The organism is Streptomyces sp. NPDC018947 (assembly GCF_044390505.1).
Classification (GTDB): Bacteria; Actinomycetota; Actinomycetes; order Streptomycetales; family Streptomycetaceae; genus Streptomyces.
Map to the genome: position 1 here is coordinate 171404 of NZ_JBIRZD010000002.1, position 95178 is coordinate 266581.

Consider the following 95178-nt stretch of genomic DNA (forward strand, 5'->3'; position numbering starts at 1 on the left):
GCGCCCTCGGCCGCGAAGGCGCGGGCAGTGGCCCGACCGATGCCCGTGCCCGCGCCGGTGACGACGACGATCCTGCTGCTCTGTGGTGTGGTGCCGTTCATGCCCGTCATCGTGCAACCCTGCCGCCGGCGGCAAGGTCAACCGCTCGGAGGAAGCGCGTACGCGTGCGCCGCCGGTCAGCGCTTCGTACGGCGGGTCCTGGCGCCCAGGGCGTAGAAGACGAGTCCGACGACCCCGATGATCAGCAGCGGCACGACCTGGCTCAGCGTGTACGCGAGGCGCTGGCCGGCGAAGGCCTCCGGCAGGGAGTCGGCGGGGGAGCCCTCCGTGCCGAACCAGCCCACTCCGAAGCCCGGCCAGATCAGCACGACCACCGTGAAGGCGACCAGGCCGGTGGCGAGCGCGGTGACCGTCCACACACCGATCCGCCCGCCGGGCACGGCGTACGGGCGCGGCGCGTCGGGGTACTTGCGGCGCAGCACCACCAGACTCGGGAAGGTGATGACGTACGAGATGAAGGTGGTGCAGATCGTCAGGCCGAGCCCCGCCGCGAAGTACTTCTCGCCGTCGCCCTCGGTGAGGTTGAGGGCGACCACCAGCAGGAGGGACGCGAGGATCGCGGAGAGCAGGTTCACCCGCACCGGTGTGCCGTGCTTCTCGGAGATCGTGCCGAGCCAGGCCGGCCCGGCCCCGTCGGCGCAGGCGACGGCCTGGGCGCGGTGCGCTCCCATCGCCCAGGTGACGCCGGAGGTGAGCAGGCCGATGATGAGACCCGCGGCGGCGACACCGCCGAAGACCGCGCCGGCGCCGGTGAGGGTGACCGTGCCGTCGGCCGCGACGGAGCCTCCGTACACCGTGAAGACGGCCTTGCAGGCGTCGATGAAGCCGCCGAGGCTGCCGATCCGCTCGCTCGGCAGGACGAACAGGATGCCCAGGATCGGGCCGCCGTACAGCAGCAGCGCGGCGAAGCCGGAGCGGAGGATGGAGAGCGGGATGTCACGCCGAGGGTTGCGCATCTCCTCGGCGGCCGAGCTCGGCAGCTCGAAGCCGACGTAGTTGAAGATGAGGACGGGGACGAGGGCGACGAAGCCCGCGTACGTCGGCGCGAACTCGGCCGCGGGCAGTGCGTGCACACCGTTCTGGAAGGCGAAGACGACGACCGACACCAGGAAGAAGCCGAGCAGCACGATGCGGGCGACGGCCCCGGCGATCGGCACCCACTTGCCGACCCGCACCGACTGGACGACGGCGAGTGCCCCGCCCCAGATGAAGACCAGCCCGGCCGCGTACTTCCACAGGCCTGGCAGCGGGGTGAAGAACTCCTCCCAGGTGGTGAGGGCGATGATGCACAGACTGCCGCCCACCCAGACCGGGTTGGAGATCCAGTACAGGATCTGGTTGAGGCCCGCGGTGAGCCGGCCGAACGCGAGCCGGGTCCAGACGTACGGGCCGCCCTGGACGGGGAACGCGGAGCCGAGTTCGGCGACGAGGAGTCCGTAGGGCAGGAAGAAGAGCAGCGCGAGGATGGCCATCCAGGTCAGCCCCTGCGGACCCTGGGCCGCCACCGAGCCGATCGTGTCGAGTCCGACGAGCGTGCATATCAGGAACAGGAGGACGTCGAAGCGGCGCAGTTCCTTGCGCAGCCGGCTGCGCTGTTCGCCCCAGCCCTCGGAGAGGTCGGGGGTTTCGGGGGCGGGCTCTTCGGCCCTGCCGTGGGTGGCGGGTGCTTGGGTCACGGGGCGGACTCCTACGGCGGCACGGGGGAGAGTGTCGTGCGAGCGCGGCACACTGACTGAACGGCCAGTCAGTAGCCAGCACTGTGAGTCCGGCCACACGGGGCTGTCAAGGGCTGTGTAGGGTAAAGCGGTGGCCAGAGTCCGATTGAGCGTGGAGGAACGGCGCGCGGAGATCCTGCGCGTCGCCGTTGAGCAGATCGAGGCCCGGGGCGTGAGCAACGTGCGCATCGCGGACGTCGCTTCGGCGCTCGGAGTCAGCAGTTCCCTCGTGCTCTACCACTTCTCCACCAAGGAACTCCTCGTCGCCGAGGCCTTCGCGCACGCCGCCCAGGGCGACCTCGCCCATCTGCGCAAGCTGCTCCACAGGCCCCGCGTCGGCGCGACCCGCAGACTGCGCTCGGCGGTGCGCTGGTACGCGCCCACCGGGCAGGCCAAGGGCTGGCGGCTGTGGATCGAGGGCTGGGCCGCCGCGCTGCGCGAACCGGCCCTGCGGAAGGTCACCCACGACCTCGATCAGCAGTGGAAGGCGGAGATCACCAAGGTGGTCGAGGAGGGCGTCGCGGCCGGCGAGTTCGTCTGCGACCGCCCCGCGGACGCCGCCTGGCGCATCACCGCCTTCCTCGACGGACTGGCCGTCCAGACCACCTCGTACCGGGGTCCGCTGAGCCGCACCACGATGCTGGAGTGGGTGGACGAGGCCCTCGTGCGCGAACTCGGCATCGACCCGGGCGACCTGACGCCGGACCGCTGACCCGCCCGGCATCGGTACGCGGATTCGGTGCGCGGCAACCATTGACTCCCCCGTCAGTGTTGCCGCATCCTCTCGGCTCATGGAGAGACGGAGCACCGCGCATCTGATCGAATCCGAAGTGGTCGTCGTGGGCGGAGGCTACGCCGGCCTCGCCGCCGCCCTCCGGCTGCACGACGCGGCCGTGGACGTCACCCTCGTCGAGGCCGCCGACCGGGTCGGCGGCCGGGCCCTCACCGAGATCCGGCCCGGCGCGGTGACGATCGACCACGGGGGCCAGTGGGTCGGCCCCACCCAGACGCACCTCCTCGCCCTCGCCGCGCGCTTCGGCTGCCCGACCTTCCCGACCTGGGAGACGGGCAGCCACATCGAGATCTGGCACGACGGTGCCCGAGTCCCGTACACGGGCGCCGCGCCCGCCGACGCCCCGGGCGTCGCCGAGTACGTCCGGGTCACGGAACTCCTCGACGCGCTCGCCCGCACGGTGGACACCGCCCGTCCCTGGCGCACCGCCCGCTTCGCCGAATGGGACGCCCGGACGGCCGGCTCCTTCTTCCGCGCCGAGACCGACGACCCGGACGCCCGGCGCCGGCTGGACCTCGCGGTGCAGGGACTCTGGTGCACCGAACCGGACGACATCTCGCTCTTCCACGTGCTGTTCTACATCGCCGCGGCCGGGAGCTTCACCCAGCTCATGGAGACCCGCGGCTGCGCCCAGGACAGCCGCTTCGCCGCGGGCGCGGCCGCTCCGGCGCAGGCCGTCGCGTCCCTGCTCGGCGAACGGGTCCTGCTCGGCGCGCCGGTGCACGCGATCGCGCACGACGAGCAGGGCGTCCGCGTCCACACCGCCGGGGCGGTGGTCACCGCCCGCCGCGCGATCGTGGCCCTCCCGCCGCACGCCGTACGCGCGACGGACTTCACGCCGGCGCTGCCCGAGAGCCGGGACGGCTGGCTGGCGCACAACCGGATGGGCCGCGTCGCCAAGGTCCACGCCGTCTACGACCGGCCGTTCTGGCGCGAGTCGGGACTGTCCGGGGTGGCGACCCTGTACGACGACGGGCCCGTCGGGGTGGTGTTCGACAACTCGCCCGACGACGCCTCGTGCGGCGTGCTCGTCGGCTTCGTGTACGGCGACCGGCTCGACCGCTTCACCGCCCTCGACGAGCCCGGCCGCCGGGCCGCCGTGCTGGCCGGTCTCGTCGCGGTGGCCGGCGCGCCCGCGGGTCACCCCCGCGACTACACCGAGCGGATATGGACCCAGGACCCCTTGGCCCGCGGCGGCTACGCGGCGTACGCGACACCCGGCGGATGGACCGCCCACGCCGAACGCGGCTGGCGGGAGCCGACCGGCGCCCTGCACTGGGCCGGCACCGAGACCGCGACGCAGTGGAACGGCTACATCGACGGCGCCGTCTCGTCGGGCCGGCGCGCCGCCGGAGAAGTGCTGGCGGCCCTGGGGCGGGAGACGCGATGACGAGCGTCAGGCGGGAAGGAAGCGGCGCGGGGCGGCCGGCCGCCCCCGAGGAAGGAAGCGACCCGGGCCGGGCCGTGGCGGAGCGGGCCCGGCGGGTGGTGCGATCGGCGCCGGTCAGTCAGCGCGAGTTCGCCGCCCGCATCGGCATGGACCCCACCGCGCTGTCCAAGTCGCTGAACGGCAGCCGCCGCCTCGCGGACCGTGAACTCGCCGCCATCGCACGGCTGGGCGAGGTCTCCCTGCACTACCTGCGTACCGGCGAAGGCCCGCCGCCCGCCGCCGGGAACCCTCCGCCGCCGGACGGGCGCCGCCGCGCCGACGCCCTCGACGCGCAGGCCCGCCGGGCCCAGATCCTCCGGGAGACCGCACGGCTCATCGCCCGCCGCGGCTTCCACCGCGTACGGGTCGCCGACATCGCCCGCGCCTGCGGGACCAGCACCGGCACGATCCACTACCACTTCCCGACGAAGGGCGACGCCCTGCGCGCCGCCCTTCTGCACTACGCCGAACGTCTCCACCAGCGCCTGGAGGAAGAGTTCCGCGACGCCCGCGGTCCGGCGGAGAAGCTCCGTCGGCTGATCGACGTCCAGCTCATCGCGGACGAGGAGGACCGCGACGAGTGGTCGGTGTGGGTGCAGTCCTGGAACGAGGCGATCCTCGACCCCGCCCTGCGGGACGGCCAGCGCGACATCTACGCCCGCTGGCGGCGGACCGTCCTCGACCTGGTCCTCGCCTGCCAGGACGAGGGCCTGGGCACGGACGCCGACGCGCAGGCGCTGACGAGCCGGTTCACCGCGCTGGCGGACGGACTCGCCATCCAGGTGCTGGCCGGGAACGGCGAGATGTCCGTGCCCCGGATGCGCGAGCAGCTCCTCGACGCGTTCGAACCGCACATCACCCTGCGCTGACGACCACCCCGGCCCCGCTCTCCGCCCCGCCCCTGCCCGGCTCGGAAAGGACACCCATGACGACGCGGTTCCCGCATCTGTTCAGCCCCCTGCGGATCGGCGGGGTGACGGTGCCCAACCGGATCCTGTCCTCGGGCCACGACACGGTCCTGGCCGAGGACGGCGCGGTCACCGACGACCTGATCGCGTATCACGAGGCGCGCGCCGCGGGCGGGGCCGGTCTGATCGTGCTCCAGGTGTCCGGTGTGCACGAGTCCGCCCGCTACACCACCCACGTCCTGATGGCCACCGACGACGCCTGCGTGCCCGGCTACGCCCGGCTCGCGGAGGCGGTCCACCGGCACGGCGCCAAGGTCTTCGGCCAGCTCTTCCACCCCGGCCGGGAGATCCTGGAGTCGAAGGACGGGACCGCGCCGGTCGCCTGGGCGCCCTCGGCCACTCCCAGCGAACGCTTCCACGTCATGCCGCGCGCCATGACGGAGGCGGAGATCCACGAGGTCGTCGACGGGTACGGGCAGGCCGCCCGCCGGCTGCGCGAGGCCGGTCTCGACGGCGTGGAGATCGTCGCCAGCCACGGCTACCTGCCGGCGCAGTTCCTCAGCCCCCATGTCAACGTCCGCACCGACGGCTGGGGCGGCGACCTGCGGGGCCGGCTGCGGTTCCTGCGCGAGGCGCTGCGCGGCGCCCGCGACCAGGCCGGTCCCGGCTTCGTCGTCGGCCTGCGCGTCTCCGGCGACGAACTGAGCCACGACGGCCTGGACACCGGCCTGGTCCTGGAGGCGGTGGCGCTGCTCGACGCCGAGGGGCTCCTCGACTACGTCTCCGTGTGCGCGGGCAGCTCGTCCAGCCTGTCCGGGGCCGAGCACATCGCCCCGCCGATGGTCCGCTCCGCGGGTTACACCGCCCCGCTCGCGGCGAAGGTGCGCACGGTCGTCGGCGTCCCCGTGATGGTGGCCGGACGGATCAACCAACCGCAGGAGGCCGAACAGATCATCGCCGACGGACGGGCCGACGCCTGCGCGATGACCAGGGCCCTGATCTGCGACCCGGAGCTGCCTGTGAAGTCCGCGCAGGGCCGCGTCGAGGAGATCCGGGCATGTGTCGGCTGCAACCAGGCGTGCATCGGCCACTTCCAGCTCGGTCATCCGATCTCCTGCATCCAGCATCCGGAGACCGGCCGGGAGCGCCGCTTCGCCGCCCTGCCCACCGTCACCCGGCGCAAGAGGGTGCTGGTGATCGGCGGCGGGCCGGCCGGCCTGAAGGCGGCGGCGGTCGCGGCGGCCCGCGGCCACGAGGTGGAGCTGCACGAGGCGGGCCGACGCGTCGGCGGTCAGGTGCTGCTCGCCGAACGGCTGCCGGGGCGTGCCGAGTTCGGCGGCGTGGTCACCAATCTGGAGGGCGAGGCGCGCCGCGCGGGCGCCCGGATCCGGACGGGTTCGCGGATCGACGCGGTGGCGCTCGCCGCCGCCGCGCCGGACGCCGTCGTCCTCGCGACCGGGGCCCGGCCCCGCCGCCCGCACCTGGAGCTGATGGACGAGCCGGTGGTGCTCGACGCCTGGTCGGTGATCCGCGGTGACGCGGTGCTCCCCCGCGGACGGATCGTGGTGGCGGACTGGCGCGGCGACTGGATCGGGCTGGGCGTCGCCCTCCATCTCGCCGCGCAGCGCCGCAAGGTGACCCTCTGCGTGACCGGTTTCGCGGCGGGCGAGCATCTCCAGCAGTACGTACGGGCCGCCATGCTGGCCGAGGCCGTGCGCGCCCGCGTCGACATCGTCCCCAACGTACGGCTCCACGGCGCGGACGCCGACACGGTCTATCTCCAGCACACCCTGACCGAGGGCCCGGTCCTCGTCGAAGGCGTCGCGGGCGTCGTCCTCGCCCAGGGCCACCTCCCCGTCACGGACCCGGACCCGGTCGCGCTCGGCATCCCGTCCGACCGCGTCCTCGCCGTCGGCGACTGCGTCGCCCCGCGCACGGTCGAGGAGGCGGTGCTGGAGGGCCTGACGGCGGCGGCAGCGCTCTGACGGGCCCGCGGCAGGTTCACGGCCTGCCGCGGGCCCGGTCGCTGCCGTGGGTCCTGCGCCCGCGCAGGACCCGTTGCGCCGGGGTCAGTCCGCGGTGGTCTCCCACCCGTAGTCCGGCAGCTCGAAGAAGTCGTCACCGTCGACCCGGTCGGCGCTGCCCGTGGCGAGGCCCGTCAGCAGGGACTCCACTCCGGTGCGTACGGACTGGACGAACATGCCGCGCTGCTGCTGCCCCAGGTCGTCCTGCTGGCCGCGGACTTCGAACAGGACGGTGCCGGTTCCGTTGAGGGCGAAGGCGGAGCGGCCCTGGCCGGCGTATTCGCGCGCGTCGGGGTGCAGATAGCGGCCGGTCGCGGCGATCCTCGACTGCTCGCCGTAGGCGTCGGCGATGCCGTTGGCCACCGTGAGCGCGTAGCGGCGGGACTTGTCCTGGTCCAGCTTCGGCCACTGCTTCTTGTACTTGGCCCCGTCGTTCACGCCGAGCGGCGGGTAGTCCAGCGAGACCGTGATCAGCTTGCCGTCCTGGGGGCCGCCCGTGATGCGCTCGCACGGACCCATGTGGTGCAGATCGATGAAGGCGTCGACGGACCCCTTCTCGTCGCGCATCTTCACGTACGTGTCGCGGATCGCCTGCGACTCCGGGGAGAGGAAGAAGCCGGCGCCGGTCTGCGTGCCGGGGAGGTCGGACGCCTTCGGGACGTAGTCCAGGTCCGGGTTGAAGTCCCGGTTGAGGTCGAAGCCCGGCTGGTCGATGCCGTCGCCGCTGAGGCTGTGGTACCAGGCGCGCGGCGCCCCGGCGAGCTGGGGGTTCTGCGCGACGGTCTGGTCCCAGGAGCGTACGTTGATACGGCGGTTGAGCTCGCCGCCGTCCGGGTTCACCATCGGCATGGCGACCAGGGTGACCTTGCTGAGGAGTTCGGTGGTCTCCGGACCCGAGGCCGCGCCGAGCTCCTTGAGGATGCCGAGGAGTGCCTCCGTGCCCGTGCGCTCGTTGCCGTGAATGGCGCTGGTCACCATGAGGACGCGCGGGCCGGTGCCCACGCGTGCGGTCCACAGTTCGCGGCCCTGGGTGGTGCGCCCGGCGACGTCGACCTGCACGCGGCCCTGGCTGGTCTTCTCGATCTGCCGCAGCGCGGCGCCGAGTTGGGCGTGGTCGGTCCAGCCGGACCACGAGGGGTCGTCGGAGATCCTGCAGTTGCCCGGCTCGCTTCCGGCGGCCGTGACCGTGGCGGCGGCCGGTGAGGTGACCAGTACGGAGCCGAGGGCGGCGGAGGCCGCGACGGTGGCGACGGCTGTGCGCAGCGCTCGCGAACGGGTGTTCCGCGGGTAGGGACGCATGGGGGCGTGCTCCTCACGACGTGACGGGCGGGACCGGCGTGGGGGGCGGTCCGGATCATGCTGACCCCAGGGTCAAGGAAAGGTCAATGGGGCGTATGTGAAGGCCGGTGCCGGAGATGAACGGACCGGCCCCCGCACGTGATGTCACGTGCGGGGGCCCTGCGTCGTGTGTCACGGAACCGCCCGTGCCGCTGCGCTCCGGCAGTCGCCGCGGCCCGGGGCCGGGGCTACTCCGGCACCGCTCCCAGCGTCTTCAGCACGCCGTACACACCGAGGCACAGGATGGCGGCGCTGCTGATCACCAGGGCCGCGGTCAGCCAGGGGTTGGCGCGGAAGCGGCGCGGTACGCCGGTGTGGCGCAGCCGCCAGACCGCGACGACCACGGCGAGCAGGAAGACGCCGCCGCCGATGCCGCCGATCTGCACCATGAGCACGGGCGACTGCATCCACAGGAAGAAGCAGGTCCACAACAGCGGCAGGCACCAGGTGAGGACGCGGATGGTGCGGGTGCGGGCGCGGACGTCGCTCCAGTCGACGACGCCGAGCAGGCCGAGGGTATTGGTCCACAGCCGGGGCACGGATGCCGTGGAGCCGATGAGGGTGGAGAAGAGGACGGCGAAGGCGCCGACGAGGAAGAGGTACTCGGCCCAGGGCCCCATGGTGTCGGTGTAGATGCGCGAGAGGGTGGTGATCATCTCGTTGCCCTCGGGCACGAGGCCCTGCGGGTGGAGGACGGCCGCGCCGATGACGTAGAAGGACAGGGTGCACAGCACGCAGACGGCCAGGCCGGTGAGGGCGTCCAGGCGCATCACCTGGATCCAGCCCTCGGCGCGGCGGGCGCGCTCCTCGCTGCCGTCGTCCGGTCCGGTCCAGCGGGCGTAGCCCTTCTCCAGGCACCAGTAGGTGTACGTCGTCATCTCGTCGGCGCCGACGCCGGTGATGCCGAAGACGGCCAGGGCGATGCCGACGGTGCCGGCCGGTATCTCGAAGCTGAAGCCGCTGCCCAGTTCGCTCGTGCCGTAGCCGAACCCGGTGCCGGGCAGGCCGACCGCGAGGCTGACGGTGACCAGGGTGAAGACGACGACGGAGACGAGGCAGGCGCGTTCGACCAGGCTGTACTTGCCGGACTGCAGCAGCAGGACGGCGGCGACGGTGACGGCGACGGCCCAGAGCGCGAGGGAGCCCCAGCTGAGGGGTTCGCCGATGACGGGCCACAGCACCGAGCAGGCCGCCGCCGTACCGCCGATGATCCCTCCGCGCTGGAACATCTTGGCGAAGTCCATGCCGATCCAGAGCCAGTTGATCCAGCTCAGCCGGCCGATGCGGGGGCCGACCTCGCGGTAGCCCTCCAGCGCGGTGCGTCCGTTGAGAATGGTCCAGCGGGCCAGTTCCATCTGGACCCAGACCTTGACCGCGGTGGAGAGGATCACGAGCCACAACAGGGCGAAGCCGGCTTTCGCGCCGAGCGCGGTGGTGGTGATCAGCTCTCCGGAGCCGACGACGGCGGCCGACAGCACGAAGCCGGGGCCGAGATGGCGGATCCGGTCCCGGAAGGTCGTGGGGGCCGGCCGGGCGTCCTCGGGGCGCAGGGCGTACGGATCGGCCTGCGCGTGCTCCGCCGCTGGGGCGGTGGCGGGGGTCGACATGGCGGTGTTCCTTTGCTGGTTCCGGCGCCGTCGCCGGAGCGGAAGGCAAACAGGGCGGGGAGAAGCACTGGGGGGTGGCGTGGCGGGTGGCGGGGCGGGATCAGCCGGCCGCGTGGCGCGGGGCGTCGCCCGCGAGGACACGGAGTACGTCCTCGGCGACCATCAGGCCCATCGCGCGGTTGGCCTCCGGGGTGCAGGCGGCCATGTGGGAGGTGAGGGTGAGACGGGGTGCCGTGCGCAGGACGTGGCCGGCCGGGAGCGGTTCGACCGCGAAGGCGTCGAGTGCCGCGGCGGCGAGATGTCCGGAGTGCAGGGCGGCGGCCAGCGCGGTGTCGTCGACGAGGCCGCCGCGGGCGGCGTTGACGAGGATCGCGCCGGGTTTCATGGCGGCCAGCCGGGCGGTGTCCAGCAAGGGCGCCGCGGCGGGCGGGAGGTGCAGGGTGACGACGTCGGCGCGGGTCAAGAGCGTGTCGAGCGCGACGGGTTCGGCGTCCGCCGCGCTCACCGCGTCGCCGGGGACGTGGGGGTCGTGGGCGAGGACGTGCATCCCGAAGGCGCGCGCGTAGCCGGCGACGAGCCGGCCGATGCGGCCGAAGCCGACGACGCCGAGGGTCCGGCCGTGCAGTTCCGGGCCGAAGAGCTTGGGCCAGCCGCCCTCGGTGACGGCGGTGTGGGAGGCGCTGATCCGGCGGGCGGCGTCGAGCACGAGCCCGAAGGTGTACTCGGCGACGGCCCGGGAGTTGGAGCCGGGTGCGAAGACGACGGGGATGCCCCGCTCGCGGGCGGCGGCGACGTCGATGGTGTCGGTGCCGACGCCGTGCTTGGCGATGACCTTCAGCTTCGGGGCGGCGTCCATGACCTCGGCGGTGACCGGGTCCATGCCGGCGACGAGGGCGTCGGCGCCGGCTATGCGGGCGAGCAGTTCGCCGTACGGCAGGGCGCGGTCGTCGTACGGGCGGACAGGGCCAGCGCCGCCGTCGGCGAGCAGGTTCCAGGGGTCGGGCGAGTGGCGGGCGAAGGTGGGCGTGGTGATGAGGGTGGTGCGGGACGGTGTGCTCATGCCCGGCCCTTCCGCGCGGCGTCCAGGTGGCCGGCGGCGACCTGCTGGAGGTGGACCACGTCGGCGGCGACGGACGCGAAGGTGAAGCCCTCGGAGAGCCGTCGGGCGGCGCTCGCGCCGTCGCCGTTGTGGATGCCGGCGGCGATGCCGGCGGCTTCGGCGGCCTTGCGGATGCGGGTGAGGGCCTGCTCGAACTCTTCGGCGACATCGGGGTCGGTGGAGGTCCTGCCGCCGATGGCCAGGCGCAGGTCGGACGGGCCGACGTAGATGCCGTCGAGCCCGGGGGTGGCGCAGATCTCCTCCACGTTGGCGAGCCCGTCGGCGGTCTCGATCATGGCGAGCACGGCGGTCTGGCCGTGGGTGTCGGCGGGGTCGGGGCCGATCCGCAGTTGGGCGCGCATGGGGCCGTAGGAGCGGCGGCCGTGCGGCGGGTAGCGCACGGCGGCGACCGCGTCGGCGGCGTCCCGGGCGGTGTCGACGAGCGGCACGATGACGGCGGCGGCGCCCGCGTCGAGCGCGCGGCCGATGTACGTCGGGTCGTTGGCCTCGACGCGGACCACGCCGACGGCGGTGGAGCCGCGGGTGTCGGTGGCGATGAGGTTGTTGAGCAGGCCCTGGTAGCCGAAGAGGCCGTGCTGGGCGTCGAAGGCGAGGTAGTCGTAGCCGAGGCGGGCGAGGCGCTCGGCGGCGACGGGCGAGTCGAGCAGCGACCAGTAGCCGACGAGGGGGCGGCGGTCGCGCAGTGCGGCGGTGAAGTGCGCGGCGGTGGTCATGGGGAGTCTCCGGACTGCTGGGGTCGGCCGGGTCAGCGGTTGTAGGCGGGCATCGGGCCGCGCAGTGCGGCGCCGACGGCGTCGCAGGCGGCGGTCACGTCCTGGGGCAGCGGACCCGCCTGGGCGGCGGCGATGTTGGCCCGCAGGTGCTCCGGCCGGGAGCCGCCGAGCAGGAGGGCGTCGGTGGAGGGGCGGTCCAGGAGCCAGCGCAGGGCGAGTTCGGTGAGCGGGAGGCCGGCTTCGTCGGCGATCGCGGTGAGCTTCGCGACGGCGGCGAAGAGGTCCTCGTTCCAGTAGCGCTGCCGGTACATCGCGGCGAGTGCCGAGTCGCCGAAGCGGCCCTGCGCGGGGTCGGCGCCGAAGCGGTGACGGCCGGTGAGGAGGCCGCCGCCCAGGGGGTTGTAGACCATGGTGCGCAGGCCGCTCACCGCCGCGTACTCGGCGTACTCCTCCTCGACGCGGCGGGCGAGGAGGTTGTGGAGCTGCTGTGCGACGACGGGGCGCGGGGCGCCGACCTCGTCGGCGACGCGGGTCAGTTCGGCGATCTGCCAGGCGGCGTAGTTGGAGACGCCGAGGGCGCGGATCTTCCCCTCCGCGACGAACTCCGCCACGGTCGCGAGGGTCTCGGCGAGCGGTGTGCGGCGGTCCGGCTGGTGCAGGTAGAAGAGGTCGACGTGGTCGGTGCCGAGCCGCGCGAGGCTGCCTTCGAGGGCGGCCCGCAGGCCGGCCGGGGAGAGCGGTGCGTTCTCGCCCTGGTCGGGGTGCGGGATGCCGGCCTTGGTGGCGAGCACGATCCGGTCCCGGCGGCCGGGCAGCAGCTTGGCGAGGATCCGCTCGCTCTCGCCGCCGGCGTAGCCGTTGGCCGTGTCGACGCCGGTCAGGCCGGCGTCGAGGGCGGTGTCCAGCATGGCGGCGGCGCCGGCGCGGTCGACGGTGTCGCCGAACGTCATGGTGCCCAGGACCAGTCGGGAGAGCGGTACGGGGACGGACGGGAGCTCGATTCCCTGGGGGCTTCCGTGCGGGCCGGGGCGGGTGCCGGTGCTCACGAGGGGTTCCTTCCGGTGCGGGCGGTCGGGGTGCGGTGGGTGAACGCTCGCACGACTGCGCGTTCTGCGCAAGAGTCTCGCGCGAATCGCGCAATCCATGTCATCATCGGGGCACACCGCCGGGTGACTGAAGGAGGTTCCTGTGTGCCGTCGGGAGGACACACCCGTCGTCGCGCTCGCCGACGACCTGTCGGGGGCGGCGGAGGTCGCCGCGCTGCTGGGACTGCCCGCACGGCTCGTGCTGCACCCGGTCGAGCTGGAGGTATCCCCCACTTCCGGTGAAGCCCTGGTGATGGACCTCGACTCGCGGTACCTGGACGACGAGGCCGCCTCCCACGCCGTACGGGCCGCGCTGGCCGCCGTGGTGCGCCCGGCGCCCGCGGTCGGCGCCCGTGGGGGAACCGACGTCACGGGCAGCCGCGCGTTTCGCGCAGCCAACTCCCTTGTGGAGGACGGCACTCCGCTCTGGTTCAAGAAGTGCGACTCGCTGCTGCGCGGGCCGGTGGGTGCGGAGGCGGCCGCCTTCGCCGAGGGGGCCGGGGCCCTGGTGATCGCCACCGCCCTGCCCGCCGCACGGCGCGTGGTGCGCGACGGCGTGGTCCTGGTCGACGGGGTGCCGCTGCACGAGTCCGCGGCCTGGCGCGCCGAGGAGCGCGCCGCGCCGCGGTCCGTCGCCGAGGCACTGACGCCGCTGCCGACCACGGGCGTGGCCCTCGGGACCGTACGGCAGGGCCCCCGCGCCCTCGCCGACCGCTTCCGGGAGGTCGCGGCGCGCGGACGGCACCCGGTCTGCGACGCGGAGACCGACACCGACCTGTCCGTGATCGCCGAGGCCGCGGCGCTCCTCGGCCCGGGCACCCGGCTCCTGGGCAGCGGCGGTCTCGCGGCCGCCCTCGGCCGCCTCCTCGCCCCGCGCGGCACGGACGGGCCGTCGGCGCGAGCCGCGTCCGCGGAAGCCGGCCCGGCCGCGCGCCCCACGGGCCCCGCACCGGTGGCGGCCTCCCGGCCGACGAGTCCCGTGGCGGCGGCCGGACGGACGTCACCCCGCTCACCGGAGTCCTCGGCGGCCCCGCCGGGAGCCGGGTCGGCACCCCGGTTCCCGGCGGTGTCGGCGCCGGCACGGCGGTCCCCGGTCCACCCGGCCGCCGTTCCGTCCGTACCGGCGGCGCGCAGGGCCGCCGGACATCCGGCACCGGCGGGAGCCGACGGCGCCGAGCGGCCCCTGCTCGTCGTCGCCGGGAGCGCTGAGCCGGTCGTGGGCGAGCAGGTCGCCCGGCTGGTGGCGCACGGCGCCCGGCATCTGACGCTGGACCCCGGACGGCTGGCCGGGACGGCGGGCCCCCTCCCCCTGCCCGAGCTCGCGCCCGGCTCGGTGACCGTGCTGTCCGTCGACGGGAACGGCGGCGTCCGGGCCGGCGCGGCCCGCGCGATCGTGGCCGGGCTGGCGCGGACCGTCTCCGCGCTGCCGGGGCACCCGGACCTCGTGCTGACCGGCGGCGAGACGGCCCGCCGGGTGCTCGACTCGCTCGGCATCACCGCGCTGCGGCCCGTCGGCGAGATCCACCACGGTGCCGTGCACTGCCAGACCACCGACGGCCGGTCGGTCGTCACCCGCCCCGGGAGCTTCGGCGGCCCGGACTCGTTCGTCCGTATCGCGGCGGCACTCCGCCCCTCTCAGCAAGGAGTCACCCAGTGAACGCGCAGCAGCCCCTCCCCCTCATCGGTGTCACCATGGGCGACGGCGCCGGCATCGGGCCGGAGGTGATCGTGCCCGCGGTGCTGGACGCCGCGACGCTGGACCGGTGCAGGCCGGTGGTGATCGGCGACGCCGCCCGGCTGCGCGAAGCGGCCCGGATCCTCGGGACCGACTGCGAGATCGTGACCGTCGGGACGCCGGCGGACGCCGAGTCCGCACCGGGCCGGATCAACGTCGTCGACCTCGGACTGCTCCCCGCCGGCCTGCCCTGGGGCACGCTCTCCACCGCCGCCGGCAACGCCGCGTACGAATACGTCAAGCGCGCCGCGGAACTGGCGCTCGCCGGGGAGATCGACGGCATCTGCACCGCCCCCCTCAACAAGGAGGCCCTGCACGCCGCCGGGCACGTCTACCCCGGGCACACGGAACTGCTGGCCCACTTCACCGGCGTGGAGGAGGTCTCGATGATGCTCTCCACCGAGAAGGTGAAGGTCATCCACGTCACCACCCACATCGGTCTCGTCGACGCCGTCAACCGGATCGAGCCCGGACTGGTCGAGCGGACCGTGCGGCGCGGCCACGAGGCCATGGTCCGGGCGGGGGTGCCCGCGCCCGTCATCGGCGTCTGCGGCATCAATCCGCACGCCGGCGAGAACGGCCTCTTCGGGTACGGCGAGGAGGAGGAGAAGATCGTCCCCGCGCTGGAGAAGGTGCGCCGCGACGGCATCGACGCACGCGGCCCGCTCCCCGCAGACACCGCCTTCTTCCTGGCCTCCCGGGGCGACTACGACCTCATCGTGGCGATGTACCACGACCAGGGCCACGGCCCCGTCAAGGTGCTCGGCATCGAGGCGGGCGTCAACCTCACCGTCGGTCTCCCGGTGATCCGCACGTCCGTCGACCACGGCACGGCCTTCGACATCGCCGGTACGGGCAAGGCCGAGGCCGGTAGCATGATCGAGGCGCTGCGGCAGGCCGCCGAGATGTCCACCGCCCACTGAACCGACGCACCGCGAAGGACACTTGATGCCGCCCATCGGATCCCAGGCCCGGCGCGAGGAGATCCTCCGACTCGCCACCACCAGCGGCCTGGCCAGCGTCGAGGAACTGTCCCGGCACTTCGGCGTGACCGCCTCGACCATCCGCCGCGACCTCGCCCGGCTCACCGCGGACGGCCGGCTGGCCCGGACGTACGGCGGGGCGATGGCGCTGACCGCTCATCCGGAGGCGTCGCTCCGTCAGCGCACCACGGAGGCCTACGCGCAGAAGCGGGGCATCGCCCGTTGGGCGGCGGCCCGCGTCCAGCCGGGCGAGACCGTGCTGCTGGACGCCGGGTCGACGGTCGGGGCGCTGGCCCACGAGCTGCGTACGGCGAAGGACCTGACGGTCGCCACGACCGGCCTGACGGCGCTGCACGAACTGGCGGACGTCGAGTCCGTCCACGTGGAGTGCCTCGGCGGCACGTTGCGTCCGCTCAGCCAGGCGTTCGTCGGCCCGCTGACGGAGGCGGCGCTGGAACGGATGACGTTCGACCGGGTCTTCCTGTCCGCGGACGGGGTGACGGCGGACGGCGGGATCTGCGAGGCGGACCTGCGGCAGACCCGGCTGAAGGAACTGATGGCCCGCCGGGCCGCCCACACCTACGTCCTGGCCCACGCGGCGAAACTGGGCCGCGCCCCGTTCCACGCGTGGGCCGCCCTGCCGCCCGGCTGGACCCTGGTCACGGACACCTCGGCGACCGACGCCGACGTGGCGGCGTTCACCGAGCGCGGTACGCGGGTGGTGCTGGCCGAGCCGGTGGAGGAGCCGGTACCGGACCGGCCGGCCCCGCCGGAGGGGGACTGAGCGTGTCGCCTACGCGCCGGCGCACGGCGGTTCCGACGGGGTACCGGGGGGAAGGTCCTCGCGTTCCTCGTCGGTGAAGGCGCGGCCCGCGCGTCCGCACAGATCGCGGAACCAGGTGTCGGGGTCGAGGGCGTAGGTCGTTCGCCGCCCCCTGTCCTCCACGATCAGCTCCGAGCCCCGCACGACCGCCGCGGAGAACGGGCTGCTCGGGATCGTGCCCATGCGGTCTCCGTCGGAGTCCCACAGCTCGTACCCCGTGGCCGCGTCGATCGTGACCATCACTCCGCTGTTCGTGACCGCCAGGACGTCGATGCCCGAGGAGACGGGGGCCTGTGTGCCCACATCGGCCTTCTTCCGCAGATCCCAACGGTGCAGCCTGCCGTCGTTGTGGGCCACGGCCAGGTACCGGCCGTCCGGGGAGAAGACCATGTCGTCACCGCCGATCCCGTAGTAGGCCCAGCCGACCTCGTCGCCCTGCAGGGTCGAGATCCGTGTACGGGCCCGCAGGTCCCAGATCCGTACCGCGCCGTCGTCCGCGTCGTCGGGCGTCACCACGACGACCTGGTCCGGGTGGCCCGGACGGCCCACGACCCGGCTCCTCCTCGGGGGGAAGCCCTGTGCACGCGGGTCGGGGTCCACCGTCAGCGGTTCCCCCGTCCGAACGCCGCGCTCCGGGTCCACCCGGAGCAGGCTGCCGCTCCGGGTCAGGGCCACGACATCGCCGTCGGGCAGGGACCCGACCGTGCCGGTGAGTTCCCGTTCCTCAGGGGCCGTCAGTCCTTCGCCCGGCGACACGTCGGTACGGTCGGACAGCGCGTCGGCGTCGTACACGTGCAGCTCCGATGCGCCCTCCCGCACGAGCACGAGGTACTCGCCGTCCTGCGTCCACACGAGAGTCGACGTATCGGGGTCGTACCCGGGCGGCGGTTCGCCGGTCGTGGTTCCTCCGCGCACGAGGTCGACCACCCGCACCCCGCGCTCCGTCAGCCGCGCGACCCTGTCACCGTCCGGCGCCATGACCGACGCGTCGTAGACGTCCGCGGAGTCGGGCCGGGGCGCGGCGGGCGCGTGGGCCACGACCAGGGTGTCCCCGACCGGGGACAGTACCGTCAGCCCGCTCTCCTCGCCCCGGACCGCCGCCAGCGTCGGGCCCTGGTAGCCCGGCTCGTCGTCCATGGGCAGCCGGGAGACGTACGTGTCGTCCGTGTCCCGTCCACGGAGAGTCAGGTCGGCGTAACCGAAGTCGCCGCTCTCCGACTCCTCGAACCGGTAGGCCCCGGTGGCCTCGAGGAAGCCCCAGTCCTCCGACGAGCCGTCGGCCGGGACCTCGCGCAGCACGCGCCCGGTGCGCAGGTCGCGCAGCACGGTGCCGTCGGGTGAGCCGGCGTCCTCCGAGTCGGTCGTCGTGACCTCGACGGTGCCGGGGTCCTCACCGAAACGCACGGTCTGGTCCCCCGCGGTCGACATCACCGTGTCCGCCACCGGCAGTGGCTCCAGGCGGCCCACGTCCCACACGTCGAGGAAGACCCTCGGTTTCTCCGCCCTGTCCTCGGGGCTGTGGAGGTCGAGCCACCGCAGCAGCCGGCTCCCGTCCGCGCTGAAGTCCAGCCCGATGCTGACACCGCCGCCTTCGCCCGTGATACGCCGTCCGCCGAGTCGCGTCGGCTCGCCGTCCTCCCCCTCCAGCCTCCACAGCCACACCGTGCCGTCCGGCAAGGCCGCCGCGTAGTGCCGTCCGTCGGGGCTGACCGCGCCACGCTGCTGTGTCGCGGGCACCCCCTGGAGCCTGTAGTGCCGCGGCCTGCCGTCGAGTGCGCCGGTCACGACCGACAGCTCGTACGGGTCCTTGCCGTCGGGCTTGGAGCGCACCACGAGGGTGCGGCCGTCCGGGGTGGCCTGCAGGTCCTGGACCCGGCCCCGCCACAGGCCGGTGTGCAGGCCGCGGACGTACCGGGCCCGTGCGTACTGCGCGAGCAGGGCTTCTCGCGCCTGCGGGGTGGTCCGGTCGGCGTGCCAGGCGGCGAGCGCCCACTGCACCGCCGTAGCCGGTCGCCGGGTCTGCCTTCCGGACTCCTCCGCGAGCGCGCGGGCCGCGAGGGTGCGCAGCTGGGTCGTGAGTTCCCGGCCGGTGTTCCAGGCGACCGCCCCGAGCGTCCCGGCCACCAGCAGCAGCGCCGTCAGCAGCGCGCCTCCCGCCAGCAGCCTGCGCACGGTGCGCCGCGCGTAACGGCGGCCCGCCTCGATGTAGGCGCGTTCGTCCGCCGTGACGTCCTCGGGCAGCCGCTGGAGCCACTCCTCCCCCTCGGCGAGGGTTCTGCCGCGCTGCAGGGCCCCCGGCTCCCGGCCCTTCTCCTCCCAGCGCGCCATGTCCGTGCGCAACTGCTCCTGCCACTGGCGGAAGTTCCTGCTGTCGTCCAGCCAGGCGCGCAGCCGGGGCCACAACCGGGTGAGGGCCTCGTGCGTGAGGTCGACGATCTCCGTGCCGTCGGCCGTCTCCCCGAGGACGACCAGCTTCCCCCGGGCGAGGCGCCGGGCGAGTTCCGCGGCGGCCGGGTCGAGCCGGGCCGCGGGCACGGCACGGCGTATGTATCCGCCGCGGTCGTCGGGCCGGGCGAGCTGGACGAACAGTCTGCGCGCCACGCCCTCGTCCGCCGCAGGCACGTGCGTGCGATAGGCGTCGTCCGCGTAGCCCACCAGGGTTCCGGTGACGCCTCCGAGTTCGTCGTAGGCGGTGTGGGTGAGCATGGAGCCCTCGCGCCGCTCCCAGAGCCTGGTCAGGGTGAACTCCACCAGCGGCATCCGGCCCGGCTCGTCCGCGGCGTCCTCGACGATGCGCTCGGCGAGCCCGGGCTCCAGCCACAGCCCCGGCACGGCGTCGACGGGGCCCGTGACCGCGCGGTGCAGGCTCTCCGTGTCGAGCGGAGCGAGGAAGAGGACGGCGTCGCTCAGGGAGCGGGACGTCCGGGAGGTCAGCAGGACGTCGAGGGACTCCTGACGCGCGGTGGCCACGATGCGCGTTCCGCGCCCCGTGCCCGGGCCCTCGGTCAGCGCGACGAGGAGGTGGAGCAGGGTGCGCGCGTGCCGCGGTTCGGCGCCGGCGTACTCCTCCAGCTGGTCGACGACGATGAGGTGACCGGCTCGGCCGGCCCTCTCCCGAAGGGACGCGCGCAGGGCGGCGACGGCGGGCGGCGTGCCTCCGCCGTCCGCTCCGGCCCGGCCCACGGGCCCGTCCGGGTCGTCGGGATCGCCGGACCCACCGCCCAGCATGCGCGCCAGTCTGCCCGCCTCGCCGATCCGGTCGATCTCCCCGCTCTCCGGCTCCAGTACGGGTACGAGCGCGTGCGCCAACAGCGTCTCGGGCGGGGTGCCGGGCACGGGGCGCAGTACGGTCACGCCCATGCCGTCCGCACGCAGCCGGGGCAGCACACCGGCGCGGATCAGTGATGACTTGCCGCATCCCGAAGGGCCGACGACCACGGTGAGGGGTCGTCCGGTGATCGATGCGAGGGCCCGCTCGATGTCGTCCTCGCGTCCGTGGAAGAACGCGGTGTCCTCCTCCTCGAACACGTCGAGGCCGCGGAACGGGCACGCCGGGCGCAGCACCTCCTCGTCCACGAGCGCGGCGGACGGAACGAGGAACGCGGTGCCCGCCAGGTCGCCGCGGCCGGCCGCCACGGCCAGCCCGACGACCCCGCCCTGCACGTCGTCCCACACCGCCGCGCCGCTGTAGCCGTTGGTCACCCGCGGGCCGCCGGGGCCGGTGTCCATCTGCACCCAGCCCGCGCCCTGGACGCTCCGCAGCGTTCCGGCCGCCCAGACCCCGTGGTCGCCGCCGCCCGGGAACCCGTAGACGCGGAAGGAGTGTCCCCACACGGACGTCCCGTCCACCAGGGGCACCGGACGGGTCCCGGGGACGGGAGTGTCGAGACGCAGCAGGGCCACGTCACCGCTGTCGTCCCCCAGCAGCGGCTGCCAGGAGACCACCCGGGCGCGTCGGGCGGGGACGCCGCCCTCCGCGTCCCGCGCGAGCGGGAACTCCACCCGCACGTCCTCGAAGGGCGCGTCCACGGTGTCCCGTGGCAGCCCCAGCGCGTCCGCGACGACATGGGCGCAGGTGCAGACGATGTCGGCGGCCACGAGGAATCCGGCCCCCGCGATCCCGTCGACGCCCTGTACGCGGGCGAGGCCCGACTCCAGCGCCGCTTCCCCCCGTAACGCTGTCATGCCCCGGATTGTCCCGGGTCCCGGGCGTCCCATTCCAGGCGTACGGCGAAGTTGGCCTCGCTCGCCGCCTTCGCCACCACGACGCCCGCTTCGGCGGACAGCTTGATCCCGAATTCCACACTCACCGAGTCGGGCCGGCTCGTCAGGCCCCGGACGCTGTCGGCCACCGCCTCGACCGCGGGTCTGATGTGCGCGAGTGCCTCCTGGAGGGTGTGCGCCGAGTCGCGGACGATCCCGGACCCGGGCCCACGGCCCACCCGGTCGATCCCGCTGCCCTGTTGCCCCTCGACCTCGACCAGTACCGCGGTCCCGTCGCTGAGCCGCATCTCCCCGATCTGCACCACGCCGCAGCCCTTCGCACTCGAAGATCGTCATTCCCTGTGGTCATCAACCGGCCCAGCTTATAAGTGCCTTGGCCCGAATCACCGAGGGAAATCCTGATGCGGGTGCCGCGCGGTCACCCTAAGCTGCGCTCGCGGGAAGACGAGGTGCCGTACCGGCAGTCGGTGGATCGGAGATGCACGGGGTATGACCAGCCAACTGTTCGCGATCTGCTTCAACGCGACCCGGCCCGAGGACCTGGCACGGTTCTGGTCCGGGGTCCTGGGCAGGCAGGTGGCCGACGGCCCGGACGGCGACATCGCGCTCCTGCCCCCGGACACCGACGGTTTCCGCATCCGTTTCCTGCCGAGTCGGGAGCCCAAGTCCGGTCAGAACCGGGCGCACTTCGACCTGACGAGCGCCTCCCCGGAGGAGCAGCGGCGAACCGTGGCCAGGGCGCTGGAGCTGGGCGGGAAGCACATCGACGTGGGACAGCTCCCGGAAGAGGGCCATGTGGTGCTGGCCGACCCGGACGGCAACGAGTTCTGCGTGATCGCGGCGGGCAACTCCTTCCTCGCCGGCACCGGTTTCATCGGAGCGCTGGCCTGCGACGGTACGCAGGAGGTCGGCTACTTCTGGAGCAAGGCGCTGCGGTGGCCACTGGTCTGGGACCAGGACCAGGAGACCGCGATCCAGTCGCCGAACGGCGGTACGAAGATCACCTGGGGCGGCCCGCCCGTGGCGCCGAAGACGGGCAGGAACAGGCTTTTCTTCGAGCTGGCGGTTCCGGCCGACGCCGACTGGGACGCGGAGGTGGACCGCCTCGTCTCGCTCGGCGCGACGCGCCCGGACACCGGCGAGGCCGACGACGGGCGGATGCTCATGCTCGACCCCGACGGCAACGAGTTCACCGTGCGAAAGCCCCGGTAGCGTGGTGGCCGTCGGCGGACAGGTGCCCGCCGACGAGAAGGTCGACGAGCGGGAGCGGATCCGTCACCGTGCCGCGCTGGAAGCGCGGACGCGGAGTTCGGGGAGGATGGACACCTGGCGCCGAGGGCGGTCCGGTGCGGCCAGCCGGGCGGCGAGGAGTTCGACCGCGGAGACGCCCACTTCGCGTTTCGAGGGGGCGACCGCGCTGAGCGGCAGGTTGCCGAGGCCGGCCACCTCGTCGTCGTACGACACGAGCGCCACGTCGCCGGGGACGGTGAGCGAGCGGGCGCCGAGCCGCTGGAGGAGCACGAGCGCGTCGCCGTCCGGATGGACGACGGCCGCGTCGATGCGCCCGGCCGCCACCGCGTCCAGGAACCGTTCCATCGTCCTGTCGTACGGCGCGGTGCCGGGGTGGTCCGTCCCGAGGTCCACGTGGCCGACACCCTCGGGTGGTTCGAGTCCCGCGAGGTGAAGACCCGCGCGGAACCCCTCCTCCAGCAGCGGGGCGGTCGGGGTCGCCCCGCGGGTCAGCAGTGCGATGCGGCGGCGGCCTTGAGTGGCGAGGTGGTGGACGGCGAGGCGGGCGCCGTGGGCATGGTCGGTGACGACGTGCTCGACGGCCGGGCCGACCGGGCGGGGTCGCCGCTCCACGAGGACGAGCGGGATGCCGAGGTCCTCGTACCACGCCGGGGCGGTGTGGTCCGCCGTGCCGGTGGTGGGCGCCAGCAGCAGGCCGTCCACGCCCGCCTCGACCATCGCGTGCGCCTGTGCGCGTTCCCCGTCGACGTCGTACTCGGAGATGCGCAGCAGCAGGCGGGCCCCCCGGGCCGCCGCGGCCTCCCGCACGGCCTTGATCACCTCGGGGTAGTAGTACGTGGCGGACGGCACGACCATGCCGAACGTCAGCTCGCCCGAGGGGTGCGGGGGCGCGGCACCGGGAGCGCCGGCGGTGGCCGGTGTCCAGTCCTCGGGGAGCCTGGCGCCCCCGTGGACCCGCACCACGAGGCCGCGGTCCGCGAGGACCTCGACGTCCTTGCGGACGGTGACGGGTGAGACCCGCAGCTCGGCCGCGACCTCGGTGACCCGCACCGAGCCGTGTCTGCGCACCTTGCGCAGGATCGCCTGAAGCCTGTCCTCGGCGTGCATGTGACTCCCCCCTCGTCGCGCTTCCGTGTGCCGCACCTTACGCGGGCGACTGTCTTTTCCGCACGCTCACTTTCGAAAAACGAAGAATTGAGCGTATAGGCGACGAAAGCGTTGCTGATCGATGAAAGCGCGTGCTACAAACCGCGCACCGCACCACTGCCCCTGCCGGACACCGTCGTGCCGCACCTCCCGGAGGTTTCCCGTGTCATCGCCCTGGTCCCGCCGTGCCTTCGTCCGGACCGCCGCCGCCGCGCCCCTCGCCGCGGCCGGCGGCGGTCTCGCCGCCCCCGCCGGCTTCGCGGCCCAGACCCCCGCCGGCGGTGAAGCCGCGCCCGGCGGTGCGGAGTTCGCCGCCCTGCGCGCCAAGTGGCGCGAGCTGATACTGGGGACCGCGTTCAACCCCGCGGCGGAGCCCTTCCGCAAGCTGCTCACCGGCCTCGGTGCCGACGCGAGGGCCCACCTCGGCACCATGGCCCCCGCGCCCGGTTCGCTCTGGCCGGACCTGGTCTGGGCCGACCCGGACCCCGACACGGACGCCGAGTCCTACACCTACTCGGCGAACGTCGTCACCAGCTACAACCGCCTGAACACCCTGGCCCAGGCCTACTGCCAGCCGGGCACGGGCCTGACCGGCAGCGCCGAGGTGCGGGAGGCCGTCCTCGCCGGCCTCGACCACGTCGGCTCCGAGGTGTACAACGACCGCACCACGGCGTACGGCAACTGGTGGAGCTGGCAGATCGGCGCCGCGCAGTCGCTCATGGACACCTGTGTGCTGCTCCACGAACACCTGACGCCGACGCAGATCGACGCCTTCTGCCGGGCGGTCGACCACTTCGTGCCGGAGCGGGTCTTCGACAGCTACACCGGCACCAGCACCGGCGCCAACCGCGTCGACCTGTGCCGCGGCGTCGTGCTCCGCGGCATCGTCGGGGAGAACCCGGACAAGGTCGCCCTCGCCTCGCGCGCCCTCGCCCCCGTGTTCCCGTACGTCACCTCGGGCGACGGGTTCTACGCCGACGGCTCGTTCATCCAGCACCGCAACGTGCCCTACATCGGCGGTTACGGAGCGGTGCTGCACGACGGCGTCGGCCGTCTCATGGCGCTGCTGCGGGGGTCGTCCTGGGCGGTCGGCGGTCCGGACGCACAGCTCTTCCTCGACACCGTCGACCGCGCGGTCGCGCCGTTCATCTACAACGGCCTGATGATGGACAACGTCTCCTCCCGCGGCATCAGCCGGGCCGGCACCTCGGATCACAGCCGCGCGCACGCCCTGATGGCCACCGTCCTGCTCGTCGGACAGGGGGCGACGGCCGAGGAGAACGCCCGGTGGCGAGCCATGGTCAAGGGGTGGCTGCGCCGGGACTACCACTACCCGGCGCTGAGCAACCCCGGTCTCTCCCTCACCCGGGCGTCCCTGCTGCAGGCGTTGCAGGACGACGACTCCGTCAAGGCCGCCCCCGAACCGGTCGAGCACCGGCTCTTCCACAACATGGCCCGGGTCACGCACCGGCGCCCGCGCTGGGCCGCGTCGCTGTCCATGGCGGCGAAGCACATCGCCCACTACGAGTTCGGCAACGGGGAACACGCCCGCGGCTACCACACCGGTGCCGGTTGGCTCTCCTGGTGGGGGGACGACTTCGGGCTGGAGCACTACTCGGACGAGTTCTGGCCGACCGTCGATCCCTACCGCCTCCCGGGCATCACCGCTTCCCGCAAACCGCTCCCGGACGGTGCGGGCGGCAACTGGGGCCAGCCCTGTCCGGACGCGACCTGGGTCGGGGGCACCACCGACGGACGGTTCGGTGCCACCGGACAGCACCTCAAGGGGCTCCTCAGCACGATGAGCGCCCACAAGTCCTGGTTCTGGCTGGACGACTGCGTCGTCTGCCTCGGCGCCGGCATCACCTCCCGCGACGGTTTCGCCGTCGAGACGACGATCGACAACCGGAACCTGGGGGCGACGGGGGCCCCCGCCCTGACCGTCGACGGCACCGTCCAGCCGTCGGCCCAGGGCTGGACGGCCGGCTTCGAGGGCGCGCGGTGGGCCCACGTCGCCGGGCAGGCGGGGTACGTCTTCCCGCAGGGGATCGACCTCACCGCCGTCCGCGAGGAACGGACCGGGGCCTGGCGGGACATCAACGCCAACGGTCCCACCACCCCGGTGACCCGCCGCTACCTGACGCTGCTCACCGACCACGGCACCGACCCCGCCGACGCCTCCTGCGCCTATGTCCTGCTCCCGGGCGCGAGCGCCGCCGCCACCGCCCGGCGCGCGGCCGACAGGGGATGGCTGAAGATCCTGGCCAACAGCCGTGAGCAGCAGGGCATCCGGGTCCCGGTGCTCGGCTTCACCGCCGTCAACTTCTGGAGCCCGGGCACGGCCGGCACCGTCACCGCCGACGCCCCCGCCTCCGTGCTGATCCGGGAGAAGCGGGACGGCACCGCCACCGTCGCCGTCTCGGACCCCACGCGCACGGTCTCCGGCCTCGAGGTCGTCTGGAACCGCGCCGTCTCCGCCGTGCTGTCCAAGCCGCCCACCGTGACGTCGGTCCGCACCGGCTCCGCCCTGGGGCTCACCTTCGGCGACCTCACCGGCCGGGCCGGCGCCCCGCAGAAGGTGACGGTCCGCCTCGCCTGACGGTCCGGCCCTCGCCCCGGGACCCCGAGCCACCCGCCCCGAGGTCTCCGCCACGGGGTCATCCGCCCGGCCCGTCACGCGTACCCCTCGTGCGCACCCACGCGATCGTTTGATTGTTCGCACAGAAACGTTCACAAAGCGATCGCGTAGACGCTACACTGCAGGTCGGAGACCACAGACGACGAGGGGACCGGTCACGTGCACGCCGAGGAACGGCATCAGGAGATCGTGCGGCGGCTGCGTGAACGCGGTTCGGTCCGGGTCACGGAAGTGGCCTCGGAGCTGGGCGTTTCGCCCATCACCGTGCGCCGTGACGTGGAAGCGCTCGCCGAGCGCGGACTCGTCGAGCGGGTGCACGGCGGCGCGGTCCTGCCGGAGACCGCCGCCCCCGGGACGCCGGAACCGCCCGCCCGGGGCGGGGGCGAGCGGGTGTTCGGCCTGATCGTCCCGGCCGCCGACTACTACTACCCCGAGGTGATCAAGGGAGCGCGGGACGCCGCCGCCGAGCGGGGCATCCGCCTGGTGCTCGGCATCTCCCAGTACAACCCCGACGAGGAGCGGGCCCAGGCCCGGCAGATGCTCGACGACGGCATCGACGGCCTGCTCGTCACCCCGTGCGGCCCGGCGCGGGCGCGGAGCTGGCCGGCCGAACTGGACGTGCCGTACGTCCTGGTGGAGCGGCGCCCCGACGACGACGCCACGGGTGCCGAGCGTGTGGTGACCGATCACGTCCACGGCGCCCGGATCGCCGTACGGCATCTGGCCGAGGCGCACCGGGAGCGGATCGGGTTGCTGCTGCGGGAGGACAGCCCGCACGGCGCGCTCGTCCTGGAGGGCTACCGCGGCGGCCTCGCGGCGGCCGGACTGCCGGCCGCCGAGGAGGCGTTGTTCCGGCTGCCGCCGCCGGGGGGCGACACCGCCGAACGGGAGCGGGTGCTCGCCGCGTTCACCGACGCGGTGGCCGAGGGCCGGCTGGACGCGGCGGTGGTGCACAACGACCACGACGCGATCGTCGTCCTGCAACGGCTGCGGGCCCGCGGCGTGGAGGTGCCCGACGACGTCGCGATCGTCGCCTACGACGACGAGGTCGCCGCCCTCGCCGACATCCCGCTGACCGCGATCGCCCCGCCGAAGCAGGCGGTGGGCGCCGCCGCGGTGGACCTGCTCGCCCAGCGGATCGCCGATCCGTCCCGCCCCCGGCACCGGATCGCGATCCTGCCGGAACTGCACGTGCGCTCCTCGAGCGCGTAGACCGACCCCGCACGACTGGAGAGCCCCTCATGTTCGCGATCACACCCGGGGGGTTCTCCCTCGACGGCCGCCCGCTGCGTCTGCTCTCGGGCGCGCTGCACTACTTCCGGATCCTGCCCGAGCAGTGGCCGCACCGGCTGCGGATGCTGCGCGCCATGGGTCTGAACACGGTCGAGACGTACGTGCCGTGGAACCTGCACGAACCGCGCCCCGGGGAGTACGACTTCGCCGGCATCGCCGACCTGGACCGTTTCCTGCACGCCACCCGGGAGGCGGGGCTGCACGCGATCGTGCGCCCTTCGCCGTACATCTGCGCCGAGTGGGACAACGGCGGGCTGCCGTGGTGGCTGCTCGCCGATCCGCAGGTGCGGGCGCTGCGCTGCCGGGACGCGGGCTACCTCGCGCACGTGGACCGCTGGTTCGACCGGCTCGTGCCCGTCCTCGCCCCGCACCAGAGCACGCGGGGCGGCAACGTGCTGATGGTGCAGGTGGAGAACGAGTACGGCTCGTTCGGCACGGACACCGGCTACCTCGAGCACCTGGCGTCCGGGCTGCGCTCGCGCGGGATCGAGGTGCCGCTGTTCACCTCGGACGGTCCCGACGACTTCTTCCTCACCGGCGGCGCGCTGCCCGGGACCCTCGCGACGGTGAACTTCGGCAGCCGCGCCGACGAGGCGTTCGCCTCGCTCGCCCGGCTGCGGCCCGGCGATCCCCCGATGTGCATGGAGTTCTGGTGCGGCTGGTTCGACCACTGGGGCACCGACCACGTCGTGCGCGCGCCCCAGGACGCCGCGGACGAACTGGCCGGCATCCTGGACGCGGGGGCGTCCGTCAACGTCTACATGGCGCACGGCGGCACCAACTTCTCCACGTGGGCGGGCGCCAACACCGCCGATCCGGCGACCGGTGAGGGCTATCTGCCGACGGTCACCTCGTACGACTACGACGCGCCGATCGACGAACGCGGCGGCGTCACCGAGAAGTTCCACGCCTTCCGCAAGGTGCTGGAGCGGTACGCGGACGACGCGCTGCCGGCACCCGAGCCGCCCGCGCCGCTGCTGCCGGACGGACGCGTCGGACTGACGGAGTCGCTGCGGTTGTTCGACGCGCTGGAGACGCTGGCGGGCCCGGAGGTCGAGGCCCCGCTGCCGCCGTCCTTCGAGGACCTGGGCATCGGTCAGGGACTGGTGCTGTACACCGGGCACGTCCCCGGGCCCCGCGGGCCGTACCCGCTGTCGGTGCAGGGCCTCGCCGACCGGGCCCACGTCTACGTCGACGGGGCGCCGGCCGGTGTTCTGGAACGGGACGCGACTGAGGCGGTACCCGACGTGCCCGTGCCCGGGGCGGGGGCGCGAGTGGAGCTGCTGGTGGAGTCCATGGGGCGGATCAACTACGGGACGGGGCTCGGCGAGCGCAAGGGCGTCCGGCGGGTCCTGCACACGCAGCAGGTGCTGCACGGCTGGCGGGCGCGGGCGGTGGAGCTGGGGCACGGAACACCGCAGAGGCTGCGCTGGGGCACCGGCGGATCCGGACGGGGCCCGCTGTTCCTGCGCGGCCACCTCGACGTGGCCGAGCCCGGTGACACCTATCTGGCGCTGCCCGGCGGCGGCAAGGGGTACGTCTGGGTCAACGGCTTCTGCCTGGGGCGCTACTGGGCCTCCCGCGGCCCTCAGCGCACGCTCTACCTGCCGTGGCCGCTGCTGCGCGCGGGGCGCAACGAGGTCGTGGTGCTGGAGCTGGACGCGGACGCGGGAACCGTTCCCCTGGCCGTCGAGACCCGGGACGCACCCGACCTGGGATGACGCCTGGTCGTTTACGACCACCCGACCATCAAACGAACAGTCATGAGATCGCTTTTCACTCACTAGTGATTCATTGTTCGTTTTCTATTGACTCTGATCGGCTCTGGCCGAAAGATGTGCGTCATCACACCAAGCTCCCTTGGAGTCAGCAATGAAGCCGTCCTCCCCTGTTCTCGCCGCCGCCGCGGTCTGCGTCGCCCTCCTCGCCACCGCCTGCGGCGGCCAGGACCAGAGCGAGGCGGGCACCGGCACCGCCGACGAGCCCGTCGAGATCACCTACTGGTCCTGGATGCCGGGCACCAAGGAGATGACCGCCGAGTTCAACCGCACCCACAAGAACATCAAGGTCACGTTCTCCGAGATACCGGCCGGCCTCAACGGCGGCTACGACAAGCTCGCCAAGGCGGTCAAGGCCGGCAACGCGCCGGACGTCGTCAACGTGGAGTACCAGGCCCTTCCCGACCTGGTCACCCAGGGCCTGCTGCGCGACTCGTCGGCGGAGCTGGCGGACGCCGTGGAGGACTACGCCCCCGACTCCGTGCGCGGCATGGTCACCCTGGGCGGCAAGACCTGGGCCGCGCCCTACGACGTCGGCCCGCAGACCCTGTACTACCGCAAGGACCTGTTCGCCGAGTACGGCGTGGACGTGCCGAAGACCTGGGACGAGTTCGAGTCCGCCGCGAAGAAGGTGAAGACCGCCTCCCGGGGCGAGGCCCGCATCCTGGACTTCGGGGGTGACGACGTCGCCACGTGGGCCGGACTCGCCCAGCAGGCCGGCGCCCGGTGGTACGGCTCCTCCGGTGACGCCTGGACGGTGAACATGACCGACGGAGCCACCAAGAAGGTCGCCGACTACTGGAAGGACCTGGTCAAGAACGACCTGGTGCTCAACCACAAGGCGTGGAGCCCGGAGGCGACCAAGGCCGTGACCGACTCCCGGGCCATCGCCCTGATCGGCGCGTCCTGGAGCGCGGGCAGCATCAAGACCACCTACCCCGCGCAGTCCGGCAAGTGGGCCGAGGCCCCGCTGCCCACCTGGGGCACGCCCGCCACCGGCGCCGTCGGCGGATCGGCCTTCGCCCTCTCCAAGGACACGAGCAAGGCCAAGGCCGCCGCCGAGTTCGCGATCTGGGCCACCTCCGACAAGGCCGCCGTCAAGGCCCGGCTCGCCGCGGGCACCTCCAGCGGCCTGCCCGCCGCCGAGAACCTGCGCGCCACCGCCAAGGAGTCCTTCGACGCCTCCTTCTTCGGCGGCCAGGACATCTACGAGTTCGCCGGCTCCCAGGTGCCGCTGATCACGTCGGACTGGGTGTGGAGCCCGGTGCACAACTCGACGTCGCTGACCCTGCAGAACGAACTCGGCAAGGCCCAGCGGACCGGCGAGTTCTGGCCGGCGTTCCAGGCGGGACAGCGCTCGGCCGAGAAGTCGATCACCGACCGCGGGCTCAAGCTCGCCAAGTGACCTGACGCCCCGAGAGCCCGGCTCCCCCGCGCGGAGCCGGGCCCGGCACCAAGGAGCTCCACCCCCATGTCATCGACCCGGCTCGGCCGAGGACGGCACACCGCACCCGTCCTCTTCCTCGCCCCGTTCCTCCTCCTCTTCACCGCCACCCTGCTCGCCCCCATCGGCTACGCGATCTGGATGAGCCTGTACCGGGAGCAGGCGGCCTCCGGACTCGGCTTCGGCGGCACGCAGACCCTGTTCGTCGGCGTCGACAACTACCTGCGGGCGCTGGACGACGCGGGCTTCCGCCGCGGCTTCGCACACATCGCCCTGTACTGCCTCGTCTACATCCCGGTGATGGTGGGCGGCGCCCTGGCCCTGGCCCTGCTGGTGGACTCGACGCTGGCCCGCGCCAAGCGGTTCTTCCAGCTGGCCTACTTCCTCCCGCACGCGGTGCCGGGACTGATCGCCGCGATCGTGTGGGGCTTCCTCTACACGCCCGGACTCAGCCCCGTACTCGACTTCCTGTCCGTCTTCGGCGCGGACTGGGACCTGCTCGGCCCCGACGCGGTCGTGTTCTCCATGGCCAACGCCGCCACGTGGCAGTGGATCGGCTACAACATGGTGATCTTCTACGCGGCGCTCCAGGCCGTACCCCGCGAGACCCTCGAGGCCGCCGTGGTCGACGGAGCGGGCGAGCTGCGCACCGCCTGGTCGGTGAAGCTGCCGATGATCCGTTCCTCGGTCGTCCTCACCACCCTGTTCACCGCCGTCGGCGCGATCCAGCTCTTCAACGAACCCGAAGTACTGCGCAGCCGGTCGTCCGCCGTCTCCCCCGAGTGGAGCCCGGTCATGTTCATCTACCAGGCCGCCTTCACCAAGCACGACTACGGACTCGCCGCCGCCGCCTCGCTGCTGCTCGCCGTCCTCGGCGCCGCGCTCTCCTTCGTCATCACCAAGTTCGGCAACCGCTGGAAGGAGGCGTGACCATGGCCGCCGGCACACTCACCGCGACGCCGCCCGCCCCGGCCCCCGCTCCGGGCGCGGCACCCCGCCCCCGGCCCGTACGCAGGTCGTCCTGGTCGTCCCGGGCCCTCGTCAACACCGTCCTGGCGATCGTCGCCGTCTACACCCTGATGCCGCTGAGCTGGCTGCTGGTCAACGCCACCAAGGACAACGGCGACCTGTTCGGCAGCCCCGGCTTCCGGCTCGGCGACTTCAACCTGTTCGGCAACATCGCCGACCTCTTCGCCCACCACGACGGCGTCTTCGGCCGCTGGCTGCTCAACAGCCTGCTGTACTCGGTGGTCGGCGCGCTCGCCTCCACCCTGATCTCCCTGATGGCCGGGTACGCCTTCGCCACGTACTCCTTCCCCGGCCGCGAGAAGGTCTACGGACTGGTCCTGCTCGGTATCCTGGTGCCGCCCACCGTCATCTCCCTGCCGATGTACCTGCTCGCCTCCGAGGCCGGCCTCGTCAACACCTACTGGGCCGTGCTGATACCGAGCCTGGTCAACCCCTTCGGCGTCTACCTGGCCAGGGTGTTCGCCGAGGCGTACGTACCGCACGAGACCCTGGAGGCCGCCCGCATGGACGGCGCCGGGGAGTTCCGCACCTTCCGTTCGGTGGCCCTGCCGATGCTGTCCCCCGCCTTCGTGACCATCTTCCTGTTCACCTTCACCGCGAGCTGGAACAACTTCTTCCTGCCCCTGGTGATGCTCAACGACTCGTCCCTGTACCCGGTGGGGCTCGGCCTGTTCAGCTGGAACGCCGTCCTGCCGCAGGAACCTCAGCTCTACGCGCTCGTCGTGACGGGCTCCCTGCTGTCCGTCGTTCCGCTCGCCGTCGCCTTCCTCTCGCTGCAGCGCCACTGGCGTTCCGGCCTGACCGCGGGAGCCGTCAAGTGACCCCCACCCCCCTCCGCCGCCCCCGCACCGTCCTCGCGATGGACACTCCCGTCCACGCCGCCCTCTTCGACCGGGCGGCGCTGGACCGGCTCACGGCACTGGCCGACACCGATCCGGCCCTCGTCGTCCGTGACTTCGCCGACCCGGCGGCCGCCGGCGCCCTCGCGGAGGCGGAGGCGCTGCTCACCGGCTGGGGCTGCCCGCCCCTCACCCCCGAGGTCCTGGCCCGCATGCCCCGGCTGCGCACCGTGATCCACGCGGCGGGGTCGGTCAAGCACCACGTCACGGACGCCTGCTGGGAGCGCGGCATCACCGTCGCCTCGGCGGCCTCGGCCAACGCCGTGCCCGTGGCCGAGTACACGCTCGCCGCCATCCTGTTCTCCGGCAAGCGCGTCCTGCACGCCGCGCGGGCCTACCGCGAGAAGCGGACCTGGGTGAACGCCCTCGAGGTCATCGGCGCCGGCGGCAACCACCGGCACACGGTCGGCGTCGTCGGCGCCTCCCGCATCGGCCGCCGGGTCGTCGAGCTGCTGCGCCCGTACGACATGCGCGTCCTGCTCCACGATCCGTACGTCGACGAGGAACGGGTCAGGGCCCTCGGCGCGCACCCGGTCCCGCTGGACGTGCTCGCCGAGGGCAGCGACACCGTGACGATCCACGCGCCCGAACTCCCGGAGACGCGCCATCTCCTCGACCGGCGCCGGCTCGCCCTCCTGCGGGACGGAGCGACGGTGATCAACACCGCCCGCGGCTCGCTCGTCGACACCGCGGCGCTGACGGAGGAACTGGTCTCCGGACGGCTGAACGCGGTCCTGGACGTGACCGATCCCGAGGTCCTCCCGCCCGACTCGCCGCTGTACGACCTCCCGAACGTCCTGCTCACCCCGCACATCGCGGGCTCCCTCGGCAACGAACTGGGCCGCATGGCGCACGCGGCACTGGACGAACTGGAGCGCTACGTGAGCGGGATGCCGTACGCGGACCCGGTCCGCCCGGAGCAGCTCACGCGCTCGGCGTGAGGCCCGAACCGGCGGCGCTCCCCCGACAGCGCGTACGCGGTTTCCGTTCAGGGGCGGCCGGGTGACTCCGCGCCCGGCGGCGGGGCCGGGCGCGGAGCGGCGGGGCGGTCGTCAGCTCGTGCGGTTGTAGATCGCGGTGCCGGGGCAGGCGGTGTAGCCGAGGCGGGTGGCGCAGCCGGTGTACTGGCTGGAGCCGTTCCACCAGGTCCAGCCGCCGATGGTGCGGCCGTTCAGCCAGGTGTACTGGCCGACGTAGTTGGCGTCGTACGTGCGCAGGCTCCAGTGCACGTGGGCTCCGGTCGCCGACCCGCCTGCGCAGGTGTCGGTGCCGATGGTGCCGAGCAGCGCGCTGCTGCCGATCGACGTCCCGTTGTAGTAGGTCGCGTTCCACATGTGGTAGTAGTCCGTCGAGAAGCCGCCCGGGTGGATCACCCGGGTCCAGCCGCCGCCGGCGCCGCACATCGAGGTCGCCGTACCCTCCCGGGAGGAGCGGACCCGGCCACTGGCGTTGCCGCCGGCGAAGTCGAGGCTGCTCCAGTAGCCGGTCGCGCCGTCGCTGGAGTGGGCGCCGCCGGTCAGGGTCATGTAGTAGTCGGGCATCCACGGCAGCAGCAGCCCGTTGGTGTTGGCCTGGGCCCCCATCGTCGACGCCTGCGACTGTGCCTCCACCTTGCCCCGCGCGTACGCCGCCATGGTGGGCCGCTCCGCCTCGCCGACCAGCGGGGACTTCGCCACGTGGTCGGCGAACTCCCGGTCGCCCTCGAGGCCGGAGACCCAGCGCCCGTTCACGCGGTGGGCGATGTAGAGCCAGCCTTCCGGCTCGCCGTGGTGCGTGCGCGGCGCCTCGACGTACGCGACACCGCGGGCCCAGCCGGGCGAGACGGTCCGGACGTCGACGACCACCTTGCGGCCCTCGGCGGCGAGCTTGCCGACGGCGGCCTTCGGGGCGAGGCCCTTGGCGTCGTGGGACCGGGAGAGGACGTCGGTGGAGACGGCGTCGATCAGCCCTTGGCGGTCGGTGCCGAGGCGGTCGGCGACCGCGGGCGGCATCTTGACGGTGATGCCGGAGGACGGCGACTGGGCCTCGGCCACCGGGGTCGCCACGGGGTCCGGGGTGACCGCGGTCGCCGAGGGCGCGGTGGCGAGCAGCCCCGCCAGGGCGAGGGCGGCGGTGGTGATTCGCACGAGGGGTCTGAGGCGCATGGGAAGTACTCCTTCTCCGCGGAGAGAACCCGGCGTACTGACGGGTAGCGAGAGTGTGACAGAGCACGGCACGCCGTACGAGAGGGCGAAGCCGAGGCCCTCGCGGTGTGTGTCACTGAGGGCTGAGTGGCGGCCAATTCCCTTGTGTGAGTGAAGAGTTGCGGCATGCCCCGCGCTGGGTGGAGATGTTCACCGGGCTTCCGGCGCCACAGTGGGGGCCACTTCTGAAGATTGTGGACAGGCTGTGTCCGATGCGGAGCAGCAGGGGAACGAGGGGGGTTTTGGTGATGACTCCGAGGCGGGTGGCTCTGGTCACCCGGGACCGAGGGCGATCGTCGTCGTGACCCGCGTGAGAGCGGGCTTTCCCGGCACCGAACCGAAGCCGAAGCGCACGGGAGGTTCGACGGGGGCCGTCACCCCCAGATCGACGCCTTCGAAGGACGCGGACACCAGGCGGATCGGCTTCAGGTCCCGAGCGCCGTACCACTCGCGGCGGCTCGCACGGACGCTGCCGCGGGTCCGCACTCCGGGCAGCAGCAACCGGGCCGGCCGATCCGTGAGCGCGCTCCACACCGGACGGCGGGTGAGCGCGGCGGGCACGGCGCGCAGCAGCAGTCCCAGAGGTCCGCGCCGCCCGGTGACGAAGCACAGCTCGAGCGAGCCCGCGGTCACGGTCCAGGTGCGGGCCACGACGCCGACGCGCACCGGCACGACGCGCACGGTGTCGAAGACGTACATCGCGCCGATGAAGTCGGCCGTCTCCCGCGTAGGGGCCAGCAGCAGCCGCTCCCCGTCGGCCCGCTCCAGCATCACGTCGCTGAACGCCCCGAACGGCGACCGTCGCCAGTGACCGAGCACGACACGGGTCCCGGAGGACGTGCCGAGACCCGCGATCCAGCCCTCGAAGCGCAGACCGTGTCGGCCCGCGGCCGAGACGTCCGCTCGCTTCCTCGGCCGGGACCCGCGCCGGGGCGCTCTCTCACGAAGCGGCGGCCGACGGCGGGCGGGGCAGCGAGGCTCCCAGCCGGACATGCCTGACACCTTCCGAGAAGTGCACCACCGGCTCACCACAGGGAGCCGGGAGGCCCGCCGCAGCGGTGAGCGTCTCCTCCAGCACCTCGGCCTCGGCGCGGGCCAGCGGCCAGGGTTCGTGCTCCACGGGCGTCTCCCAGAGCATCCCGAGCCGGCGCGTGTACGCCCGCCAGCGGGAGGTCAGCCAGATGTCCCGCTGCGTCGGCCGTTCGATGCGGACGCCGGGGCGCACGACCAGACGGTAGGAGGCCCCACCCGCCCCCCTTCTCCTCCCGGAGTAGACGAGGGTCTCCGCCCGCCTGGTGACGTCGAGAGCGCCGCGGTGGTACGGCGCGCCGATCCCGCGAGCCGCCAGCATGAACGCGCGGGAGACCTCCAGGGAGAGGAACCACAGTCCGTCCCGGCCGCTGGGGTGCCGCACATACGTCCTCAGGTTGGTCTCCGGGAACGCGGGCACACCGGGTGCCCCGGCCGGTACGCCGGGCAGGCGTACGTCCGCCATCACGAACGGAGTGAGCCCGACCCAGGCCGCGCCCTCGTACGCGTCCACGACCAGAGGTGCGGGCACCAGCCTCTGAACCGCCTCCACCGGGAACGACCAGTGGACGAACGTCTGCGTCAGCCAGCCCGCCCGCAGCACCGGCACCCGTACCGGCCGCTCGGCACCGTACGTCACCACGCACCGCGAGTCCCCCCGCCCGGCCCGGGAGAAACGCACGGTGCGCGCACGCGACCGGCACGATCGGCGGACTCGCCCCGACGGCACACCCGGACCGGTGCCGTCTCACAGGGGCAGGTCGTCCAGCAGTGACAGCGGTACCTCCTGCTGCTCGGCAGCCGGTGGCTGTTCGGCCCAGATGACCTTGCCCCGGGGGGTGTACCTCGTGCCCCAGCGTCGGGCGAGCCGGGAGACCAGGAACAGCCCGCGACCACCCTCGTCCGTCGTGGCCGCCAGGCGCAGGTGCGGGGACGTGCTGCTGCCGTCGGAGACCTCGCAGATCAGTGCGTGGTCGCGCAGCAGCCGGACCCCGACCGGCTCGGTCCCGTACCGGAGGGCGTTGGTGATCAGCTCGCTGAGGATCAGTTCGGTGGTGAAGGCGGCCTCGTCCAGCCCCCACTCCGCCAGCTTCCGGCTGCACGCCGCCCTGACCTCGGCCACGGCGGCGAAGTCGAAGGGCACCTCCCAGTCGGCGACCTGCGCGGGATCCAGCAGACGGGTACGGGCCACCAGCAGGGCGATGTCGTCGCTGCGGTGCGCGGGCAGCATGGCGGCGAAGACGGCCCGGCAGGTCTCCTCCGGTGTGGTGGCCGTCGCATCGCCCAGGGCGGTGCGCAGGAGTTCCAGGCCGGTGTCGAGGTCACGATCGCGGTTCTCCACCAGCCCGTCGGTGTAGAGGACCAGCCGGCACCCCTCGGTCAGTTCCAGCTCGGAGGTCTCGAAGGGCAGACCTCCCAGACCCAACGGCGGCGAGGCGGGCACGTGGGGAAAGGCCACCCGGCCGTCGGGGTGGACGACAGCGGGGCCGGGGTGGCCGGCCCGAGCCACCGTGCAGTGCCCGGAGACCGGGTCGTAGACCGCGTACAGGCAGGTGGCCCCGGTCATGGACTCGCCCTCGTCCCCGGCCGGGTCCAGGTCGGTCCGTGCGACGAGATCGTCCAGGTGCGCCAGGAGTTCGTCCGGGGGCAGGTCCAGGGCCGAGAAGTTGTGGACCGCGGTGCGCAGCCGCCCCATGGTGGCGGCGGCGTGCAGCCCGTGCCCGACGACGTCCCCGACGACCAGGGCCACTCGGGCTCCGGACAGGGGGATGACATCGAACCAGTCGCCGCCGACCCCGGCCTGGGCGGGCAGGTAGCGGTGCGCCACCTCCACCGCCTCCTGCTCGGGCAGAGCGCGGGGCAACAGGCTGCGCTGCAGGGTGACGGCCATGCCGTGCTCGCGGGTGTAGCGGCGGGCGTTGTCGATGCAGACCGCCGCGCGGGCGACCAGTTCCTCGGCGACGGCCAGATCGTCCTCCTCGAACGGCGCGGACTGCCGTGACCGCGAGAAGGTGGCCAGGCCCAGGGTGACGCCGCGGGCGTGCAGCGGGACGGTGATGAGCGAGTGGATCCCGTGATCGAGGTAGCGCCGGAGCTGGTCCGGGTCCTCCCTCCACCGGGAGGAGCCGCGCAGGTCGGGCTCATGGATCCCCTCCCCCGTCTCGAGGGCCACGGCCTGCGGCACGGACCCCGGATACCGGATCATGTCGCCCGGTGCGACGAACCGCTCGGCCCGGTACGGTCCGCCGACGGCCGTGCGCAGGAGCCGCCGCTCTGTGCTCACGGGTTCGTCGCCCCGGAGGATCGGCTCGGCCAGGTCGACGACGACCGTGTCGGCGAAGCGCATCGAAGCCAGCTCGGCCAGTTCCTCGGCCGTCCGGGTCACGTCCAGGGTGGTGCCGATCCGCACGCTGGCGTCGTACAGCAGCTTCAGGCGTCCCCCCGCCACCTCGGCCCTGCCGGCGAGCGCTCGCAGGTCGGTGGTGTCGCGGAGCGTGGCGACGCGGCCGGTCCTGCCCCTGTCCGGCACGGTGGGCCGGGTGCTGACGGCGAGCAGGCGGTCACCGGCCAGATGCACCTCGTCGCTGACCAGTCGATCGGAGAGCAGCAGTTCGGCGGTGCCCGCCTCCAGGCCCAGCTCGGTGACGTGGTGCCCCTCCGCGTCGGCGGGCAGCTCGAGCAGGCGGCGGGCCTCGTCGTTCGCCAGCAGGAGCCGCCCGTCGCCTCCGACGATCACCACGCCTTCCCGGATGGCGTGGAGGACCGCGTCATGGTGCTCGTACATGCGCGCCATCTCCAGCGGGCCCAGGCCGTGCGTCTGCCGTCGCAGCCGCCTGCTCACCAGCACCGCTCCGCCCGAGGAGAGGAGGAGCACGGCACCCGCCGCACCGAACAGCACCGGCAGCTCGCGCCCCACCGTGGCATTGACGTTCCGGACCGTGATCCCGACCGACACACCGCCGAGGACGGAACCGTCCGTGTCCCTGACGGGGATCCCCGAGACGACGGAAGGCCCCTGGCTCGCCTTGAAGCTCGCGGTCACGCTCTTGCCGGCCAACGACGCCTTCACGAGGCGCTCAGGGCCGACTATGCGCTTCCCGATGAGGCTCGGGTCGGGGTGGGTGTAGCGGATCCCCTTCGCGTTGTAGACGACGACGGCGTCCACACCGGTGTCCTTGCGGACCGATTCCGCGAGGGGCTGGAGCACCGTGGTCGGATCACGGCTCTTCAGCGCCGTCACCATCCCCGGGGCGTGCGCGAACGACTGCGCGACGGCGAGCGAACGGTGACGGGCGTCGGCCGTTGCCTGCTCCCGGGCCTGCAGCACCAGCGTCACCACCGCCGCGGCGACCAGCAGCACCACGAGCGCCAACTGCAGGACCAGGACCTCACCGGCGACACTCCGGCCACGCCTCCAGCCCCTGCGCGCCGCCTGCCCGGAAAACCTGGCCATATCAACATTCTCCGCCGCAGGCACTCAGCGGCCCATTCCTGGCGGAGCCGGGCCGTGGGCGCACGCCGGGGCTCCCACGGGCGGGCGGTCGTGTCGCCGGCCGGCGCCCCGGGGGCACTGCCCTCGGACGCGGAGGTCGGGCGGGAAGCCGGTCCAGCGCAGGTCGGCGGGCAGGTGGCCCATGTCGTGGGAGAAGAGCACGGGTGCGGGGCCGCCGGGCGCGCAACGGAGAGGCAGCGGGCAGCTCCTGCCGTCATGCGCGAGTCCTCCGTCGGGGTCCGTGATCTTACGAACGTCGTGACGGACGTCGGTGTGCGCGGTGCGGTTGCGTCGCTGACGGACCTGGCCGGCGAAGGTTCCCGCTCGCGACGCTGCCGGCCGGCAGAGCTCGGCGGGCCCCTCGGCCCGGGTCAGCCGGCGCGGCGGAAGACGGCGGCCGGGCCGATGACGTGCCCGAACTTGTCGCGCACCCGGTCCACGGCGGCCTCCGCGACGAGTCTGGCCTCGCGAGTGTGGTCGAGGCTGATCTGCTGGGCGACCTGGTCGGCGTCGACCAGGTCGTCGGCCCTGAGGACCAGGCCGGTGAGCCGGCCGCGCTGGAGACCGGCGGCGTCCATCAGCCGGTAGGCCGTGGTCCTCAGATCCTCGTCGTGCGCGGACGGTTCCGGCAGACGGCGGGTCTTCTCCCAACTTCCGCCGCCGGTGAACCGCAGCGTCAGGGTCAACGCGCGGGCGGCCCGGCCGCGCCGGCGCAGCAGCCGTGCGAGCTTGACGACCAGGTCGAGCAGTGCGGCACGGACGTCCGCGCCGTCCAGGGCGTGCCGGTCGAAGCCGAGGCGGACGGTGGCGGACGCGGGCAGGGTGCGGGGGACGACGGAGCGGGGGTCGATGCCCCGGGCCCGGTCGGAGGCGAGGCGTCCGGCCCTGCCGCCGAGGAGGCGTTGCACGGACTCGGGCGAGACGGCGGCGAGCAGACCGACGGTGCGGATGCCGTAGTCGTGGAGGGCGCCGGCCTGACGCGGGCCGATGCCGTGCAGGGCCTCGACCGGCAGCGGGGCCAGCCAGTCGGTCACGGCGTCGGGGGTGACGGTGAGGACTCCGCCCGGCGGCGTGACCTGGGCGGAGGCGGTGGCCGCGACCGTGATCGAGGGACCGATGCCGATCCGCACGTCGACGCCGAGCCGCGTGAGGGTCCGCACCCGCAGGATCTCGCCCAGGCGGTGTGCCTCGGCCCCGTGGTAGCGCAGTGCGCCCTTCAGCTCGACCAGGGCCGCGGTGGGCGGGGCGGCCTGCACCACGGGTGAGAGGTCCGCGAGCAGTTCCAGGACCTGCCGGTACGCCTCTTCCGGCAGGCGGTCGGGGCAGCGCACGTGCATCACCGTCGGTACCCGTCCCACCGTCGTGTCGGTGTCGTTCATGACCCTCACCTCCCCCACCACGTTATCGAACGCAAAATCGAACACGCGAGGCGATAGGGCCGGATCTTGGGCCTAGAATCAAAACTATGTTCGATGACTTGCCCCCGGACCTCGACCGGCTCCAGACACTGCGGATCTGGCACGCCATGTGGGTGCAGCGCATCGACAACAAGATCGCCGCCATCCGGCAGCGGCAGGCCGAGGAGGAACACGGGCGGCGCCACCGTCCCACGCCCGCCGACTGGATCGTCGAACTCGGCATCGGTGCCCGCCGCCCGCCGTTGCAGGTCCATGCCGGCGACTGCTCCATGGCGGGCAAGCGGCACCGCCCCGTCGACCGCGACGAGGCCCGGCGCCTTCTCGCCTCGGGCCTCACGGCCTGCGGTCACTGCCGGCCCGACGTCCACCTGCACATCATCGACTTATCCGCCGAGGGCGGGCGAGGCCGGCGATCGGGCCCCGGCGTCGTCCAAAGCCGTCAGGACGGCACGTGCCGCTCTTTCCCCGGCGGCGAGGGCGCCTTCGATGTGTCCCGCGAACGCGGTCGCCGTCTCGGTCGACGCCCAGTGCAGCCGGCCGTCCAGCGCCGGCCGCTGGTAGAAGGGGTGGCCGAAGAGCGTGTGGTCGCCCAGGCGCTGCACGGTGGAGGGCGCCGTCCACGGTTCGGCGCTCCAGTTCCGCACGTACAGGGCGTCGGGGGTGGCGGCGGCCGGGCCGAAGAGCCGGGCGAGCTGGGCGGTGACGGCGTGCTCGAATCCCGGCCGGACGGTGCGGGCGTGCGCGAAACCGAAGAGCGCGGCGGGCTCGCCGTCGGGACCGGACATGTCGTGGATCTCCTGGAGCGGTCCTGTCCTGCTGAAGGCCGCGCCGGCCAGCCCCTCCTCCCGCCAGAACGGGGCCGCGTAGTGGGCGACGACCTTGGCGACGGCTCCCATCCAGACGGGGGTGGACGCGGCGATGCGGAGGAGGCCCGCGGGGAGGGCGTCGCCGAAATCGATGCGCTCCAGGGCCAGGGCCGGTGGGACGGCCAGGACGACGTGCTCGGCGCGCAGGGTTCGGGCCGGGGTGTGCACGGCCAGACCACCCCGGCCGTCCTGCTCGATCGTGGTGACGGGGGCTTCGAGGCGCAGCGTGGCGGGGGGCAGCTCGGCGGCGAGGGCGGTGGCGACACTCTGGGATCCGGCGGTGAAGCGGCGGGAGGGGGTGTCGATCAGGTTGCCGGAGCGGCGGTGGGTGCCGGTGCCGTCCTGGAGGACGGTGTCGCCGGCGAGGTGCTGGTCGAAGGTGGCGATGCCGCTGCGTGCCGCCAGGCCCCGGACGCGGTCCTCGCCGTCCCAGAACCAGGTGGCTCCCAGGTCGAGGCCTCGCTCGGAGTGTGCGACGGGGACGGAGAGCAGGCGTCCGCCGACGCGGTCGCGGGCCTCCAGGCAGACGGTGTCGCGTCCGGCGGCGTGCAGGGCGGTGGCGGCGGCCAGCCCCGAGGCACCGGCGCCGATCACGATCACGTCGTGGCTGTCCTGCTGGGACATGTGTCGCTTCCTCTTGATCAGGACGGACCCGGCTGTGGCCGGGCGGTGTCTCGGCACGGGCTGCCCGGCCTTCGGCGGCAGGTGGCGGGTGGGGCTGTTCCCGCACCGTGGGCGCGGAGGCGGGGAGGCCCCGGTCAGTCGATGTCCGTGGTGTCGAGGACGATGCGGAAGCGCGCGGTCCCGGCGCGCAGCCGGGTGACGGCGTCGGCGGCCCGCTTCAGCGGCATCCGTTCGATCATGGGCCGTACGCCGTTGGTGACGGCGAACCTCATGGCCTCTTCCGTTTCGCGCGGGCTGCCGGTCAGGTGCCCGGTGAGGGTGTGGGCGTTCATAACGAGCCGGGCCGCCGGAACGGTCACGGATCCCGCGTCGACACCGACGAGGGTGAGCTGTCCGTGCACGTTGAGTCCGGTCAGCAGCTCCTCCACCGGGTCGGTGCAGGAGGCGGTGTGGACGATGAGGTCGGCGCCGCCGAGGTTCCTCAGGGCGGCTCCGGGCGCCTGGACGGCGCTGTCGATGTAGTGGTGGGCACCGAGGTCACCGGCGAGCTTCTCGCGGTCGCCGCCCCGGGCGACGGCGATCGTCTCGTAGCCGAGCTCGGCCGCGAACTGGACGGCGAGGTGCCCCAGGCCGCCGAGCCCGAACACCGCGACCCGGCCGCCCGCGCGGACGCCGGCCTTGCGGACGGCGTTGAAGGTGGTCACGCCCGCGCAACCGAACGGGGCCGCGTCGAACAGGCCGAGCGCGTCGGGGACGCGGGCGAGCGCGTCGGCCGGCACGGTGATGGTCTGAGCCCAGCCGCCCGGGTAGGACAGGCCGGGCACCTTGCGTCCGGGGCAGTGGACGACATCGCCCGACCGGCAGAGGGCGCAGTGCCCGCAGCTGCCGCCGAACCAGCCGACGACCACACGATCCCCGACCGCCCAGCCCTCGACGTCGTCCCCCAGCTCCGCGACGACACCGGCGGCCTCGTGCCCCGGGGTGACCGGGAAGGGGGTGCCCGCGCCGGTGGCCGCGGCCGTCGCGATGTCGGTGTGGCACACGCCGCTCGCCGCCACCGCCACACGCACCGACCGGCCCGACGGCGACGCCGTCTCGGCCACGGACGGCCGCAGAGGTCCCCGCGGCTCGGTCACGACCATGGTCACGGCGCTGTCCGACATACTGCGCTTCCTCCGGGATCGGAACGGTGGCTCATAGCTGCTGGTTATGCTGCATCAGCAGGTGCCCCACCGTAGACAGGACAACGTGTGCCGGGTAGGGGACCCCAGCGAATGGAGCGATAAGCCGTGGCTATGACCGATCGCCTGAACACGGAAGGACTCCGGTACGCGCGAGCCGTCGCCGAGACCAAGTCCTTCAGCGCCGCCGCACGCGCCTACGGCGTCACCCAGCCCGCCCTGTCCAACGGCATCGCCAAGCTGGAGGAGCGCCTGGGCGACAGGCTGTTCGACCGCTCGCCGCGCGGCGTGACCCAGACGGCGTTCGGTACCCGGATCCTGCCCCTGATCGACCGCGCCCTGGACGCGCTGGACGCCGTCGTGGCGGAGGCCGGGCGGCTGACCGAACCCGGCGAGCAGAAGATCCGGATGGGCGTCTCCCCGCTGATCGGTTCGCATCTGGTCGCCCGCGCCTTCAGCCTGGTCCAGGACCTTCCCGTGCCCCGCGACCTCGTGCTGCGCGAGGCGAACATGCAGGAGCTGCGCGCCGGCCTGCGGTCCGGCGGGCTCGACATCATCCTGATCCCGGCCGTGACCGCGATGCCGCGCTTCGAGCACCGCGTCATCGACGTCGAGCCGATCGTCGTCGTCAGCCCCGGCACCACGCGGGCGACGCCGGTCGAACTCGAGGACGCCGGTAAGGAGTGCTTCATCCTCGTGCCGGACACCTGCGGCCTGACCACGTTCACCACGCAGCTCTTCCGGGCCCACCACATGCCGCTGCGCACCTATCCGGGGGAAGCCGCCGGCTACCAGGTCCTGGAGGACTGGACGAGGCTGGGCCTGGGTTCGGCGATGGTCCCCCGCTCCAAGCTCACCTCGCCCGAGGTCCCCCACCGGCCGCTGCTGAACGGCGGCCGCGAGGTGCAGATCTCCTTCGAAGCGGTGTGGAGCGCCGGCTCACCGCTCGCCGCGGACCTCCTCCGCCTCGCCGACAGCCTCGCGGCAGCCCGCCGCTAGCCATACGCACGACTTATAGCCTGATTCAACGAGGTCCCCTACCGGATCTCCGACGCCATGCCTAACTTGGCGGTCACGGTGCGGAACCTTCCGCGCCGTGCCCTTCTGCCCGATCAAGTGAGGCATAACCATGGCATATCTTGAGATCACCCTTCGGGTGGCCCCGGCCGACCGCGTCGCGGCCGCCGGCGTCTACGAGAAGTACCAGCAGCCGTTCCTGGACGCCGTCCCCGGCGCCATCAGCAAGGAGCTCCTCGTCCGCGACGAGGACGTACAGGTCCTCCACGGCTTCCGGACCACCGCCGACGCCACGGCGTACCTGGCGAGCGACCTGTTCACCCGCGACGTGGCCGGTGACCTGTCCCCCTTCCTCCAGGCGGCACCCGAGGTGCGCGTCTACGACACCGTCTGAGCCCGGAAGGCGGCGTCATGCACGACATCAGCGCACTGCTCCGTGAGTACGACCGGGCCCGCGCCTACACCGACGAGCTGTGGAAGGACCTCACCCCGGACGAGGTGACCTGGCGTCCGCACGAGGAGTCCAGCGCCATCGGCTGGCACCTGGGCCACCAAGCCCACGTGGCCCACTTCATGGTCCGCAACCTCACCGCGGCCGAGCCCAGCCCCGACCCGGAACTGGACGGCCTCATGGACTCGGCCAACCCGGAGAAGTTCCGCGGCGCCCTGCCCACCGTCCAACGGCTCACCGTGTTCCGTGACACCGTCGCCGAACGCGTCCACGCCCGCATCGGTGCCATCACCGCAGGCAACGTCGGCGCCCCCGACCAGCTCACCGTCGTCGCCCACCACCTGCTGCTCTCACTCATCAACCACGAGTACCAGCACGACCGGTGGATCAGCGAGGTCCGTGCCGGCGACCTCGGCCACGCGCTCCCGCCCGACCCCTCCTCGGACCGGCTCAGCCGCATCGACGGCTACCTCGTCTGCGCCCCCTCCACCTGACCCCCACACCGGACACCCCTTCCCGTCCGGACACCGCACCGGAACCAGGAGCCCCACTTGTCCAGCACCCTCGACTTCACCGGCCGGAAGGTCGTCGTCATCGGCGGCACCAGCGGCATGGGCCTGGCCGTCGCCCGCCGCGTCCTCGACGCCGGCGGCACCGCCGTCGTCACCGGCCGCGGCCCGGCCAAGGCCGCCGAGGCCGCGGCCGCCCTCTCCACCCACGGCAGGACCGTCGGCCTGGCCGCCGACCTCAGCGACCCCGCGGCCGTCGACCGCCTGCGCACCGTCCTCACCGAGGAGCACGCCGACGCCACCCTCCTCGTCAACGCCGCCGGCGTCTTCTCCCCCAAGCCCTTCCTGGAGCACACCGCGGCGGACTACGACCGCTACCAGAGCCTCAACCGCGCGTTCTTCTTCCTCACCCAGACCGTCACCGCCAACATGATCGCCCGTGGCGCGAAGGGCGCCGTCGTCAACATCGGCTCCATGTGGGCCCACCAGGCCGTCGCCGCCACGCCCTCCTCGGCGTACTCCATGGCCAAGGCCGCCCTGCACTCCCTGACCCAGCACCTCGCGATGGAACTCGCCCCCCACGGCATCCGCGTCAACGCGGTCGCCCCGGCCGTCGTACGCACCCCGATCTACGAGGAGTTCATCCCCAGCGCGGACCTCGACTCCGCTCTCGACGGCTTCGGCCCCTTCCACCCCCTCGGCCGGACCGGCACCCCCGACGACGTCGCCGCCACCGTCGCCTTCCTGCTGTCGAACCAGACCGACTGGGTCACCGGTGCCGTCTGGGACATCGACGGCGGCGTCATGGCCGGCCGCAACTGAGCCGTCCCGCCGCCGTCGTCATGGCGCGGCCGCTCACCGTGGACCCGGACCTGTCCGGCATCACGGACACGGCACTGAGAGGGGCCGTACGGCACTGTCTGGCACGGGATCCGGCGCATCGGCCCCAACTGCAGGGTCCGGGAGGCGTCTTTGGCGGACCGGGATCCAGATGCCGAAGGGCGCCGCCGTGTCGGGCTCGGCACTCCACATCGCCGGTTTCGGTGCTGTGACCGTCCTGGACCGGAAGACCGGCGAGCGGCGCCGCAGCTACGAGTTCGAGAAGGACTGGCCCTCCGACGTCGTCCCGTCAGGACGCACGCTGTGCGTCACCGATCACCATGACGTGGTCGGTGTCGACACGGAAACGGGGCGCAAGCCCTGGCGGATCGACATGAGGAGCTTCCCCGATCTGTCAGCGGCGGGGGCGGACTGGTGGCCGCGGGCGACGGCGACCGGATCTGCCTGATCGAGACCGCGTCCGGCACCGTCCGCCGGCGTCTGAACCACGACGAGGGAGTGTCCGCCCCGGTCCTGACCGGCTCCACCGTCCACGTCGGCACGCACGACGACGGTCTCCTGGCCCTGGACACGGCCAGACCCGCCGAACCGGACAACTGACCGACGCAGACGCCTCGTCTCCGGTCCGTATCCCCGGTGCCCCCGCCGCCGGCCCCGCGCCGTACGGCCGCCATGGTGGATCCGGGCTGCCGGGGCTCGTTGTTCGGCGTGTTCTCGCCTCGGCAGAATGGACCTCATGGCCCCGGACCAGGACGCAGCCTTCACTCTGCCGCGAGGCGCCACCGGCTTCTTCCGGCCGGAGGACGGACCGCTGCCGGTGACCGACCTGCGGGCGTTCCGCGCGGCGCTGTACGCGGCCGCCCGGGCGGCCGAAGGACATGTGGGCGAGGTGGAGGAACAGACGCACCCCCGTACGTTCCACACCGCGACGGTCATCGCGGGCGCAGGCGAAACCGTCGTCCTGTGTCACGCCCACCACCCCTGGATCGCCTTCGCCCAGGAACGCCGGGACTGGTACACCGAGGAGTTCCTCGCGCCGCCACCGTGGGCCCATCCCTTCGCCGACCTGGGGTTCGTCGTACTCGGTCGAGCCGAGCTCACCCGGTCGCTCCCGGACGTCGACACCTCGGTGCTGAGCCGGGGCGAGTGGCGCCAGGTGCGGCTGTACGGCATCACCACGTTGGGCGGAGTGCTCTTCAACGCATGGGACTGACGTCCGGGCCGGCGGGGAGACGGCCCGCCGGGTTCGTCCAGCCGGGTGCCCCCCGTGGCTCCGGTAGCCTGCTGCCGACTGCCTGCCCGGGGGGAGCTGAGCGTGGAGAACATCCTGTCCGTGGCCATCGGGGCCGCCATCGGCGTCATGGGGGTCGTGTTCGGCTCCTGGTTCACGGCGCGCCGGCAGGACCGCATGTGGCTGCGCGAGCAGAAGCTGAGAGCCGGGGCCGCCTTCAGCACGGCCGTGACCGCGCTCATCGACTACCTCCGCGACACACGGCTGAGTGACGACGGCGCCGGGGGCAACGAGCTGGCGGGCCGGATGCAGGAGGCCCGGTCGGTCCTCTACCTGCTGTGTGCCGACGACACCGTCGACATCGCCGACGCCCTCGCACGCCGGGTCTGGAGCGCCCGGCCCAGCGAGGGCAGAGACGACCGCAGGGCCGAGCACAGGGAGACGCTGGATCTGCTGCGCCGCTTCACCCGTCAGCTCCGGCAAGAGATCGCCAGGACATAGCCCCGGCGGCTTCCGCCGAGCCGCCGAGCGAAGACGCCGCAGGGTGCGGACGGGTCCACGGGGATCTCAGGAGGCCGGCGGAACCGCCTCCCCGTAGCCGCCACCGCCGGGGGTGAGCAGCACGAACACGTCGTCCCTTCGCACCGCCACGGTGCCGCAGCCCGCCATGGGCAGGACGGCGCCCGCCCGTTCCACGTGCTGGCTCCCGAGGGCGCCCGGCTCCCCGCCGGCCATCCCGTAGGGAGGGACACGGCGGTGCCCCGACAGCACGCTGATCGTCATCGCCTCACGGAAGCGGATTTTGCGCACCACACCGTCGCCCCCGTGCCACCGGCCCCCTCCCCCACTGCCGCTCCGCACGGAGAACTCCTCGACCAGCACCGGCAGGCGCATCTCCAGAACCTCCGGGTCCGTCAGGTGGGAGTTGGTCATGTGTGTCTGGACCGCGGAGGCGCCGTGGAAGCCGGGGCCCGCGCCGGCGCCCGAGGCGACCGTCTCGTAGTACTGATGGTGTTCGTTGCCGAAGGTGACGTTGTTCATGGTGCCGCTGCCCTCCGCCTGGGCGCCCAGCGCGGCGTAGAGCGCCCCGGTGACCGCCTGCGAGGTCTCCACGTTGCCGGCCACGATGGCGGCGGGCGGCGCGGGGGCGAGCATCGATCCCGGCGGTACGACGATGCGCAGTGGCCGCAGGCAACCGTCGTTCAGCGGGATGTCCTGGGCGATGAGTGTGCGGAAGACGTACAGGACGGCAGCCGTGACCACCGAGGTCGGTGCGTTGAAGTTGGTGTCGAGCTGAGACGAGGTCCCGGTGAGGTCCACGGTCGCTTCGCGCCGGACGGGGTCCACGGTGACGCGTGCGGCGATCACCGCCCCGGAGTCGGTCTCGTACCGGTAGGCCCCGCCGCTGAGGGTGTCGAGAGCCTGCCGGACCGCCTCCTCGGCGTTGTCCTGGACGTGCCGCATGTACGCCTGCACCACGTCGAGACCGAAGTGCCGGATCATCCGGTCGACCTCGTCGACGCCCTTGGCGTTGGCGGCGACCTGCGCGCGCAGGTCGGCCAGGTTGGTCAGCGGATTGCGTGAGGGGTACGGCGCACCGGTGAGCAGGTCCAGGGTCTCCGCCTCCCGCAGACGGCCGTCCTGGACCAGCAGCCAGTTGTCGAAGAGAACGCCTTCCTCCTCGATGCTCCGGCTGTCGGCCGGCATCGAACCGGGCGTCAGTCCTCCGATCTCCGCATGGTGTCCGCGGGAGGCGACGTAGAACAGGACGAGGTCGGCGTGCGGAGTGCCGGCCTCCCCGAACACGGGCGTGACCACGGTGATGTCCGGCAGGTGGGTTCCCCCGTGGTACGGGTCGTTCACCGCGTAGGCGTCGCCCGGCCGCATGCTTCCGGCGCGGCGGCGGACGATTTCCCGGACGGCGGTGCCCATGGAACCGAGGTGGACCGGAATGTGCGGCGCGTTGGCGACGAGGTTGCCCTCGGGGTCGAAGAGGGCGCAGGAGAAGTCCAGGCGTTCCTTGATGTTGACGGACTGGGCCGTGGCCGCGAGCCGGGCGCCCATCTGCTCGGCGACGGACACGAAGTGGCTGTTGAAGATCTCGAGCATCACGGGATCGGCCGTGGTCTCGACCCGGTCGCTCTCCACGGTGGCCGTCCTGGTCAGGCGGAGGTGACCGAACTCGGTGACGGTGGCCCGCCAGCCGGGGTCGACGACGGTGGTCGCGTTGTCCTCGGCGATCACGGCGGGCCCCGGCACCACTGCTCCGGGCCGCAGCCGCTCGCGCTCCCGCAGCGGTACGGTCCGCCATTCGCCGGCGACGTGGAGGCGCGTCGTGGGCGCGTCCGCCTCCCCGTACGGCGTGCCCTCGCCGCCGAGCCTGCCGAGATCGGGCTGGGAGGTCAGACCCCGGGCCTCGACGGAGAGGGCCTCGACCACGACCGGCCTCTCCAGCAGGAACGAGTAGAGCGCGCGGTGGCGTTCGGCGAACGTCCGTGCCATGTCGTCGGCTTCGCCGAGCGGTACGGTGACGGCCGTGTCGGTCCCGTCGTAGCGCAGGCGCGCTGTCCGGGTGACGCGCACACGCTCGTCCGGAGTGCCCTGCTCGGCCAGCTCCGCCCGGGCGGTGGCTTCGAGCCGGTCCGCGGTCGTCCGGATCTCCTCCATGCGGGCGTCGTCCAGGACCAGTTCCGACGACTGCTCGTGCACGGTCGTGACGTCGGCGAGCCCGATGCCGAGGGCGGACAGCACGCCGGCGAGGGGCGGCACGAGGACCGTGCGGATGCCGAGCGCGTCGGCGACGGCGCACGCGTGCTGGCCGCCGGCCCCGCCGAAGGACGTCAGCGCGTAGTCGCGGACGTCGCGGCCCCGGTGCACGGAGATGCGCTTGACGGCGGCGGCCACGTTCGCGACCGCGACCCGGAGGAAGCCCTCGGCCACCTCCTCGGGGGTCCTGCGGTCACCGGTGGCCTCGCGGATCCGGGCCGCGAGCCCGGTGAACCTCCGCCGTACGACGGTCTCGTCCAGCGGCTGGTCGCCGTCGGGGCCGAAGACGTGCGGGAAGTGGGCGGGCGGGATGCGTCCGAGCATCACGTTGGCGTCGGTCACCGTCAACGGGCCGCCCGCGCGGTAACAGGCCGGGCCCGGACGCGCCCCGGCGGAGTCCGGGCCCACTTGGTAGCGTCCGTGGTCGAAGCGCAGGACCGAGCCGCCGCCCGCGGCGACCGTGTGGATGTCCAGCATCGGTACCTGCAGACGGACCCCGGCGACGCGGGTGACGGGTACCCGGTCGAAGTCGCCCGCGAAGTGGGACACGTCCGTCGAGGTGCCGCCCATGTCGAAGCCGATGACACGGTCGTGTCCGGCCTGCCGCGACAGGCCGGCCATGCCGACGATGCCGCCGGCCGGACCGGAGAGCACCGCGTTGGTGCCGCGGAAGTGGTCGGCCGCCGCCAGACCGCCGTTCGACTGCATGAACATGAGCCGGACACCGGACAGCTCGCGGGAGACGTCGTCCACGTACCTGCGCAGCCCGGGTGAGAGGTAGGCGTCCACGACGGTGGTGTCACCGCGCAGCACGAGCCGGGTGAGCGGTCCGACGGAGGAGGAGAGCGAGACCTGGGCGAAGCCGATCGAGGTGGCCAGTCGGCCGACGGCACGCTCGTGCTCGGGGTGGAGCGCACTGTGCAGACAGACGACCGCGACCGCGCGGATGCCGTCGGCGTGCGCACGCCTGAGCTCGACCGCGAGAGCGTCCAGATCGGGCGGGCGCAGCACCTCTCCTTCGGCGGTGACGCGCTCGTCGACCTCGATGACGCGTTCGTAGAGGGGCTCCGGCAGCTCGATCTTCCTGGCGAAGAGGTGCGGGCGGTTCTGGTAGGCGATGCGCAGGGCGTCGCGGAACCCCCGCGTGATCACCAGTGCCGTGCGTTCCCCGGCACGTTCCAGCAGGGCGTTGGTCGCCACGGTCGTCCCCATGCGGACGCTGTGGATGTCGTCGCCGGGAACGGGCGCGCCCGGGGCCGGCCCGAGAAGGCGCCGGACGCCCTCGACGGCCGCGTCCCGATAGCGGCCGGGATCCTCGGACAGCAGCTTGAGCGCCCTGATCCGGCCGTCGGGCGCCTGGGCCACGACGTCGGTGAAGGTGCCGCCCCTGTCGATCCAGAACCGCCAGCCGGAAGGGGTGCCGCTGGGCATGCCCGCGCCCTCCTCCCGTGCCGTCGGTGACACTGCCGTCTCCTGCGTCCCAGCATGAACGATCCTCGTCGGGATGCGAGATGATCAGGCGCGGACCGGCCGAGCGGATTCCCTGCCGGAGCAGGACACACGCGCCGGGACGTGCCGACCGGTCCCGGCGGGAGGCGCCCCCGCTCTCCCCGGGACCGCCACTCGGGCTCTGACCGCCGGCCGTGGTCACGCCGCGGGTCGGGCCCCACGGACCCTGTCGGCGGTCACCAGGACCGGTGGGGATCGAGGATCAGGGACGACGAGGAGCGGCTCCGGGCCCATGCAGTGCGACTCGGGTCAACGCCACCGTGCGCCAGGCACACTCCTCGTAGCAACGGCCCAGGACCGCCGCGTCCACGGCATCACGCGTGGGGCAGTCCGGGCCGCCGGTCAGCAGCGCGTGGCTGAGGTGACGCTGGCGATCGGCGATGTCGGCCAGGCCCTGGTCCAGCAGGGACGGCGGACCGGGCGAGCGAAGGACATCGTGGGCTTGGGCCATGAGGGTCGGACAGGCCGCGGCCAGTTCTCGTACGTGCGCCGCGACGGGTTCGGCGAAGGGCCGCGCGCCCCGCCCCAGGGCGATGTCACCGACCTGCTCGATCAGGACGGCGATGCGCCCCATGTCGGCCCGGACGTACAGCGCGGTCAGGACGGAGCGGCGGTCCGCTTCGTCCGGTGCGCCCCCGAGGGCGCTGGAGGTGGCGTCCTCGGCCTCTCTCCGCAAGGACGTCAGGTTCCTGACGAACCGCGCCGGCGGGTCATCGGCCTCCGCTGCTCCTCGCGTCACGCCCAGGCGGGACGCCTCGCGCAGAGCGTCACGGGCCTTGAGCAGGAGAGCCGGCACGCGGCCCGCCGCCTGGCCCACGAGGGTGCCCGCCCGGTCGGGTGCTCGCTGATCCACCTTGCTCTCCTCGTCGGGACGCCCACGGCTGGACCGACCCCACCGAACGCCGGGCACCACCTTCGACTCCACACCGCTCGCCGACCAACATTCTTCCGCCGACCCGCCCGCCGCGCCTGCCGTGGCGCGGCGCCCGGACGGCCGGCGAGTGCCTACTCCCGCCCACTACCTTCCCGCTGCTGCGTCGTTGCTCAGGAAGTGAACGACTCCCTCCCGGCACCCGCGGGTGCCGTTCTGCGTCTGCGTGATGTGCGCAAGGCCTACGGTCGACGCCCGGTGCTGCGTGGCGTGAGCCTGGATGTGCCGCAGGGCTGCCTGCTGGGCATCGTCGGTGCGAACGGCGCGGGCAAGAGCACTCTGCTGCGCATCCTGGTGGGACAGGCGGCAGCCGACAGCGGCACGATCCAGTGCCGCGGGCGGATCGGCTACTGCCCGCAGAACACCGTGCTGCACCCGGCGCTGACGGTCCGGGAGCACGTGCGGTTCTTCCAGGCCGCCTACCGGCTCGACGACTGCCGCCGGGTGTGGGAACTGCTGGAGCGGTTGCGCTTCGACGAGAGTCCCCGCAGCCGCCTGCACACGCTCAGCGGCGGGACGCTGCAGAAGCTCAACCTGGCCGTGGGGCTGATGCACGACCCGGACGTGCTGCTGCTGGACGAGCCCTACCAGGGCTTCGACTGGGAGACGTACCTGTGCTTCTGGGAGATCGCCAGGGACTTGAGCGAACGTGGTCGTGCGGTCGTGGTGGTCTCCCACCTCGCCCATGACCGGGAGCGGCTGGACGTGCTGCACCGGCTGGAGGGCGGCGTCCTGGGCGTCGGCGGCGACGGCATCGTGGGGAGTGCCGCGTGAGGTGGTGGTGGCGATGTCTGGGCACGGCGGTGCGCCACGCCGTCCTGGAGCAGGCCCGTAACCGGCTGGCGCTGGCCCTGGTGGTCTTCTTCATTCCGCTGTGGCTCACGCTCGCCTACCGGGTCCTGCCCGACGAGCCGGTGCGGTTCTTCCTGCGCGCCGCCGACCGGCCGGTGGACCTCGATGCCAACACGGTGACGCAACTGTCGGGGGCGTTGCATTCGATCGCGTTGATCGTCGGCTTCATGATGTTCCTCGCCGCCCGCCGCTCGGCGGAGTTCGACCACCGGCTGGTGATCGCCGGACATCCGCGCCTGTGTCTGCTGCTGGCCCGCAGCACCGTGCTGCTGCTCACCTCGGCGCTGACGGCCGGCTACGCCACGGCGTGGGTGTGTGTCTTCTACCGGCCCGAGCGTCTCGACGTCATGGCCGGTGCGTTCCTGGTGGGGGCCCTGGCCTACGGGGGCGCGGGCATCCTGCTGGCGGCGATGCTGCGCAGTGAGCTGGCGGGGATGTTCGTCGTCATCATGGTCAGCCTGATCGACCTGACGCTGCAGAACCCCGTCGCCAATCCTGCCGCGGACAGCCCGCTGCTGAGGTGGCTGCCCGCCTACGGGGCGATGCAGGCGGCGGTGTCCGCGGTCGGCCTGACCGCCGTCCCGTGGCGTCAGCTCCTGCTGGGCCTGTGCTGGTCGGCCGGACTGACCGCGGCCGGAGTGGCGGCCTTCACGGCCCGTACGAGCCGGCGCACCCTCGTGCCGGCGCTGCCGCGCCCGCGCGTCCCCCGGCCCGCGGCCCGCCCGGTGGGCCTGCGCCTGCTGCACCCGGTGCGCGCGCGTGTCTACCGTTCGGCCGGCATCCACGACGCAACGGTCATCGCCGGTTACGAGATCTGCCACCGCCTGATGCGCCGCTCGGGTCCCGTGGAAGCCGCTCTTCCCAAGCTCTTCCCCGCTCGCCTCCGGCCTCTGCTGTGGGCCATGTACGGGTACGGCCGGTACCTCGACGACCTCTCCGACACCCGGCGGCTCGACCGGCGGGACAGGTCCGAGCGCGTCAGCCGGTTCAGCGAACTGCTCGAAGCCGATCTGCGGAGGGGGCACAGCGAGGATCCGCTGCGCGCGGCCGTCGTGCACGCCGTGTGGACCTGGGATCTGCCCACTGCCGGGATCGGGGCGACCGACGCCGTCTACCGCCGGGACGCCGGGGGCACCTCCGCCCTGGCCACCTGGGACGACTGGTCGGCCTACTGGCGCACGCTGACCTTTCCCTTCGGAGTGACGCGCCTGATGAGCCTGTTCAGCGCCCCCGGGCCGGCCTTCACCCCCGGCGACGCCGAGGCGGTGCGGGTGTGGACCGACGCCTTCAATCTCCTGGACGTACTGCGTGACCTGCGGGAAGACGCCGCGGAAGGCTTCGTGAAGCTGCCGGCCGCCGTGCTCGACGAGTACGACGTCAGCATCGAAGACCTCGCACGGGGCCGGGCGGGCGGCCGGTACGCCGACATGGTGCGCGCCATGACCGGCCTCGCCCGCCGGTGGCTGGAGCAGACCGCTGCCGCCGGCGCCCAGCACCCGCCCATGGCCGCGGCCCTGCGAACCGTCGTCGACCTGCACCGCCTCGAACTCGACCGCATCGACCACGACCCTCACGCCCTCCTGCGCGGCCCCTCCGAGGCCGGTCCGGTCCGCTTCCACCTCACGCTCGCGCGCGGCCGGCTCCGCGTGGCCAGAGCCTGGCGCGACCACGCCCGGTCCGCCGTCGGCACCGGCGTTCCTCCCGCCGTCCCGCTGCCTCGGCCCGCGGACGACGACTCTCCCTCGCTCGGCACGCCGCCCGTGCTGCCGCCGGCACCGCACCCCGGCGGCTGCCTCCCGCCCGCTGTGCCCGCTCACCTCCTGCCCCGGCACGCGGCGATCATCATGGACGGCAACGGACGATGGGCGACCCGCCGCGGCCGGCCCCGCACCGCCGGCCACGAGGCCGGTCGGTTCGCCGTGCGGGAAGCCGTGTACGGCGCCCTGGAGATCGGCCTGCCCTGCCTGAGCCTGTACTCCCTGTCCACGGAGAACTGGACACGCCCCGCCGCCGAGATCGAAGCGATCCTGCGCCTCTTCCGTGCCGGCCTCGACATGGAGACCGAGGAGGTCTGGCAGCGCGATGTCCGGCTGCGCTGGTCCGGCACGCCGGACGGGCTGCCACCGGACCTCGTGCGCTCCCTGCGCCGGACCGAGCACGCCACGCGCGACCGGACCGCCCTGACACTGAACATGTGCGTCAACTACGGCGGGCGCGACGAGATCACCCACGCCGCCCGCACGCTGGCCCGCCGAGCGGCTGACGGGGCCGTCGACCCCGACAGCCTCACCTCCCGCCACCTGGCCGCCCACCTGCACCAGCCCGACCTGCCGGACGTCGACCTGCTCATCCGCACCGGCGGCGAGATGCGCACCTCCAACTTCCTGCCCTGGCAGTCGGCCTACGCCGAACTCGTCTTCCTCGACACTCTCTGGCCGGACACGGACCGCACCCATCTGTGGCAGGCCGTCGACGCCTACACCCGTCGCGACCGCCGCTTCGGGGGCACCCAGTCATCGGCCGGGGCGTCGCGCGAACACGGACCCTAGGCATCCGCACCCCGCACCGGCTCAGGCCCCCGGGGCCCGTCGGTCAGGTGCGCGCGAAACCGCGCCCGTGGTCGGTGGCGTACGCGGCGAACACTTCCGTCGCCGGGCCACCGGTGTGGAGGAAACGCTGGTCGAGGACGGCGGCGAGATCTGCGAGCGCCCCGGTGAGCACGTCGCCCGCCAGGCGCGCTTCCGGCCGCTGGGCTGCCCGTCCTCGCTGGGCGAGGGTGGCGGCGTAGCCGATGGTGGCCGCGAGCGACGAGTGGTCCTCCCCGTCGTGGAAGTAGTACGCCTCGGCGTACTGGGTGAAGTCGATGCGCACGCGTACGACCTCCGTCGCCAGGCTGTCCAGCAACAGCGCACCGGCCGTGCAGTCGATCTGCCGCTGTGTCGGGTCGGAGTCGCGCAGCAGCGCCAGTCGGACGGCCAGGACCCTCCTGCGGGTCAGCGCCGGGTAGATCTCCAGTACCCAGGAGACGGTGGCCGTCAGAAGGGTGAAGCCGACGAGGGCTTCGAGCGGTGAGACCAGGCGCAGCCAGCCCGCGCCGGGCGCGATGTCTCCCAGCCCCAGGGTGGCCACCGTGACGAGCGACAGGTACACGGAGTCCAGCAACGCGGACTCCCGCGCCGCCCGGGAACCGGACGAGAAGGCGAACGCCCCGGGCATGTGCGGCCAGTAGACGATGGCCCAGCCGAGGACGATGGTGAGAGCCCACATGCCCACCACCGTGACCATGGCGAGCGGTCCGACGAGCCCCACCACCCTCCGACGCGCGCGAAAGCGCCGGGCCAGACGCCACAGCGCCGTCATGACGAGGCGGCTCAGACCACCGTGGCGGGTGGGGTGCCACAGGGTGTGGAAGAGATCGCGCAGGGTGAGCATGACGAGACCGGCGCCGGCCACCGAGACCAACCACTTCATCCATGTCTCCCACGGCACAGTCGCCTGAAGCGGAACACTGCCTTCGGACCCTATGTCCTGGCCGGCGGATCCTCCCGCAGCCGCACGTCGCGCGCCGGACGCGGCGGGGTGTCCGTTCCCGACCTCCGGCCGGCTCACGGACGGGGCCCTCGGCTCGGGTTGCACCGCGCCGATTTGCGACGATCGTGGAGTCATGCGTCCGGAGAGAAGACGGGGTCCCCTTCCTCGCCTCGCCGCCACGTCCGTCGCACGCGCGTGTCCGGCGGCCCTCACACGGAACATCGTCGAACGGTTCCCCTGACGAGGCGGAGCGAGGAGGATCGCGGTGCCTAAGACCCCCCACATCGTCAGCGACGTGATGACCCGGACGGTCGTGGCCGTCGGACGCGACGCGCCGTTCAAGGAGATCGTGCGGACCATGGAGCAGTGGAGGGTCAGCGCGATGCCGGTCCTGGAGGGAGAAGGACGCGTCGTCGGCGTCGTCTCGGAGGCCGACCTGCTGCCCAAGGAGGAGTTCCGCGACAGCGGACCGAGCCTCTTCGAGCAGCGTCGGCGGCTGTCCGACGTCGCCAAGGCCGGGGCGGTGACGGCGGAGGAGTTGATGAGCACCCCGGCGGTCACGGTCCATCCCGGCTCCACCCTGGCGCAGGCGGCCAGGATCATGGCCGTCCGGCGCGTCAAGCGGCTGCCCGTGGTCGACGACATCGGGGTGCTCCAGGGCATCGTCAGCCGCGCCGACCTGCTGAAGGTCTTCCTGCGGCCGGACGAGGAGATCGAGGAGGAGGTGCGCCGCACCGTGGTGTCCTACCTCTTCCCCGCCTTCAGCCACGCCGTCCACGTGAACGTCCACGAGGGGGTCGTCACCCTCCGCGGACACATCCACGACACCTCGCTCATCTCGGTCGCCGTGCGCCTCGTGCGCGCCGTGGAGGGCGTCGTGGACGTCGAGCCACAGCTCACCGGCGAACCGTCCGGCCCGGACGGGCCCGGACCCGATCGGTGACCGCCCGCTACGCCGGCCGCCGGACCTTCGGTGACGAGTGGCGCCGCCGAGGTGCGCTCCACGTCCTACCGCCGGTCACATGGACCATCCGGTGACCTGTTGAGTGCGGGGCCGCCGCACCCCCATGCCCTCGATGTCGCGCTCGGCGGTCTTCAGCAGCTCCTGGGCGAGGTTCTGCAGGGCCCGCCCCGCCGCCAGCTCGTCGCCGATCTCCGGCACGTTCGGGTCCGCGGGATGGCAGTGCGCGGTCCCCTGGCCGGCAAGCTCCGTGGTGTGGGTGTCCAGCACCACGTGCGCCTTCGTGGTTCCGTCGTCGTCCTGGACGAGCTGTAGCCGAACATTCCACTCTGCCGTGTGCGACATCGCTTTCCTCCTCACCTCGGTTCGGACCTGTGCGGTCCACGCGGCGGCGCACGCTCCCAGCCGCCCGGAGGCGTCGCCCGACGAGCGACCGGCGCTCGCATCCGCCCCGTCGGGCCCGGGCACCTCTTCCAGCTTCTTACAGGGGGGAGGGCGCCGCCAGGCATCGCCGGTGGCCGGTCGGAGCCACCGGGTTCCGCGGGGCGCGGCGCTGTGCCCTCGGCTTCCCCTGCGAGGCCGCCCGCCTCACCGGGCCTGACGGGCCACTCTTCCTGATCGGCGCGGCGGCGTCCGCACTCTTTCGGCCAGGAGCACCGGGCGACGGGCGAGCCGACCGGCTCGGAGCGGCGCAGGTGTCACTGGTTGCTCCGAGGCGCGCCGTACCAGCGCCAGTCCGAGCGCCGAGGCCGCTGCGGCGTGGCGATACGACCGGTGGCCCACAGCAAGGTCGACGAGGCGTCGTCGGTGACGGGCACGTCCGGGAACAGCCGGACCAGGGCCCGGCGGCTCAGGTCCTCCGGTGGTGTCCCGTCGCGCCGGAGCCCCTGGGCGATGTCGTACGTGTGGACGAGGGTTTCGACGACTCCCATGGCCGCGAAGCCCTCCGGGTCGGAGGCGCCGAAGACGTGCGGGGCCAGCACTGTGGGGGCGGTGCTGTCCACGACGGCCGCGAGCAGACCTCCGCACGCCTCGACCACCGTCAGCAACCCGTCAGGTCCTTCCGCCGTGTCACCGAAGATGACGTTCTCGGGCCCTTCGGCGCGGTCGCTGGACAGGCGCAGGGGCACCCGCCGGACGCCCATGGGACGCGCGAGCCCGAAGCGCAACGCGTAGGTGAGCAGATCGTCCGCGAGGTGCTCCAGCGTCTCCCAGCACGTCCAGTCCAGGTCCCCGGCAGGAGTGCTCCACCGCGAAGGGGGACCGTCGGAGAGCGTCCTGACGCAGTGCGCGACGGCCTCGCGCACATGCACCCCGCTCACCAGCGCGTCTGAGGTTCCACAACGTGACATTGCGGCAGGCTACTCGACGCCGTTCCGGGGCCGGGACGGCAGGACCCGCCGATCCGGCCCGGCACCCGCCGACCGCCCCGCCCAGGGGCCCTGGACAATGATCACATGGACATTCGATCCCTGCGTATGAACGAGCTGCCCGTGGTGCAGGACATCGAGCGGGCGGCCGGTCAGCGCTTCCACGACGTCGGCATGCCGGAGATCGCCGACGACGAGCCGCTCCCGCTCGACGAACTCGCCCGGTACCAGCGAAGCGGGTCGGCGTGGGTGGCGGTCGACGCGGACGACGTACCGGTCGCCTATCTGATCGCCGATCGTGTCGACGGCGGCATCCACGTCGAACAGGTCTCGGTGCACCCCGGCAGCGCGCGCCGCGGGGTCGGCCGGTCCCTTCTGAACCATCTGGCCGAACACGCCAGGAGTGAGCGCGTACCCGCCCTGACCCTCACCACGTTCACCGAGGTTCCGTGGAACGCCCCTTATTACGCACGCTGTGGCTTCCAGATCGTGCCGGACGGCATGCTCACGCCCGGCCTGCGGCGGATCCGCGAGCGTGAGGGAGCACACGGGCTGGACCGCTGGCCGCGCGTGTGCATGCGACGGCAGCTCTGACGCGACCGTCGTCCGCTGCGGGCCGCGCCCGTCTACCGGAGTGGGCCGGCTCCTGGCCCGAAGGGCGGTGAGCCGGCCCACCCGGGGTGTGTTCAGTCGCGCCAGACGTCGTTCGTCAGCAGGACCTTGCCGGAGGAGGGCACCGTCGCGGTGCGGTTGGCTCCGCTCTCCCAGGTGACGTTGCCGTTCGCGTCCTTGCGGAGGTACTTGTACTCGAACGAGGTTCCCGCGGGAAGGGCCACGTCGAGCTTCCAGACCGGGTACGTCGCCGGGTCGAGCTTCAGTGCGCTGCCGGTGTTCCAGTTGCCGAGAGCGGACTGGTTGCCGGTGACGTAGATGTTCTGGCCGAGCTGGGTGGTGGCATTGACGCCGAACGAGGCGCCGGTGGTGCCGGTGCCCGGGGTGCCGCCGCCCGTGCAGGTACGGGCGTTCGCCTGGAGAGCGACGGCGGTGTTCGCGCCGAGGGTCGCGGTGAACTGGCCGGAACCGTTGACCGTGACGCCCCTGCCGGACTGGATGTCGCAGTAGTCGCCGGCGGGCAGCGAGGTCTGGAACGTGCGGGTCAGCGAGGAGTTCTCGTGGTTGATGGCGACGTACGCCTTGGCGCCGCGCCCGAAGGCGATCTGGTTGCCGCCGTTGTCCCACCAGTCGGTGACGCCCTGGCCGCGGGCTGTGTTGCGGAAGCCGACCATGGAGGAGATCTCGCGCCAGGCGTGCTGGCACTTCCAGCCGTCGCTGTAACAGGCGTTCACCGCACCGCCGTTGGGCGGGCCGGCGTCCTTGTCGGACCACTCGTAACCGGAGTGGACGTCGGGCGAGCCGTACGGCCAGGCCAGCATGAAGACACTGGCCAGGGTGTAGTCGGCACCGTTCTTGTAGTTCAGTGTCTCGCCGTTGCGCTCGGTGTCGTGGTTGTCGACGAAGACGCCCGCCCTCGACGACGGCATGAAGCCCCAGCCCTCGCCGAAGTTCTTCAGGTCGGCGAGCCTTCCGCCGCCGAAGGCCTGTTTGAGGCTTCGGGCGTAGCGGAACTCCTGGACGTCACCGGTGCCGGCGTACTCGTCGGGCGAGACGGCTTCGCCCGCCCCGTGGATCGCCTCCTGCTTCCAGTAGACGTTCGGGTTGCTGAGCCGGGACTTGATGTTCGCCAGGTCGGCGGCGGGCATGTGCTTGGCGGCGTCGATACGGAAGCCGTCCACGCCGAGGGAGAGCAGGTCGTCGAGGTAGCCGGCGATCCGGCCGCGGACGTAGTCCTCGCCGGTGTCCAGGTCCGCGAGGCCGACGAGTTCGCAGTTCTGCACGTTGGCCCGGTCGCCGTAGTTGCTGCCGATCTCCCTGGTGCAGTCGTCCATGTCGGCGGCCGAGTACAGGCCGGGGTAGTCGTACTTGGTGTACGAGGAGCCGCCGGTACCGGTGCCCGACCCCGCCGACATGTGGTTGATGACGGAGTCGGCGACGACCTTGACGCCCGCGGAGTGGCAGGTGTTCACCATGTTCACGAAGGACGCGCGGTCGCCGAGCCGTCCGGCGATCCGGTAGCTGACGGGCTGGTACGAGGTCCACCACTGGCCGCCCTGGATGTGCTCCTGGGGCGGTGAGACCTGGACGTAGCCGTAGCCGGCCGGGCCGAGCGTGTCCGTGCAGGCCCTGGCGACGGAGTCGAACTTCCACTCGAAGAGAACGGCGGTGACGTCCTTGTCGCCCGGCGCGGACGCCTGGGCGGTGCCGGTGGGGGCCACGAGGGCGGCGGCGCCTGCCATCAGGGCGAGCGCCGCGGACAGTGGTCTGGCCATGTGTCCTCCTGCTGTGGGGGAAAGCGGGTGACGGTGCGGCCTCATGCGGCAACGCGCCCTGCCAAGGCCACTGAATTCTCTTGCTGCAAGGATTCAGTCCTTGTCGCGTCGCAGACCGTACGAGCCCGCTCCCCCGAGGTCAACCCTTTGGACACCGCCCGATCACTTCCAGGAGATCCAGCGGTTTTCTGGCCTGCAAGGGCTTACGCAAGAAATTGCAGTGCTGCTAGGTTCCTTCCAGCTCCGGTCCGGCCGGTCGAGGGTTCCGGCACGCGGGGACCCCACGCGCCGGCCGGCCGGGCCGGGCACGGACGGTAAACGGGATCGCCGGTCATCGGTGTCGGCCGCCCCGCCGTCGCCGCGGGGGTCGCGCCGGTCGTCGTCTCCGTACGGCTCGCGCCCGGGCCTTTCGTCCCGCTCGCCGGAGTCAGCCCTCACCGGCCCCGGCGACGGCTGTGCGCAGCAACGCGGCCATCGACCGGCCGGCCACCCGCAGTGGTTCGGGGTCACGAGCGGCTCGGCTGAGCATGAACGCCCCCTCCAACATCGTGATCATCGAGCAGGCGAGAGAGCGCGCCGCCTCCGGATCGGCCACCCAACGGCCGAACCACCGCGCCGCGGCGTCCACCCACTGCTCGAAGACCTCTGCCGTCGCGGCCCGGAGCGCCTCGTTGCTGCTGGCGACCTCCAGCGCCACCGTCCCGATCGGGCAGGCATCGGCGTAGTCGGCCGCGGCAAGATCGGCCGCGGCAGCCTCGAAGGCGTGCACGAGGGATTCGGCGGGGTCCGGCACGCTGTCCAGCAGAGCCAGCACCAAGCGGCCGTACTCGGGCCCGGACGTGCGGATCATGTCCTCGGCCAGTTGCTGCTTGCCCCCCGGGAAGAAGTGATAGATCGACCCGAACGGCGCTTCCGCCTCCGCCGCTATCCGCTTGAGGCCGGTGGCCGAGTAGCCGTGGCGGCGGAACAGCACCGTGGCGGCACCCTGGATCCTGGCTCGCGTGTCCGGTCGTCCCATTGCCCTCTGCTCCCCCCGCCCCCAAGATGGCAGTAGAACAATCTATCAAATGGGGGTCCGATGCCGAGGATCGAGTTGTCGTCCGGACCGATCGACTATCAGGACACCGGCGGTGACGGGCCGGTGCTGGTGTTCGGCCACGGCCTGCCGATGAACGAGACCCAGTGGCGCAAGGTGGTGCCCCTGCTGGACGGGTACCGCTGCGTCCTGCCCACGCTCCCGCTCGGCGGGCATCGTCAGCCCATGCACCCGGATGCCGACCTGTCCCAGCGCGGTGTCGCCCGGCTGCTGGGCGAGTTCATCGAACGGCTCGGCCTGGACCAGGTGACCCTCGTCCTCAACGACTGGGGCGGGGGCCAGTTCCTGATCTCGGAAGGGCGGGCCCAGCGGCTCGCGCGCATGGTGCTGGTGGCCTGCGAGGCCTTCGACAACTTTCCCCCCGGACCCGCCAAGGCGATGGCCAGGGTATGCAGGGTCCCCGGCGGCGTCCGGCTCCTGACCCGGCTCATGCGCATCCCCGCGTTCCGCCACAACCGGGCCGGATACGGGGGAATGAGCCTGCGCGGGATCCCCGACGACATCATGGACGACTGGTTCGCTCCCGCCACCCGGAGCAGGGACGTGCGCAGGGACTTCGCCAAGTTCGCCACCGGAGCACCCGACCGCGGGACACTGCTGGCCTGGAGCGAGCGGCTGCGTGAGTTCGACCGCCCGGTCCTGGTCGTCTGGGCGACCGAGGACCGACTGATGCCGCGTGAACACGGGCCCCGGCTCGCCGAGTTGTACCCGCAGGGCCGGCTGGTCGAGATCGCCGGCTCGTCCACCCTCGTCCCCGAGGACCAGCCCGAGAGGCTGGCCGAGGTGCTGACCGACTTTCTCGTCCGGACCGGAGCGGAGCCGGCCCGGCACGCCGGCTGAGCGCGCAAGCCGCGGTCGGGACGAGGTGTGCCGGCCCTCAGCGGAACAGTCCCCGGCCCCACCACCGGGCCTGCCGGGTCGGCAGCCCCCGCGGTACGGGGCCGGGACCTGTCCTCGACGGCGGTACGCGGAGCACAACCGCCCAGCGTCCGCCGCCGGGCCGACGCACCGCGATCACTGCTCATCGTCCGGGCCGTCGACCGGCACACAGCCACCGAGACCTGCCCCGCGCACACCGACCGCTGCCCCCGGAGGGCGGGCGCCGCTCGACCGTGAAGGTCTCGGGCCGCCGAAGGACCCGCCGGGGCACCGGACGGTGAGAGGCGCATGCCCGCCCGGTCGGCTCCCCTACCCCCGCGCGGGGGGTGCGGGAGGGCGGGCCGGGCTGCCGAGTTCGTTCAGGAGGGCCACCCTTCGCGCGTCCGCGATCCGGCGGTAGGACGCGTCGAGGAGTTCGGCCACCTCCTGCCAGTCCACGTCCTCGGGCGCCGTGGTGCCGCCGGCCGCGAGGTCGATGCCGATCCAGCCGGACGGGGCGAGGTAGGCGGGTGCGAAGAAGCGCTCGTCCTCGGCGAGGGCCGCGCGGTCGGCCTCGTCCGGCAGCACGATCAGGGCGCGGTCGTAGCGGACGCGGGTGTCCGCGGAGCCCTTGGTCGAACCGCCGTACCAGGCGAAGTACTTGCCGGCCCGGAATCCCGGCCGGCCGTGCGCGATCCGCTCCTCCGCGTCGGGGAACGCGAGTACCACCCGGCGCAGCCGCACCAGGTACGGGTCGTTGTCCTCGAACATCACGGGATGTGGCATGGCACCGGAAGCCGATCTCGACGCTGGCACGACCTTGCCCACTGTAGATCACCGCACCGGGATCCACGCGGTCACGCGTCCGGCCTCTTCGGGCCGGACCGCCGCCGGTGACGGCGGCCGTCGTCGGGCACGGCCGCCGTCACCGGCGCGGGCTTCCTCAGCTCGCGGGCTTGATGTTGACGTTGCGGTGGAAGAAGTTGTCCGGGTCGTACACCGCCTTGAGCCGCGTCAGGCGTTCGAAGTTCTTCCCGTAGGCCTCGGCGACCCGCTCGTCGGCGTCGGTGCCGAGGTGGTTGGCGTAGACACCCTCGACCGTGTACGGCTTCAGCTCGGCGTAGATCTCCTCCGTCCACGCCACGATCTCGTCGTCCCTCTCCGGCTCCGTCCACGAGGGCAGGAGGCTCGTCAGGTACCCGTCGCGGTGCGGGAACGGCGTCTCCTCCGGGCCGACGTCCAGCATCTTGCCGCCCATCTGGGCTCCGCCGACCAGGCTGCGCTGCGAGGGGGTGGTCACGAAGCCGTCGGCGAGGATGCGCATCGCCTCGGGGTGCAGCTCCGGCAGGAGGAAGGAGCGCGGGTAGTAGCGGTGCCCGGCGATGGTGTTCTCGTCCAGCAGTCGCTGCACGGCCACGTAGGGCATGACGCCGCAGTGGTCGAGGAGCAGGTTCGAGCCCATGCCGCGCATCTGCTCGATCAGGCCCTCCGTGCTGTCGTCGGGCGCCGCGTGGGCGAAGCCGATGCCGACGGCCGGCTCGCCGTTGGCGGCGACGAGGAACGCGAACGACGTGGTCAGCGCGTTGGGGGCGGTGCTGTTGAACTCGTCGATGAGGCGCGTCACCTGGGCCGTCTGGGCGATCGGGAAGCCCAGGATGCCGGCCGCGCACTCCCCCTGGGGGTAGAGCTTGAACTCGAACCGGGTGACGATGCCGTAGTTGCCGCCGCCGCCGCGGATCGCCCAGAACAGCTCCGCGTCGTCCTCCGCGCTGGCCCGTACGAGTTCGCCGTTGGCGAGGACGACGTCGGCCGAGATCAGGTTGTCGACCAGCAGTCCCCGGTAGCGGGCCAGCCAGCCCAGACCGCCGCCGAGCGCGACGCCGCCGACGCCGATGTACGACTCCTGGGAGCCGGTCACGGCGAGTCCGAAGCTCTGGGTCTCCGCATCGACGTCCCCCTGGAGCAGGCCGGGCTGGACCACCATGCGCCGGCGCTGCGGATCGACGTGGATGCCGCGCAGGTTGGAGGTGTCCAGCAGCAGGCCGCCCTCGGTCGTGCCGGAGCCGGCGAAGCAGTGCCCGCCGCCCTTGATCGCCAGCTCGACGTCGTTCTCGCGGGCGAAGTTCACGACCTTGACGACGTCCGACGCGCCGTCCACCCGCACGATGGCACCCGGGCTCTTCTGGAAGAACCCGTTCCATATCAGCTTGCGCTCGTCGTAGTGGGCGTCAGCCGGCCTGATGATCTCGCCGCGGATCGCGCCGCCCAGGCTCTCCAGCGCGGAGTCGGGGACGGCGTTTCCCGCTGAGTTGATGAGTGCCACGTGAATTCTCCTCCGTCTTTTTCGGGTGAAAGTAGCCCTGAATGGCCGGGCGCCGTGCGCTGCTGAAAGAGTGCCGACAGGCCGTCTTCCGGCAGTTCACACCGATGGTTCGCGGGTCAGCCCGGCGAGCCAGTCCACGACGGGGCGCCGGCCCGAGTCGCACAGGTAGAAGTGGCCGCCGCGGAAGCGTTCCATCGCGAACGGGCCCGTGGTGACCGGGCGCCACGCCTCCATGTCCTCGCGGTCGACCTCGGGGTCGCCGTCGCTGAAGCAGGCCGTGACCGGGATGTCCAGGTCGGTTGCGGGCACGGGCCGGTAGGTCTCGATCAGCCGGTAGTCGGCGCGGATCGCGGGCAGGGCGATGGCCCTGATCTCGGGCATGGCGAGCAGGCGGGAGTCGGTGCCGCCCAGGGCGCAGACGTCGGACCACAGCCGGTCGTCGTCCAGGTGCTTGTCGCCGGGGCGCTGGCGCGCCGGGCCCGGCCGGGACGAGACGATCAGATGGCGGGGCCGCGGACCGCCCCGGGCGGCGAGGCGGCGGGCCACCTCGTGGGCCACCGAGGCGCCCATGCTGTGCCCGAAGAACCAGACCGGCTTGCCGTCGAGGGGGATCAGCGCCTCGGCGAGGGTGTCCGCGAGCTCGTCCATGGTCCGGCAGGGCGTGTCCTGCGCCCGGTCCGCCCGGCCCGGGTACTGCACGATCACCGGCTCCACGTGCTCCGGAAGCTCCTGGGCCAGCGGCCGGTAGAAGCCGGCCGAGCCGCCGGCGTGGGGGAAGAACACCATGCTCAGCGCGGCGTCCGGGCGCGGCCAGAAGGTCCGCAGCCAGGAGTTGAGGACCACCGTCATGCCGTCCTCCCCGCGATGTCCTCGGCGCTGATCAGCTCGGGTGGGGCGGGATGGTGAAGGCGTACCGGTCCGCAGGCCTCGGCCACCTCCATGGCCATCCGGGTGAGCGCGAGGTGGCGCTGCACATGCGCGTCGCTCGCGGCTCCGGCCACGGCCTCCTGCCAGAGCGCGGTCATGGCGCGCGCGGTCGCCTGCGGCCACAGCGTCTCCAGGACCTCGCGGTACGACGCGCCGTCCGCGCGGCCGATCGTCTGCACGCTGGGCACCTCGAGGTGCGGCGCGGTGGAGTCGGAGAGCCGCACCAGGTCCTTCATGTCGTCGGGCATGTGCGGGCGCATGCTCCACTGCACCGGTCCGTGCGTGCCGGCCAGTGTCAGATGGCCGCCGTCGTATCCGATGGTGATCCGGTGCAGCAGGTGGCCGTGGTTGTCCGGGGCCGAGGGCACCAGTTCGTTCTGCAGCCGGAAGGTCAGCGGCACACCGGCGAAGCGTCCGCTCACGCTGCGGTACGGCGGCGGTGCGCCGCCCGCGTCGGGTTCCTCGATGACGCCGTGGACGCCGAGGGGCCTGATCGAGCCGAGCGCCTCGCCGAGGATGTCGAAGACGGTGTACAGGACCTGGAAGGCACAGGTGACGTCGACGAAGAGCGGCCGCTGCCGGGCGCCGGCCTCGCGGGCGCAGGCCAGGAACCGCCGTACGGGCTCCACATGGGGATAGTGGGTGTTCATCCGGAACACCACCTGGTGCTCGCGCGCCGTCTTCAGGCAGGCGACCAGCTCGTCGGGGTGGAGGGGGTGCTCCTGGAGGACGTGCAGGCCGCGGCGCATGAACTGGTGTGACAGCTCCGTCCCGCGGCCCCCGGTCATCGTCCCGCCCACGGCCACGCACGCCATGTCGACGTCCTCGGGCACCTGGCCGGGCGCCTCCCACAGGGGGACGCCGTAGTGTTCGGCGCAGGCCTTGCTGCGTGCGCTGCCGCGGGCCAGGATGCCGGCCAGTTCGAAGGGGAAGTCGGGCCGCTCGAAGGCGGCCAGGTAGGCGCGTCCGAAGCCGGTCCCGGCGACCACCACGCGCGGAGGACCGGCTGCGGTCCCGCGCGCGGCCAGGTCCTCGGCGCTCACAGCTCTCCCTCCTCCACCTGAAGGGGGCCCAGCACCGGCTGCGGGAGGAGTTCGAGCGTGGTGACCGCCGGAACGGTCCGCAGCGCCTCCAGCACGGAGCGGGCCTCGAGCACGTCGGAGGCGAAGTGGATGCCGGGCCCGATCCGCCCGGCCAGCACGTCGAGGGCGGCCAGCGCGCTGATCAGCCCGGTGAGGGCGTAGGTGTCGTGGCCGCGCAGGGCCAGGCTCCGGGTCGCGGGCTCGCCGTGGTGGCTTCCGGCGACCTCGAACAGCATGAGCTGGAAGGGCTGTTTGCCGAAGAGGTCGAGGGCGGCGGCCCGGGTCAGCTCGGCGGCGGCCCCGGCCAGGTCGGACTCGCCGCGCATGGCTCCCTGGAGCCGGCTCAGACAGGCCATCATGTGGGCCCCGCCCTCGAACACGTTGAACCAGTCGACCTCGGCGAGGCCCAGGTCGCGGGCCAGGGCCTCGGCCTCGAAGCTCAGGTACGGGTAGGCGTCGAGCCGCCGGCCCGCGTACGGGAGCTCGATGCCGCTGCGCGGCTCCAGCTCGCGTTCGACCCGGATGCCATTGCGGATGGCGGCCTGGGCCTCTCCGTAGGAGCCGCCCAGGCTGAGCAGGTAGTCCGCCGCTCCGGCCGGGGTCAGGCGGTCCATGGTCCCGACGTACGCGGTGAGGGTGCGCGGGTGCGACATCGACCGGGCCAGGTGCCGGGGCAGCAGCCCGGTGAGGCCGGGCTGCATGCCCGCGGTGAGGACCGCCGTGCCGGCGAACGTCCCCGGCCGGTGCAGGGCGTCGAAGACCGGTTCGTCCCCGCCCGGGTCGACGTAGGCGGCCCCGGCCGCCGTCGCGGCCCACGCCACCCGGTCCAGTACACGGTACGAGGGGCCGGCGCAGTTGAGGACCAGGCGTGCGCCGCGGCAGAACTCGGCGAGCGAGCGGCCGTCGTACAGGTCGGCCTGCCGGGCCTCGCCCTCGGTGCCGAGCTTGTCGAGCAGCCCCTGTGCCTGTGCCCTGCTGCGCCCGCCGATCCTGACGGTGGTGCCGGGGCGGCGCTCGGCGACGAACTGCAGGGCGGCCGCCCCCACCGCGCCGTAGCCGCCGAGGACCGCTACGTCGACCTCTGTCACGACGTCTCCTCGGGCAGGTCGATCCGGGCGCCGGTGAGGGTCTCGCAGCAGGTGAAGTGGGAGCCGGGGATCTCCTCGACCTTGAGGCCGCCGGCGCAGACGTCCTTCCAGTAGGCGCGGCTGTCGCTCGCCATCGTCGGCCAGATCGGGGACTCCTCGCTGTGCACGAGGAGCCGGACCTCGCCGGTGTAGATGTCCGGCCTGTGCGTGGCGTTCGCGTTGAACAGCGCGCGGGTGCCGCGCAGCAGGTCGGCGATGTCGTCCGCCGGGTAGCCGAACTTCTCGGCCATCGCGGCCACGCGGGCCTCGCCGGGGCGCGCGGCCAGCTCGGCGAAGACCCGGGCCGCGGCGCGCAGTTGGGGATCCTTGTGGACGGCGAGTCCGGTCAGCGCGGCCGTGGTGATCTCTCCCGACGGCACCAGTTCCGTGAGGACCCGGCCGAGTCCGGCCGCGTCGGGGTAGCCCAGGTCCGACGGGTCGGTGCCGGCGCCCATCAGGAACATGGCCTCGTAGAAGACGTCGTCGTGGATGGCGGCCTGCAGCGGATAGCTGCTGATCAGGGTCAGTCCGCAGACGGGGACCCCGAGTTCGGTGAGCTGCTGGGCGGTCGTCAGCGCCAGCAGGCCGGCGCCGCGGGCGCCGATGAGGTGGAAGGGGCCGGGGCTGAGCTTGCGGAGTTCCTCGACGACCCCGTGGGCGAGGTCGTCGACGCGCAGCGTGTCCCCGACCGCCAGCATGGGGACCTGGATGACGGGGTCGCGCTCGCCCAGGTCCGCGACGACCCGGTCGGCGCCCTCGCCGTACCCGTCGCTGAACAGGACGTGCACGGGGTTGCCGATCTGCTCGGTGGCCCCGCTCAGGACGTAGCCGGCCTGGTCCATCGTCTCCTCCTTGGCGGTCGGTGGAGTGTCGTCGAGGTACGTCGCGACCTCCTGGACGGACGCCCCGTTCAGCAGCTCTCGCAGCAACTCGTCGAAGAGGACGGTCGCGGCCTCGGGGACGGTCTCGCGGAGCTGGGTGACCACCTGGGCGGCCAGCAGCGAGTCGCCGCCGAGCGAGTAGAAGTTCGTCTCCGGGTCGACGTCGGGCTTGCGCAGTACCTCGGCGTAGCACGCGGCGATGGTCCGCTGGAGTTCGGAGGAGTCGGGCCGCTCCGCTGCGCCCGTCCGTTCGGACGCGGGGCCGCGCTGCTCGGCCCAGGCGGTGAGCGTGGCGCGGTCGACCTTGCCGTTGCCGGTCAGGGGCAGCGAGTCGAGCACGTGGAAGTCCGACGGGATCATCTCGGCCGGGAGGCGCGCGCCGAGCCGGCGGGCGAGGTCGTCGGTGTCGATCGCCACGCGGTCCTGCTTGAGCCGGGCGGCGAACACGTGCATGCCGATGCCGGCCAGTTCGTCCTCCGGTTCGGGCAGGCAGTAGACGAGTTCCGCCCCGGCCTCGGTGAGGAGGTCCTGCCACTGCCGGCGCCGGATGAAGGTCTGGTCCTTGCCGTGCCGTACGTCCTGGAAGTCGCCGGCGGTGGCGTCGAACAGGAACTCCATCGAGGTGAGGATCTGGTAGTTGTCCCGCGTGGTCTCGATGAAGACCAGCCAGCCGCCGGGCACCAGTGCCTCCCGCATCCGGCGCAGTACCTGGCGGGCGTCCTTGGCGTAGTGCATGACGTTGCCGCACAGGATCACGTCGACCGAGTTGGGCGGCACGCCCTGCTCGCGGAACGGCTCGTTGAAGTCGAACATCGCGTAGTCGACCCAGGGGTACGCGCAGTAGGCGTCGGCGGCCTTGTTGAGGAAGAACTGGGAGACGTCGGTGAAGGTGTACCGCACGTTCTCGCCGTCGAGCGCCGGGATGGTGTCGGCGCTGGTGCCGCCGACGCCGGCGCCGATCTCCAGGACCCGCAGCGGAGCGCCACCGCGGTGGCGGCGGGCGATGCCGAGCACCGTGCTGGTCGCCAGCCGGTTGAGGTAGCGCGACAGGAACCCCTCCATGTACGCGGCTTCCTGGATGCTCAGGTCGCCCTCGGGGAAGAGCAGCTGGACGGGGTCCTGCTCGTCGCGCAGGAGCTGCGGCAGATGCCGGGCGGCGGTCCTGAAGTACTCCACCAGCTCCGGGCGGTCGTGGGCCTCGGGCATCAGCCGCTCCACCTCGGCCCATGCCCGTGCCACGTCGTCTGGCGTGATCAGGCGCGGGCAGGTGTACGCGCCGCCGTCCTCGCGGAGGTAGCCGTGCTCGGTGCAGGCGGCCAGCCAGCGGCGTACCAGGCGCTCGTGCTTCTGCGCGACCTGGGCGATCCGCATGATGTCGGCGGTGGTGTGGCTCGCCTCGGCCGTCGGCCACAGGCCCGACCGGCGCAGCACGTCGACCATGCCCCGGAGCGCCGCGTCGTCGAGCACCCCGGCGAACTCGACCACCTTGCCGACGTCGACTCCGCTGCGGACCTCGTCGCCGGCCGCGACCACGTCGCCGACGAGGCCGGTGTCGTCCGGTGCGCGGTCGGGGGCGGCCTGTCCTTGGGCGCTCTCGACGAAGGCGACGAGCCTGCGTTCGTTGCGCAGGCCGCGGGTCGTCACGGCGACCGCGTTGACGTCCGGTTCGGCGGCCAGCGCGGCCTCGACCTCGGCGAGTTCGACGCGATGTCCGCGGATCTTGACCTGGCGGTCGTCGCGGCCGATGAACTCGATCGTCCCGTCGGGCAGATAGCGCCCCAGGTCGCCGGTGCGGTAGGCCCGCTCCCCGGTCGGCAGCTCGACGAAGGAGCGCGCGGTCTTCTGCGGATCGCCCAGGTACCCCTTCGCGAGACCGGCACCGGCGATGTACAGGTCGCCGACGACGAGGTCGGGCCGTGGCCGCATCGCGCCGTCGAGCACGTGGAAGCGCTGGTTCTCCAGCGGTGTCCCGTAGGGGATGCTCGGCCAGGCGGGGTCGACGCGGCCGATCGGGTGGACGATCGACCAGATGGCGGCCTCGGTGGCGCCGCCCAGGCCGGCCAGCTCGATCGACGGGATGCGGGAGCGGATGGCGTCGGGCAGGGAGACGGGTATCCAGTCGCCCGACATCATGGCGAGCCGCACGCCGGAGCAGTCAGTGTCGGATCCGCGCAGGTACTCCTCCAGCAGCATCATCTGCGCGGGCACGGTGTTGAGCACGGTGACCCGGTGACCGGCGACCAGTTCGGCCCAGTGGGACGGGTCGGTGCGCCGCCGGGCCTCGGGCAGGACCAGGGTCCCGCCGCGGCCGAGCACGCCGAAGATGTCGAAGACGGACAGGTCGAAGGCGAGGCTGGAGAGACCGAGTACCGCGTCGTCCGCGGTGACGGAGAAGCGCCGGCACACGTCGTCCAGGGTGTTGACGGCCGCCTCGTGGCTGATCTCGACGCCCTTGGGTTCGCCGGTGGAGCCGGAGGTGAAGATGACGTAGGCGGAGTCCTGCGCAGTGGCCCGCGGGCGGGCCGGGGGGTCCTCGGCGTCGGTGAGGGTGTCGACGTCGACGCGGGCGCACTCCTCGGGCACGGTCACCTCGTCAGCCCGGCGTGTGAGCACGGTGCGCACTCCCGCGGCGTCCAGGATCCGCCGTTGGCGTGCCTCCGGCTGGCTGGTCTCGACGGGCACGTAGGTCCCGTCGGCCAGCAGGACGCCGACCGCGGCGGCCACCTGGTGCCAGCTCTTGTCCATGACGACGCCGACGCGGTCGCCGCGTGCGTGACCGGCCGCGCGGAGTGCGGTCGCCACCGCGCCGGCCCGTGCCACGAGTTCCCGGTACGTGACCGTGGACCCGCCGTCCACCACGGCCACGGCGTCGGGACGAGTCAGCGCCTGCTCGACGAGAGCGTCGGACAGCAGGGCCGTACTCAGCGGGCGGGCCGTGTCGTTGGCCTCGGCGCGCCGGGCGAGCTGGGCCGCGGGCAGTGCCACCGGGTTCGCGCGGGACCAGGTGGCGTCGTCACCGGCCAGGCCGCGCAGGAGTGTTTCGAAGGCCGCGAACATGTCGTCCAGCACGGCCGGGGGGATCACGTCGTCCCGCGAGTCCCAGTTGATGAGGAGGCCGTCGCCGTCCTCCATGGCCTGGCAGTCGAGCCAGGCCTGGGGGGTCTGGCTGATGCCGTTCTCGATGCGGGTCCGCATGGGGCCCGACGGCGCCGACACGCCCGACAGCCCGATCGCGCTGGTGAAGACCACCGGCATGAGGGCGCCCTGCTGTCCGCGGCGGCGGCTCAGCTCGCGGATGACCTCGACCCCGGAGAAGAGGCGGTGGTCCAGGTCCTCGAAGAGCCGCTCGCTGAGTGCCTTCGCCCGGCCGAGGAAGTCGTCGGCGGCCGCGGTGTCGACGGCGAGCAGTTCCACGGAGGTGAAGTCGCCCACGATCGCGGTGACGTCCTGGTGCAGCGGCAGCCGGCTGAGGACCGTGAGGTCGAGCGTGAACCGGGGGTGGCGGCTCCACAGTCCGAGGACCTCGGCGTACGCGGCCATGACCACGTTGGACGCGGACAGGTTGTGGCTTCCGGCGCGCCGCCTCAGGGCGGCCCAGGTGCCGGCGTCCAGGTGCATCTCCCGCCGGGTGAACCGGGTGGCGCCGTACCGGCTCGGCTCGGCGACCATGGGCAGCTCGGGAGCGGCCGGGAGATCGTCGAGGCGCTCCAGCCAGTATTCCCGGTCACGCTCGTAGGCCGGTCCCTGGCGCACGTTCCGCTCGGCCCGCAGGTAGTCGCGGAAGCTGATGGCCGGGGCCGGCAGTTCCGCGCCGGGGTCCTCGTAGAACGCGCCGAACTCGTCGAGCAGCCGGTAGATGCTCACGTAGTCCGCGATCAGGAAGTCGATGGAGAAGTGCAGCACGGCACGGTCGGCCAGCTCGGTGACCGCGATGGTGTACAGCGGGCACTCGGTGACCTCCTTCGACTCGTGGGAGAGCCGCTCCCGGGTCCTGGCGAGCCGGTCCTCGCCCTCGGCGGGGGGCAGGTGGCGGGCGTCGGTCCAGTCGATCGCGGGGGCCGGCGGGTCCTCCAGCACGCGCTGGAAGCCGTCGTAGTCGATGACCGTGCGCAGCATGTCGTGCCGGTCGACCACCGTCGACCAGGCCCGCTGGAGGCGTTCGCGGTCGAGGGAGTCGAAGAACAGCTCGCCGTAGGCGTGGCACGGCACGGATCCGTACTCGAACGCCTCGCGCCGGCCCAGCAGGTAGGCGGACTGCACGTCGGTCAGCGGGAAGGGCTCGAAGCGTGCCTCGGGCTCGGGCCGTACGGCCTGGCTGTCCCGGTCGCGCAGCTCGCGGAGGACCTCGTCGCGCCGGCCGGCGATCAGGGCTCGGCGCTCCGGCGTCATCGCCCCTTCGGGGCCGCGGAAGCGGAGCTTTCCGTCGTCCTCCCACAGGTGGATGCCGGCCAGTCCAAGCTCGGCGATGATGTCGCTTGCGGTCACAAGACACCTTCTTCCAGTCGGACGGGCGCGTCGAGGTCGTCGGTCACCCGGGTCAGTTCGTCGATGAGGGCTGCCAGCTCGGTGAGCGTGGGGTGGTCGAACATCTGCCGCAGCGTGAGTTCCACGCCGAAGCGCCGGCCGAGGCGCTGGGTGACGTGCATCGCGGTCAGGCTGTCTCCGCCGAGTTCGAAGAAGCCGGCGTCCCGTGAGGTCTCGGAGACCTGGAGCACCTCCTGCCAGATCTCGGCGACGGCGCATTCGGTGGTGCCCTGCGGAGGGTGATGGACGCGGGCCTGTCCGGCCGTCCCCGTCGAGGTGCGGGCCGAGTTCGCCTGGAGTGCCGCCCGGTCGATCTTGCCGTTGGGGGTCAGGGGCATGGCGTCCAGGAGCTGGATGTGCTCGGGCACCATGTAACCCGGCAGGGTGGCCGTCAGCCCGGCCCGCACCTCCCCCTCCTCCAAGCCCGTGCCGGCGACCGCCGCCACCAGACGCCGCACCGCCCCCGACACATCCACCCACGCCACCGCGTGCGAGACACCCGGCACCTCCCGCAACCGGGTCTCGATCTCACCCAGCTCGATCCGATGACCACGCACCTTGACCTGATGATCCCTGCGCCCCAGGAACTCCAGCGTCCCGTCCGGGTGATACCGCCCCAGATCCCCCGTCCGATACCAACGCCGGCCGTCCTCCGTCACCGGGAACGACACCGCCGTCCGCTCCGGATCACCCCGATACCCACGGGCCACACCCGCCCCGCCGATCCACAACTCCCCCGGCACCCAGTCCGGACGATCCCGCCCGAACGGATCCACCACCCGATAACACTGATTCGGCAACGGACGCCCATACGGAACCGACACCCACCCCGGCTCGATCCGCTCCACATCATGGACGTTCGACCAGATCGCCGCCTCCGTCGCACCCCCCATCGCCACCAGACGCGCCTGCGGAGCAACCCCACGCAACCGCCCCAGCAGATCCAGACCCACCCAGTCACCCGAGACCATCGCCACCGACAGACTCGGCAACCGACACCGGTCCTCCGCCGCCACCAACAACATGTCCAGCAACGTCGGCACCGTGTTCCACACCGTCACCTCATGCCGACGCACCAACCGCACCCACGCCGCCGCCTCACGACGCACATCCTCCGAGATCGTGACGACCTGACCCCCCACCGCCAGCAGGCCGAAAATGTCATACACCGACAGATCGAAGTCCAGCGCCGACACCGCCAGCACCCGGTCCTTCCCACCGATCCCATACCGCTCATTGAGCGCATCGATCGTGTTCGCCGCCGCCGCATGAGTGATCTCCACACCCTTCGGCTCACCCGTCGAACCCGACGTGAAGATCACATACGCCAACTCCTCCGGCGACACCTCCACCGGAGCACTCAACGGCACATGACCAACCGCCTCCGACACCCCCACCACCCGCACACCCGACGGCCACTGCCCACCGCCGTCCTCACCCACCAGCACCACACCCGCACCGGCCGACGCCACGATCCGACCCCGCCGCACAACCGGCTGATCCACCCCCACCGGCACATAACAACCACCCGCGGCCAGCACACCCAACACCGCCACGATCTGATCAGGACCCTTCGCCACCGACACCGCGACCGGATCCCCCACCCCCACACCCCGCGCCCGCAAACACCCCGCCACCGCCAACGCCCTCGACGCCAACTCCCCATAGGTGACCACCCGACCACTGCCACCCACCCGCACCGCCACCCGGTCCGGCACCCGCACCGCATGCCCGAACACCGGCGCATGCAACAACCGCCGCTCGACCACCACCCCCGTCGCATTCACCCGCTCCCGCACCACCGCCTGCCCCACCGGCAACGACACCGGCAACGGTGCTTCGTTCCAGTCGCGGCCGGCCAGTGACCGAAGGAGCGAGCGCATCGCGTCCAGGGCTGCTTCGACGACTCCGGGCGCGAACAGTCCCTCGACGTAGTCCCAGTTGACGTTGAGGCCACCGCCCTGCTCGATCACCTGGCAGTCCAGGGTGACCTGCGGGGTCTGCGACAGCCCTCGGGTCTGGGTGCCGAAGGAGAGTTCCAGGTCGGGGAAGGACCCGGCCACCCCCAGGGTCGAGGTGAAGACGACGGGCATGAGCATCTGCGACGCGCCCTGGCGCTGTGCGAGCTGCTGAAGCACCCAGGTCGCGGAGACGCTGTTGTGCTCCATGCCCTCCCAGACCTGGCCCTGTACGCGGCGGACGATCCGGGCCCACGGTTCGTCGGGGGTGCTCGTGTGGCCGAGCAGCATCAGGGAGGTGAAGTCACCGACGACGTCGTTGACTTCGGGGTGGAGGTTCTGCCGGTCGAAGACGGTCAGGGTCAGCGTCAGCGCCGGGTCGGCGCTCCAGGCGGCCAGCACTTCGGCGAACGCCGTGGCCACCACCGTCGACACGGTCAGTCCGTGCTCGACGGTGCGCCGGCGCAGTTCCTGCCACTGCTCCGGCTCGATCCGGAACTCGCGCCGGGCGAACCGCGGCGTCCCCACCTGTTCGGGCTCGATCCGCAGCGGCAGCACCGGCGGCGGGGGCAGCTCCTCGATCACCCGGAGCCAGTACTCCTCGTCGCGCCGGCGGACGGCGTCGTCGACACGGGTGGCTCGCAGGTAGTCCCGGTACGACAGTTCCAGCTCCGGCAGTTTGGTGTCCGGGTCGGCGTACCGGGCCGAGACCTCGCTGAGGACGGTGACGATGCTGAGCGCGTCGAGGACGATGTAGTCGAACCCGACGCCCATCACCGTGCGCCCGTCGTCGCACTGGACCGCGCGCACGTCGAACAGCGGCCAGGTGTGCACGTCCAGGATCTGGCTGTCCATGCGGCGCAGCTCGGCCACGGCTTCGTCGTGGTCGTCCCCGGTCGTGGTGCGTACCGAGATCCGGAACCGCGGGACGGTGGGCAGGATGCGCTGACTGCCGTTGTCGTCGAGGACGGCGCGCATCATCTCGTGCCGGGCGACGACCTCGTTCCAGGCGTCCTCCAGGCGTTCGAGGTCGACCCCGTCGGCTTCGAACTCCCAGTACCAGTAGGAGCCGACCCCGCCCAGGGTGAAGTCGGGGCGGCGGCCCAGCCAGTAGGCGCGCTGCACGTCGGTCAGCGGGAACGGGTCGTGCCGGTGCTCGAGGTCGGCCTCGATCGTCCGGGTGTCGTCGTCGGGGTCCTCCAGCGGGGTCAGCCGGCCGGCGAAGCCCGCCACGGTCGGGGAGCCGAAGAGGTCGCCCAGGCTGCCGGAGAGTCCCTCGCGGCGCAGCTCGGCGAGCATCCGGGTGGCCAGCAGGCTGTCGCCGCCGAGGTGGAAGAAGTTCGACTCGCCGGTGAGCGACGGTGTGTGGAGCAGCTCGGACCACACGGCGGCGAGGGTGGCCTGCACTCCGGTGAGCTCGCTGGCCGCGGTCGCGTCGCCCTCGGTGCGCGCGGCGAGCTGCGCGGTCAGGTTCTTCTGTACCGCCGCCCGGTCGATCTTGCCGTTGGGGGTCAGGGGCATGGCGTCCAGGAGCTGGATGTGCTCGGGCACCATGTAACCCGGCAGGGTGGCCGTCAGCCCGGCCCGCACCTCCCCCTCCTCCAAGCCCGTGCCGGCGACCGCCGCCACCAGACGCCGCACCGCCCCCGACACATCCACCCACGCCACCGCGTGCGAGACACCCGGCACCTCCCGCAACCGGGTCTCGATCTCACCCAGCTCGATCCGATGACCACGCACCTTGACCTGATGATCCCTGCGCCCCAGGAACTCCAGCGTCCCGTCCGGGTGATACCGCCCCAGATCCCCCGTCCGATACCAACGCCGGCCGTCCTCCGTCACCGGGAACGACACCGCCGTCCGCTCCGGATCACCCCGATACCCACGGGCCACACCCGCCCCGCCGATCCACAACTCCCCCGGCACCCAGTCCGGACGATCCCGCCCGAACGGATCCACCACCCGATAACACTGATTCGGCAACGGACGCCCATACGGAACCGACACCCACCCCGGCTCGATCCGCTCCACATCATGGACGTTCGACCAGATCGCCGCCTCCGTCGCACCCCCCATCGCCACCAGACGCGCCTGCGGAGCAACCCCACGCAACCGCCCCAGCAGATCCAGACCCACCCAGTCACCCGAGACCATCGCCACCGACAGACTCGGCAACCGACACCGGTCCTCCGCCGCCACCAACAACATGTCCAGCAACGTCGGCACCGTGTTCCACACCGTCACCTCATGCCGACGCACCAACCGCACCCACGCCGCCGCCTCACGACGCACATCCTCCGAGATCGTGACGACCTGACCCCCCACCGCCAGCAGGCCGAAAATGTCATACACCGACAGATCGAAGTCCAGCGCCGACACCGCCAGCACCCGGTCCTTCCCACCGATCCCATACCGCTCATTGAGCGCATCGATCGTGTTCGCCGCCGCCGCATGAGTGATCTCCACACCCTTCGGCTCACCCGTCGAACCCGACGTGAAGATCACATACGCCAACTCCTCCGGCGACACCTCCACCGGAGCACTCAACGGCACATGACCAACCGCCTCCGACACCCCCACCACCCGCACACCCGACGGCCACTGCCCACCGCCGTCCTCACCCACCAGCACCACACCCGCACCGGCCGACGCCACGATCCGACCCCGCCGCACAACCGGCTGATCCACCCCCACCGGCACATAACAACCACCCGCGGCCAGCACACCCAACACCGCCACGATCTGATCAGGACCCTTCGCCACCGACACCGCGACCGGATCCCCCACCCCCACACCCCGCGCCCGCAAACACCCCGCCACCGCCAACGCCCTCGACGCCAACTCCCCATAGGTGACCACCCGACCACTGCCACCCACCCGCACCGCCACCCGGTCCGGCACCCGCACCGCATGCCCGAACACCGGCGCATGCAACAACCGCCGCTCGACCACCACCCCCGTCGCATTCACCCGCTCCCGCACCACCGCCTGCCCCACCGGCAACGACACCGGCAACGACTGCGACCAGGCACCGGCATCCGAGGCGAGGTGCCGCACCCGGTCCACGAACGCCTCGAACATGGCGGCCGGCACTCCCGGGCTGAACAGGTTCTCGGCGGCCTCCCAGTTGATCAGCATGCCGCCGTCCCGCTCGACGAGCTGGACGTCGAGCCAGACACCCGGGGTCTGCGAGCTCATCCAGACCGGCTGGCCGAGCAGTTCACGGGCGGGCGCGTCGAACAGCTCTCCCAGGCTCAGCGCGCTGGTGAACACGACGCCGGAGCGGTTGCCGAGTCCGCCCGCGGTCCGGGCCAGGTCCCGCAGGACGGAGGTGCCGCCGTAGCTGGAGTGGGCGGCATCGCGCCGGTACTGTTCCTGGACCGCCCGGGCGCGGTCGGCGAACGGGCGGGTGGGGTCGGGCCGGACCTCCAGGAGCAGCAGGTCCGTGAAGTCGCCGACCACCTCGCCGACCTCCGGGTGGACCGGAAGCCGGTTCAGGACGGGGAGGTTGAGGAGGAACTCCGGGCTGTCGCTCCAGGCCGCGAGGACGTCGGCGTACACGGCGGCGAGGGTCATGGAGGTCGTGAGCCGGTGCCTGCGGGCCAGTTCGTTCAGTGCGGCGTAGGTCTCGGGCGGCAGCCACGCGTGCCGCCGTACCGACACGACCTCGTCGAGCTGCTCGGGAGCGGTGGCCAGCGGAAGCGAGGGCGCGCTGGGCAGGGACTCGGCCCGGCCGCGCCAGTAGGCGACGTCCCGGTCGCGGGTACGGCCCGACTGCTCGACCAGGCGCAGGTATGCGGGGTAGCTCAGGCCCAGTGGCCGCTTGTCGGCGGCGTCCTCGGTGTAGAGCCGCGCCAGGTCGCTCACCACGATGCCGAAGCTCCCGGCGTCGCAGACGATCATGTCGATGTCGAGGAACAGCCGGCACGACTCCTCGTCGACGAGGGCCAGCCGGGCGTCCACCCCCCGGCCGTCCTCGATGCTGAGGGTCTGGTGGGACATCCGCGCCCGGATCCGCTCCAGCCGCTCGGCCCGCGCGCCGTCGTCGAGGCCGCGGAGGTCCACCACCTCGTCCAGCCCCCAGGAGCCGGGCCGGATGTGCTGGGTGCCCTCCTCTCCGATGCGGGTCCGCAGCATCGGGTGGCGCTCGCGGAGCGCGCTGACCGACCGGTCGAGCCGGGCGACGTCGAGCGGGCCGGTGTCGAACTCGAAGTAGAAGTGCGAGCCGGTCCGCATCGGCATCCCGGGCCGGCGGCTGGACCAGTAGGCGTGCTGCATCGGCGCCAGGGCGAACGTCCCGTCCTCCACCGGTTCCTCAGCCGGTGCCGGTCCGGTGCCGCCGCCCCGGCCCAGGAGCCGTTCCCAGGCGGCGAGGGTGGGCTCCTCGATCAGGTCGCCGAAGGTGATGTCGGCGCCGTCCGCCTGCCAGGCCGTCGCGAGGGTCATGACGCCGAGGGAGTCCAGACCGAGGCCCACGAGATCCTCGTCCGCGCCGATCTCGTCCGCCGGGATCCCGAGCTTCGCCGCGACCTCGGCACGGATGCTGTCCGGCAGCGGCAGGCGGGAGCTTTCCTTCTGGCCGACTTCTTGCTCGATCATGCGGACCCTTCCTACTCAGGCCATGGCTCAGCGCGTCGAGGCCGTACAGATCTCGACGTATGCGGCGAGCAGCTCGCGGACGAACGCCGGGGAGAACCGGTCGGGGTTGAAGAAGAGGAGGATGCGGACCGTGTCGCCGGCCGGCACGGCCACGAGTTCCAGCTCGAAGCGCGTCGCGACGTCGTCCGGTACGAGGACCTCGATGTCCAGACCGCCGGCCCGGGTGCTGTAGACGGGGTCGGGCATCATCTGGAAGACCACGTCGTCCGGCCGGCGGCTCGTGTCCTTCAGGGTGAGCGGCAGCATCTGCAGCGGCAGCCCCTGATGGACGAACGCGTCCATGACGGTGGTGTGCGTGGCGCGCAGGTGCGCGGCGAAGTCCCCGCCGGGCTCCAGCCGGGTGCGCAGGAGCACCATGTTCGCCAGGAACCCGACGGTCTCGCGGTAGTCCGGCGCACGGTTGGCGAACAGTGTGGCCACCGCCAGGTCGTTGCTGCCGCTGACCTGGCGCAGGGCCCGGTAGTAGGCGGTGAGCAGGGCGACGAACAGTGTGCTGCGTTCGGTGCGCGCGACGGCGTCGAGCGCGGCCACGGTCTTCGCGTCGAGCGTGTGCTGCACGAGGTCGGTGTCGCGTGCGGCTCCGGGTGTGGCGGGCGACATCGGCAGCGGCGGGAGGACGAGGTCGCGCAGTTGCCCGGACCAGAACGCGGTCAGCCGTTTGCCCGCCTCGGACGCCAGGGCCCGCCGCTGGTCCGCGGCGAAGGCGGAGTAGGGCCGGGCCGCTTCGGGGGCCGGCCCGTCCTCGGGCCGCTCCAGGGCGGCGCACAGGTCCTGGAGGATCACCCGGCAGGACCAGGCGTCGGTGATCATGTGGTGCATGTTGAAGCAGAACACGTGATCGTCCGCGGCGAGCCGCCACAGGGTGAGCCGCACCCCGCTGTGCGTCGGGTCGATGCGGGTGCCGAGTTCGGCCGTGACGGCCTCGCGGACCGCCGCCTGCGGGTCCTTCGCACCGGACAGGTCGACCTCGTGCACCAGGGGGGACACGTCCTCGGCGACGAGCGCCCTGAGCCGGTGCCCGCCACCGGCGAACGTCGTGCGCAGCGCCTCGTGCCGCGTCATGACCTCGGCGACGGCGCGGTGCAGCCGCGCCGTGTCGAGCAGCCCGCGGATGCGGCACAGGGTCGGGCAATTGAGGGCGCCTTCCTCGCCGCGGTAGCGGTCGAGGAACCAGAGCAGGGACTGACCGACGGAGGGCTGGATTTGGACTGCCACGCCGGAAACGTAGCCACACGGACGTGCCGCCCAAGGATCCGTGAAAGAAAGGTGAGAGGAGTTGCCGGAGCCCGCCGCGCCGCCCCCTTCACGAACCTTTCGCGGGTCCGGCGCCGGCGTGGCCGGGGCGCCATCGTGGGGCTGAGTTTCGTCCAGGCGGGGCACGGAAGCGGGCTGCGGCGCCGCGAGATCTCGGAGGTCAGCGATGAGCCGGAACCTGTTCGAACGAGACGGGCAGAGCCACCTGGTCCTGTGCAACGGCCGCGGTCAGCGCTCGCTGTGGCCGGCGGGGCACCAGGTGCCCGCGGGCTGGTCCGTCGAGTTCGGGCCGGCCGGGCGGGACGAGGCGGACGCCTTCGTCGCGCGCGCGTGGCCCGACGTCCGGTGCGTGCGCGGGCCGGCCCCCGCTCTGCCGACGCTGCCGGAGCTGTTCGCCCGGGTCGCGGCCGATCATCCGGACGGTCCCGCGGTGGAGGCGGACGGGGAGGTCCTGTCGTACGCCGAGCTCGCCGAGCGGGTCAACCGGCTGGCCCGGGTGCTGGTCGCCCGCGGGCTGGGTCCCGGGGACACCGTCGGGCTCTCGATCGCCCGGGGCGCGTGGCTGCCGGTCGCGGCTCTCGCGGTCACCACCGCGGGGGCCGCGTACGTGCCGCTGGACCCGGGCTATCCGAGCGAGCGCATCGAGCACGCGGTGGCGGACGCGGCGCTGGGCTGCCTGCTGCACAGCGGCTCGCACGAGCCCGTCACCGACACGGTTCCGGTCCTGGACCTCGACGGCCCGCGGACCGGGAGCCTGCTGTCCGCCGCCGAGCCCCGCCCGCCGGCGCAGGAGGAGCGCACCCGCCCGCTGACGGCCGACGATCCGATGTACGTCATCTACACCTCCGGTTCGACAGGGGTGCCCAAGGGTGTGGTGGTACCGCACGCGGGCATGTCGGACCTGGTCGCGACCCAGCGTCGGTGGATCGGCGCCGGGCCCGGGGACCGGGTGCTGCAGTGGGCCTCGTTCAACTTCGACGCCGGGTTCTGGGACATGACCCTGGCGCTGCTCTCGGGCGCCACCCTCGTGGTCACCGACGAGCGCGACGTCCTGCCCGGCGACGACCTGCACCGCACGCTGCGGGACCGGCGCATCAGCCACGCGGTGCTGCCCCCGGTCGCCCTGAGCCTGACCGACAGCACCGGCGTGCTGGTCGGCGGAGTCCTGCTGTCCACGGGGGACGTCTGCACGCCGGCGCTGGTGCGCGCCTGGGCGCCCAACCGGCGCATGTACAACGGCTACGGGCCCACCGAGATGACCGTCGGCGTCACCATGGCGGGCCCGGTCGCTCCCGGTGATCCGGTGAGCATCGGACGGCCCTGGCCGGGCAACGAGGTGCGGGTGCTGGACGACGACCTGCGCCCCTGCGGGCCCGGCGAGGAGGGCGAGCTGTACCTGGCGGGCTCCGGTGAGGCGCTGGGCTACCTGAACCGGCCGGAGCTGACGGCGAGCCGGTTCGTCGCCGACCCCTTCGGCGGGCCCGGCGCACGGATGTACCGCTCCGGCGACCGCGGCCACCGGACGGCGGACGGCGAGCTGTTCTTCGCCGGCCGCGCGGACCACCAGGTCAAGCTGAACGGCTACCGCATCGAACTGGGCGAGGTCGAGGCGGCGCTGGACGCCTGCCCGGGTGTGACGCTCAGCGCGGTGGTGGTCAGCGGCACGCTCGACACGGCGCGGATGACGGCGTACGTCGTGACGCGGCCGGACAGCGCGGCGACACCGGAGGGCCTGCGGGAGCGGCTGGCGCACCGGTTGCCGGCCCACATGCTGCCGTCGCGCCTGGTGCTGCTGGACGCCCTGCCGATGACGACCAACGGCAAGGTCGACCGGCGCGCCCTGGAGGAACTCGACGCCCCGGCGTCCGGGACCGCGGGTGTGGTGCGGCCCGCCGGGACGGACGGCCGCCGGCGTCTCGACGCGCTGTGCGACCTGGCGGCGCAGGTGCTCAGTGTCGAGGAGATCGGGCCCGGCGAGAACTTCTTCGAGCGGGGCGGCCACTCGGTGCTCGCCGTCAAGCTGTCCCGCAGGGTGCGGGACGAGCTGGGGCTGTCCCTTCCGGTGCGTGCGGTCATCGAGAGCCGGACGATGGCCGACCTGTGCGAGAGCCTGCGGGACTGAGGGGGGCCGGGCGGGCCCTCAGCGGAGGGCGAGCCGGAGGTCGTTGTACCCGAACAGGAAGGTGCTGTAGACCCGGCTCGGTGCGGCCAGCACCTCGATGGTGCGCACCCGGCTCAGGAGCGAGGTCAGCACGGCGGTGAGCTCGAGCCGGCCGAGGAAGGCGCCCAGGCAGAAGTGGGGCCCCCGGCCGAGGGCCACGTGCGGGTTGGGGTCGCGCCCGACGTCGAAGGTACGGGGGCGGTCGAACACCTCCGGGTCGTTGTTGGCCGAGATGTTCCACATGCTCACGATGTCGCCGGCCCGGATCCGCTGCCCGCCGATGCGCAGGTCGCGGGTCGCGGTGCGGGCGAAGTGCATCGCGGGCGTGACCCAGCGGAGCACCTCCTCGACGGCCGTCTCCACGGCGGCGGAGCCGGTGGTGAGACGTCGCCACTGGTCGTCGTAGCGGCCCAGGGCGTCCAGCCCTCCGATCAGCGACATGCGGGTGGACTCGTCCCCGCCGATGATCAGGCTGTAGCAGTTCAGGGCGACGTCGTCGTCGGAGAGCGGCTCGCCCTCCACGGGCACGGTCGCGAGCATGCTGATGACGTCGTTGCCGGGCCGCCGCCGGCGCTCGCGGACCACGTCGCCGAAGTAGGCGAGGATCTCGCCGCGGGCCTCGAGCGCGTCCACGGGGTCGGCCTTCTCGTCGTGGGACGACAGGGCGCGCTTGTTCCAGGCGAGCAGGTCCGGGCGGTCGGAGGCGGGCAGTTCCAGGAGGTCGCAGATCGTGTTGATCGGCAGCACCTCGGCGACCTCGGCCGCGAAGTCGAAGGGGCCCGCTCCCACGACGCGGGCCACGAGGTCGTCGGCGCGGGTCGTGATCTGCTCCTCGACCTGCCGGATCAGCCGGGGCGAGAAGGCCCGCAGCAGCACGCTGCGCAGCTCGCGGTGGCGGGGGCGGTCCATGACGGCCAGCATCCGCCCGCCCGCGGAGTCCCCGCCCCGCAGGAGGACGTCGAGCACGGTGCCGCGGGCCGAGCTGAGGTGCGCCGCGTCCGTGTAGGCGGCGACGACGTCCGCGTGCCGGGCCAGCGACCAGAACCCGGTGCCCCACGGCGACTCGTGCCAGGCGACCGGCGCTTCCTCCCGCATCCGGTCCCAGTAGGCGTAGGGGTCGTTGTCCACGAGGACAGCGGGATCGGTCAGATCCAGCTCGGGCACCGGTCCGGCGGTCCTGGACATGACGCGGTCCTCCTTTTGCTGGGACGACGGGAGCTGTTCCTGCGCGAGCTCCCGCAGAGCGTGGCAAGAGCGGACGGTCCGGAGTAAGCGGGTTGAATGAAACCGGAAGGATTCGGCGGCGCGGTGCGGGACGTGTGCCAGGGTCGGATGCCATCGACCGATGGGAGGGCGGCATGGCAGCGCGCACCTGGGTGAGATCCCTGGAACCTCGCCGTGCCTCCGATCACCGGGGCCGCACCGTCCTGGTCTGCTGCCCCCACTCGGGCGGCTGGGCCGAGAGCTTCCTTCCCTGGGGCACGCACGTCCGCGACATCGCCGGCGGCGCGGGGCCCCAGGGCGTCGGCCTGCTGGCGGTCCAGTACCCGGGGCACGGCGACCGGGGCGCCGAACGGCCGGAGTCGGACGTGCGGGTGATGGCGGCGGCGATCGGCGCGGAACTGACCGCCCTCGCCCCGGCGCAGGTCCTGCTGTTCGGGCACAGCTTCGGCGCGATGGTGGCCTACGAGACGGCCCGGCAACTGGAGTCCGCCGGCGCACCGCCCGCGGCACTGGCGGTCAGCGGGGCACGGGCACCGGGCGACCCCGCGGCACCGAAGGGGCAGGCGGACCTGCCGGACGATCAGTTGTGGCGGCGTGTCCTGGAGCTCGGCGGAATCGACCCGCTGGTCGCCGGGGAACCCGACCTGCGCGAGCTGCTGCTGTCGGGCCTGCGCGCCGACATCGCCGCCCACGAGCGGTACGTGTCCGCACCGCCGGCCGACCCGGTGAGCGTCGACATCCGGTGCTACCTCGGCGCCGACGATCCCATGGCTCCCAAGGACGCCGGCCGGGGGTGGGCGGCCCGGACCACGGGGCGGGTGCGTACACGGGTGTTCGGCGGCGGGCACTTCCACCTCTTCGAGAGCCCTCGCGGCATCCTGGCCGATCTGCTGGCGGACCGGCCGGGCGAACGGGCCGGGACCGGGCCGGGACCGGCGGCGCGGCCGTGAGCGGCGGTTGGTCCGGACTCCGCGTCGTCGTCACGGGCGGCGGTTCGGGGATCGGGGAGGCCGTCGTGCGCAGGGCCGCCGGTCTCGGCGCCGCCGTGCTCGCGGTCGGCCGCGACGCGCGGCGCCTGGGGCGGGTGGCCGAGGAGGCGGGCCCGGACGTGCGCTTCCACGCCGCCGACGTGACCCGCCGGGGGGCTGCCGAGGCGATCGTGGCCGCCGCGCGGGAACGATTGGGCGGGGTCGACGCCGTGGTCAACAACGCGGGGCACGCGCGGTTCGCGCCGCTGGAGCGGGCCGACGCCCAGGAGTTCGAGCAGATGCTCGCGACCAACGTCGTCGCGGCCGCCGAGCTGACCCGGGCCGCCCTGCCGGAGCTGCGCGCCAACCGCGGCAGCGTCGTCAACGTGTCCTCGGTGGGCGGGGTGCTGGCGATGCCGGGGCGCGCGTACTACGGCGCGAGCAAGGCGGCGCTGAACAGCCTGACCCGGTCGCTGGCCGTGGAACTCGCCCCCGACGTACGGGTCAACGCGGTGCTGCCCGGCCCGGTGGACACCAGGCTGTGGGAGCAGGCCGTGCCGGGCGGCCCGGACGGTGTCGCCGAGCTCCGCGAGCGGATCATCGCGGGCACGCCGATGCGGCGGTTCGGCGAGCCCGGTGAAGTGGCCACCTGGGTGTGCCATCTGCTCGACCCCGGCGGTGCCGCCTGGGTCACCGGCTCTGTGATCGCCGTGGACGGTGGTCGCACAGCCTGACTGACATTCCATCGAGCTCAGGAGATCTCACGACCATGGCGCACAGCACTCCGCAGGCCCCGTTCTTCCCGGAGGCGTCCGCGATACCCACGTCCTGGCTGTACGAGGCGTTCAGGCGGGCCAACGAGCGGGAGCACCGGGCCGGTCCCCTGATCAAGCTGCATGTCGGCGAGCCCGCGTTCGGGCCGCCCGAGTCGGTGGGCAGGGCCCTGGCCGAGGCGGTGCTCGACGGCCGGACCCGTTACATCGACGTGCAGGGCCTGATGGAGCTGCGGGAGGCGATCAGCGAGAAGCTTGACACCGTCAACGGCATCGACGCCCCGGCGGACCGTCTCTTCGTCACTCCGGGGTCGTGTCAGGGCCTGTCGGCGCTGCTGCGGACCCTGGCCGAACCGGGTGCCGAGATCCTGATGCCGCAGATCCACTGGCCGGTGCATCTCCAGCAGGCCCTGCTGGCCGGTCTGCGGCCGGTGTTCTACGGCCTGGACGACACGCTCGCCCCCGACGTGGACTCGGTCCGTGCCGCGTCCGGTCCGAACACGCGGATCCTGCTGCTGAACTCGCCCTCCAACCCGACCGGTGCGCTGCTGTCGCGCGAGAGGCAGACCCGTCTGTACGAACTGGCCTCCGAGCGGGGGTGGCAGATCGTCAGCGACGAGGCGTACGAGGACTTCGTCTACGCGTCGGAGCATGTGTCGATCGCGTCCCTCGAACGCGGCCTGGACCCCTCCCGGCGCCTGGTCAACAGCGTCTTCACCTTCTCGAAGGGGCTGGCGATGACGGGCTACCGGCTCGGCTACGTCGCGGTCGCGCGCCCCCAGGTGTGCGACGCGATGCGGATGGTGCAGGAGTCGAGCATCATCGCGCCGTCCGCCCCGATCCAGTACGCCGGGATCAGCGCGCTGCACGCGCGCGAGTCGATCGCCGGGAACCACGCCTTCGTACGGGAAAACCGCGACCGGATGCTGCCGGCCCTGACCGAGGCCGGGCTGCTGCCGGCGCTTCCGGGCGGTGGCTGGTACGCGATGGCCGACATCTCGTCCAGCGGCATGACCGGCGAGCAGTTCGCCGCCGAGCTGCTGCACAAGGAGGGCGTGGCGGTCGTACCCGGCGGCGGCTTCTCCGCCTGCCCGGAGTTCGGCGCCGACGGGACGCTGCGCCCGCTGCGGCCGGGCGGGGTCGCCGACGGCCTGGTGCGGATCGCGTTCTGCGCCGACCGGGACCAGCTCGCCGCCGGGATCGAGCGGATCGTGGCGCTGGTCCAGCGGAAGCAGAAGGAGGCGCGCTGATGGGCACGGCGGAGTCCTACGAGAGTTATCTGTGTCTCGACGAGCTGCTGTCCCTGCAGCGTCCCTGCTGCTCGGGACAGGAGAGCGGGCAGACGGTGCTGTCGGAGCAGTTCTTCATCGTCTGCCACCAGACGTGCGAGCTGTGGCTGAAACAGATCCTGGACGACCTGACCGCGGTCGAGCAGGCGTTCTCCACGATGGGCCCGGCCTCCCTGGAGCGGGCGGTCGATCTGCTGCGCCGCGCCGACGGGCTGCTGAGGCTGCTGCACGAGCAACTGATCGTGCTGGAGCGGCTTCCCTTCGAGGACTTCGCGGCCTTCCGGCGCTTCCTCGGGACGGCCAGTGGCGCCCAGTCCCCCCAGTTCCACCGACTGGAACGGATGATCGGCAATGCCGTGCGCTGCGGCACGCTGTACACGGAGTTCGCCCGGGGCGCGGAGCGCGCCGGCAGCACCGTGGAGAAGATCGTCGAGGCCGGCCCGGCGGCGGGCATCGAGCACCGCGTCGTGGAGGGGCTGCTCGACCTGGCCCACGGCTACCTCCGGTGGAAGGTGGGTCATGTGGCGCTGACCAGCCGGATGCTGGGTGACAGCCCGGGCACCGGCGGGACCGCGGGCGTGGCGTACCTGATCGACCATGCGACGCTCCCGTTCGCCGAGTTGCGTCTGCTGCGGGGAAAGCTGCACCAGCGGATCGCGGACTCCAGCAGCGTGGCATCGGCCAATTGACCGAGGGGTGTTGCCTGCCGGGTCCCCGGTCCGGGGCCCGGCCGAGCGACGTCGGGGTATCGCGGAACGGGCGGGCGTCAGGAACGGGAGAGGCGCACAAGATTGTTTTCGGCATGCCCATCACACCGTTCAGGCGTCAACAGAATTCCGCACCGTTCTTCGCGAAATACCGGGCCCGAGAACGGCTCCGCAAACGGGCTTCGTCAATTGGCTCGATCCTCTTGCCTGCCCGCATCACCACCTCTAACGTGATGATCCCACCCGATAGGGCGAAGCGGCCGAATCAGAGAATTTGGCTGAAACGAGGGGACACGAAGGTGAATCTCAACTACCGCACACCTTGCGCCCGCACGACGACCGGGAAGCGGACGATCAGCTTCCTGTTACCGAAGCCCCTTCGGGCCAACCGGACAGCCGCTCGCTTCTCGTCGCCATCCGCATCACCTGATCACTCGCCCGCCGGCCGCACCCGGCGAGCGTGAGCTCAGAACTCCCAGCCACTGCAGGAAAGACAGCTCAGTCGCCCCACAGAAATCCGGCTGCGTTGCACTATGCCCGCAATGCGTGACGAGGGATGCCATGCAGAGAATTCGAGAAAACAGCAACCAAGCAGACTGTTGTCGCCCTCACCGTATCTTGCCGACGGGGGAGGAAGTACATTCGAGGGGCGCCGATGAGCGCCCGTGACGTGGTGTTCCTCCGATGGCCCGCACAGGCCGACGAGCGAACCCGACTGCGCGAGACCGGAGTGCCCTCACTGCTGGTGGTCGAGGGAAACGCTCCCCCACCGACCGACATCGGCCCCAACGAGGACTGGATACGCCCGCCCGTCGCACGCTGCGACGTCGAGGCCCGCGTATCGGTGCTGCGACAACGCACGGCCAGCGCCGTCCCCGTACTGGATCCCACGGGGGTCCTCTACTACGCCAACGAGTCGGTGCCCGTGTCGAAGGCCCAGGTGGCGATGATGCAGTGCTTTTTGGCCGACTTCCGGCAGGTCGTCTGCCGTGAAGAGCTGAAAGAGGCGTTGGCCAGCATCAATGCGGGGTTCTCCAACAACGCACTGGACCTGCACATACTGCGCCTGCGAAAACGTATATCCACCGTCAGCCTCGAACTGCGAACGGTGTGGGGACGCGGGTATCTCCTGGACTGGTCCCACTTGAACAACCTCGCGGAACAGACACCCTGACCCTCGGGCGACACGAAATCAGCCACCAGGTGAACGGGGTGAGTTTCCGGCCATTCTTCGGGAGTTCACGAGTGGACCGAGGAGTGGCCGGGCCCGCGGGAAGACCTGTCCGCGGCGGTCGGGCAGGTCTTCCCGCCGGCAGGCGCTCGGGTGAAGCGGTCCGCCGCGTCGGCGGCCCGCTCACGCGACCGCCGTGCGAGAACGACTGACAGCCGGTTCTGCAACGGGCGGGCCCGAAAGATCGTCCCGTCCGCGGTGACGCACGGCGGCGGCGGACGACGGGGCCTCGTCGGGGAATGACAGGACTCCAGCAGATTCATTCAGCATTCGGCCGCAGCACGGATCACGTGGTTAATATGGCGGCCATGGTGATGCTCCCCCGAATGATCGTGCCCGACCCGGACCGCGCGGCGAAGTTCTACCAGGACACTCTCGGCGCCGAGGAAGTGTTCCGCGCCCCAGGAGAGGACGGCCGTCCCACCGTCATCGATCACCGCCTCGCGGGCGGGACCTTCAGGGTCTCGCCGGCCGTCGAGGAGTGGGGATGGCTCTCTCCCGACGACCTGGGCGGCTCCCCCGTCCTCATCGAGATCGAGATCGACGACCCCGACGCCGCGGCCGAGCGTGTGGCCGCCCACGGCGGCGAGGTCGTCGTGCCGATCGAGAACCGTCCCTACGGCAAGCGCTCGGGCCGCGTCCGCGACCCGTTCGGCCACCTGTGGATCCTCACCGGCGAACTGCGCTGACCCCCCGTCCCTTGCCTCCGGTCAGGCGACCTGGCCGGCCGGGGGCAGGGGGTGCAGGCGATAGCCGTAGTCCTGCGCGTTGTCCTTGATCGCCTTCTTGACCGCGACCGGCATGACGAGGTCGCGCATCGTCCGCTGCCACCAGTGCCGCGGGGTCATGAGCGCGCCCATGCGCTCGGCCTGCTTGTTCATCTCCGCCACGCGGGCTCGGCGCAGGGCCTGGAACGCGCCGAAGGCCGCGGCGACATCGGGCTCCCGCCGCAGCGCGGCGATCAGCTCGTAGGCGTCCTCCACCGCGAGCGTCGCCCCGATCCCCAGGTGCGGCTGGATGGCGTGGGCCGCGTCGCCGATCACGATCCCCGAGCCCCGGTACCACTGCTCCAGTTGGGGGACCTCGTACACCGGCCAGCGCCACACGTAACCCGTGGAAGCACTGATCACTTCGCCGACCACGGGGGGATCCATGCGATGCCGGTCCACCAGGGAAGCCACCCAGTCGGCGTTCGGGATCTCGGCCAGCTCCGTGTAGGAGCGCTCCTCGTACTCGTGGTGGTTCTCGAACCACAGGATCCGTCCGGGGCTGATGACCTGGTAGCCGACGAATCCCCGCAGTCCGAAGGTCATGTGGAACAGCCCGTCGACCTTGAAGCGGTCCGAGACCTCCGCCATGCCCCCCGAGCCGACGACACCGGCGTACCTCGCCTTCGGCACCCGCGGCAGCAGGTGGCGGCGGACCTCGGAGTGCACGCCGTCGCAGCCGATCACGATGCCGGCCTCGGCCCGGGAGCCGTCGGCGAACGACAGCTCCCACCTGCCGTCGGGCAGCTCGGACAGGGAGGACAGCCGGCTCTCGAGCCGCACGGCCACGCCGGTGTCGATGGCCACCCCGCGGAGCGAAGCGCTCAGTTCACCGCGCATGATGTTGGTGCTGGACTCCGGGTTGTTCGCGAGCCAGCGCCCCTTGTGGTTCTGGAAGGACAGCCCGGAGCACAGTATTCCGGTCTCGAGCGCCCGGTCGGCTATCCCCAGCTCCTCCATGACGGTGCGGCCGAGCCGCGCCAGGTTGAAGAAGGAGCCCACGTCCTCGGGCCCCTTCTTGTAGGCCTCGTAGAGGGTCACGTCGTATCCCGATCGCGCGAGACCGATCGCGACCGTCGGACCCGCCACCCCACCTCCGACGACGGCTACGTCGCGGCCGCGCCTCGGTCCACTCATGTCGGATTCCTCTCCGCAGATTGACTGTGTCGCGTCTTCTTTCGCCCGCCGCGATGCCGCGTGACGCCGTCGCGCAGCTCAGCGCGCCTCGGCAGCGGCCTCCGGCTCCCCGTCGGTGGACAGTTCCTGCTTCTTGAGGCGCAGTCCGAACAGGATGAGGACCGCAACGCCGAGCAGCATGATGCCGACGACCAGGAAGGCCCGGGTGGCCCCCGCCGTGAACGCGATCTCGAAGAACGCGTCCTTCGCCTGCCCGCCGGCCTGTTCCGCGGCGGCCCCGGCGGCCAGCTCCGCCTGCTTGTCGAGCAGCTCGCGCACCCACACCGTCGACAGCACCGCGATGCCGAGGGCACCGCCCACCTGCTGCATGGAGTTGAGCACCGCCGAGGTGACCCCCTGCTCGCTGTGGCCGACGCCGTGCAGGGACGTCAGCGTCAGCGGAATGAACATCAGCGCGAAGCCGACCGCCGTGACCAGCATCGGCGGGAACACGTGCGCCCAGTACGACGAGTCGGCCTCCAGCAGCGAGTACCAGTACATGCCCGCGGCGGCCAGGAGGGCCCCCGCTCCCGCGATCCACCCCGGGTCGAACTTCGTGATCAGCGACGAGGACAACTGCGACGCGACCATCATGAAGACGGCGAACGGCAGGAACGCGATGCCCGTCTGCAGCGACGAGTAGTCCAGGACGTCCTGCGCGTACTGGCTCAGGAACATGAAGAACGAGAACATCGCCGCCGACACGATCAGCATCGCGACATAGCTGACCCCGCGCGTGCGGCTGCGCAGGATGCGCAGCGGCAGCAGCGGACCGGAGGAGCGCCGCTCGGCCAGCACGAAGGCGACCAGGAGCACCACGCCCACCCCGAGGGCGACCAGCGTCCCGGTCTCCGACCACCGGCTGCCTCCGCTGCTCGCGTCGCCGCCCGCCCGCGTGAAGCCGTAGACCAGCGCCGCCAGGCCGACCGTCGCGGTGAACGCGCCCATCAGGTCGAACGCCCCGCGCCTGGGCTGCGACTCGACGAGGAACTTCGCCGCCAGCAGCGCCACCGCGGCACCGATGGGCACGTTGATGAAGAAGGTCAGCCGCCACGACACCTCGGTCAGTACGCCGCCCAGCAGCAGGCCGACGACCGAGCCCAGCCCGGACATCGCCGCGTAGACGCCCATCGCGCGGTTGCGTTGCGGACCGGCCGGGAACGTCGTGGTGATGAGCGCGAGCGCGGCGGGTGACGCCATCGCCGCGCCGACGCCCTGCAGGGCCCTCGCCACGATCATCCACTCGGGGTTGTTGGCGACGCTGCCGAGCAGCGACGCCACGGCGAACACCGCCGCGCCGAGCGCGAAGACCCGCCGCCGGCCCAGCAGGTCACCCAGCCGCCCGCCGAGCAGCAGCAGTCCGCCGAAGGCCAGCGAGTACGACGTCAGCACCCAGGCCAGGTTCTCCGGCGAGAACCCGAGGCCGGTGCGCAGCTTCGGCAGCGCGATCGTGACGATCGTCGCGTCGAGCACGACCATGAGCTGCACCGTGCTGATGAGCGCGAGCGCCATGCCGAGGCCGCGGCCGCCGTTTCCGTCGGCGGCCGACTGATCTTCGTTCTCTTGCAACGGCTCGGCAGACACAGCGGCCTCCTGGGGGTGGGTCGTGTTCACGCTCTTTCGCGGGTGAACGTAGCTCCTCCCGGGCAAGTCACGGGCGCCGGGTGAAAGAGTGCCGACAGGCCCGTACGGGCGGGTGGGAGGCTGCGGTTAGCTGTCGGGACGGCGGACCGGTCCGATCTCTGGAGGCAGTGTTGTCAACCCCAGTCCCGTCCCGTCGCCCGCGTCCGCAGCCCGGCCGCACCCCGGTCACGCCGAGTGCCCAGGGATTCTCCGTGCGGTTCTTCGGAGCCGGACTGGCCGCGGCCGAGCTGATGACCTGTTACCTCGGGCTCGAGATCGGCGCGTACCAGGCGCTGGCCGACATCGGACCCGCCACGCCGGCCGAGGTCGCGGACCGCGCCGGGCTCGACGAACGCATGATCCGCGAGTGGCTGGAACAGCAGGCGGGCGCGGGTGTCCTGCGCGTCGAGGACGCCGGGAAGCCCGCGCGGCTGCGCCGCTTCGAACTGCCGCCCGAGCATGCCGAGGCCCTCCTCGACCCGGAGAGCCCGCACTGGATCGCCCCGCTGGTCGTGATGCCGATCGGCGGCATGGCGGCGATCCTCCCGGAGCTCGTGGCGGCCTACCGGAAGCGGACCGGGCTGAGCCCGTCCGTCTACGGCGAGGCGATGAGGTCCGGTCAGGCGGAGCTCAACCGCGGGGTCTTCGACCATCACCTGTCCGAGTGGATCGCCCGGCACCTGCCGGACATCGAGGCACGTCTGCACGTGCCGGGTGCCTCGATCACGGACGTCGCCTGCGGTTCGGGGCTGTCCACGGTGACGCTGGCCCGTCTGTACCCCGCCGCGCGGGTGCACGGCCTCGACATCGACTCCGAGTCCGTCGCGGCCGCCCGGCGCCGCCTGGCCGGCACCGGCTTCGGCGACCGGGTGTCCTTCGGCGTGCAGGACGCCGCCGAGGAGGGGCCGTCCGGTCACAGTCTGCTCGTGTGCGTGTTCGACGCCCTGCACGACATGCCGCGGCCGGTCGAGGTCCTGAGGCGCTGCCGGGAGATGCTCGCCCCGGGCGGCTCCGTGCTGCTGATGGAGCCCTCGGTCGCGGAGCACTTCAGCACCGAGCCGGCCGACAGCGAGCGCTTCCACTACGCCGTCAGCGTGCTGCACTGCCTTCCGATCGGCATGAGCGAGACACCCACGGCGGCGACCGGCACCGTGATGCGCCCCGCCACCGTGCGCTCCTACGCCCGCGCCGCGGGCCTGGAGACCGAGGTGATCGACGTCGGTCACCTCTTCTACCGGCTGTACCGGCTGCGGCCCGCGTCGGGCTGAGAAGCGGCGGGCCCCCCCCGGGCCGGGGGCGCCGGGGGGGCCGCCCCCGGGCGGCCGGGCGGGGGGGGCGGGCCGCGGCCCCCGCGGCGGTTCGGGGGGGGGCCCCCCGCCGGGCGCC

General features: G+C 72.4%; 71 protein-coding genes and 1 pseudogene (1 of these 72 running past the window's edge). 37 read left to right on the forward strand and 35 right to left on the reverse strand.

Annotated features, from left to right (window positions below):
* On the reverse strand, positions 1 to 110 hold the 5' end (the start) of the coding sequence (locus ACH499_RS05480) for an SDR family NAD(P)-dependent oxidoreductase (protein WP_399013942.1). The gene continues 658 nt to the left of window position 1, outside the view; only the first 110 of its 768 coding nucleotides appear in the window; its start codon is at positions 108 to 110; the stop codon falls past the left edge of the window.
* 66 nt (positions 111 to 176) lie between these two features.
* Positions 177 to 1736, reverse strand: coding sequence for an APC family permease (locus ACH499_RS05485; protein WP_399013943.1), 1560 nt, complete (start codon positions 1734 to 1736; stop codon positions 177 to 179).
* 130 nt (positions 1737 to 1866) lie between these two features.
* Here ACH499_RS05485 and ACH499_RS05490 point away from each other — a divergent pair, with 130 nt between their 5' ends.
* From ACH499_RS05490 to ACH499_RS05505, 4 genes are all read left to right on the forward strand, one after another.
* Positions 1867 to 2487, forward strand: coding sequence for a TetR/AcrR family transcriptional regulator (locus ACH499_RS05490; protein WP_399013945.1), 621 nt, complete (start codon positions 1867 to 1869; stop codon positions 2485 to 2487).
* Positions 2488 to 2566: 79 nt separating this feature from the next.
* Positions 2567 to 3958 (forward strand): flavin monoamine oxidase family protein, encoded by a 1392-nt coding sequence (locus tag ACH499_RS05495; RefSeq protein ID WP_399013946.1) that lies wholly within the window; start codon positions 2567 to 2569, stop codon positions 3956 to 3958.
* Positions 3955 to 4866, forward strand: coding sequence for a TetR family transcriptional regulator C-terminal domain-containing protein (locus tag ACH499_RS05500; RefSeq protein ID WP_399013947.1), 912 nt, complete (start codon positions 3955 to 3957; stop codon positions 4864 to 4866). The genes ACH499_RS05495 and ACH499_RS05500 overlap by 4 nt, the downstream gene beginning before the upstream one ends.
* Before the next feature lie 56 nt (positions 4867 to 4922).
* Complete coding sequence (locus tag ACH499_RS05505) at positions 4923 to 6890, forward strand: FAD-dependent oxidoreductase (RefSeq protein ID WP_399013948.1); 1968 nt, start codon at positions 4923 to 4925, stop codon at positions 6888 to 6890.
* 84 nt (positions 6891 to 6974) lie between these two features.
* Here the strand turns inward: ACH499_RS05505 and ACH499_RS05510 are convergent, their stop codons facing one another.
* From ACH499_RS05510 to ACH499_RS05530, 5 genes are all read right to left on the reverse strand, one after another.
* A complete protein-coding gene (locus ACH499_RS05510) occupies positions 6975 to 8228 on the reverse strand; it encodes a M14 family zinc carboxypeptidase (protein WP_356198436.1) in 1254 nt (417 codons plus the stop codon).
* Between the two features lie 227 nt (positions 8229 to 8455).
* Positions 8456 to 9874, reverse strand: coding sequence for an Nramp family divalent metal transporter (locus ACH499_RS05515; RefSeq protein ID WP_356198437.1), 1419 nt, complete (start codon positions 9872 to 9874; stop codon positions 8456 to 8458).
* Positions 9875 to 9974: 100 nt separating this feature from the next.
* Entirely contained in the window at positions 9975 to 10934 is a 960-nt protein-coding gene (locus tag ACH499_RS05520; RefSeq protein WP_399013950.1) for a phosphoglycerate dehydrogenase, read from the reverse strand.
* Positions 10931 to 11707: an HpcH/HpaI aldolase/citrate lyase family protein gene (locus ACH499_RS05525; protein WP_399013951.1), complete on the reverse strand. Its 777-nt coding sequence runs from the start codon at positions 11705 to 11707 to the stop codon at positions 10931 to 10933. The genes ACH499_RS05520 and ACH499_RS05525 overlap by 4 nt, the downstream gene beginning before the upstream one ends.
* A 32-nt stretch (positions 11708 to 11739) precedes the next feature.
* Complete coding sequence (locus tag ACH499_RS05530; protein WP_399013952.1) at positions 11740 to 12753, reverse strand: aldo/keto reductase; 1014 nt, start codon at positions 12751 to 12753, stop codon at positions 11740 to 11742.
* Positions 12754 to 12895: 142 nt separating this feature from the next.
* On the opposite strand from ACH499_RS05530, the gene ACH499_RS05535 reads away from it, so the two are divergent.
* The 3 genes from ACH499_RS05535 to ACH499_RS05545 are packed head-to-tail and all read left to right on the forward strand — an operon-like array spanning position 12896 to position 16294.
* Complete coding sequence (locus ACH499_RS05535) at positions 12896 to 14449, forward strand: four-carbon acid sugar kinase family protein (RefSeq protein WP_399013953.1); 1554 nt, start codon at positions 12896 to 12898, stop codon at positions 14447 to 14449.
* Entirely contained in the window at positions 14446 to 15450 is a 1005-nt protein-coding gene (gene pdxA, locus ACH499_RS05540) for a 4-hydroxythreonine-4-phosphate dehydrogenase PdxA (RefSeq protein WP_399013954.1), read from the forward strand. Before ACH499_RS05535 ends, pdxA begins: the two co-directional genes overlap by 4 nt.
* A 25-nt stretch (positions 15451 to 15475) precedes the next feature.
* Entirely contained in the window at positions 15476 to 16294 is an 819-nt protein-coding gene (locus ACH499_RS05545; protein WP_399013955.1) for a DeoR/GlpR family DNA-binding transcription regulator, read from the forward strand.
* Between the two features lie 9 nt (positions 16295 to 16303).
* On the opposite strand, the gene ACH499_RS05550 is transcribed toward ACH499_RS05545, so the two are convergent.
* Together ACH499_RS05550 and ACH499_RS05555 are read right to left on the reverse strand one after the other, a co-directional pair.
* The gene (locus tag ACH499_RS05550) at positions 16304 to 20518 is read right to left on the reverse strand and encodes a hypothetical protein (protein ID WP_399013956.1); all 4215 of its coding nucleotides are present in this window, start codon (positions 20516 to 20518) and stop codon (positions 16304 to 16306) included.
* Entirely contained in the window at positions 20515 to 20862 is a 348-nt protein-coding gene (locus ACH499_RS05555) for a CU044_2847 family protein (protein WP_399013957.1), read from the reverse strand. Before ACH499_RS05555 ends, ACH499_RS05550 begins: the two co-directional genes overlap by 4 nt.
* 184 nt (positions 20863 to 21046) lie before the next feature.
* Here ACH499_RS05555 and ACH499_RS05560 point away from each other — a divergent pair, with 184 nt between their 5' ends.
* Positions 21047 to 21769, forward strand: a complete 723-nt coding sequence (locus ACH499_RS05560; protein ID WP_399013959.1) for a VOC family protein — start codon at positions 21047 to 21049, stop codon at positions 21767 to 21769.
* Positions 21770 to 21832: 63 nt separating this feature from the next.
* Here the strand turns inward: ACH499_RS05560 and ACH499_RS05565 are convergent, their stop codons facing one another.
* A complete protein-coding gene (locus tag ACH499_RS05565; protein ID WP_399013961.1) occupies positions 21833 to 22915 on the reverse strand; it encodes a substrate-binding domain-containing protein in 1083 nt (360 codons plus the stop codon).
* A gap of 202 nt (positions 22916 to 23117) precedes the next feature.
* On the opposite strand from ACH499_RS05565, the gene ACH499_RS05570 reads away from it, so the two are divergent.
* The 7 genes from ACH499_RS05570 (at position 23118) to ACH499_RS05600 (ending at position 32976) form a co-directional block, all read left to right on the forward strand.
* Complete coding sequence (locus tag ACH499_RS05570) at positions 23118 to 25553, forward strand: polysaccharide lyase 8 family protein (protein ID WP_399013962.1); 2436 nt, start codon at positions 23118 to 23120, stop codon at positions 25551 to 25553.
* A gap of 198 nt (positions 25554 to 25751) precedes the next feature.
* Entirely contained in the window at positions 25752 to 26804 is a 1053-nt protein-coding gene (locus ACH499_RS05575; RefSeq protein WP_399013963.1) for a LacI family DNA-binding transcriptional regulator, read from the forward strand.
* Positions 26805 to 26833: 29 nt separating this feature from the next.
* Complete coding sequence (locus ACH499_RS05580) at positions 26834 to 28606, forward strand: glycoside hydrolase family 35 protein (RefSeq protein ID WP_399013964.1); 1773 nt, start codon at positions 26834 to 26836, stop codon at positions 28604 to 28606.
* A 151-nt stretch (positions 28607 to 28757) separates the two neighbouring features.
* Positions 28758 to 30068, forward strand: coding sequence for an ABC transporter substrate-binding protein (locus tag ACH499_RS05585; RefSeq protein ID WP_399013965.1), 1311 nt, complete (start codon positions 28758 to 28760; stop codon positions 30066 to 30068).
* Between the two features lie 66 nt (positions 30069 to 30134).
* Positions 30135 to 31037 carry a sugar ABC transporter permease gene (locus ACH499_RS05590; RefSeq protein ID WP_365599870.1) on the forward strand — a complete coding sequence of 301 codons (903 nt, stop codon included), beginning with the start codon at positions 30135 to 30137 and terminating at the stop codon, positions 31035 to 31037.
* 2 nt (positions 31038 to 31039) lie between these two features.
* Positions 31040 to 31957, forward strand: coding sequence for a carbohydrate ABC transporter permease (locus ACH499_RS05595; RefSeq protein ID WP_399013967.1), 918 nt, complete (start codon positions 31040 to 31042; stop codon positions 31955 to 31957).
* 38 nt (positions 31958 to 31995) lie between these two features.
* A complete protein-coding gene (locus ACH499_RS05600) occupies positions 31996 to 32976 on the forward strand; it encodes a hydroxyacid dehydrogenase (protein WP_356198465.1) in 981 nt (326 codons plus the stop codon).
* 111 nt (positions 32977 to 33087) lie between these two features.
* Here ACH499_RS05600 and ACH499_RS05605 read toward each other — a convergent pair whose 3' ends face one another.
* From ACH499_RS05605 to ACH499_RS05625, 5 genes are all read right to left on the reverse strand, one after another.
* Positions 33088 to 34179, reverse strand: a complete 1092-nt coding sequence (locus ACH499_RS05605; RefSeq protein ID WP_399013968.1) for a M23 family peptidase — start codon at positions 34177 to 34179, stop codon at positions 33088 to 33090.
* A 312-nt stretch (positions 34180 to 34491) separates the two neighbouring features.
* Entirely contained in the window at positions 34492 to 35037 is a 546-nt protein-coding gene (locus ACH499_RS05610; RefSeq protein ID WP_399013969.1) for a hypothetical protein, read from the reverse strand.
* A gap of 121 nt (positions 35038 to 35158) precedes the next feature.
* The gene (locus ACH499_RS05615; protein ID WP_399013970.1) at positions 35159 to 35890 is read right to left on the reverse strand and encodes a YqjF family protein; all 732 of its coding nucleotides are present in this window, start codon (positions 35888 to 35890) and stop codon (positions 35159 to 35161) included.
* Between the two features lie 105 nt (positions 35891 to 35995).
* Positions 35996 to 38701, reverse strand: coding sequence for a SpoIIE family protein phosphatase (locus ACH499_RS05620; RefSeq protein WP_399013971.1), 2706 nt, complete (start codon positions 38699 to 38701; stop codon positions 35996 to 35998).
* A gap of 410 nt (positions 38702 to 39111) precedes the next feature.
* Complete coding sequence (locus tag ACH499_RS05625; RefSeq protein WP_399013972.1) at positions 39112 to 40119, reverse strand: hypothetical protein; 1008 nt, start codon at positions 40117 to 40119, stop codon at positions 39112 to 39114.
* Between the two features lie 146 nt (positions 40120 to 40265).
* Here ACH499_RS05625 and ACH499_RS05630 point away from each other — a divergent pair.
* A pseudogene (locus ACH499_RS05630) lies at positions 40266 to 40472 on the forward strand (DUF6233 domain-containing protein); the annotation flags it as partial.
* 69 nt (positions 40473 to 40541) lie between these two features.
* On the opposite strand, the gene ACH499_RS05635 reads toward ACH499_RS05630, so the two are convergent.
* Both ACH499_RS05635 and ACH499_RS05640 read right to left on the reverse strand, forming a co-directional pair.
* The gene (locus tag ACH499_RS05635) at positions 40542 to 41648 is read right to left on the reverse strand and encodes a flavin monoamine oxidase family protein (protein WP_399013973.1); all 1107 of its coding nucleotides are present in this window, start codon (positions 41646 to 41648) and stop codon (positions 40542 to 40544) included.
* 134 nt (positions 41649 to 41782) lie between these two features.
* Positions 41783 to 42811, reverse strand: coding sequence for an alcohol dehydrogenase catalytic domain-containing protein (locus ACH499_RS05640; RefSeq protein WP_399013974.1), 1029 nt, complete (start codon positions 42809 to 42811; stop codon positions 41783 to 41785).
* Between the two features lie 132 nt (positions 42812 to 42943).
* Between ACH499_RS05640 and ACH499_RS05645 the strand changes: the two genes are divergently transcribed.
* From ACH499_RS05645 to ACH499_RS05680, 8 genes are all read left to right on the forward strand, one after another.
* A complete protein-coding gene (locus tag ACH499_RS05645; protein ID WP_399013975.1) occupies positions 42944 to 43828 on the forward strand; it encodes a LysR family transcriptional regulator in 885 nt (294 codons plus the stop codon).
* Positions 43829 to 43958: 130 nt separating this feature from the next.
* Entirely contained in the window at positions 43959 to 44240 is a 282-nt protein-coding gene (locus tag ACH499_RS05650) for a hypothetical protein (RefSeq protein WP_399013976.1), read from the forward strand.
* 17 nt (positions 44241 to 44257) lie between these two features.
* Positions 44258 to 44791, forward strand: coding sequence for a DinB family protein (locus tag ACH499_RS05655; RefSeq protein WP_399013977.1), 534 nt, complete (start codon positions 44258 to 44260; stop codon positions 44789 to 44791).
* Between the two features lie 57 nt (positions 44792 to 44848).
* The gene (locus ACH499_RS05660) at positions 44849 to 45628 is read left to right on the forward strand and encodes an SDR family NAD(P)-dependent oxidoreductase (protein WP_399013978.1); all 780 of its coding nucleotides are present in this window, start codon (positions 44849 to 44851) and stop codon (positions 45626 to 45628) included.
* Positions 45582 to 46094 (forward strand): PQQ-binding-like beta-propeller repeat protein, encoded by a 513-nt coding sequence (locus tag ACH499_RS05665; protein WP_399013980.1) that lies wholly within the window; start codon positions 45582 to 45584, stop codon positions 46092 to 46094. The genes ACH499_RS05660 and ACH499_RS05665 overlap by 47 nt, the downstream gene beginning before the upstream one ends.
* Complete coding sequence (locus ACH499_RS05670; protein ID WP_399013981.1) at positions 46061 to 46246, forward strand: PQQ-binding-like beta-propeller repeat protein; 186 nt, start codon at positions 46061 to 46063, stop codon at positions 46244 to 46246. Before ACH499_RS05665 ends, ACH499_RS05670 begins: the two co-directional genes overlap by 34 nt.
* Positions 46247 to 46382: 136 nt before the next feature.
* Positions 46383 to 46859: a hypothetical protein gene (locus ACH499_RS05675; RefSeq protein ID WP_399013982.1), complete on the forward strand. Its 477-nt coding sequence runs from the start codon at positions 46383 to 46385 to the stop codon at positions 46857 to 46859.
* Positions 46860 to 46961: 102 nt separating this feature from the next.
* On the forward strand, positions 46962 to 47378 hold the full coding sequence (locus tag ACH499_RS05680) for a hypothetical protein (RefSeq protein ID WP_356198482.1): 417 nt from the start codon (positions 46962 to 46964) through the stop codon (positions 47376 to 47378).
* Positions 47379 to 47444: 66 nt separating this feature from the next.
* On the opposite strand, the gene ACH499_RS05685 is transcribed toward ACH499_RS05680, so the two are convergent.
* Both ACH499_RS05685 and ACH499_RS05690 read right to left on the reverse strand, forming a co-directional pair.
* Complete coding sequence (locus tag ACH499_RS05685) at positions 47445 to 51074, reverse strand: hydantoinase B/oxoprolinase family protein (protein ID WP_399013983.1); 3630 nt, start codon at positions 51072 to 51074, stop codon at positions 47445 to 47447.
* Between the two features lie 280 nt (positions 51075 to 51354).
* The gene (locus ACH499_RS05690; RefSeq protein ID WP_399013984.1) at positions 51355 to 52005 is read right to left on the reverse strand and encodes a hypothetical protein; all 651 of its coding nucleotides are present in this window, start codon (positions 52003 to 52005) and stop codon (positions 51355 to 51357) included.
* Between the two features lie 198 nt (positions 52006 to 52203).
* On the opposite strand from ACH499_RS05690, the gene ACH499_RS05695 reads away from it, so the two are divergent.
* Both ACH499_RS05695 and uppS read left to right on the forward strand, forming a co-directional pair.
* On the forward strand, positions 52204 to 52857 hold the full coding sequence (locus ACH499_RS05695; RefSeq protein WP_356198485.1) for an ABC transporter ATP-binding protein: 654 nt from the start codon (positions 52204 to 52206) through the stop codon (positions 52855 to 52857).
* Positions 52854 to 55484, forward strand: a complete 2631-nt coding sequence (gene uppS, locus ACH499_RS05700; protein WP_399013985.1) for a polyprenyl diphosphate synthase — start codon at positions 52854 to 52856, stop codon at positions 55482 to 55484. Before ACH499_RS05695 ends, uppS begins: the two co-directional genes overlap by 4 nt.
* A gap of 43 nt (positions 55485 to 55527) precedes the next feature.
* On the opposite strand, the gene ACH499_RS05705 is transcribed toward uppS, so the two are convergent.
* Positions 55528 to 56406, reverse strand: coding sequence for a potassium channel family protein (locus tag ACH499_RS05705; protein ID WP_399013986.1), 879 nt, complete (start codon positions 56404 to 56406; stop codon positions 55528 to 55530).
* Positions 56407 to 56731: 325 nt separating this feature from the next.
* Between ACH499_RS05705 and ACH499_RS05710 the strand changes: the two genes are divergently transcribed.
* Complete coding sequence (locus ACH499_RS05710; RefSeq protein ID WP_399013987.1) at positions 56732 to 57409, forward strand: CBS domain-containing protein; 678 nt, start codon at positions 56732 to 56734, stop codon at positions 57407 to 57409.
* Positions 57410 to 57484: 75 nt separating this feature from the next.
* On the opposite strand, the gene ACH499_RS05715 is transcribed toward ACH499_RS05710, so the two are convergent.
* Complete coding sequence (locus tag ACH499_RS05715) at positions 57485 to 57772, reverse strand: DUF1876 domain-containing protein (RefSeq protein WP_356198492.1); 288 nt, start codon at positions 57770 to 57772, stop codon at positions 57485 to 57487.
* Positions 57773 to 58125: 353 nt separating this feature from the next.
* Entirely contained in the window at positions 58126 to 58779 is a 654-nt protein-coding gene (locus ACH499_RS05720) for a maleylpyruvate isomerase N-terminal domain-containing protein (protein ID WP_399013989.1), read from the reverse strand.
* Positions 58780 to 58884: 105 nt separating this feature from the next.
* Between ACH499_RS05720 and ACH499_RS05725 the strand changes: the two genes are divergently transcribed.
* Positions 58885 to 59391, forward strand: coding sequence for a GNAT family N-acetyltransferase (locus tag ACH499_RS05725; protein ID WP_399013990.1), 507 nt, complete (start codon positions 58885 to 58887; stop codon positions 59389 to 59391).
* A gap of 92 nt (positions 59392 to 59483) precedes the next feature.
* Here the strand turns inward: ACH499_RS05725 and ACH499_RS05730 are convergent, their stop codons facing one another.
* Positions 59484 to 61184 (reverse strand): carbohydrate-binding module family 20 domain-containing protein, encoded by a 1701-nt coding sequence (locus ACH499_RS05730; protein ID WP_356198496.1) that lies wholly within the window; start codon positions 61182 to 61184, stop codon positions 59484 to 59486.
* Positions 61185 to 61611: 427 nt separating this feature from the next.
* Complete coding sequence (locus ACH499_RS05735; RefSeq protein ID WP_399013991.1) at positions 61612 to 62202, reverse strand: TetR/AcrR family transcriptional regulator; 591 nt, start codon at positions 62200 to 62202, stop codon at positions 61612 to 61614.
* A 60-nt stretch (positions 62203 to 62262) separates the two neighbouring features.
* Between ACH499_RS05735 and ACH499_RS05740 the strand changes: the two genes are divergently transcribed.
* The gene (locus tag ACH499_RS05740) at positions 62263 to 63120 is read left to right on the forward strand and encodes an alpha/beta fold hydrolase (RefSeq protein ID WP_399013992.1); all 858 of its coding nucleotides are present in this window, start codon (positions 62263 to 62265) and stop codon (positions 63118 to 63120) included.
* A gap of 348 nt (positions 63121 to 63468) precedes the next feature.
* On the opposite strand, the gene ACH499_RS05745 is transcribed toward ACH499_RS05740, so the two are convergent.
* The 8 genes from ACH499_RS05745 to ACH499_RS05780 all read right to left on the reverse strand — a co-directional run bounded on the left by ACH499_RS05745 (position 63469) and on the right by ACH499_RS05780 (position 81834).
* Positions 63469 to 63924: an MmcQ/YjbR family DNA-binding protein gene (locus ACH499_RS05745; protein WP_356198501.1), complete on the reverse strand. Its 456-nt coding sequence runs from the start codon at positions 63922 to 63924 to the stop codon at positions 63469 to 63471.
* A gap of 157 nt (positions 63925 to 64081) precedes the next feature.
* Positions 64082 to 65461 (reverse strand): FAD-binding oxidoreductase, encoded by a 1380-nt coding sequence (locus ACH499_RS05750; protein ID WP_399013993.1) that lies wholly within the window; start codon positions 65459 to 65461, stop codon positions 64082 to 64084.
* Positions 65462 to 65557: 96 nt separating this feature from the next.
* Positions 65558 to 66310 carry an alpha/beta fold hydrolase gene (locus tag ACH499_RS05755; protein ID WP_356198504.1) on the reverse strand — a complete coding sequence of 251 codons (753 nt, stop codon included), beginning with the start codon at positions 66308 to 66310 and terminating at the stop codon, positions 65558 to 65560.
* Positions 66307 to 67431: a Gfo/Idh/MocA family oxidoreductase gene (locus tag ACH499_RS05760; RefSeq protein WP_399013994.1), complete on the reverse strand. Its 1125-nt coding sequence runs from the start codon at positions 67429 to 67431 to the stop codon at positions 66307 to 66309. Before ACH499_RS05760 ends, ACH499_RS05755 begins: the two co-directional genes overlap by 4 nt.
* Complete coding sequence (locus ACH499_RS05765; RefSeq protein WP_399013995.1) at positions 67428 to 68558, reverse strand: saccharopine dehydrogenase NADP-binding domain-containing protein; 1131 nt, start codon at positions 68556 to 68558, stop codon at positions 67428 to 67430. Before ACH499_RS05765 ends, ACH499_RS05760 begins: the two co-directional genes overlap by 4 nt.
* Complete coding sequence (locus tag ACH499_RS05770; RefSeq protein WP_399013996.1) at positions 68555 to 73963, reverse strand: amino acid adenylation domain-containing protein; 5409 nt, start codon at positions 73961 to 73963, stop codon at positions 68555 to 68557. Before ACH499_RS05770 ends, ACH499_RS05765 begins: the two co-directional genes overlap by 4 nt.
* A complete protein-coding gene (locus ACH499_RS05775; RefSeq protein WP_399013997.1) occupies positions 73960 to 80559 on the reverse strand; it encodes an amino acid adenylation domain-containing protein in 6600 nt (2199 codons plus the stop codon). The genes ACH499_RS05770 and ACH499_RS05775 overlap by 4 nt, the downstream gene beginning before the upstream one ends.
* Before the next feature lie 27 nt (positions 80560 to 80586).
* A complete protein-coding gene (locus tag ACH499_RS05780) occupies positions 80587 to 81834 on the reverse strand; it encodes a condensation domain-containing protein (protein ID WP_399013998.1) in 1248 nt (415 codons plus the stop codon).
* A 205-nt stretch (positions 81835 to 82039) separates the two neighbouring features.
* On the opposite strand from ACH499_RS05780, the gene ACH499_RS05785 reads away from it, so the two are divergent.
* Positions 82040 to 83995, forward strand: coding sequence for an amino acid adenylation domain-containing protein (locus ACH499_RS05785; RefSeq protein WP_399013999.1), 1956 nt, complete (start codon positions 82040 to 82042; stop codon positions 83993 to 83995).
* Between the two features lie 18 nt (positions 83996 to 84013).
* On the opposite strand, the gene ACH499_RS05790 is transcribed toward ACH499_RS05785, so the two are convergent.
* Positions 84014 to 85219, reverse strand: coding sequence for a cytochrome P450 (locus tag ACH499_RS05790; protein WP_356198516.1), 1206 nt, complete (start codon positions 85217 to 85219; stop codon positions 84014 to 84016).
* A 173-nt stretch (positions 85220 to 85392) separates the two neighbouring features.
* On the opposite strand from ACH499_RS05790, the gene ACH499_RS05795 reads away from it, so the two are divergent.
* The 6 genes from ACH499_RS05795 to ACH499_RS05820 all read left to right on the forward strand — a co-directional run bounded on the left by ACH499_RS05795 (position 85393) and on the right by ACH499_RS05820 (position 90915).
* Positions 85393 to 86208 carry a thioesterase II family protein gene (locus tag ACH499_RS05795; protein ID WP_399014000.1) on the forward strand — a complete coding sequence of 272 codons (816 nt, stop codon included), beginning with the start codon at positions 85393 to 85395 and terminating at the stop codon, positions 86206 to 86208.
* Positions 86205 to 86960: an SDR family oxidoreductase gene (locus tag ACH499_RS05800; protein WP_356198518.1), complete on the forward strand. Its 756-nt coding sequence runs from the start codon at positions 86205 to 86207 to the stop codon at positions 86958 to 86960. The genes ACH499_RS05795 and ACH499_RS05800 overlap by 4 nt, the downstream gene beginning before the upstream one ends.
* 35 nt (positions 86961 to 86995) lie before the next feature.
* Positions 86996 to 88249, forward strand: coding sequence for a pyridoxal phosphate-dependent aminotransferase (locus ACH499_RS05805; protein ID WP_399014001.1), 1254 nt, complete (start codon positions 86996 to 86998; stop codon positions 88247 to 88249).
* A complete protein-coding gene (locus ACH499_RS05810; RefSeq protein ID WP_356198520.1) occupies positions 88249 to 88977 on the forward strand; it encodes a tryptophan 2,3-dioxygenase family protein in 729 nt (242 codons plus the stop codon). Before ACH499_RS05805 ends, ACH499_RS05810 begins: the two co-directional genes overlap by 1 nt.
* Positions 88978 to 89650: 673 nt before the next feature.
* Positions 89651 to 90169 carry a winged helix-turn-helix domain-containing protein gene (locus ACH499_RS05815; RefSeq protein ID WP_356198522.1) on the forward strand — a complete coding sequence of 173 codons (519 nt, stop codon included), beginning with the start codon at positions 89651 to 89653 and terminating at the stop codon, positions 90167 to 90169.
* A gap of 365 nt (positions 90170 to 90534) precedes the next feature.
* A complete protein-coding gene (locus ACH499_RS05820; RefSeq protein WP_365603392.1) occupies positions 90535 to 90915 on the forward strand; it encodes a VOC family protein in 381 nt (126 codons plus the stop codon).
* A gap of 21 nt (positions 90916 to 90936) precedes the next feature.
* On the opposite strand, the gene ACH499_RS05825 is transcribed toward ACH499_RS05820, so the two are convergent.
* Together ACH499_RS05825 and ACH499_RS05830 are read right to left on the reverse strand one after the other, a co-directional pair.
* On the reverse strand, positions 90937 to 92130 hold the full coding sequence (locus ACH499_RS05825; protein ID WP_399014002.1) for an FAD-dependent oxidoreductase: 1194 nt from the start codon (positions 92128 to 92130) through the stop codon (positions 90937 to 90939).
* Between the two features lie 78 nt (positions 92131 to 92208).
* Positions 92209 to 93753 (reverse strand): DHA2 family efflux MFS transporter permease subunit, encoded by a 1545-nt coding sequence (locus tag ACH499_RS05830; protein WP_356198526.1) that lies wholly within the window; start codon positions 93751 to 93753, stop codon positions 92209 to 92211.
* Between the two features lie 251 nt (positions 93754 to 94004).
* On the opposite strand from ACH499_RS05830, the gene ACH499_RS05835 reads away from it, so the two are divergent.
* The gene (locus tag ACH499_RS05835; protein WP_399014003.1) at positions 94005 to 95060 is read left to right on the forward strand and encodes a class I SAM-dependent methyltransferase; all 1056 of its coding nucleotides are present in this window, start codon (positions 94005 to 94007) and stop codon (positions 95058 to 95060) included.
* Positions 95061 to 95178 lie beyond the last annotated feature (118 nt).

Coding starts and splice junctions, on each gene's coding strand:
- ACH499_RS05595 (WP_399013967.1), top strand. CDS start 31,040: ATGGCCGCCGGCACACTCACCGCGACGCCGCCCGCCCCGGCCCCCGCT.
- ACH499_RS05500 (WP_399013947.1), top strand. CDS start 3,955: ATGACGAGCGTCAGGCGGGAAGGAAGCGGCGCGGGGCGGCCGGCCGCC.
- ACH499_RS05655 (WP_399013977.1), top strand. CDS start 44,258: ATGCACGACATCAGCGCACTGCTCCGTGAGTACGACCGGGCCCGCGCC.
- ACH499_RS05705 (WP_399013986.1), bottom strand. CDS start 56,406: ATGAAGTGGTTGGTCTCGGTGGCCGGCGCCGGTCTCGTCATGCTCACC.
- ACH499_RS05585 (WP_399013965.1), top strand. CDS start 28,758: ATGAAGCCGTCCTCCCCTGTTCTCGCCGCCGCCGCGGTCTGCGTCGCC.
- ACH499_RS05525 (WP_399013951.1), bottom strand. CDS start 11,707: ATGACCACCGCCGCGCACTTCACCGCCGCACTGCGCGACCGCCGCCCC.
- ACH499_RS05735 (WP_399013991.1), bottom strand. CDS start 62,202: ATGGGACGACCGGACACGCGAGCCAGGATCCAGGGTGCCGCCACGGTG.
- ACH499_RS05565 (WP_399013961.1), bottom strand. CDS start 22,915: ATGCACGCCGAGGACAGGCTTCAGGCGATCCTGCGCAAGGTGCGCAGA.
- ACH499_RS05545 (WP_399013955.1), top strand. CDS start 15,476: ATGCCGCCCATCGGATCCCAGGCCCGGCGCGAGGAGATCCTCCGACTC.
- ACH499_RS05715 (WP_356198492.1), bottom strand. CDS start 57,772: ATGTCGCACACGGCAGAGTGGAATGTTCGGCTACAGCTCGTCCAGGAC.
- ACH499_RS05505 (WP_399013948.1), top strand. CDS start 4,923: ATGACGACGCGGTTCCCGCATCTGTTCAGCCCCCTGCGGATCGGCGGG.
- ACH499_RS05640 (WP_399013974.1), bottom strand. CDS start 42,811: ATGTCGGACAGCGCCGTGACCATGGTCGTGACCGAGCCGCGGGGACCT.
- ACH499_RS05605 (WP_399013968.1), bottom strand. CDS start 34,179: ATGCGCCTCAGACCCCTCGTGCGAATCACCACCGCCGCCCTCGCCCTG.
- ACH499_RS05590 (WP_365599870.1), top strand. CDS start 30,135: ATGTCATCGACCCGGCTCGGCCGAGGACGGCACACCGCACCCGTCCTC.
- ACH499_RS05600 (WP_356198465.1), top strand. CDS start 31,996: ATGGACACTCCCGTCCACGCCGCCCTCTTCGACCGGGCGGCGCTGGAC.
- ACH499_RS05785 (WP_399013999.1), top strand. CDS start 82,040: ATGAGCCGGAACCTGTTCGAACGAGACGGGCAGAGCCACCTGGTCCTG.
- ACH499_RS05810 (WP_356198520.1), top strand. CDS start 88,249: ATGGGCACGGCGGAGTCCTACGAGAGTTATCTGTGTCTCGACGAGCTG.
- ACH499_RS05815 (WP_356198522.1), top strand. CDS start 89,651: ATGAGCGCCCGTGACGTGGTGTTCCTCCGATGGCCCGCACAGGCCGAC.
- ACH499_RS05740 (WP_399013992.1), top strand. CDS start 62,263: ATGCCGAGGATCGAGTTGTCGTCCGGACCGATCGACTATCAGGACACC.
- ACH499_RS05645 (WP_399013975.1), top strand. CDS start 42,944: ATGACCGATCGCCTGAACACGGAAGGACTCCGGTACGCGCGAGCCGTC.
- ACH499_RS05495 (WP_399013946.1), top strand. CDS start 2,567: ATGGAGAGACGGAGCACCGCGCATCTGATCGAATCCGAAGTGGTCGTC.
- ACH499_RS05650 (WP_399013976.1), top strand. CDS start 43,959: ATGGCATATCTTGAGATCACCCTTCGGGTGGCCCCGGCCGACCGCGTC.
- ACH499_RS05560 (WP_399013959.1), top strand. CDS start 21,047: ATGACCAGCCAACTGTTCGCGATCTGCTTCAACGCGACCCGGCCCGAG.
- ACH499_RS05725 (WP_399013990.1), top strand. CDS start 58,885: ATGGACATTCGATCCCTGCGTATGAACGAGCTGCCCGTGGTGCAGGAC.
- ACH499_RS05520 (WP_399013950.1), bottom strand. CDS start 10,934: ATGAGCACACCGTCCCGCACCACCCTCATCACCACGCCCACCTTCGCC.
- ACH499_RS05510 (WP_356198436.1), bottom strand. CDS start 8,228: ATGCGTCCCTACCCGCGGAACACCCGTTCGCGAGCGCTGCGCACAGCC.
- ACH499_RS05685 (WP_399013983.1), bottom strand. CDS start 51,074: ATGCCCAGCGGCACCCCTTCCGGCTGGCGGTTCTGGATCGACAGGGGC.
- ACH499_RS05775 (WP_399013997.1), bottom strand. CDS start 80,559: ATGATCGAGCAAGAAGTCGGCCAGAAGGAAAGCTCCCGCCTGCCGCTG.
- ACH499_RS05805 (WP_399014001.1), top strand. CDS start 86,996: ATGGCGCACAGCACTCCGCAGGCCCCGTTCTTCCCGGAGGCGTCCGCG.
- ACH499_RS05515 (WP_356198437.1), bottom strand. CDS start 9,874: ATGTCGACCCCCGCCACCGCCCCAGCGGCGGAGCACGCGCAGGCCGAT.
- ACH499_RS05790 (WP_356198516.1), bottom strand. CDS start 85,219: ATGTCCAGGACCGCCGGACCGGTGCCCGAGCTGGATCTGACCGATCCC.
- ACH499_RS05620 (WP_399013971.1), bottom strand. CDS start 38,701: ATGGCCAGGTTTTCCGGGCAGGCGGCGCGCAGGGGCTGGAGGCGTGGC.
- ACH499_RS05755 (WP_356198504.1), bottom strand. CDS start 66,310: ATGACGGTGGTCCTCAACTCCTGGCTGCGGACCTTCTGGCCGCGCCCG.
- ACH499_RS05730 (WP_356198496.1), bottom strand. CDS start 61,184: ATGGCCAGACCACTGTCCGCGGCGCTCGCCCTGATGGCAGGCGCCGCC.
- ACH499_RS05635 (WP_399013973.1), bottom strand. CDS start 41,648: ATGTCCCAGCAGGACAGCCACGACGTGATCGTGATCGGCGCCGGTGCC.
- ACH499_RS05580 (WP_399013964.1), top strand. CDS start 26,834: ATGTTCGCGATCACACCCGGGGGGTTCTCCCTCGACGGCCGCCCGCTG.
- ACH499_RS05795 (WP_399014000.1), top strand. CDS start 85,393: ATGGCAGCGCGCACCTGGGTGAGATCCCTGGAACCTCGCCGTGCCTCC.
- ACH499_RS05820 (WP_365603392.1), top strand. CDS start 90,535: ATGGTGATGCTCCCCCGAATGATCGTGCCCGACCCGGACCGCGCGGCG.
- ACH499_RS05625 (WP_399013972.1), bottom strand. CDS start 40,119: ATGAACGACACCGACACGACGGTGGGACGGGTACCGACGGTGATGCAC.
- ACH499_RS05825 (WP_399014002.1), bottom strand. CDS start 92,130: ATGAGTGGACCGAGGCGCGGCCGCGACGTAGCCGTCGTCGGAGGTGGG.
- ACH499_RS05550 (WP_399013956.1), bottom strand. CDS start 20,518: ATGACAGCGTTACGGGGGGAAGCGGCGCTGGAGTCGGGCCTCGCCCGC.
- ACH499_RS05745 (WP_356198501.1), bottom strand. CDS start 63,924: ATGCCACATCCCGTGATGTTCGAGGACAACGACCCGTACCTGGTGCGG.
- ACH499_RS05720 (WP_399013989.1), bottom strand. CDS start 58,779: ATGTCACGTTGTGGAACCTCAGACGCGCTGGTGAGCGGGGTGCATGTG.
- ACH499_RS05675 (WP_399013982.1), top strand. CDS start 46,383: ATGGCCCCGGACCAGGACGCAGCCTTCACTCTGCCGCGAGGCGCCACC.